This window comes from Halobacillus ihumii, from assembly GCF_902726645.1.
GTDB classification, from domain to species: Bacteria; Bacillota; Bacilli; order Bacillales; family Halobacillaceae; genus Halobacillus_A; species Halobacillus_A ihumii.
On the sequence record NZ_CACVAO010000001.1, the window covers coordinates 3,971,616 to 4,086,958 of the forward strand.

General features: G+C 41.2%; 114 protein-coding genes and 2 pseudogenes (2 of these 116 cut by a window edge). 113 read left to right on the plus strand and 3 right to left on the minus strand.

Going from position 1 to position 115,343, the window contains the following annotated elements:
• The 83 genes from fliH to mutL form a co-directional block, all read left to right on the plus strand.
• Nucleotides 1-365, plus strand: the 3' portion of a protein-coding gene (gene fliH, locus G6R08_RS19870; RefSeq protein WP_163530563.1) for a flagellar assembly protein FliH. It extends 388 nt beyond the left edge of the window; only the last 365 of its 753 coding nucleotides appear in the window; its start codon lies off the left edge, out of view; its stop codon occupies nucleotides 363-365.
• Nucleotides 358-1,665 carry a flagellar protein export ATPase FliI gene (fliI, locus tag G6R08_RS19875; protein ID WP_205439481.1) on the plus strand — a complete coding sequence of 436 codons (1,308 nt, stop codon included), beginning with the start codon at nucleotides 358-360 and terminating at the stop codon, nucleotides 1,663-1,665. The genes fliH and fliI overlap by 8 nt, the downstream gene beginning before the upstream one ends.
• A 12-nt stretch (nucleotides 1,666-1,677) precedes the next feature.
• The gene (fliJ, locus tag G6R08_RS19880) at nucleotides 1,678-2,127 is read left to right on the plus strand and encodes a flagellar export protein FliJ (protein ID WP_163530567.1); all 450 of its coding nucleotides are present in this window, start codon (nucleotides 1,678-1,680) and stop codon (nucleotides 2,125-2,127) included.
• 4 nt (nucleotides 2,128-2,131) lie between these two features.
• Entirely contained in the window at nucleotides 2,132-2,740 is a 609-nt protein-coding gene (locus G6R08_RS19885; RefSeq protein WP_163530570.1) for a MotE family protein, read from the plus strand.
• Between the two features lie 42 nt (nucleotides 2,741-2,782).
• Nucleotides 2,783-4,183, plus strand: a complete 1,401-nt coding sequence (locus tag G6R08_RS19890; protein ID WP_240339839.1) for a flagellar hook-length control protein FliK — start codon at nucleotides 2,783-2,785, stop codon at nucleotides 4,181-4,183.
• Nucleotides 4,184-4,193: 10 nt separating this feature from the next.
• Nucleotides 4,194-4,643 carry a flagellar hook assembly protein FlgD gene (flgD, locus tag G6R08_RS19895; protein ID WP_163530574.1) on the plus strand — a complete coding sequence of 150 codons (450 nt, stop codon included), beginning with the start codon at nucleotides 4,194-4,196 and terminating at the stop codon, nucleotides 4,641-4,643.
• A gap of 15 nt (nucleotides 4,644-4,658) precedes the next feature.
• Complete coding sequence (locus G6R08_RS19900) at nucleotides 4,659-5,024, plus strand: TIGR02530 family flagellar biosynthesis protein (protein WP_163530576.1); 366 nt, start codon at nucleotides 4,659-4,661, stop codon at nucleotides 5,022-5,024.
• A gap of 87 nt (nucleotides 5,025-5,111) precedes the next feature.
• Nucleotides 5,112-6,020, plus strand: coding sequence for a flagellar basal body rod protein FlgG (flgG, locus tag G6R08_RS19905; protein ID WP_163530579.1), 909 nt, complete (start codon nucleotides 5,112-5,114; stop codon nucleotides 6,018-6,020).
• A gap of 187 nt (nucleotides 6,021-6,207) precedes the next feature.
• Complete coding sequence (locus G6R08_RS19910; protein WP_420810411.1) at nucleotides 6,208-6,411, plus strand: flagellar FlbD family protein; 204 nt, start codon at nucleotides 6,208-6,210, stop codon at nucleotides 6,409-6,411.
• The gene (locus G6R08_RS19915) at nucleotides 6,392-6,820 is read left to right on the plus strand and encodes a flagellar basal body-associated FliL family protein (protein ID WP_338035450.1); all 429 of its coding nucleotides are present in this window, start codon (nucleotides 6,392-6,394) and stop codon (nucleotides 6,818-6,820) included. Before G6R08_RS19910 ends, G6R08_RS19915 begins: the two co-directional genes overlap by 20 nt.
• A 173-nt stretch (nucleotides 6,821-6,993) precedes the next feature.
• Nucleotides 6,994-7,995: a flagellar motor switch protein FliM gene (gene fliM / locus G6R08_RS19920; RefSeq protein ID WP_163530583.1), complete on the plus strand. Its 1,002-nt coding sequence runs from the start codon at nucleotides 6,994-6,996 to the stop codon at nucleotides 7,993-7,995.
• Nucleotides 7,988-9,163, plus strand: coding sequence for a flagellar motor switch phosphatase FliY (gene fliY / locus G6R08_RS19925; protein ID WP_163530585.1), 1,176 nt, complete (start codon nucleotides 7,988-7,990; stop codon nucleotides 9,161-9,163). Before fliM ends, fliY begins: the two co-directional genes overlap by 8 nt.
• A 19-nt stretch (nucleotides 9,164-9,182) precedes the next feature.
• Nucleotides 9,183-9,545: a response regulator gene (locus G6R08_RS19930; RefSeq protein WP_079529856.1), complete on the plus strand. Its 363-nt coding sequence runs from the start codon at nucleotides 9,183-9,185 to the stop codon at nucleotides 9,543-9,545.
• Nucleotides 9,546-9,560: 15 nt separating this feature from the next.
• Complete coding sequence (locus G6R08_RS19935; RefSeq protein WP_163530587.1) at nucleotides 9,561-10,223, plus strand: flagellar biosynthetic protein FliO; 663 nt, start codon at nucleotides 9,561-9,563, stop codon at nucleotides 10,221-10,223.
• Nucleotides 10,216-10,881, plus strand: coding sequence for a flagellar type III secretion system pore protein FliP (gene fliP, locus G6R08_RS19940; protein WP_163530589.1), 666 nt, complete (start codon nucleotides 10,216-10,218; stop codon nucleotides 10,879-10,881). The genes G6R08_RS19935 and fliP overlap by 8 nt, the downstream gene beginning before the upstream one ends.
• An 18-nt stretch (nucleotides 10,882-10,899) precedes the next feature.
• The gene (gene fliQ, locus G6R08_RS19945; protein ID WP_163530591.1) at nucleotides 10,900-11,169 is read left to right on the plus strand and encodes a flagellar biosynthesis protein FliQ; all 270 of its coding nucleotides are present in this window, start codon (nucleotides 10,900-10,902) and stop codon (nucleotides 11,167-11,169) included.
• 1 nt (nucleotide 11,170) lies between these two features.
• Nucleotides 11,171-11,950 (plus strand): flagellar biosynthetic protein FliR, encoded by a 780-nt coding sequence (gene fliR / locus G6R08_RS19950; RefSeq protein WP_163530593.1) that lies wholly within the window; start codon nucleotides 11,171-11,173, stop codon nucleotides 11,948-11,950.
• Between the two features lie 2 nt (nucleotides 11,951-11,952).
• Nucleotides 11,953-13,038: a flagellar biosynthesis protein FlhB gene (flhB, locus tag G6R08_RS19955; RefSeq protein WP_163530596.1), complete on the plus strand. Its 1,086-nt coding sequence runs from the start codon at nucleotides 11,953-11,955 to the stop codon at nucleotides 13,036-13,038.
• A gap of 62 nt (nucleotides 13,039-13,100) precedes the next feature.
• Nucleotides 13,101-15,134 carry a flagellar biosynthesis protein FlhA gene (flhA, locus tag G6R08_RS19960; RefSeq protein WP_163530597.1) on the plus strand — a complete coding sequence of 678 codons (2,034 nt, stop codon included), beginning with the start codon at nucleotides 13,101-13,103 and terminating at the stop codon, nucleotides 15,132-15,134.
• Complete coding sequence (gene flhF / locus G6R08_RS19965; RefSeq protein WP_163530599.1) at nucleotides 15,131-16,228, plus strand: flagellar biosynthesis GTPase FlhF; 1,098 nt, start codon at nucleotides 15,131-15,133, stop codon at nucleotides 16,226-16,228. Before flhA ends, flhF begins: the two co-directional genes overlap by 4 nt.
• Nucleotides 16,221-17,081 carry a MinD/ParA family protein gene (locus G6R08_RS19970; protein WP_163530601.1) on the plus strand — a complete coding sequence of 287 codons (861 nt, stop codon included), beginning with the start codon at nucleotides 16,221-16,223 and terminating at the stop codon, nucleotides 17,079-17,081. The genes flhF and G6R08_RS19970 overlap by 8 nt, the downstream gene beginning before the upstream one ends.
• 75 nt (nucleotides 17,082-17,156) lie before the next feature.
• The gene (locus tag G6R08_RS19975) at nucleotides 17,157-18,248 is read left to right on the plus strand and encodes a protein-glutamate methylesterase/protein-glutamine glutaminase (protein WP_163530603.1); all 1,092 of its coding nucleotides are present in this window, start codon (nucleotides 17,157-17,159) and stop codon (nucleotides 18,246-18,248) included.
• Complete coding sequence (locus tag G6R08_RS19980; protein WP_163530605.1) at nucleotides 18,214-20,253, plus strand: chemotaxis protein CheA; 2,040 nt, start codon at nucleotides 18,214-18,216, stop codon at nucleotides 20,251-20,253. The genes G6R08_RS19975 and G6R08_RS19980 overlap by 35 nt, the downstream gene beginning before the upstream one ends.
• Nucleotides 20,254-20,269: 16 nt before the next feature.
• Complete coding sequence (locus G6R08_RS19985; protein WP_240339783.1) at nucleotides 20,270-20,740, plus strand: chemotaxis protein CheW; 471 nt, start codon at nucleotides 20,270-20,272, stop codon at nucleotides 20,738-20,740.
• Nucleotides 20,724-21,383 carry a chemotaxis protein CheC gene (locus G6R08_RS19990; protein WP_240339784.1) on the plus strand — a complete coding sequence of 220 codons (660 nt, stop codon included), beginning with the start codon at nucleotides 20,724-20,726 and terminating at the stop codon, nucleotides 21,381-21,383. The genes G6R08_RS19985 and G6R08_RS19990 overlap by 17 nt, the downstream gene beginning before the upstream one ends.
• Nucleotides 21,380-21,877: a chemotaxis protein CheD gene (locus G6R08_RS19995; protein ID WP_163530607.1), complete on the plus strand. Its 498-nt coding sequence runs from the start codon at nucleotides 21,380-21,382 to the stop codon at nucleotides 21,875-21,877. The genes G6R08_RS19990 and G6R08_RS19995 overlap by 4 nt, the downstream gene beginning before the upstream one ends.
• A gap of 52 nt (nucleotides 21,878-21,929) precedes the next feature.
• Nucleotides 21,930-22,703: a FliA/WhiG family RNA polymerase sigma factor gene (locus G6R08_RS20000; protein WP_163530609.1), complete on the plus strand. Its 774-nt coding sequence runs from the start codon at nucleotides 21,930-21,932 to the stop codon at nucleotides 22,701-22,703.
• Between the two features lie 312 nt (nucleotides 22,704-23,015).
• Entirely contained in the window at nucleotides 23,016-23,465 is a 450-nt protein-coding gene (locus G6R08_RS20005) for a DUF6115 domain-containing protein (protein WP_163530611.1), read from the plus strand.
• A 159-nt stretch (nucleotides 23,466-23,624) separates the two neighbouring features.
• A complete protein-coding gene (gene rpsB, locus G6R08_RS20010; RefSeq protein WP_163530613.1) occupies nucleotides 23,625-24,359 on the plus strand; it encodes a 30S ribosomal protein S2 in 735 nt (244 codons plus the stop codon).
• Nucleotides 24,360-24,470: 111 nt separating this feature from the next.
• Nucleotides 24,471-25,355, plus strand: coding sequence for a translation elongation factor Ts (tsf, locus tag G6R08_RS20015; protein WP_079529872.1), 885 nt, complete (start codon nucleotides 24,471-24,473; stop codon nucleotides 25,353-25,355).
• A gap of 112 nt (nucleotides 25,356-25,467) precedes the next feature.
• Nucleotides 25,468-26,190, plus strand: a complete 723-nt coding sequence (gene pyrH, locus G6R08_RS20020; protein WP_079529873.1) for a UMP kinase — start codon at nucleotides 25,468-25,470, stop codon at nucleotides 26,188-26,190.
• A 2-nt stretch (nucleotides 26,191-26,192) separates the two neighbouring features.
• Nucleotides 26,193-26,750 carry a ribosome recycling factor gene (frr, locus tag G6R08_RS20025; protein ID WP_079529874.1) on the plus strand — a complete coding sequence of 186 codons (558 nt, stop codon included), beginning with the start codon at nucleotides 26,193-26,195 and terminating at the stop codon, nucleotides 26,748-26,750.
• A gap of 248 nt (nucleotides 26,751-26,998) precedes the next feature.
• Nucleotides 26,999-27,766 carry an isoprenyl transferase gene (locus G6R08_RS20030; RefSeq protein WP_163530615.1) on the plus strand — a complete coding sequence of 256 codons (768 nt, stop codon included), beginning with the start codon at nucleotides 26,999-27,001 and terminating at the stop codon, nucleotides 27,764-27,766.
• Between the two features lie 13 nt (nucleotides 27,767-27,779).
• Complete coding sequence (locus tag G6R08_RS20035) at nucleotides 27,780-28,637, plus strand: phosphatidate cytidylyltransferase (protein WP_163530617.1); 858 nt, start codon at nucleotides 27,780-27,782, stop codon at nucleotides 28,635-28,637.
• 31 nt (nucleotides 28,638-28,668) lie between these two features.
• Nucleotides 28,669-29,814 (plus strand): 1-deoxy-D-xylulose-5-phosphate reductoisomerase, encoded by a 1,146-nt coding sequence (gene dxr / locus G6R08_RS20040; RefSeq protein WP_163530619.1) that lies wholly within the window; start codon nucleotides 28,669-28,671, stop codon nucleotides 29,812-29,814.
• A 41-nt stretch (nucleotides 29,815-29,855) separates the two neighbouring features.
• Nucleotides 29,856-31,112 carry an RIP metalloprotease RseP gene (rseP, locus tag G6R08_RS20045; protein ID WP_163530621.1) on the plus strand — a complete coding sequence of 419 codons (1,257 nt, stop codon included), beginning with the start codon at nucleotides 29,856-29,858 and terminating at the stop codon, nucleotides 31,110-31,112.
• A gap of 84 nt (nucleotides 31,113-31,196) precedes the next feature.
• Entirely contained in the window at nucleotides 31,197-32,900 is a 1,704-nt protein-coding gene (locus G6R08_RS20050; RefSeq protein ID WP_163530623.1) for a proline--tRNA ligase, read from the plus strand.
• 76 nt (nucleotides 32,901-32,976) lie between these two features.
• Nucleotides 32,977-37,269 carry a PolC-type DNA polymerase III gene (locus tag G6R08_RS20055; RefSeq protein ID WP_163530625.1) on the plus strand — a complete coding sequence of 1,431 codons (4,293 nt, stop codon included), beginning with the start codon at nucleotides 32,977-32,979 and terminating at the stop codon, nucleotides 37,267-37,269.
• Nucleotides 37,270-38,061: 792 nt separating this feature from the next.
• A complete protein-coding gene (rimP, locus tag G6R08_RS20060; protein ID WP_163530627.1) occupies nucleotides 38,062-38,535 on the plus strand; it encodes a ribosome maturation factor RimP in 474 nt (157 codons plus the stop codon).
• A 14-nt stretch (nucleotides 38,536-38,549) separates the two neighbouring features.
• Entirely contained in the window at nucleotides 38,550-39,650 is a 1,101-nt protein-coding gene (gene nusA, locus G6R08_RS20065) for a transcription termination factor NusA (RefSeq protein WP_163530629.1), read from the plus strand.
• Between the two features lie 13 nt (nucleotides 39,651-39,663).
• Nucleotides 39,664-39,942 (plus strand): RNase P modulator RnpM, encoded by a 279-nt coding sequence (gene rnpM / locus G6R08_RS20070; RefSeq protein WP_163530631.1) that lies wholly within the window; start codon nucleotides 39,664-39,666, stop codon nucleotides 39,940-39,942.
• On the plus strand, nucleotides 39,942-40,256 hold the full coding sequence (locus G6R08_RS20075) for a YlxQ family RNA-binding protein (RefSeq protein WP_079529884.1): 315 nt from the start codon (nucleotides 39,942-39,944) through the stop codon (nucleotides 40,254-40,256). The genes rnpM and G6R08_RS20075 overlap by 1 nt, the downstream gene beginning before the upstream one ends.
• Before the next feature lie 4 nt (nucleotides 40,257-40,260).
• Complete coding sequence (infB, locus tag G6R08_RS20080) at nucleotides 40,261-42,354, plus strand: translation initiation factor IF-2 (protein WP_163530633.1); 2,094 nt, start codon at nucleotides 40,261-40,263, stop codon at nucleotides 42,352-42,354.
• Nucleotides 42,351-42,629, plus strand: coding sequence for a DUF503 domain-containing protein (locus G6R08_RS20085; protein WP_163530636.1), 279 nt, complete (start codon nucleotides 42,351-42,353; stop codon nucleotides 42,627-42,629). The genes infB and G6R08_RS20085 overlap by 4 nt, the downstream gene beginning before the upstream one ends.
• A gap of 30 nt (nucleotides 42,630-42,659) precedes the next feature.
• Nucleotides 42,660-43,010, plus strand: a complete 351-nt coding sequence (gene rbfA / locus G6R08_RS20090) for a 30S ribosome-binding factor RbfA (protein WP_079529887.1) — start codon at nucleotides 42,660-42,662, stop codon at nucleotides 43,008-43,010.
• 119 nt (nucleotides 43,011-43,129) lie between these two features.
• Nucleotides 43,130-44,026: a tRNA pseudouridine(55) synthase TruB gene (truB, locus tag G6R08_RS20095; protein WP_163530637.1), complete on the plus strand. Its 897-nt coding sequence runs from the start codon at nucleotides 43,130-43,132 to the stop codon at nucleotides 44,024-44,026.
• A gap of 29 nt (nucleotides 44,027-44,055) precedes the next feature.
• Nucleotides 44,056-44,994, plus strand: coding sequence for a bifunctional riboflavin kinase/FAD synthetase (locus tag G6R08_RS20100; protein WP_163530640.1), 939 nt, complete (start codon nucleotides 44,056-44,058; stop codon nucleotides 44,992-44,994).
• A gap of 129 nt (nucleotides 44,995-45,123) precedes the next feature.
• Complete coding sequence (rpsO, locus tag G6R08_RS20105) at nucleotides 45,124-45,393, plus strand: 30S ribosomal protein S15 (RefSeq protein WP_163530642.1); 270 nt, start codon at nucleotides 45,124-45,126, stop codon at nucleotides 45,391-45,393.
• 125 nt (nucleotides 45,394-45,518) lie between these two features.
• Complete coding sequence (gene pnp / locus G6R08_RS20110) at nucleotides 45,519-47,636, plus strand: polyribonucleotide nucleotidyltransferase (protein ID WP_163530644.1); 2,118 nt, start codon at nucleotides 45,519-45,521, stop codon at nucleotides 47,634-47,636.
• Between the two features lie 91 nt (nucleotides 47,637-47,727).
• Nucleotides 47,728-48,645, plus strand: a complete 918-nt coding sequence (locus G6R08_RS20115; RefSeq protein WP_240339785.1) for a polysaccharide deacetylase family protein — start codon at nucleotides 47,728-47,730, stop codon at nucleotides 48,643-48,645.
• Between the two features lie 6 nt (nucleotides 48,646-48,651).
• Nucleotides 48,652-48,876, plus strand: coding sequence for a YlmC/YmxH family sporulation protein (locus G6R08_RS20120; RefSeq protein WP_163530646.1), 225 nt, complete (start codon nucleotides 48,652-48,654; stop codon nucleotides 48,874-48,876).
• A 120-nt stretch (nucleotides 48,877-48,996) separates the two neighbouring features.
• Nucleotides 48,997-49,875 carry a dipicolinic acid synthetase subunit A gene (dpaA, locus tag G6R08_RS20125; protein WP_163530648.1) on the plus strand — a complete coding sequence of 293 codons (879 nt, stop codon included), beginning with the start codon at nucleotides 48,997-48,999 and terminating at the stop codon, nucleotides 49,873-49,875.
• A 15-nt stretch (nucleotides 49,876-49,890) separates the two neighbouring features.
• Nucleotides 49,891-50,487: a dipicolinate synthase subunit B gene (locus tag G6R08_RS20130; protein WP_163530650.1), complete on the plus strand. Its 597-nt coding sequence runs from the start codon at nucleotides 49,891-49,893 to the stop codon at nucleotides 50,485-50,487.
• 103 nt (nucleotides 50,488-50,590) lie between these two features.
• Nucleotides 50,591-51,637: an aspartate-semialdehyde dehydrogenase gene (gene asd, locus G6R08_RS20135; RefSeq protein WP_163530652.1), complete on the plus strand. Its 1,047-nt coding sequence runs from the start codon at nucleotides 50,591-50,593 to the stop codon at nucleotides 51,635-51,637.
• Between the two features lie 24 nt (nucleotides 51,638-51,661).
• Nucleotides 51,662-52,879 (plus strand): aspartate kinase, encoded by a 1,218-nt coding sequence (gene dapG, locus G6R08_RS20140; protein ID WP_163530654.1) that lies wholly within the window; start codon nucleotides 51,662-51,664, stop codon nucleotides 52,877-52,879.
• An 18-nt stretch (nucleotides 52,880-52,897) separates the two neighbouring features.
• Nucleotides 52,898-53,767 carry a 4-hydroxy-tetrahydrodipicolinate synthase gene (gene dapA / locus G6R08_RS20145; protein ID WP_163530656.1) on the plus strand — a complete coding sequence of 290 codons (870 nt, stop codon included), beginning with the start codon at nucleotides 52,898-52,900 and terminating at the stop codon, nucleotides 53,765-53,767.
• A gap of 247 nt (nucleotides 53,768-54,014) precedes the next feature.
• Complete coding sequence (locus tag G6R08_RS20150; protein WP_163530658.1) at nucleotides 54,015-54,734, plus strand: ClpP family protease; 720 nt, start codon at nucleotides 54,015-54,017, stop codon at nucleotides 54,732-54,734.
• Nucleotides 54,731-54,937 (plus strand): YlzJ-like family protein, encoded by a 207-nt coding sequence (locus tag G6R08_RS20155; protein WP_163530660.1) that lies wholly within the window; start codon nucleotides 54,731-54,733, stop codon nucleotides 54,935-54,937. Before G6R08_RS20150 ends, G6R08_RS20155 begins: the two co-directional genes overlap by 4 nt.
• Nucleotides 54,938-55,058: 121 nt before the next feature.
• Nucleotides 55,059-57,344 (plus strand): FtsK/SpoIIIE family DNA translocase, encoded by a 2,286-nt coding sequence (locus G6R08_RS20160; RefSeq protein ID WP_163530662.1) that lies wholly within the window; start codon nucleotides 55,059-55,061, stop codon nucleotides 57,342-57,344.
• A 218-nt stretch (nucleotides 57,345-57,562) separates the two neighbouring features.
• The gene (locus G6R08_RS20165; RefSeq protein ID WP_163530664.1) at nucleotides 57,563-58,288 is read left to right on the plus strand and encodes a GntR family transcriptional regulator; all 726 of its coding nucleotides are present in this window, start codon (nucleotides 57,563-57,565) and stop codon (nucleotides 58,286-58,288) included.
• 123 nt (nucleotides 58,289-58,411) lie between these two features.
• Nucleotides 58,412-59,521, plus strand: coding sequence for a BMP family lipoprotein (locus G6R08_RS20170; protein WP_163531412.1), 1,110 nt, complete (start codon nucleotides 58,412-58,414; stop codon nucleotides 59,519-59,521).
• 198 nt (nucleotides 59,522-59,719) lie between these two features.
• Complete coding sequence (locus tag G6R08_RS20175) at nucleotides 59,720-61,246, plus strand: ABC transporter ATP-binding protein (protein ID WP_163530666.1); 1,527 nt, start codon at nucleotides 59,720-59,722, stop codon at nucleotides 61,244-61,246.
• Entirely contained in the window at nucleotides 61,247-62,293 is a 1,047-nt protein-coding gene (locus tag G6R08_RS20180; protein ID WP_163530668.1) for an ABC transporter permease, read from the plus strand. It abuts the gene before it with no gap.
• Nucleotides 62,294-63,253 (plus strand): ABC transporter permease, encoded by a 960-nt coding sequence (locus tag G6R08_RS20185; protein WP_163530670.1) that lies wholly within the window; start codon nucleotides 62,294-62,296, stop codon nucleotides 63,251-63,253.
• Nucleotides 63,254-63,397: 144 nt separating this feature from the next.
• On the plus strand, nucleotides 63,398-64,684 hold the full coding sequence (gene yfmF / locus G6R08_RS20190) for an EF-P 5-aminopentanol modification-associated protein YfmF (RefSeq protein ID WP_163530672.1): 1,287 nt from the start codon (nucleotides 63,398-63,400) through the stop codon (nucleotides 64,682-64,684).
• Complete coding sequence (yfmH, locus tag G6R08_RS20195) at nucleotides 64,684-65,976, plus strand: EF-P 5-aminopentanol modification-associated protein YfmH (protein ID WP_163530674.1); 1,293 nt, start codon at nucleotides 64,684-64,686, stop codon at nucleotides 65,974-65,976. The genes yfmF and yfmH overlap by 1 nt, the downstream gene beginning before the upstream one ends.
• Nucleotides 65,969-66,688, plus strand: coding sequence for an elongation factor P 5-aminopentanone reductase (gene ymfI, locus G6R08_RS20200; RefSeq protein WP_163530676.1), 720 nt, complete (start codon nucleotides 65,969-65,971; stop codon nucleotides 66,686-66,688). The genes yfmH and ymfI overlap by 8 nt, the downstream gene beginning before the upstream one ends.
• 73 nt (nucleotides 66,689-66,761) lie before the next feature.
• Nucleotides 66,762-67,022 carry a DUF3243 domain-containing protein gene (locus G6R08_RS20205; protein WP_163530678.1) on the plus strand — a complete coding sequence of 87 codons (261 nt, stop codon included), beginning with the start codon at nucleotides 66,762-66,764 and terminating at the stop codon, nucleotides 67,020-67,022.
• A 164-nt stretch (nucleotides 67,023-67,186) separates the two neighbouring features.
• A complete protein-coding gene (locus G6R08_RS20210; RefSeq protein ID WP_163530680.1) occupies nucleotides 67,187-67,975 on the plus strand; it encodes a DUF3388 domain-containing protein in 789 nt (262 codons plus the stop codon).
• A gap of 18 nt (nucleotides 67,976-67,993) precedes the next feature.
• A complete protein-coding gene (locus tag G6R08_RS20215) occupies nucleotides 67,994-68,902 on the plus strand; it encodes a helix-turn-helix domain-containing protein (protein ID WP_163530682.1) in 909 nt (302 codons plus the stop codon).
• A gap of 118 nt (nucleotides 68,903-69,020) precedes the next feature.
• Nucleotides 69,021-69,599 carry a CDP-diacylglycerol--glycerol-3-phosphate 3-phosphatidyltransferase gene (gene pgsA / locus G6R08_RS20220; RefSeq protein ID WP_163530684.1) on the plus strand — a complete coding sequence of 193 codons (579 nt, stop codon included), beginning with the start codon at nucleotides 69,021-69,023 and terminating at the stop codon, nucleotides 69,597-69,599.
• Nucleotides 69,596-70,828 (plus strand): competence/damage-inducible protein A, encoded by a 1,233-nt coding sequence (locus tag G6R08_RS20225; protein WP_163530687.1) that lies wholly within the window; start codon nucleotides 69,596-69,598, stop codon nucleotides 70,826-70,828. The genes pgsA and G6R08_RS20225 overlap by 4 nt, the downstream gene beginning before the upstream one ends.
• 168 nt (nucleotides 70,829-70,996) lie before the next feature.
• Complete coding sequence (gene recA / locus G6R08_RS20230; protein ID WP_163530690.1) at nucleotides 70,997-72,043, plus strand: recombinase RecA; 1,047 nt, start codon at nucleotides 70,997-70,999, stop codon at nucleotides 72,041-72,043.
• A 328-nt stretch (nucleotides 72,044-72,371) separates the two neighbouring features.
• Nucleotides 72,372-73,931 carry a ribonuclease Y gene (gene rny / locus G6R08_RS20235; protein WP_163530691.1) on the plus strand — a complete coding sequence of 520 codons (1,560 nt, stop codon included), beginning with the start codon at nucleotides 72,372-72,374 and terminating at the stop codon, nucleotides 73,929-73,931.
• Between the two features lie 75 nt (nucleotides 73,932-74,006).
• On the plus strand, nucleotides 74,007-74,804 hold the full coding sequence (locus tag G6R08_RS20240; RefSeq protein WP_163530692.1) for a TIGR00282 family metallophosphoesterase: 798 nt from the start codon (nucleotides 74,007-74,009) through the stop codon (nucleotides 74,802-74,804).
• Nucleotides 74,805-74,913: 109 nt separating this feature from the next.
• Nucleotides 74,914-75,174: a stage V sporulation protein SpoVS gene (spoVS, locus tag G6R08_RS20245; protein ID WP_079529917.1), complete on the plus strand. Its 261-nt coding sequence runs from the start codon at nucleotides 74,914-74,916 to the stop codon at nucleotides 75,172-75,174.
• A 269-nt stretch (nucleotides 75,175-75,443) separates the two neighbouring features.
• A complete protein-coding gene (gene tdh, locus G6R08_RS20250) occupies nucleotides 75,444-76,484 on the plus strand; it encodes an L-threonine 3-dehydrogenase (protein WP_205439443.1) in 1,041 nt (346 codons plus the stop codon).
• A 19-nt stretch (nucleotides 76,485-76,503) separates the two neighbouring features.
• Complete coding sequence (locus G6R08_RS20255) at nucleotides 76,504-77,679, plus strand: glycine C-acetyltransferase (protein ID WP_163530693.1); 1,176 nt, start codon at nucleotides 76,504-76,506, stop codon at nucleotides 77,677-77,679.
• Between the two features lie 147 nt (nucleotides 77,680-77,826).
• Nucleotides 77,827-79,398, plus strand: coding sequence for a tRNA (N6-isopentenyl adenosine(37)-C2)-methylthiotransferase MiaB (gene miaB / locus G6R08_RS20260; protein WP_163530698.1), 1,572 nt, complete (start codon nucleotides 77,827-77,829; stop codon nucleotides 79,396-79,398).
• Nucleotides 79,399-79,824, plus strand: a complete 426-nt coding sequence (locus tag G6R08_RS20265) for a YlbF/YmcA family competence regulator (protein ID WP_079529920.1) — start codon at nucleotides 79,399-79,401, stop codon at nucleotides 79,822-79,824.
• Nucleotides 79,825-80,332: 508 nt separating this feature from the next.
• The gene (locus G6R08_RS20270; RefSeq protein ID WP_079529921.1) at nucleotides 80,333-80,893 is read left to right on the plus strand and encodes an outer spore coat protein CotE; all 561 of its coding nucleotides are present in this window, start codon (nucleotides 80,333-80,335) and stop codon (nucleotides 80,891-80,893) included.
• 136 nt (nucleotides 80,894-81,029) lie between these two features.
• Complete coding sequence (gene mutS, locus G6R08_RS20275; RefSeq protein WP_163530699.1) at nucleotides 81,030-83,591, plus strand: DNA mismatch repair protein MutS; 2,562 nt, start codon at nucleotides 81,030-81,032, stop codon at nucleotides 83,589-83,591.
• Nucleotides 83,592-83,624: 33 nt separating this feature from the next.
• Nucleotides 83,625-85,448, plus strand: coding sequence for a DNA mismatch repair endonuclease MutL (gene mutL / locus G6R08_RS20280; protein WP_420810428.1), 1,824 nt, complete (start codon nucleotides 83,625-83,627; stop codon nucleotides 85,446-85,448).
• A gap of 78 nt (nucleotides 85,449-85,526) precedes the next feature.
• On the opposite strand, the gene G6R08_RS20285 is transcribed toward mutL, so the two are convergent.
• The 3 genes from G6R08_RS20285 to G6R08_RS20295 all read right to left on the minus strand — a co-directional run bounded on the left by G6R08_RS20285 (nucleotide 85,527) and on the right by G6R08_RS20295 (nucleotide 87,797).
• Nucleotides 85,527-86,684, minus strand: coding sequence for a site-specific integrase (locus tag G6R08_RS20285; protein WP_163530703.1), 1,158 nt, complete (start codon nucleotides 86,682-86,684; stop codon nucleotides 85,527-85,529).
• 57 nt (nucleotides 86,685-86,741) lie between these two features.
• A complete protein-coding gene (locus tag G6R08_RS20290; protein WP_079529924.1) occupies nucleotides 86,742-87,224 on the minus strand; it encodes an ImmA/IrrE family metallo-endopeptidase in 483 nt (160 codons plus the stop codon).
• Between the two features lie 162 nt (nucleotides 87,225-87,386).
• Nucleotides 87,387-87,797, minus strand: coding sequence for a helix-turn-helix domain-containing protein (locus tag G6R08_RS20295; protein ID WP_079529925.1), 411 nt, complete (start codon nucleotides 87,795-87,797; stop codon nucleotides 87,387-87,389).
• A gap of 152 nt (nucleotides 87,798-87,949) precedes the next feature.
• On the opposite strand from G6R08_RS20295, the gene G6R08_RS20300 reads away from it, so the two are divergent.
• From G6R08_RS20300 to pglX, 30 genes and pseudogenes are all read left to right on the plus strand, one after another.
• Nucleotides 87,950-88,174, plus strand: coding sequence for a helix-turn-helix transcriptional regulator (locus tag G6R08_RS20300; RefSeq protein ID WP_079529926.1), 225 nt, complete (start codon nucleotides 87,950-87,952; stop codon nucleotides 88,172-88,174).
• Nucleotides 88,175-88,188: 14 nt separating this feature from the next.
• On the plus strand, nucleotides 88,189-88,491 hold the full coding sequence (locus G6R08_RS20305) for a hypothetical protein (RefSeq protein WP_079529927.1): 303 nt from the start codon (nucleotides 88,189-88,191) through the stop codon (nucleotides 88,489-88,491).
• A 104-nt stretch (nucleotides 88,492-88,595) separates the two neighbouring features.
• Entirely contained in the window at nucleotides 88,596-89,078 is a 483-nt protein-coding gene (locus G6R08_RS20310; RefSeq protein WP_176142523.1) for a helix-turn-helix domain-containing protein, read from the plus strand.
• Between the two features lie 187 nt (nucleotides 89,079-89,265).
• Nucleotides 89,266-90,294 (plus strand): DnaD domain-containing protein, encoded by a 1,029-nt coding sequence (locus G6R08_RS20315; RefSeq protein WP_079529929.1) that lies wholly within the window; start codon nucleotides 89,266-89,268, stop codon nucleotides 90,292-90,294.
• A 44-nt stretch (nucleotides 90,295-90,338) separates the two neighbouring features.
• Nucleotides 90,339-90,572 (plus strand): hypothetical protein, encoded by a 234-nt coding sequence (locus G6R08_RS20320; RefSeq protein ID WP_079529930.1) that lies wholly within the window; start codon nucleotides 90,339-90,341, stop codon nucleotides 90,570-90,572.
• Nucleotides 90,573-91,076: 504 nt separating this feature from the next.
• Nucleotides 91,077-91,511, plus strand: a complete 435-nt coding sequence (locus tag G6R08_RS20325) for an LptM family lipoprotein (RefSeq protein ID WP_079529931.1) — start codon at nucleotides 91,077-91,079, stop codon at nucleotides 91,509-91,511.
• A 67-nt stretch (nucleotides 91,512-91,578) separates the two neighbouring features.
• A complete protein-coding gene (locus G6R08_RS20330) occupies nucleotides 91,579-91,776 on the plus strand; it encodes a hypothetical protein (protein ID WP_079529932.1) in 198 nt (65 codons plus the stop codon).
• A gap of 23 nt (nucleotides 91,777-91,799) precedes the next feature.
• On the plus strand, nucleotides 91,800-92,063 hold the full coding sequence (locus G6R08_RS20335; protein WP_163530707.1) for a hypothetical protein: 264 nt from the start codon (nucleotides 91,800-91,802) through the stop codon (nucleotides 92,061-92,063).
• Nucleotides 92,064-92,077: 14 nt separating this feature from the next.
• Nucleotides 92,078-93,187 carry a hypothetical protein gene (locus G6R08_RS20340; RefSeq protein ID WP_240339786.1) on the plus strand — a complete coding sequence of 370 codons (1,110 nt, stop codon included), beginning with the start codon at nucleotides 92,078-92,080 and terminating at the stop codon, nucleotides 93,185-93,187.
• A 12-nt stretch (nucleotides 93,188-93,199) separates the two neighbouring features.
• Nucleotides 93,200-95,375, plus strand: a pseudogene (locus tag G6R08_RS20345) (VirD4-like conjugal transfer protein, CD1115 family); the annotation flags it as partial.
• Nucleotides 95,376-95,458: 83 nt separating this feature from the next.
• Nucleotides 95,459-95,725: pseudogene (locus tag G6R08_RS22545) on the plus strand (hypothetical protein); the annotation flags it as partial.
• A 16-nt stretch (nucleotides 95,726-95,741) separates the two neighbouring features.
• On the plus strand, nucleotides 95,742-95,930 hold the full coding sequence (locus G6R08_RS20350; protein WP_079529936.1) for a hypothetical protein: 189 nt from the start codon (nucleotides 95,742-95,744) through the stop codon (nucleotides 95,928-95,930).
• Nucleotides 95,931-95,945: 15 nt separating this feature from the next.
• Nucleotides 95,946-97,838: a pLS20_p028 family conjugation system transmembrane protein gene (locus tag G6R08_RS20355; RefSeq protein ID WP_163530709.1), complete on the plus strand. Its 1,893-nt coding sequence runs from the start codon at nucleotides 95,946-95,948 to the stop codon at nucleotides 97,836-97,838.
• A gap of 38 nt (nucleotides 97,839-97,876) precedes the next feature.
• Complete coding sequence (locus G6R08_RS20360; protein WP_163530711.1) at nucleotides 97,877-98,179, plus strand: DUF5592 family protein; 303 nt, start codon at nucleotides 97,877-97,879, stop codon at nucleotides 98,177-98,179.
• Nucleotides 98,180-98,827, plus strand: coding sequence for a hypothetical protein (locus G6R08_RS20365; RefSeq protein WP_163530713.1), 648 nt, complete (start codon nucleotides 98,180-98,182; stop codon nucleotides 98,825-98,827). It begins immediately after the preceding gene.
• Nucleotides 98,820-100,742 carry a VirB4 family type IV secretion system protein gene (locus tag G6R08_RS20370; RefSeq protein WP_163530715.1) on the plus strand — a complete coding sequence of 641 codons (1,923 nt, stop codon included), beginning with the start codon at nucleotides 98,820-98,822 and terminating at the stop codon, nucleotides 100,740-100,742. The genes G6R08_RS20365 and G6R08_RS20370 overlap by 8 nt, the downstream gene beginning before the upstream one ends.
• Before the next feature lie 3 nt (nucleotides 100,743-100,745).
• On the plus strand, nucleotides 100,746-101,846 hold the full coding sequence (locus tag G6R08_RS20375; protein ID WP_163530717.1) for a lysozyme family protein: 1,101 nt from the start codon (nucleotides 100,746-100,748) through the stop codon (nucleotides 101,844-101,846).
• A gap of 27 nt (nucleotides 101,847-101,873) precedes the next feature.
• A complete protein-coding gene (locus tag G6R08_RS20380; protein ID WP_163530719.1) occupies nucleotides 101,874-102,437 on the plus strand; it encodes a hypothetical protein in 564 nt (187 codons plus the stop codon).
• Between the two features lie 12 nt (nucleotides 102,438-102,449).
• Nucleotides 102,450-103,313 (plus strand): coiled-coil domain-containing protein, encoded by an 864-nt coding sequence (locus G6R08_RS20385; RefSeq protein WP_163530721.1) that lies wholly within the window; start codon nucleotides 102,450-102,452, stop codon nucleotides 103,311-103,313.
• 250 nt (nucleotides 103,314-103,563) lie between these two features.
• A complete protein-coding gene (locus tag G6R08_RS20390; RefSeq protein ID WP_163530723.1) occupies nucleotides 103,564-103,821 on the plus strand; it encodes a hypothetical protein in 258 nt (85 codons plus the stop codon).
• Complete coding sequence (gene mobP2 / locus G6R08_RS20395; RefSeq protein WP_163530725.1) at nucleotides 103,818-104,981, plus strand: MobP2 family relaxase; 1,164 nt, start codon at nucleotides 103,818-103,820, stop codon at nucleotides 104,979-104,981. The genes G6R08_RS20390 and mobP2 overlap by 4 nt, the downstream gene beginning before the upstream one ends.
• 10 nt (nucleotides 104,982-104,991) lie before the next feature.
• Nucleotides 104,992-105,399 carry a hypothetical protein gene (locus G6R08_RS20400; protein ID WP_163530727.1) on the plus strand — a complete coding sequence of 136 codons (408 nt, stop codon included), beginning with the start codon at nucleotides 104,992-104,994 and terminating at the stop codon, nucleotides 105,397-105,399.
• A gap of 60 nt (nucleotides 105,400-105,459) precedes the next feature.
• Nucleotides 105,460-105,741, plus strand: a complete 282-nt coding sequence (locus G6R08_RS20405; RefSeq protein ID WP_163530729.1) for a hypothetical protein — start codon at nucleotides 105,460-105,462, stop codon at nucleotides 105,739-105,741.
• On the plus strand, nucleotides 105,728-107,218 hold the full coding sequence (locus G6R08_RS20410) for an ImmA/IrrE family metallo-endopeptidase (RefSeq protein WP_163530731.1): 1,491 nt from the start codon (nucleotides 105,728-105,730) through the stop codon (nucleotides 107,216-107,218). The genes G6R08_RS20405 and G6R08_RS20410 overlap by 14 nt, the downstream gene beginning before the upstream one ends.
• A gap of 58 nt (nucleotides 107,219-107,276) precedes the next feature.
• On the plus strand, nucleotides 107,277-108,200 hold the full coding sequence (locus G6R08_RS20415; RefSeq protein WP_163530733.1) for a toprim domain-containing protein: 924 nt from the start codon (nucleotides 107,277-107,279) through the stop codon (nucleotides 108,198-108,200).
• 244 nt (nucleotides 108,201-108,444) lie between these two features.
• A complete protein-coding gene (locus G6R08_RS20420; protein WP_240339787.1) occupies nucleotides 108,445-108,687 on the plus strand; it encodes a TIGR04540 family protein in 243 nt (80 codons plus the stop codon).
• 27 nt (nucleotides 108,688-108,714) lie between these two features.
• Entirely contained in the window at nucleotides 108,715-109,317 is a 603-nt protein-coding gene (locus tag G6R08_RS20425) for a DUF1819 family protein (RefSeq protein WP_163531414.1), read from the plus strand.
• Nucleotides 109,314-109,862 (plus strand): BREX protein BrxB domain-containing protein, encoded by a 549-nt coding sequence (locus tag G6R08_RS20430; protein ID WP_163530738.1) that lies wholly within the window; start codon nucleotides 109,314-109,316, stop codon nucleotides 109,860-109,862. Before G6R08_RS20425 ends, G6R08_RS20430 begins: the two co-directional genes overlap by 4 nt.
• Before the next feature lie 10 nt (nucleotides 109,863-109,872).
• On the plus strand, nucleotides 109,873-113,439 hold the full coding sequence (gene brxC, locus G6R08_RS20435) for a BREX system P-loop protein BrxC (protein WP_163530739.1): 3,567 nt from the start codon (nucleotides 109,873-109,875) through the stop codon (nucleotides 113,437-113,439).
• A gap of 49 nt (nucleotides 113,440-113,488) precedes the next feature.
• A protein-coding gene (gene pglX, locus G6R08_RS20440) for a BREX-1 system adenine-specific DNA-methyltransferase PglX (protein ID WP_163530741.1) crosses the window boundary here: on the plus strand, nucleotides 113,489-115,343 show its 5' portion. The gene runs 1,631 nt beyond the window's last position; 1,855 of the gene's 3,486 nt are visible here — the first part of the coding sequence; its start codon is at nucleotides 113,489-113,491; its stop codon lies off the right edge, out of view.

Sequence of the window (115,343 nt, forward strand, 5' to 3'; positions counted from 1 at the left end):
AAGAAATGATATTAGAACTTGCCGTCAGCAGTACTGAGAAAATTATCAATCAACAGTTAAAGGCTGACCCTGAGAGCTTTTTACCGGTCGTTAAGAAGGCGATTGAAGAAGTTCAAGATCATCCGGAAATTGTTGTGTATGTGCACCCGAATGATTATGAGCTGATTCATTCTCAAAAAAGTGAATTAGTATCCATAACTAGCTTTAAGGCCACATTGACTATTTATATCGATGAATCGCTGGAACGATTCAGTTGTATGGTTGAATCTCCGTTTGGCCGTGTTGAAGCAGGGATTGACCATCAGCTCACTCAGCTTCGTGAAAAGCTTCATCAGCTTGTGCAAGAGGAGAAGAATGATGAATAAACAGGTATATCTTGATGCGATCAAACGGATGGATACATATAAACGGTATGGAAAAGTTCATCGAGTAATCGGATTGATGATTGAATCAAAGGGTCCTGAAGCTTCGATTGGTGATCTTTGTTATATTCATACTTCTTCCTATGATTCTAAAAAAATAGCAGCAGAAGTAGTGGGGTTTAATCATGAAAAAGTATTGCTGATGCCCTTTCGTGAAATTCGTGAAATCGGTCCAGGTAGTTTAGTAGAAGCAACAGGAGAGCCGCTTCAAATTAAAGCAGGTCTTGGGCTGATCGGAAACGTTCTGGATGCGATGGGACATCCGTTAGATCAGACGATGTTACCTAAAGGGTTAAAAACCTACCCAACCGAACAACACCCGCCGAATCCGTTGTCGCGTCCGACAATCAAAGAACCGATTCAAGTAGGTGTAAGGGCGATTGATTCTCTCCTGACGGTTGGAAAAGGCCAGAGGATTGGTATTTTTGCTGGCAGCGGGGTAGGTAAGAGTACACTGCTCGGGATGATATCAAGAAATAGTGCTGCTGATATTAACGTTATTGCCCTGATTGGCGAACGTGGACGAGAAGTACGCGAATTTATTGAGAACGACCTCGGAGAAGAAGGCTTAAAGCGATCGGTCGTCATCGTAGCCACGTCTGATCAGCCGGCGCTAATGCGGGTGAAGGGAGCCTATACCGCAACGGCCATCAGTGAATACTTCCGGGATCTTGGCTATAACGTTAACTTAATGATGGATTCCGTTACACGTTTTGCAATGGCACAGCGGGAAATTGGTTTAGCTACTGGTGAGCCGCCAACGACGAAGGGGTACACACCTTCCGTTTTCGCCATGCTGCCAAAACTTCTGGAGCGCACGGGGACAAGCAGTCTCGGAACAATTACGGCTTTTTACACCGTTCTCGTCGATGGAGATGACCTCAATGAACCGATTTCAGATACAGTACGAGGGATTCTGGATGGTCACTTTGTGCTGGATAGGAAGCTGGCAGAACAGGGTCAGTTTCCGGCGATTAACATACTAAAATCTATTAGCCGGGTCATGAATCAAATTGCTTCCCCTCCCCATAAACAAGCGGCCGAACGAATGCGGGCGCTGCTGGCAACGTATGAGGAAAATAACGAACTGATTCAGATTGGTGCTTATAAAAAAGGAAGCAGCCGTGAAGTTGATGAAGCCATCCATTACCATCCCTCTCTCATTCGTTTCTTAAAGCAAGGGGTTCATGAGCGGTCGAGTTTTGAACAGTCCGTTGAGTCACTTGAAAAGCTGTTTACATAGGAGTGTAGAAGAATGACGAACGTTCAAGCCTTTCATAAGATCAAACAGTTACGCGAACGAGACAAAAAGGAAAAGCAAAAAATGTACCAGGAGCAAATGGATGCCTTTGAATCCGTAGCTACCAGATTATATGAGAAATTGAAACAACGAGAAGCAGCTGAGCAAAGTTTTCATGAAAGTCTTACTCATTCTAAGGTTAAGGCGCATTCCTTCATATACCACCGACGCTATATTGACCAGCTTGACAGTGAAATCATGCAGCTCCAGCCGCAAGTGCAGCAAGCAAGAACGCAAATGGAGAATGCTCAAACACACCTTTCCTCAGCCCACATTGAAGTGAAAAAATTTGAGAAGCTGATCGATAACAAACTGGCACGACACAGACAATGGCTGAAAGAACAAGAAACGAAGCAAATGGATGAATTATCAACCAGGCAATATTTAAATGAGAAAAACAGGTGATTACATGGCAAACAAAATGAAGCATGATCAGGAGAAAGGCAGTAAACTCCAATGGTTTTTCTTCGTTCTCGTTGTCCCTGCACTATTTGCATTAACCCTTACCGTTGTTGTGTTAACCATCATGGGTGTCAATGTAGTGGAAAAGGCAGAAAGCTATGCCAATCAAATCCCAGGATTGTCAACGCTCGTATCGACGTCGGATGAGAGTCAGAATATGAGACAAACGGAACAGTTTGAAACGGTTATTGCTGAGCACAATGAGAAAATCGACCAGCTTCAGCAGCAGGTAGAGGACAAGCAGCTAACGATTGATGAATTACATCAACAAATAGAACAACTTGAGACAGATCTTGAGTCGGCATTAGCTGCTTCTGATGAACAACAAACTGAAGATTCCTCCGCTGGCTCTGATCCAATGAGAGAAATGGCCGTTTCCTTTGAGGAAATGGATGAAGAGGAAGCAGCCCCCATTATTGAAAATATGGATAAGGAATTAGCTGTCCAGCTTCTGGCAGAAGTGGCAAGCAGCCAGCGAGGAGCGATTCTCGGGGCAATGACACCGGAAGCTGCTGCTGAGATTGCAAGTTTACTAACTGGTGCAGCTGCCAATTAACTAGTGATCGAACCTGAAAGGAGGTGAAAGAATGTGAAAAGTATGGCGCTTTTTTCTTCTTTTTCTAGACCGTCTGTACAGCAAACAGGCATGACCGCCAACCAGCTTGGTAAAAACCAAGATTCAATGCAAAGCTTTCAATTATTGCTCTCAAAGGTTTCCAGCCAGCAACCCACAAGCAACATGACGAAACTGGAACAGCTTGTAAAAGAGTTGAAAAAGTTGTTACACCAAATGGGAGGTTCTTCAAGTTCGGGAGGTCAGCCCAGTACAAGCTCTATACAAGGTGAACAATTTATCGCAGCTCTAGAAAAAATAAGTGGTAACCAGTTATCCGGAAAATGGACAGAAGAAATCAAGAAATTACTGAGTGCTAAAGTGGATGACTTACGTCAACTCTCCAATCAGGATCAAACGCTTCTCATTGAACAGTTGAGTGCGTTGCTGGAGCAGGTTAATTCAGAGGACTACCCACCTGTTACAATGATTAACGTTCAAGTCACTCCACAGGTAGACACAGTGAAACAAACTTCCCAATCTGACGGTGTTTCACTTCATGCGGCTCCTTCCAAACAACTTGCTGATTTATGGAATCGTTTTGAACAAATCATGATCAAACTGAACGATCAAATTCCGGTTAGCCAACCTGTTAAATCAGAACAGCTTGACCCAGCTCTCATGGTCAAATTGAAACAAGTTCTGCAACAATTAGCCGATTTACAAGCAAGTTCAAGTCAAAAGGATGCTTTTCAACGAATGTTGACTCGCCTTAGTGACCAAAGTCCCGGACAGCAGCAGTTGCTTTCAAACTTGCTGAACAACTTTACGCGTAAGCAGTCACTGCCAGCACCGTATCAACAACAAGCAGCCGTAACCAGTAAGGATGTGGCCAGATGGGCAGCACCATTACTTCAGAAGCAGCCTCAGGTGGAGTCGGCGCAAGGACAAGGTTTTACCCAGGTAATGTCCAAAGTGGAACAGTATGTGATCTATGTGAATCCAAATCAATCGGGTCACAGCATGCAGAAGCAGCTTATGGAACAGTTTGAACAACTTATCAAATCAAATCGCCTATTTATAAACAATGCTGGCCATATGGAAATGAATATCCGGTTAAAGCCTCAACAGCTAGGAGATATGACTGTAAGGCTCGTTCAGTTGAATGGTGAAATGACGGTTAAGATTTTAGTTAGTACTCAGTCAGCTAAAGAGATGCTCGAAGGTAACATTCAACAGCTTAGACATATGTTTTCGCCTCAGCAGGTGGTCATTGAAAAGCATGATCCCTCAGCTCCGAGTCCGTTCCTAGGTGAGGATGATCAACCATCCAGTGAGTTTGATGAACGAGATCATGGGTCTGATCATTCACAAGACCAGCAGCAGAATGAGCATTCCGAGGAAGAGGTTTCATTTCATGAATTGTTAATGAACGAAAAAGTATGAGGGGGTTACCATGACGAAAATTGATTCATCCTTTTATTTGAACAACCAGCCATCAACAACAGGATCTGGAAGTAATACACTTGGAAAAGATGCTTTTTTAAAAATCTTAATGGCTCAAATTCAAAACCAGAGCCCTTTAGATCCGATGAAAGACAAAGAGTTTATTGCTCAGATGACACAGTTTTCAAGTTTGGAACAAATGACAAATTTATCACAGTCGATGCAGGAGTTTATGACGTCTCAACAAATGACACCGGTTGTTAAATACAGTGGTCTGATCGGCAAGGAAGTCAGCTATCCTGTCCGTAATGAGGAGACTGGCTTTACTGAGGAACATAAAACAGGCACCGTGCAGGCCGTGAGTCAGAAAGATGGAGAAATAAAACTTGTACTTGAAAATGGTCAGTCAGTGAATGTGTATGACATTACAAAAGTTAGTCAGAAAACGACAGAAGAATAGAAGGTAGGTACGGTTATGGAACCTCGAATTCATCAGATGCATCAGCCGCTGCCTTTACCGAAGACAAAAAAGGTGCAGGATCAGCCAACTCAGTCATTTCGAGACGTATTTCAAGACACTAAAAGTCTTCAAGTCAGTAAACATGCACAACAACGATTGCAAGAGCGTAATATTTCGATTGATGACAGCAAATGGCAGATGATCTCTCATAAAATGACCGAAGCCAAATCTAAAGGCATTACTGATTCATTGGTCGTAACGAATGAGGCTGCTCTTGTCGTCAGTACAAAAAATCATACCGTTGTCACAGCAATGGGACGCGAAGAGTCAAGTTCACACATATTCACTAATATTAACGGAACCATCATAATCGATGAATAAGGCCGGACCCAATAGTCAGGGAAGCCAAATTAAGCTTACGGACTGATAGAAGTAAGCTCATAATTAAATGGAAGGAATGGTAGCGATATGCTTCGTTCAATGTATGCAGGAATTTCTGGTATGAAAGGGTTTCAGGCAAAGTTAGATACAATTGGAAACAATATTGCCAATGTAAATACGTACGGATTTAAAAAAGGCCGGGTCACTTTCCAGGACATGATGAGTCAGACAGTATCTGGAGCTCAAGGACCGATCCAGGGAGCAGGCGGGGACAATGTCCGGGGTGGAGTGAACCCTTCACAAGTTGGACTTGGCTCACAAATTGGCTCCATTGATACAATCCATACGCAGGGTAATCGTCAAACAACGAATCGTCCGCTTGATTTAGCCATTGAAGGAGACGGCATGTTTATCCTGGCTGAAGGAACCGCTGCGTCAGGTATCAATACAGCTGCTAAAACCGTTGCTCTTGAGGACGTAAACTTAAGTTTTACGCGAGCGGGTAACTTCTACTTAGATGATGACGGTGCCATCGTGAACGCGGAAGGAAAATATGTGATCGGAGAAACGGATACGGGGACTGCTGGAGTGATTACCATTCCTGAAGATGCCCAAAGCTTCAGCATTCAGTCAGATGGAACCGTAAACTACGTAAACAATCAAGGGGATCTTGCTGTAGCGGGACAAATTAGACTTGCTCAATTTTCGAACCCGAGCGGGCTTCAGAAAATTGGCGGGAACAGCTTCCAGTTAACGGAGAATGCCGGGGTGTTTACAGCAGCTGGTGATGGAGAGTTGGCCACCCTTCAAGATCTTCTCGTAGCTGGTCAAGGAGGAACCGGTCAAATGGTGTCCGGAGCACTGGAAATGTCGAACGTGGATTTAGCCGAATCATTTACTGAAATGATCGTGGCGCAACGAGGTTTTCAAGCAAACACAAGAATTATTACGACCTCAGATGAAATCTTGCAAGAATTAGTAAACTTAAAACGTTAGTAAAGGGGGGAGGAGGTTGGGACATAATTAAACTTATTAAGTAAAAAGACGAACAATGTGCTGTTTTAGCGAAGTATATTTTCGTAGCGGTTTATAGGCACCAATCATAGTTTTTATAGTTCGGACTTCCATTTGATAAAACACTTTTGTCCCAGCCTCGTTCAATTAGATGATTTCATTAACGAGGTTGAATGGAGAGGGATTTTGGTTTAACGCGATATACATAGAAAGGATCCAATCAAATCCTGACACAACGATCACAACAACGCATGGTAAACGGTTTGTCGTAAAAGAGTCGGAAGCAATCGTTATTAAAAAAATGAAACACTTTTATCGCGAAATCGGGCTGTTACGAGTTGTGGATAAGGCAGGTGACAGCATTGAAGAGTAACTTGTTTAAAACCGTCATGATTATAGTAAGTACTCTTACCGTCGCAGGTGTGGCGGCACTGATTGTCGTTTTAAACTTAGATCGCAGCGAAGCGAGTGGAGAACGATCGATTGACGAGATAAGAGAAGCATCGCTGCTGACCGAAGACATAACTATTGATACTGTCGACGGTCATTTCGTCCGAATTAGCTTCAGAATTGTAACAGATGGGGAGAAAGCCTTGGAAGAATTGAAGAAACGAGATTTCCAGATGAAGAACATTTTAATCAAAGAACTTGCCACAATGAAAGCCGAATCTTTCCAGAGCGGACTAAGCGGACTGGAAGAAGAAGTGAAATTACGGCTCAACGAGTTAATGAAGAATGGAATTATTACCGAAGTTTATACCGTTGAGAAAGTCCTTCAGTAATTTGAAAAGCAGTTCTCTAAAAAGATTTGTTATTGACGTAAGAACTATAAACTCTCTACGCATTCCGCGGAGCTGAGCCTCCTCGCTCGCTTCGAAAACGAAAGTTTATTTCAGAATCGAGGAATAAAGAGCAACAAAATTTTGGAAAAGATTCATTTAGAGGGGGTGGTGTTTTGGCAGATGAAGTACTTTCACAAAGTGAGATTGACTCACTTCTCTCAGCATTATCGACGGGGGAAATGGATGCTGAAGAACTGAAATCTGAGGAAAAAGAAAAAAAGGTACGAGTCTATGACTTTAAACGAGCTTTGCGTTTCTCTAAAGATCAGATTAGAAGTCTTTCCCGCATTCATGAAAACTTCGCCAGGTTATTGACAACCTATTTTTCAGCGCAGTTAAGAACGTATGTAAATATAAGTGTGGCATCGGTTGATCAACTTCCTTATGAAGAGTTTATCCGTTCCATCCCAACGATGACGATCTTAAATATTTTCAGTGTTCCTCCGCTTGACGGACGAATCTTGCTTGAAACCAATCCGAACATAGCTTATGTCATGCTGGATCGCGTTCTCGGTGGAAAAGGGACGAGCGGAAATAAGGTGGACAACCTGACCGAAATCGAAACCATGATTATGTCACAGCTTTTTGAGCATTCCCTGGAAAACTACCAGGAAGCCTGGGGGTCAATCGCTGAAATTGAACCGGTGTTAGAGGAACTGGAGGTAAACCCTCAGTTTTTGCAAATGGTTTCTCCAAATGAAACTGTAGTCGTTGTTTCCTTTAATACGTCTATCGGGGAAACGAGCGGGATGATTAATATTTGTATTCCGCATGTTGTTCTTGAACCAATCATACCGAAACTGTCTGTTCACTACTGGATGCAGAACCGGCAGACAAAGGAAAATAATTCTGACGAGTTCGCCGCCTTGTCGAAAACGATTCAAAGTGCCCAAGTAGATGTACGAGCTATCTTAGGTGAAGCTGATATGTCGATTGAGGAATTTTTGAAGCTTAATAAAAATGATGTGATTCGACTAGATCAACTTATTGAAGAGCCGATGAAACTCAAAGTGGACGAGGAAGAGAAGTTTTTCATCCAGCCAGGCAAAAGAAAGAACAGACTAGCCGTACAAGTGTTAGATGAATACCGGAGGAGGGCCAAACAGTATGAATGACGATATGCTGTCACAAGATGAAATAGATGCACTTTTGAATGGAAATGTAGAGGAGGAGGGAAACAAAAGCCAGGAGTCACAAGAATCTACCAAGGTTGAGGATTTTCTTTCCAGCCTTGAACAAGACGCTCTTGGAGAAATAGGAAATATTTCTTTTGGAAGCTCTGCCACAGCACTATCCTCTCTGCTTAACCAAAAGGTGGATATTACGACTCCTTCTATTTCTGTCGTGAAAAGATCTTCCTTGTCAGAGGAGTTTCCTAAGCCTCACGTGGCGATAAACGTTACATATACAGATGGATTCTCTGGGGAAAACCTCTTAGTGATCAGGGAACCGGATGCAGCAGTCATTGCCGACCTGATGTTGGGTGGAGATGGTACAAATCCTGCTGAAGGTTTGAATGAAATTCATTTGAGTGCCGTTCAAGAAGCTATGAACCAGATGATGGGATCGGCAGCAACAAGTATGTCCACCGTCTTTAAGAAAAAAGTGGACATATCACCACCGGCGATTAATGTTTTATATCCCGAAGAAAATCAGGGTACCGATCAAATTCCAGCTGATGAAGCACTAATGAAAGTGTCTTTTAACCTTAAAGTTGGGAATTTAATTGATTCAGCTATCATGCAGCTGCTGCCGGTGTCGTTTGCTCGTGAATTAGTGGATCAACTGTTAGATCCTCCCGAGGAAAACGCTGATACAACAGTACAAACCTCGGGAAATGATCCAGACGTTCAGCAGCCGTCCCGGCAAGCTGCACCACGCCCGCAACCTGCGCAACGACCAGTAGAGGAGGAATCAGAGCCGCAGCTAGTCGGAGGCGCCAGCGGACAGGAACTTCACAATTCAACGATTCAAACGGCAGAATTCTCGGATATGGAGCACGTGCAGTTAAGTAATAATGAGCAACATAATCTGGATATGTTAATGGATATTCCTTTAAAAGTCACCGTTGAATTAGGAAGAACCAAACGTACGATCAAAGAAATTCTTGAACTTTCAGCAGGCTCAGTCGTTGAACTTGATCGATTAGCCGGCGAACCAGTTGATATCCATGTCAACGACAAACTGATGGCTAAAGGCGAGGTCGTAGTTATCGATGAAAGCTTTGGGGTCAGGGTAACAGATATCCTGAGTCAAAAGGATCGCTTAAAAAAATTAAAATAAAGTCAGGGGAGAACGAGAAATGGCAGAACGTATTTTAATTGTAGATGATGCAGCATTTATGCGAATGATGGTGAAAGATATTTTAACGAAAAATGGGTTTGAAATTGCCGGAGAGGCTGAAGATGGCCAAAAGGCTGTAGAACTTTATAAGGAACATCAGCCTGATTTAGTGACAATGGACATTACGATGCCGGAGATGGACGGCATTACGGCGTTAAAAGAGATTAAACAGTACAATCCCAATGCCAAGGTGATTATGTGTTCAGCCATGGGGCAGCAAGCGATGGTAGTCGATGCGATCCAGGCTGGAGCAAAGGATTTTATTGTCAAGCCGTTTCAGGCTGACCGTGTGATTGAAGCGATACAAAAAGCACTTAACTAAAGAGTAGGGATTTAAATGAATACAGGAATAAGAACGACTTGTGCGATTATCATCGTAACTTTACTTTCGCTGTCATTAGGGTTCCAAGTACAAGCGCTGGGGCCCTCTGTTAGTGAATGTACGAAGAATCCAGAATTAGAAGGCTGTACAACAGGTGACACGGGTGGCACAAAAAATAAGGATACCGACGGGGGTTCCGTTGCAGATGCTGGTTCTGACACTTCCATCGTATGGAATATGATTAGACTGGTATTTGCGTTACTACTCGTTTTAGCCTTAATCTACGGCTTGTTGAAGTTTTTTAATAAACGAAGTAAAGGTTTCAGTAAAAATCGCACAATGGAGAATTTAGGTGGTTTGACCCTGGCTCCCAATAAATCGCTGCAGGCAGTACGAATTGGAGAGCAGATCTTTATAGTTGGTGTAGGAGACAGCATAGAGGTTATTACTGAAGTTACCGATCAGACTACGAGGGAAAGCCTCCTTCATCAAGAGAATAACGACCTCGTCAATAAAGGAATTAGTCACTTACTTAATCAGAACAAAGAACGGACGGCTGACGCGTCTAAGACAGCCGCTTCTCCATTCAAGCAGCTGTTTGAGCAACAGCTTGGGGAAATGAAGCACAAACGCAAACGGGCAACGGACAAGCAGAAGGGAGTGGACTCTGATGAATGAATTTATTAATATATTTTCAGGTTCAGATCCAGAGAACATTGCTACATCGGTGAAGCTCCTATTGCTTTTAACTGTCCTCTCCCTTGCACCAGGGATCTTAATATTAATGACGAGCTTTACTAGAATTCTAATTGTCCTGTCGTTTGTTAGAACATCACTGGCTACCCAGTCGATGCCCCCAAATCAGGTGCTCGTAGGGATCGCACTCTTTTTAACATTTTTTATTATGGCCCCTACTTTTCAGGAGGTCAATGAACAAGCACTTACCCCATTATTTAATGAAGAAATTTCATTAAATGAAGCGTATGAGGAAGCAAGTATCCCGATGAAAGAATTTATGGCGAAGCACACGAGACAGAAGGATTTAGCACTGTTTATGGAATATTCGGGAATGGAGCGGCCGGAATCCATACAGGAAATACCATTAACTACACTAGTTCCTGCATTTGCGATCAGCGAACTGAAGACCGCTTTTCAAATGGGATTTATGATTTTTATTCCGTTCTTAGTGATTGATATGGCGGTAGCCAGCGTGCTGATGTCTATGGGAATGATGATGCTGCCACCTGTAATGATTTCATTACCTTTTAAGATTTTATTGTTTGTTCTTGTTGATGGGTGGTATTTAATCTCGAAATCATTACTGGAAGGATTTTAAGAAAAGGAGGTAGCAAGCATGAATAGTGAAATGGTGATTTCTTTTGCTAAAGAAGGAATTTACACAGTATTGCTCGTGTCAGGACCCTTGTTAATATTGGCTTTGGCGATCGGACTCCTTGTTAGTATTTTTCAAGCGACAACCCAAATTCAAGAACAAACACTCGCGTTTATTCCTAAAATCGTAGCTGTGCTTATCGGTTTAATCTTTTTCGGACCGTGGATGCTGACCCATATGGTGCGGTTTACTGCCAGTATATTTGAAAACTTGAACATGCTGGTTGGGTAGTATGCTTGACGTATTAAATTTGTTTAATTTGCCAGCATTTCTATTAATCTTTGTCAGGGTTACTTCCTTTTTCGTTACCTTGCCGATTTTCTCTTATCGCAATGTCCCAACTCAGCATAAAGTAGGCTTCAGTTTTTTCCTGGCCCTGCTTATGTACTTTACTATTGAGATTCCTCCGATACAGGTAAATGAAACATTTATTCTGCTGTTGTTTAAGGAGGCGGCCGTCGGACTCGCAATTGGATTGTTAGCTTATATTATTTTAACGGCTATTCAAATTGCGGGAGGGTTTATAGATTTTCAGATGGGATTTGCCATTGCCAATGTCATCGACCCGCGTACAGGGGCCCAAAGTCCATTAACTGGTCAATACTTATATATGATTACCCTGCTGTTTATTCTGGCAGTGAACGGTCACCATCTTATGTTGGACGGAGTGTTTTACAGCTATCATTTAATTCCTATTGATCAGTTCCTTCCATTAGAAGATGAAGGGTGGATTATGTATATCATTAACGCTTTTAATCAAATGTTTGTGATTGCCTTTCTCATGGCGGTACCCGTTGTCGGCTGTTTGTTTCTGGTCGATGTGGCTCTTGGGATTGTGGCCCGGACAGTACCGCAGTTAAATGTGTTTGTAGTTGGTCTGCCTTTAAAAATCTTTATTGCGTTCGTTGTATTAATCATTGCAATGACCTTCTATATTATGCTGATCCGCACGTTGTTTGAAACGATGCTGGAAACGATGCGCGGGCTCATGCAAATTTTTGGAGGTGCGTGACGGTGAGCTGGCTTAAACTTGACTTGCAATACTTTGCTGCTGATGAAAAAACGGAAGAAGCCACACCGAAGAAGCGGGAAGATACGCGGAAGAAGGGGCAAGTACCGAAGAGTCAGGATGTGAACACAGGGTTTCTGTTAATTCTGGTATTCGGAGGTCTCTATTTGTTCGGTGGACAAATGAAAGAAGCTATGACGACCATGCTTCGCAAATCATTCAATGAATATATTCATTGGACAGTCTCAGAGGACCAGGTTTTTACAATGTTTCTTGAGGTGACAATCGAAATAACGAAAATATTGGCACCGATTATGGGAATCGCCATGGTTGCAGGAATTGTCTCAAATCTCATCCAGGTAGGGGTCATGTTTACAGGAGAACCATTGAAGTTCGACTTAAAGAAACTGGATCCTATTCAGGGAGCTAAGAAAATTTTTTCAGCGAGAGCCCTCGTAGAGTTAGTAAAATCCTTGCTGAAAATAACGATGATTAGTGTCATCACGTTCGCCATCATCTGGATCAATAAAGGGCCGTTAATGATGGCATCGCAGAAGTCTGTGGAGGCTGCTCTTGCCTTTTTCGGGAGAATCACGATCCTGATGGGACTTGCTTCAGGGCTAGCCCTTCTTTGTTTGTCCGTCCTCGATTACATCTATCAGCGCTATGACCATGAGAAAAATATTCGCATGTCGAAAAAGGATGTGAAGGATGAGCATAAAAATATGGAAGGGGACCCTTTAATTAAGTCAAAAATTAAAGAAAAACAAAGACAGATGTCAGCTTCCCGAATGATGAGTGAAGTACCGGCTGCAGATGTAGTCATTACCAATCCGACCCACTATGCAATTGCTATCAAGTACGATGAGGATAAATCAGATGCTCCCATTGTTGTTGCTAAGGGTGTCGATTTCATTGCTCAGAAAATTAAAGAAGTGGCTAAGGCCAATGACATTGTCATGGTAGAAAATCGACCGTTAGCAAGAGCATTGTATCAGCAATCTGAAATCGATCAGCCGATTGATGAACAGTTTTATAAAGCGGTAGCAGAAGTTCTCGCCTATGTATATCGATTAGAGAAAAAAGTGTAAGGCGGTGAATCTGCCACCCTCCGTGAAATTTTCAACATGTACTAAGCTAAGGAGTGACCCCGATGTCAGCAAAGGATCTATCCGTCTTATTAGGCGTTATCTTAATTATCATAATGCTCGTTATACCGTTGCCTGGGTGGCTTCTAAGTTTTTTAATCTTAATTAATATTGCGCTGGCTCTAATCGTGATCCTCGTTTCCATGAATATGGATCAAGCGTTGAAGTTTGCTGTTTTTCCAACGTTGCTTTTATTGTTAACTCTTTTCCGGCTGGCGTTGAATGTGTCGACAACGCGATCCATACTGTCTGAGGCGGATGCCGGTGCAGTGGTCGCTACGTTCGGAACTTTCGTAATCGGTGGTAACCCGTTGGTAGGTTTCGTTGTTTTCATAATTCTAGTCATTATTCAATTTCTAGTCATTACAAAAGGGGCGGAACGTGTCTCAGAAGTAGCCGCTCGTTTTACTTTAGATGCAATGCCTGGGAAGCAGATGAGTATTGATGCCGACTTGAATGCAGGGTTGATTAATGAACAGCAGGCGAAAGAGCGAAGAGAAACGATTGAAAATGAATCAGATTTTTACGGAGCCATGGATGGAGCTAGTAAATTCGTAAAAGGGGATGCCATCGCTGGTATTATCATTGTGCTGATTAATATTGTTTTCGGACTTATTATCGGAATGGTACAGATGGGAATGCCATTTGGAGAAGCGATTGATGTTTACATGCGTTTAACGGTAGGGGATGGCCTTGTGAGTCAAATTCCTGCCTTGCTGATCTCGACTGCAACAGGGATTGTAGTGACACGTGTCGCCTCTGAAGGCAATCTGGGAACAGATGTGACCAACCAATTGTTACGCTATCCAAAATTACTTTATATTGCCGGTGCAACGATTTTACTTCTTGGGTTAACCCCAATTCCCTTCTTTTTAACGGCATTGATCGGATCGATTTTAATTTTCGGTGGCTATTGGCTGTCTCGTGTGAGTCAGGAGCCTGAATTTGTGGAAGATGAACAGCTCGATGAAGCAGAAAGTGATCAAATGAAATCACCTGAGAATGTCGTGAGTTTGATTAGTATGGATCCAATTGAATTTGAGTTTGGGTATGCTCTGATCCCCATTGCCGATACCAATCAAGGCGGGGACTTGCTTGATCGAATTGTCATGATTCGCAGACAGCTTGCCATTGAACTGGGTATTGTCATTCCTGTCGTTAGAATTCGTGATAATATACAGCTCGGCCCCAACGAATACCGCTTAAAGGTAAAAGGAAACCAAGTCGCTCAAGGAGAATTGCTGCTCGATCACTTTTTAGCAATGAGTCCTGGCGGTGACGATGAATCGATTGAAGGCATTGACACACTGGAACCTGCTTTTGGCTTACCGGCAAAATGGATTACAGAAGAACTTAAGGATGAAGCTGAGTTGTCTGGCTATACAGTAGTAGATCCGCCTTCGGTTGTGTCTACACATATTACAGAAGTGATTAAGCAAAATGCCCATGCATTACTTGGACGCCAGGAGACTCAACAGCTCATTACCCATTTGAAAGAGTCGTATCCGATTCTGGTGGAGGAAGTGACGCCAGATCCATTATCAATCGGTGATGTGCAAAAAGTATTGGCTAAGCTTTTACGAGAAAATGTCTCCGTTAAAAATTTGCCAGTCATTTTTGAAACGCTTGCTGATTTTGGAAAAATGACAAATGATAGTGAATTGCTCGCCGAATACGCGAGGCAAGCTTTAGCAGCGCAAATTACAACCCAGTACCGTAAAGGAGATAACACTATTCGTGTGATAACAGTGTCGGGAACCGTTGAGAAGCTAATTGCAGATCATATCCAGCAAACAGAACACGGCAGCTTTTTATCGTTAGATCCTGAATCGCAGTCCACGATCGTGCAGTCCGTAGGTGCACAGGTCGAACAAGTTTCGCTTCAAGAAGAAACAGCTATTTTACTTTGCTCACCGGCTGTCAGAATGTATATGAAACAACTGCTCGATCGGTTTCTGCCGCAAGTTGTTGTTCTGTCTTATAACGAACTCGATCCCAATGTGGAAGTCCAAAGTGTGGGAGTGGTGAATGTCGCATGAAGGTAAAGAAATTTCAGGCTGGAACGATGCCGGAAGTGATGAAGAAGGTAAAGCAAGAATTAGGGACAGACGCCGTGATTTTAAATTCCAAGCCCATCCAAGTAGGTGGTATTCTCGGGTTCTTTAAAAAAACTGAAGTTGAAGTGATCGCCGCAATTGAACCTGCTCCAAGATCAATTGCGAAGAAGATATCAAATGATGAAGCGACAGCCTCTTCCTTAAAAGCGGAATCTAATGTTGAGGTGCTGAAAGAATTGCAGTCATTAAAGATGATGCTTCACAGGCAAATGCAACAGTCTGCTTCCTCAGAAACCATTGAAAAAGTCAATCAGCTTCTGATTAATCAGGAAGTTGAACCAGAGCTCGCCAGGAAAATTACAGACCAGCTTCTTGATCTATCAGGTGATGAAGCACAACTCGATGAGCAATGGGACGTCCTGACAAAGAGGGTTCTGCAGGCGAAATTATCGCATCTTTCATTTGGCGAACCGTCGTTTAAGAAGAAATTTATTCATCTGGTTGGACCTACAGGGGTAGGCAAGACGACGACCGTAGCTAAGATGGCTGCCGATGCCGTGTTAAACCGGAAACTTAACGTTGCTTTCATCACAACTGATACATACAGGATTGCAGCAATAGATCAGTTGAAGACATATGCGAAGATTTTAGATGTTCCGTTCGAGGTAGCTTATAGTTTGGATGACTATAGGAAGGCGAGAGAAAAGTTATCAGACTATGATTTAGTTTTTATCGATACCGCTGGACGCAATTTTCGCGATGAACAATATGTGAGGGAACTGAAGCAGTTGATTCACTTCTCTGAAGATACCGAAACCTATTTAGTTTTATCTCTTACGGCAAAATATCGAGATATGACAGCCATTTATGACCAGTTTACCGGGATTCCGATTGAGAAGCTTATTTTTACGAAGGAGGACGAAGCTGAACGTGTAGGTGGTGCCGTCAGTATGGCTGTGAATCATGATATTGGCATTGCTTATGTTACTCACGGTCAAAACGTGCCCGATGATATTAAGCCGGCGAGCAGCGAAGCTCTTATTCATTCAGTCATGGAGGGCAGCATCAATGGCTGATCAAGCGGAGCAGCTTCGTGCACGTCTTCTTCATAAAATGAAACCATCCAGTGCTTGTACTATTGCCATCGCTAGTGGAAAGGGCGGAGTAGGAAAAACTAATTTCACGGTGAATTTCGCTTTAAAACTAATAGAAGAAGGAAAAAAAGTATTAATTTTTGATCTGGATATCGGCATGGGAAATGTAGACATTTTACTTGGCGTGACACCAAGGTACTCGGTTGTAGATTTGCTTCAGCGAGAGGTCTCCTTGGAGAAAATTATCGAGTTCGGCCCGAATAATCTTGCTTATATTGCTGGGGGCTCAGGGCTATCAACCCTTTTTCAAATGAATGAAAGTGGTTTTCATTATTTTCAGCAAACATTCGAACATCTTGCTTGTGAGTATGACCTTATTTTGTTTGATATGGGGGCTGGAGCTACAGAAGATAGTTTGAAATTTATTAGTTCAGCTGATGAGGCAGTGATTGTCACCACACCCGAACCAACCTCGATTACAGATGGGTATGCAATGATCAAACATCTGACCAAACGAAACGATGCTTTACCTATTCACGTGCTGATTAATCGAACCTTAAGTGAACAGTCAGGCCTGGAGACATTTATAAGACTTGAATCAACGGTTAAGAAATTTATCGGTAAGGAATTGATACACTTAGGAGCAATTCCTGACGATCGTTCTGTAATAAGAGCTGTCATTAATCAACTTCCTTTTGTTCTTGATGAACCAAGGAGTAAGGCTAGTAAGGCTGTAGGAAAGATCACTGAACAATATTTGACAGCTAAAGGTTACCAACACGAGAGGAAGACAGAATCCTTCCTTTCTAAACTTAAGCGTCTCGTTGTGAAATAGGCTTCCATGTAAATGCAAAAATCCTGATAATAATCAGCCAGGCTTAGCTCTCGTGAAGCAGAAAGGTAGATTGTGATGAAACTTATTAAAGTGTTAGTGGTTGATGATTCAGCCTTTATGCGAAAAATGATTACTGAGCTATTAGAAAAAGACAAGCGTATAAGGGTGGTAGGAACTGCACGAAACGGCAAGGATAGTTTGATAAAAGCGAGGGACCTTCTGCCTGACGTGATTACGATGGATATAGAGATGCCTGAAATGGACGGCTTGACTGCTTTAGAGCATCACATGAAAGAGAACCCGAGACCTGTCGTAATGCTCTCCAGCTTAACAAATCAAGGGGCTGACAGCACACTAAAAGCTATCAGTCTCGGTGCGGTAGATTTTGTGCTAAAACCATCAGGATCGATTTCTTTAGACTTAGAAAAAGTAGAGCATGAGTTAGTAAGTAAAGTGATCACCGCAAGTAAAGCGAGCTTGCCTCATCTTCTTCCAACAAAGAAACCTTTCTCCCCTCAAATACCGTGGAAGGGACGAATCAATCGGTCTTCGATCGTTGCCATCGGAACGTCTACGGGAGGACCGAGGGCTCTACAGGAAGTAGTCACGCACTTGCCAGCTGATTTTCCTGCCCCGATTTTGATCGTACAGCATATGCCTAAAGGATTTACAAAGTCTTTAGCCAATCGATTGGACCAGCTGGCTGCCATTCGTGTAAAAGAAGCGGAAGAGGGTGAAAAGCTGAATAATGGTGTAGCATACATTGCTCCTGGTGATTTTCATATGGGTGTAGTGGTGAACAATCGTGATCCTGTGATTAAACTTAATCAACATGACCCTATCCTGGGCCATCGACCAGCTGTCAACTATCTTTACCAATCACTAGCTCATTTGGACGATTATACGACGATTGCTGTTGTGATGACAGGAATGGGCACGGACGGAATGGAAGGACTACTAGAGTTAAAAAAGCAGTGTCCACAAACGTACTGCATTGCAGAGTCAGCGGACACTTGTATTGTATACGGCATGCCAAAAGCGGTTATTCTAGCCAAGTTAGCTAATGAAATTGCTTCACTTGACGATATTAATCACAGGATAGGACAGGTCATTTTAGGCAGGGGGAATAGAATTGGATACAAACCAATATTTAGAACTATTTATTGATGAAAGCAAAGAACACTTACAGTCAATTAATGATCGATTATTAGATTTGGAGAATAATCCTCAGGATCTTGCTATCGTCGGGGAAGTTTTTCGGTCAGCTCATACCCTAAAAGGCATGGCTGCTACAATGGGGTATCAAGATCTGGCAAATTTAACACACAAAATGGAAAATGTGCTGGATGGAGTCCGCAATCAGCACATACAGGTTGATTCTTCCATCATCGACGTTGTCTTCGACTCCGTCGATGATTTAGAAGCCATGGTGATGGATATTGCTGATGGTGGTACAGGCGAGCGGGATGTAGACAGAGTTGTTACGCTGTTACACGCGATCGAAAATCAGAAAGATGGAGAGGGGCAGGACGAAGAAAACTCTGCAACTCAGCCATCAAATCCTGCCTGCGAGCTTGATATTGATGAATTCGCCGCAACCGTTCTGGAACAGTCTCGTGAACAAGGACTAAATAATTATATCGTAAGCGTGTCCATTAGAGAAGACTGTTTATTGAAGGCGGCACGTGTGTTCATGGTATTTGAAGTGTTCGAGGCAGCTGGAGAAATTGTACAATCCTCCCCATCTGTAGAAGAACTTGAAAACGAACAATTTGATACCACCTTTCAAGTGTTATTCGTTACAAGTGCAGAGTCGGACGATTTAAAAAGTAAAATCCTGAACATTTCGGAAATTGACGATGTCAGCATAGCCTTATTTAATATTCAAGACTACATACTGGCTCAATCTGCTAATGAATCAGCTTCAACGTTAGAACGTGAAGATACACCAGCGTCGTTGCCAAAGGACAATAGCGAGTCACAGCTTCCCGCGGAAAATCTTGATAAAAAAGGCAAGCAAGTTTCCAACAAGACTATTCGCGTCAACATTGACCGCCTTGATGTACTCATGAATCTGTTTGAAGAACTTGTGATTGATCGAGGAAGGTTAGAGCAAATCTCAAACGAGTTGAACCATAATGATTTAAAAGACACGGTAGAAAGAATGGCTCGGGTTTCAGGAGATTTGCAATCTATTATTCTAACGATGCGGATGGTTCCAATTGAGCAGGTATTCAACCGGTTTCCGAGGATGGTTAGACAGCTTTCTCGTGATCTTCATAAAGAGATCGACCTGCAGATCGTCGGGGCGGAGACCGAGCTTGATCGCACCGTAATCGATGAAATTGGAGATCCACTTGTGCACCTTATTCGTAACGCATTGGACCATGGAATCGAAAGTCCCGAAAAACGTGTAGAGCAGGGTAAGCCTGCTCAGGGGACGCTGCAATTAAAGGCCTATCATAGTGGAAATTCAGTATTTATCGAGATTTCAGATGATGGAGCTGGTATTCACCGGGAACGGGTCATTCAAAAGGCTATATCAAATCATGTGATCTCCGAGGAACAGGCTGCAAATTTATCAGACAAACAAGTTTATGAGTTAATCATGGAAAGCGGGTTTTCAACAGCTGAAACGATTTCAGATGTGTCAGGGCGCGGTGTAGGGCTCGATGTAGTTAAAAACACGATTGAATCATTGGGAGGAAGGATCGGAATTGATTCTGAACTGAATCGAGGCAGTGTGTTCTCAATTCAGCTCCCGCTCACTCTGTCGATTATTTCTGTCATGTTAGTTGAAGTCCAGGATGAAAAATATGCCATTCCGCTTTCTTCAATTATTGAGACAGCTATTGTGAAAAAAGAAGATATCATGCATGCCCATAATAAGAAGGTCATCGACTTTAGAGGGATGGTAGTCCCGCTGGTGTTCTTAAAAGAAGTGTTTGAAACACCGCAAACATTAGAAGAGCAGGCATATTATTCAGTTGTGATCGCGCGTAAGGGAGAAAAGATGGCTGGATTTGTGGTAGACTCCTTTATTGGCCAGCAGGAAGTAGTCCTAAAGTCACTAGGTGATTATTTATCGGATGTCTTTGCGATTTCAGGTGCTACGATCTTAGGTGACGGTCAAGTCGCCTTAATTGTGGACGCAAACTCATTAATCAAGTAAAGGGGAGGGAAAGATCATGTCAGAAGAATCTATGAAAACTATCAAGCTTATCGTATTTCAAATTAAAGACGAGGAATATGCGGTGCCTGTACAGCAGGTGGGTTCAATCGAACGTGTCATGCCTATTACTCGTGTACCTAAAACAGCCTCATTTGTAGAAGGGGTCATCAATTTAAGAGGTGTGGTGACTCCCATCATCGATTTGCGAAAACGCTTTGGCTTAGAAGGCACTAAACTCGATGATACGACTAGAATCATTATTGTATCCATGGAGGGAATGGATGTCGGGCTGATCGTTGATGGAGCCAATGATGTACTTGATATAGCAGAAGAAGACATTCAGCCTCCGCCGGAAGTGGTGGGTATGGTGAAAGAGGAATATATTCGCGGAGTAATCAATAGTAATCAACGGTTGCTTATCCTCCTTAACTTAGAGAATGTGTTATCTCAAGATGAAGTGAAAGTATTGCATGAAGTTGAGCGGTAATCAGGTGGATTTTAACGATGAATTCTCCCCAGTACATTTGGATGTGCTGAAGGAAATTGCCAATATCGGAGCGGGGCATGCGGCTACATCACTATCGAAGCTTCTCGATAATAAATTCGATATGTGTGTTCCTTCCGTTAAATTAGTAGGATTTAATGAGGTCATGGAACTTGCTGGAGGAGCGGAGACAGAGGTGGTTAGTGTGATGTTTCGCCTTGAAGGAGATGCACCAGGATCGATGTTCTTTATCCTGTCCCCGCAGCAAGCAGATCAATTTGTTGCTCGAATGACGGGACGGAAGAGCTTGAGACAGGATCATAACGATCACGATGAGATCGGTGATTCAGCATTGAAGGAGCTAGGGAATATCGTAGTCGGCTCCTATTTATCTGCCATGTCAGACCTTACTCATGTAGAGGTTCAGCTGTCTGTTCCGTTTCTTACGATTGATATGGCAGGGGCGATCTTAAGTTCAGCCCTGGTTGAGCTCGCCTGCGATAGTGATCGAGCACTTGTCATCGAAACGTCATTAGCAGAAACAGGCCCTGCAAACTCTTCAATTGATGGGTGCTTTTTCTTTCTGCCCGATCCTGAATCCTTGGCTGTATTACTGAAGTCTCTGGGGGTATTAGGTTCGAGATGAATAGGATAGCAGAGGTTGTAAAAGTCGGGATCGCAGATTTGAATATCATCAAAAGGGAAGGCGTATTACGTACCTCGGGATTAGGTTCTTGTGTCGGTGTCGTCCTATATGAGCCAGTTAGTAAATTTGCAGGAATGGTTCATATTATGCTGCCTGACTCTTCGCTTGGTAAACAAGGTGTTGTCAACCCGAGGAAGTATGCAGACACAGCTGTCGATGAATTAGTGAATCTATTGGTTCAATATGGGGTGAGAAAATCACATTTACGAGCCAAGATTGCTGGAGGCGCACAGATGTTTCAGTTTTCAAGAGCCAATGATATGATGAGAATAGGTCCAAGAAACGTAAAAGCAGTGAAGAAGAAATTGCGTCAGCATAATATTCCGATTTACTCAGAAGATGTAGGTGGAACAAACGGTCGCACGATCGAATTTCACCCAGATACCGGCCAGTTACATATACGCACGGTGAACAAGGGAGAATCGGTGATTTAACTACATGACTCAATGGATAATTATTTTTGACCAAAACTGAGGAGGGATGATCATGACCAGCTCTATATCTCCTCAAGAACAAGAGCTATGGGGTCTTTGGATAAATGAACAAGACATGGAAGCAGCCAATCAATTGGTGCAGCACTATTCATACTTAGTCAATTTCCATGTGCAGCGAATTTCAGCACATTTACCGAAAAGTGTTAGTAAAGATGATGTGCACAGCCTGGGACTGCTAGGGTTGTATGACGCTTTGAAAAAATTTGACACGACACGCGACTTGAAATTTGATACATATGCTTCCTTTCGCATTCGGGGTACGATTATGGATGGGCTCCGTAAAGAAGATTGGCTGCCCCGGTCTGTTCGTGACAAAGTAAAAAAGATAGAACAAGCAGCTGAGCGTATCGAACAGAAGTATCAACGTATTGCGACATCTTCTGAAATTGCTGACGAACTTAATCTTTCAAAAAGTGATGTCGAGGAAATTATGAAGGATTCACTGTTTGCTCATGTTCTGTCAATGGAAGAAAAAACGAATGACGGTCAGGACGAGCATAAAGAGGGTATCGGCTACTCCATACCTGATAAGGAAACACTTTCGCCGACGGAATCTCTTATCAAGGAAGAGGACTATAAAGAGTTGGCGGATCAAATTAAACGGTTAAATGAAAAGGAACAATTAGTCGTCAGTTTATTCTATACAGAAGAGTTAACGTTAACAGAAATAGGAGAAATTATGGAACTGACCACCTCTAGAATCTCGCAAATTCATGCCAAGGCTATTTTTAAATTACGCCAGTCATTAATGGAGGTTGTTGGCTAAGCATTCTTCAATATGAAAGTTGTCGTCCATGAGGCTGGAACATAAGTAAATTTCTTGAGTGAAAAGACGAACGAAATTTTGTTTTAGCGAAGAAAATATACGGAGACTCCTGCGGGAGGAAAGGCCTAGGTGAGACCCCGCAGTGCGTCAGCACAAGGAGGCTCAACAGCCGCCCGCGGAAAGTGAAGTATATTTTCGTAGCGGATTAAATGCACCAATTATAATTTTTAAATAGTTCAGATTTTATTTGATAAAAGCACTTTTGTCCCAGCCTCGTAAGATGATAGCTTCTGAGCAGGTGAGTGAAGCATAATGATTTATTTTTTACTAACAATCAGTTTTATTCTACATGGCGTCTTAATTCTCATCATTATGGCATTGTTTAAGAAAGTAAAGCATGCAGAAGAATTAGAATTGCGTCAGAAACAAGTTGCAAACGAAATTGAGGAAGTATTTAATCAGTACCTTTTGGACATAAAAGAAGAGAACAAAAAAATGGATAAGTGGCTGAATCACACTTCTACAAGCAAGGCAGATCACCAGCCGCAGGAGCCTGTTCAAACAGAGGCGGCGGGGGAGCGAACCAACGAAGTCTACAGCCCGCCTTTACTTGTGCAGTATGAAGATGAGTATGTACCATCCCTTCAATCCCAGGTGATGACGATGTACAACAATGGTGTGAACATTGAAGAGATCGCCCGCGAATTGAATATCGGAAAAACAGAAGCTGAATTGCTCGTTAAGTTTCAACATACAAAATAATGAAATATACTTGAATGAATCATGTCGTTATGGTATATTTACTGTCGGTGTCAATACACACGTCTTTTAATTTTATGACTGGTTGCTCTTCTAGGAAGAGTTAGTGATGAAAGATGATGAAGGCGGAGGATACTAAAAAACCAAACAGGAGGAATAAACATGTCTGTTATTTCAATGAAACAGCTGCTAGAAGCTGGTGTTCATTTTGGACACCAAACCCGTCGCTGGAATCCGAAGATGAAGAAATACATCTTCACAGAGCGTAACGGAATTTACATCATCGACCTGCAAAAAACGGTTAAGAAGGTAGATGAAGCATTTAACTACGTAAGACAAGTTGCAGAAGACGGAGGCAACGTCCTTTTCGTAGGTACGAAAAAACAAGCACAAGACACAGTACGCGATGAAGCGACACGCTGTGGAATGTACTACATCAACCAACGCTGGTTAGGTGGTACACTAACAAACTTCCAAACCATTCGTAAGCGTATTAATCGTCTGATTGATATCGAGCGCATGGAAGAAGATGGCACATTTGACGTACTTCCAAAGAAAGAAGTCGTTGATATGCTTAAAGAAAAAGATCGCCTTGTTAAGTTCTTAGGCGGAATTAAAGAAATGACTTCAATTCCAGATGCAATGTTTGTTATTGATCCTCGTAAAGAGCGCATTGCTATCGCGGAAGCTCATAAATTAAATATCCCGGTAATCGGTATTGTAGATACAAACTGTGACCCGGATGAAATTGATTATGTCATCCCAGCGAACGATGACGCAATCCGTGCCGTTAAATTGCTAACTTCAAAAATGGCAGATGCTGTTCTTGAAGCCAAGCAAGGCGAAGAAACTGAAGTACCAGAAGAAGCTGAAGAAGCGGAAGCTGTACAAGAGTAGGTTACGGTTCAATAGGTGATAAGGGGGCAGACCTTTTATCACCTTTTTTAAGAGTAAAATAATAAAAACTTTCAATAGTAGTAAGGTCCAGATTACAAAGGAGGCTAACTCATGGCGGTTAATGCTAAGATGGTAAAAGAACTTCGTGAAAAAACAGGTGCTGGAATGATGGATTGTAAAAAGGCCCTGACTGAAAATGATGGTGACATGAATAAAGCAATGGAATGGCTTCGTGAAAAAGGGATTTCTAAAGCCCAAAAGAAAGCGGACCGCATTGCTGCAGAAGGTGCTGCTCACGTAGTAGTAGAAGGCAATACAGCAGCGCTTTTCGAAGTGAACTGTGAAACTGACTTCGTTACAAAAAATGATCAATTCAAAACACTTTTACAAGAGCTTGGCAAGCATCTTGTCAGCCAGAAGCCAGAAACAGTAGAAGAAGCACTTGAGCAAAAACTTCATGGTGACGGCGATAAAATCAATGACTATATCACAGATATGGTAGCTAAAATCGGCGAGAAGATCTCTCTTCGTCGCTTTGTAATCAAAGAAAAGACAGACAACGATGCTTTTGGTGCTTATATGCACATGGGAGGAAACATCGGTGTACTGACTGTTCTTGAAGGTTCAACTGATGAGGCTGTAGCAAAAGATGTAGCGATGCACGTTGCAGCAGTTAACCCTCGTTACGTTTCTCGTGATGAGATCTCTGAAGAAGAAGTGAACAGTGAGCGCGAAGTGTTGAAAACACAGGCTTTAAACGAAGGTAAGCCTGAGAAGATCGTAGAGAAAATGGTGGAAGGCCGTCTGAATAAATTCTTTGAAGAGATTTGCCTGCTTGAGCAGAGCTTCGTTAAAGATCCAGATCAGAAAGTGAAGAAATATGTAGCTTCCTCCGGCGGTGAAATTAAAGGCTTTACTCGTTTCGAGGTTGGCGAAGGCATGGAAAAACGTGAAGAAAACTTCGCTGATGAAGTTATGAGTCAAGTTAAAAAATAAGTCAGACTTTTAAAAATAGGGGACACATTGTGTTCCCTATTTTAAAACACGTTACATAGGAATAGATACAACATGATCAACAGGAAAAGATCAGGAATAAATGGAGGTTGCTATGACTACAGCTCGCTATCGACGTATCGTATTAAAACTAAGTGGGGAAGCTCTAAGCGGTAAAGAAGGTTTCGGTCTTGAACCAACTATTATACAATCTATCTCCCAACAAGTTAAAGAGGTTGCTGAATTAGGTGTGGAAGTTGCTGTTGTTGTTGGCGGAGGAAACATTTGGCGAGGCAAGGTCGGAAGTGAGATGGGCATGGACCGTGCAAATGCCGATTACATGGGAATGCTTGCGACAGTTATGAACTCTCTCGCCTTGCAGGACAGTTTGGAAAATATAGGGATTCAGACTCGTGTGCAAACCTCAATTGAAATGAGACAGGTAGCTGAACCTTATATACGTAGAAAAGCAATCCGTCATCTGGAGAAAAAGCGAGTTGTTATTTTTGCTGCCGGGACTGGTAATCCTTACTTTTCCACAGATACTACTGCAGCATTACGTGCAGCGGAGATTGAGGCTGACGTGATCTTAATGGCTAAGAATAATGTGGATGGCGTGTATTCTGATGACCCTAAAGTAAACGTTGAAGCGAAGAAATATGATAAAATATCCTATTTGGACGTTTTGAATGAAGGTTTAGGTGTAATGGATTCTACGGCTTCTTCTTTATGTATGGACAACGATATCGATTTACTGGTATTCTCTATTACAGAAGAGGGTAATATTAAGAAAGCCGTAATGGGTGAAAATATTGGAACGATTGTAAGGGGGAAATAATCATGTCAGATGCCGTGATTAAAGAAACAAAACAACAAATGGAACAAGCGGTACAGGCCTATTCTCGTCAATTGGCTACCGTCAGAGCAGGAAGAGCGAACCCTTCTATATTGGATAGTGTTTATGTAGATTATTATGGTGCTGCTACTCCGTTGAACCAGTTGGCCCAGGTAGGTGCGCCTGAACCGCGTTTACTTGTCATCACACCTTATGATAAATCTGCCATCTCAGAAATCGAAAAAGCGATTCAGAAAGCTGATCTTGGTTTATCACCTTCCAGTGACGGTAATGTAGTCCGTATTAATATTCCGGCACTTACAGAAGAACGCCGTAAGGACTTAGCAAAAGTGGTCGGTAAGTACTCAGAAGAAGCTAAAGTTCAAGTACGTAATATTCGTCGTGACTCCAATGATCGTTTGAAGAAAATGGAAAAAGACGGTGAACTGACTGAAGATGATCTTCGTGAATACCAGGATGATGTACAGAAAGTAACCGACGAAAATATTGCCTCCATTGATAAACTAGCTAAGTCTAAAGAAGACGAAATTATGGAAGTTTGATCTATTAAGCCAATAGGTGTATAAAACCGCACTGTCGCTGTTTGGCAGTGCGGTTTTTATTTTGCATTAGTAGGCTTGTTGCCTGTCAAACACTGTAGAAAATCATGTCATATAATGAAACTTAACTACAATTGCTGTACACTAGTTATGATTTAAATTTCCAGGGGCTCTTTATGTGAAGGGCGGCATGATGTAGGATAATAGTATATAATAGAAAGAGTGGAACCAACGGACTGGGGGATGATGGCATGCCAATCAAGATTCCATTTACTAAAAATAAGAAAAAAAATACCCAGCAATCTCAAAGTCTTGATGCTGATCATATTCCAAAACATGTAGCAATTATTATGGATGGAAATGGTCGTTGGGCTAAGAAGCGAGGCTTGCCAAGGGTAGCAGGCCACAAAGAAGGAATGAGTGTAGTCAAGAAAATTGTACGTTATGCATCTGATGTAGGCGTCAGTGTACTCACTCTCTATGCGTTTTCAACAGAAAATTGGAAACGGCCAAAAAGTGAAGTGGATTTCCTAATGAAATTACCCATTGATTTTTTAAATACATATTTGCCCGAACTTATTGAAAGAAACGTGCAAGTACAAACCATTGGGGACACAGAATTTCTCCCGGAGCATACTCGAAAAGCTGTCGAAGAAGCTATTGAACGAACTTCAAACAACAATGGACTTATCTTAAATTTTGCTCTTAATTATGGAAGTCGTTTTGAAATGGTCCAGGCTGTCAAGCAAATTACAGCACGAGTAGAAAGTGGAGAGCTCTCCGCTTCGGACATAAATGAACAATTGTTCTCTTCTCATTTATATACAGCAGATCTATTTGAACCCGACTTGCTCATTCGCACGAGTGGAGAGCAGCGTTTGAGCAACTTTCTGTTATGGCAGCTCGCTTATGCAGAGTTCTGGTTTACAGAAGTATTATGGCCGGACTTTGATGAACAATTATTTGAAGAAGCCCTACACGACTATCAAAATCGCAAACGTCGTTATGGCGGAATATAAGGTGTGACGTACTATGAAACAACGAACAATTACAGCGGTAGTTGCTGCATTAATCTTTCTACCTATCGTTATGCTTGGCGATGTTATATTTCAAGCCTTCGTTTATCTTATTGCAAGCATAGCCATATATGAGCTTATGCGAATGAAAAAAATAGCCAGGTATTCGGTTGCTTCCGTTATTACCTTGTTGCTGATGTGGACGCTGATGTATAGTCAGGGAATGTTTTGGGACTATGATTTACCAGTAACAAAGTCTGAGTTGACCTTGTTAGCAGTCCTTATTCTGCTGAGTTATACTGTTCTTGTCAAAAATCGGTTCACATTTGACGATGTTGGGTTCCTGCTGCTGTCAGCTATATATATCGGCATGGGTTTCTATTATTTGATCGTAACGAGAGAAGAAGGTCTGCAATTTATTTTTTATGCTTTGTTTGTGGTTTGGGCTACAGATACCGGTGCTTACATCTTTGGGCGGTTATTCGGCAAACACAAGTTGTGGCCGCAAATCAGCCCAAAGAAGACAATTGAAGGCTCAGTTGGCGGGGTTGTCCTTGCTTGTATTGTGGCCTATATTTTTCATATGATCGAGCCATTCACCCATTCACTGTTTACTGTGCTGCTCGTGACCATTCTGATCTCTATCGCTGGTCAAATTGGTGATTTAGTGGAATCTGCTTTAAAAAGGCATTATGCCGTAAAGGATTCTGGAAAGATCCTTCCAGGGCACGGCGGTGTATTGGATCGCTTTGACAGTCTTATCTTCATGCTTCCTATTCTCCATCTCATTGGATTTATTCCAGAAGATGAGTCGGCGCTTGTTAACCTGCAAACGATGGAATGGGTACTGTCTATAGTAAGTTGCATTGGCTGAATAATTTTAGTAGTGAAAGGGGAATTCCCTGGTGAAACAAATTGCATTACTTGGGGCGACAGGTTCCATCGGAATTCAAACATTAGAAGTGCTGCGGCTGCATAAAGAAGAGTTTTCTTTATATGCTATGGCATTTGGTAAAAATATAGATAAGGCGATGCCGCTCATTCAAGAGTTTCAACCTTCTTTAGTTGTGGTTCAGGATGAAAGAACGAAGCAGGAACTGGAAAAGCAATGGCAAGGCGGTCCGGTTTTAGTTGGCAATGATGGACTGGTGGAAGCAAGTGTTGCGGATGCGGTAGATGTAGTTGTGAATGCCGTCATGGGCAGCATCGGTCTGCAAGCTACACTTCAAGCTATTGAAGCTAAGAAAACGATTGCGATTGCCAACAAAGAAACACTGGTGACTGCCGGGCATTTAGTTATGGAAGCCTCACGAAAAAATAATGTGCCTCTCTTACCAGTAGATAGTGAACACTCAGCCATCTACCAATCCTTAAATGGGGAGCGGCAGAAAGATATCCATAAACTTATGATCACAGCTTCTGGCGGAAGTTTTCGCGACAAAAAAAGAGAAGAACTTGTCGGTGTGACGGTTGAAGATGCCCTTAATCATCCAAACTGGAGTATGGGGGCGAAAATCACGATTGATTCGGCTTCTATGATGAATAAAGGATTAGAAGTAATCGAGGCTCATTGGCTTTTTGATGTGCCTTATGAGCAAATTCATGTTATTCTTCATAGAGAAAGTGTCATTCACTCAATGGTTGAGTTTGTAGATAGGAGTGTTATGGCACAGTTAGGCACACCGGATATGAAAGTACCGATTCAATATGCCTTAACCTATCCGCAGCGTTACCCGTTAGAAAATACGAAACGACTGGACCTTGAAGAAATCGCTACACTTCATTTTGAAAAAATGGACCAGGAACGTTTTCCTTGTTTAAGAATGGCCTTTGAAGCCGGTCGTGAAGGCGGCTCAATGACAACAGTATTAAATGCTGCCAATGAAGAAGCTGTTCAGTTATTTCTAGAAGGACAAATTTCCTTCCTTGATATCGAGCAATTGATTCAACAAGAACTGACCCAGCATAAAACGATTCATAAGCCAGACTTGTCTACCATATTATCTATCGATGAGGAAACGAGAAAAAGAGTCCGTCTTCAATTAAAATAACCGTACGCGATTGAACAACCTCTAAAAGGAAGGTGCTTCATTTGACAACAGTAATTGCGTTTATACTCATGTTTGGCCTGCTAGTGTTTGTACATGAGTGGGGGCATCTCATTTTTGCAAAGCGAGCTGGAATGTTAGCTCGTGAATTCGCTATCGGATTCGGCCCGAAAATATTTGCATTCACGAAAAACGAAACGTTGTATACCATTCGTTTGCTGCCTATCGGCGGATACGTAAGGGTAGCAGGTGAGGACCCCGAAATTGTTGAACTTAAAGCGGGCCATCATATCGGACTTGAGTTCAACCAGCAAGGTAAAGTAAGCCGGATTATTGTTAACAATAAGTCCAAACATCCCCATGCACGAGTAATCGAGGTAGAGCGAGCTGATCTCGACCATCGTCTCATCATTGAGGGTTACGAAATCGACGAAGATGAGAAACTATCCTTTGAAGTTGATCCAAAAGCAATGTTTGTGATGGATGAAAAAGAAACGCAAATTGCCCCTTATGACCGTCAATTTGCTTCAAAATCAGTCCCTAAGCGTGCGATGCAGCTTTTTGCCGGGCCGATGATGAACTTTGTCCTTGCCATCATTTTATTTATGATTCTAGGATTTATACAGGGAGTACCCGCAAACAATGCATTGATTGGCGGGATTCAGCCTGATTCGCCAGCTGAAGAAGCTGGCCTGCAGGCAGGTGATGAAGTCGTGGGCATAGACGGTGAACCTCTCGATACTTGGGATGAATTCACTCAAATAGTTAGGGAGCACCCGGAAGAGCAAGTCACGTTAACTGTAGAACGCGATGGACAAACTGTAAAAATCGATGTAACTCCAGCACAAATCCAGCAAGGAGAGTTAACGATTGGTCAAGTAGGTGTGGCCAGAGCTTTCGAGGATTCCTTTGCTAAAAAACTGACCTACGGGTTTACACAGACTTATGAATGGGGGACGTTAATTTTAACGAACCTCGGGAAGCTTGTAACCGGTCAGTTCTCACTGGATATGTTGTCAGGCCCCGTTGGCATCTATGATGCTACAGACCGTGTCGTGCAAACGGGCTTTATGAATTTCCTTATGTGGACGGCGATCCTTAGTGTAAACCTTGGGATTGTAAACCTTCTCCCGCTTCCTGCACTAGACGGCGGACGATTACTGTTTGTAGGGCTGGAAGGCGTGCGGGGCAAACCAATTGACCCGCAAAAAGAAGGCATTGTTCACTTTATTGGTTTTGCCTTGTTAATGTTATTGATGTTAGTAGTTACATGGAATGATATCCAACGTTTATTCTTGTAAATGGCCAGCTGGAAGCAGAGAGGGTACAGGTCTCTCTTTCGCTTCCAGCTTCTATTTTTAAATGAAAAAGAAGAGGTGGAATGTATGAAACAAAGTCAAATGTTAATCCCAACATTAAAAGAAGTTCCAGCAGATGCGGAAATTAAAAGTCATCAGCTTCTCGTACGTGCCGGTTACATACGTCAGATAGCATCAGGTATTTATAGTTTTCTGCCCATCGGTCGCCGCGTCTTACGAAAAGTAGAGGATATCGTTCGTGAGGAAATGGAGAAGATCGGTGCTCATGAAATGATGATGGCAGCCCTTCAGCCTGCCGAGTTGTGGAAGGAAAGCGGACGCTGGTTCACCTATGGTTCGGAGCTCATGCGACTTCATGATCGTCATGAACGAGATTTTGCTTTAGGAGCTACCCATGAAGAAGTCATCACAAGTATCGTACGCGATGAAATAAAAAGTTATAAGCGCTTGCCGTTAACGGTTTTTCAAATTCAGAATAAATTCCGCGATGAAAAGCGTCCCCGCTTTGGACTGTTGCGCGGACGTGAATTCTTAATGAAAGATGCTTATTCGTTTAATGAATCTTTCGAGAGTCTGGATGAGAGCTACAACCAAATGTTTCAAGCCTATTCAAATATTTTCAAACGCCTTGGGCTAAACTTTCGCGCAGTTATTGCAGATTCAGGCCAGATGGGTGGAAAGGATACCCACGAATTTATGGTACTTTCAGATGTGGGTGAAGATGTGATTGCTTATTCAGACACATCAGACTATGCCGCCAATATTGAAATGGCTCCGGTAATCATGACTTATGAAAAGTCCACAGAAACTTCTAAGAAGATGGAAAAGGTCTCTACCCCCGACCAGAAAACGATGCAGGATGTTGCAGATTATCTAGGGCATGGATTAGAAGCAGGCTTAAAGTCCATTATGTTTAAAGTAGATGACCGTTATGTCATGGTGGTAACACGCGGAGACCATGAAGTGAACGATATTAAATTAAAGAACCTTTACGATGCAGATATCGTGGAACTTGCCAGTGAAGAAAAGACAAAAGAATTGCTCGGAACAGGGTTTGGGTCACTAGGACCTGTTGGCGTCTCTGAAGAGGTTGAAGTCGTAGCTGATTATGCAGTAGAAGTTCTGGCAAATGTCTCTTGTGGTGCAAATGAAGCGGGGTATCATTTTGTCAATGTTACTCCTGAACAGGATTTTAAAGTAAGCCAGTATGCTGACCTGCGTTTTATAAAAGAAGGAGATCCTTCCCCAGATGGACAGGGTCATATTCAATTTGCTCGTGGAATTGAAGTGGGACATGTATTTAAGCTGGGCACGTTTTATGCTGAGAACCTGAATGCGAGTTATTTAGACGACCAGGGCAAGGCTCAGACAATGATTATGGGATCATACGGAATTGGGGTCTCAAGGACAGTAGCGGCCATTGTTGAACAGTACAACGATGAGCGCGGCATTACATGGCCGGCTCATATTGCGCCCTTCCAGGTTCACCTGCTTTCTTTAAATCCTAAAAAAGAGGAACAGAAACAGCTGGCAGACCAATTATATGATCAGCTTAAGACAGAGGGAATTGAAGTACTTTATGATGATCGCAAAGAAAGAGCCGGCGTAAAGTTTGCTGATAGTGATTTGTTTGGCATTCCGCTGCGATTAACTGTAGGAAAACGGGCGGGAGAAGGCATTATTGAAATGAAAGAGCGTACAACCGGAGAACAGTCCGAAGTTGATCAATCCGACGTGCTTTCTACTGTAAATGAGTGGTTTAAACAGTAAGATTTGATCCTCTTTCATACATGCTTATGCAACCGAGATCGTATCCATGAATACCCGCCTATAGGGAGGAATCACATTGGGTGTAACCAACCAGGAGAAAATGCATTATTTATTGGAGCAAATTCAGTTTCCTCAAGATCTGATACAGCCTCACTTTACAGACAGTTCACTTGAAAAACTGATTGTATATAAAGCAGAGAAGAAATGGCATTTTTATTTTTCGCTTCCCCGTGTATTGCCGCCTTCTGTGTATCAGCTTTTTACAAGTAAGCTGCAGGCAGCGTTCCGGTCGATTGCTGCCATCGATTGGACGATTAATACGTCGGATCCATCTCTTCCGCCTGAAACGATGGGTGAATATTGGCAGGGGTTTATCCAATCTATGACCAATTTGTCACCAGGGTATAAAGATCTGTTAATGGAACAGCACCCTGAAATTAACGGGAACAAGATTACGTTAACTTGTAGAAACCTGGCGGAAAGTCATGCCGTGAAAAAAAAATTAGAAACACCACTGCAGAGTTTCTGCGGGCAGTCCGGCTTACCGGCGCTTATGTTGACAACACGTGTAAAAGAAGAACATGAGGAATTGAAGAAGTTCCAGGAAGAACGTCAGAAAGAAGATAAACAACTTGTTCAAAAGGCCGTTAAAGAACAAGAAGAGCGTGCTAAAGAGAAAGAAGTTAGCAAACCTAAGGGTCCCATTGAGATTGGTTATAAAATTCAGGAAGATTCTGAGCCCATGGAGAGTATTGAAGAGGAAGAGCGTCGCAAGATCATCGAAGGATATGTGTTCGATGCAGAGATTAAAGAGTTGCGGTCCGGCCGCCATTTATTGCTGATTAAAGCTACCGATTATACTGATTCATTTTCGATTAAAATGTTCTCACGCGGGGATGACCACGCTGAAATGTTTAAACAAGTGAACAAAGGGGTTTGGATTAAGGCAAGGGGAAGCATCCAAACAGACAATTTTACAAACGAATTAACGATGATGGCCAATGATATTAATGAAATTGCTCCCAAACTACGCAAAGATGAAGCTGCTGAGGGAGCAAAGCGGATTGAATTGCATGCTCATACTACGATGAGTCAAATGGATGCCCCTGTGTCTGCCGCCCGGCTGATTGCTCAGGCTGCGAATTGGGGTCATGAAGCGATGGCCATCACCGACCATGCGGGTGCTCAAGCTTATCCAGAAGCACATGCTGCCGGAGAAAAGCATGGTGTAAAGGTGATTTATGGCATGGAAGCTAATTTAGTTGATGATGGGGTGCCCATCGCTTATGAACCACAGGATCGTGATCTTGAAACAGATACGTATGTTGTTTTTGACGTAGAAACAACTGGATTGTCTGCTGTCTATGATAAAATTATTGAACTCGCTGCTGTGAAAGTAAAAGGTGGAGAAATTATTGACCGCTTCGAATCGTTTGCCAACCCCCATCATCCTCTTTCCCAAACAACGATTGATCTCACGGGTATTACGGATGATATGGTAAAAGATGCTCCGGAAATCGGTGACGTGTTAAAAGATTTCCATCAATGGATGGCTGACGACATTTTAGTTGCTCATAACGCAAGCTTTGATATGGGCTTTCTTAATGCTGGATTCCAGCGTATTGATTACCCGAAATCGTCAAATCCCGTAATTGACACACTCGAGCTTGCTAGATTTCTTGTGCCAGAGTTGAAGAATCACAGATTAAATACCCTTTGTAAACATTTCGATATTGAATTGACCCAGCACCATAGGGCGATTTATGATGCGGAAGCAACAGGTTATTTACTATGGAAACTTGTCAAGAAGGCAATCGAACGTGAGATAACAAACCATAACAATCTTAATGACTACATGGGGGAAGGAAAGGCCTATCAGCGCTCCCGTCCTTCCCATGTCACTTTGCTCGCAGTTAATAGCACGGGATTAAAGAATATGTATCGTCTCGTTTCAGAGGCTCATGTAAATTACTTTTATCGAGTCCCGCGTGTGCCAAGATCCCGTCTCTCCAAGCTAAGAGAAGGACTGCTCATAGGGTCTGGCTGTGATAAAGGGGAAGTCTTTGAGACGATGATGCAGAAATCAGCGGAAGAAGCTGAGAAAGTCGCAGAGTTCTATGATTTTCTTGAAATCCAGCCACCTGGAAATTATGCTCATTTGATCGAAAAGGATCTTGTTCAGAACGAAGCACAAATCTATGATATTTTGAAAAAAATCGTACAAATGGGGGAACGATTAGGTAAGACAGTTGCAGCTACAGGCAACACGCATTATCTAGAACCCCATGATAAAATGTACCGGCAAATTCTCATTTCATCACAAAGCGGAAATCCGCTTAATCGTCAAACACTTCCTGACGTTCACTTTAAAACGACGAATGAGATGATAGAAGAATTCTCCTTTTTAGGAAAGGAGAAAGCAGAAGAAGTCGTTGTAGCCAACACACATGCCATTAATGAGCGTATTGAAGTGATTAATCCTGTTAAAGAGGATTTGTACACCCCTAACATTGAGGGTGCTGATCAGGAAATCAGGGAAATGTCCTACAACAAGGCCAGGAGTCTTTACGGTGATTCTATACCAGAGCTCGTGGAAAAGAGATTAGAAAAAGAGCTTGAGAGTATTATAGGTAATGGATTCGCAGTTATTTATCTAATCTCTCAAAAACTGGTGACCAAGTCACTTGAGGATGGATATTTAGTAGGGTCACGCGGATCTGTCGGTTCTTCGCTCGTTGCCACCATGACGGAGATTTCTGAAGTAAATCCGCTGCCGCCTCATTATGTGTGTCCGAATTGCCGTCATCATGAGTTTTTTACTGATGGTTCGATCGGAAGTGGTTTTGACCTTCCCGAAAAAGACTGCCCTGAGTGCGGGACAGCTTATAAAAAAGATGGCCAGGATATTCCATTCGAAACGTTCTTAGGCTTTAAAGGAGATAAAGTACCAGATATTGACTTGAACTTTTCCGGTGAGTATCAGCCGCATGCCCACAACTACACAAAAGTGTTGTTTGGTGAAGACAATGTATATCGTGCCGGTACCATTGGAACGATTGCAGAGAAGACGGCCTATGGGTATGTGAAAGGATATGCCGGCGATAACCAGCTGCAGTATAAAAATGCTGAAATCGACAGACTGGTACAAGGTTGTACGGGTGTCAAACGGACAACTGGCCAGCACCCAGGGGGGATCATTGTCGTACCGGATGATATGGACATCTTTGATTTTTCACCGATTCAATTTCCGGCCGATGATACTAAATCGGAATGGAAGACCACGCACTTTGACTTCCATTCAATTCACGATAATTTGCTCAAGCTTGATATTCTCGGACACGATGATCCGACAGTAATTCGGATGCTGCAGGATTTAAGCGGGATTGATCAGAAAGAAATTCCTGTCGACGATCCAGAAGTGATGAAAATTTTCAGTGGTCCAGAGGCATTGGGTGTAACGGCCGAGCAAATCATGTGTAAAACAGGCACGCTGGGTGTCCCAGAATTTGGTACACGTTTTGTAAGACAAATGCTTGAGGACACTAAACCAAAGACATTTGCCGAACTCGTCATTATTTCCGGCCTTTCGCATGGTACAGATGTGTGGCTTGGAAATGCTGAACAGCTGATTAATGATGGGATTTGTACACTGCCTGAAGTAATTGGCTGCCGGGATGATATTATGGTATATCTCATGCACAAGGGACTTGAACCATCGCTCGCTTTTAAAATCATGGAATTTGTGCGAAAAGGCCGAGGTCTTCAGGATGAATGGATCGAAGAGATGAAAAAGCATGGTGTACCTGATTGGTATATTGATTCCTGTAAAAAAATTAAGTACATGTTCCCGAAAGCTCACGCCGCAGCCTATGTGTTGATGGCCGTTCGAATCGCTTATTTTAAAGTCCATTACCCTATTTACTTTTATGCGGCGTACTTTACCGTTAGAGCAAGTGACTTTGAACTGGAGACGATGATTAAAGGATCTGATGCTATTCGTAAACGGATTGAAGAGATCCAAACGAAAGGTTTAGATGCAACACCTAAAGAGAAAAGTTTAATGACTGTGCTCGAATTGGCGCTGGAAATGTGTGAACGAGGCTATGGCTTTAAGAGTGTTGATTTGTATGAATCAAATGCAACGGATTTCTTGGTTGAAGATAACCAATTAATTCCGCCATTTAATGCTGTGGATGGTTTGGGTACAAATGCTGCGATTAATATTGTAAACGCGAGAGGGGAAGGGGAATTTCTCTCCAAGCAGGATTTACGTGAACGCAGTCGTATTTCAAAAACAGTCCTTGAGTATTTAGATCAGCAAGGTTGTTTAACTGGCATGCCAGAAGAAAATCAACTTTCGCTTTTTTAACTCAAGTATTGAAGCTTATGCCCCACACAACGTGGGGAAGTTCGACGTTGGCTCTTTAGGTTAGGACAAAAGGGTTTCATCAAATAGAAATTCGAACTAAGCAGAAACCATGGTTGGTGCATATAACCCGCTACGAAAATATACTTCGCTTTCCGCGGGCGGCTGTTGAGTCTCCTCGTGCTGGCGCACTGTGGGGTCTCACCTAGGCCTTTCCTCCCGCAGGAGTCTCCGTATATTTTCTCCGCTAAAACAGCACATCGTAAGTTTTGTTGCTTAAGAAGTTTAATTATACCCTAGCCTTAGTTCGACGTTGAAATATCACTACACGATGTGGGGGCGTTCGGTGTTGGTACAGGACGTGCCGGTCTTAGTCGAACTTCCTTAATTCGTGTATCCTCGGAAGCTTCCGCCTTTCGTTGATGTCTAGCTGCAACGGGCAAACACTTCCAACATAAGCCATCCCATTACGTGGCAAAAGATCCGCCACTTCATGGTTTGGTTATGCGTTTCGTGTCTACCCGGGAGCTTTTGCCTTTCGTTGTTTGCATAAATGTAGTATCTATGGTATATTTTTTATGGTGATTAGAACGATAGAGTCGGGCGAAAGAGTGGGGAAACCCACTCTTTCGTTTATATTTACGGCTCTCTTTTACTTAGAAGGACTCGTATCATTGTGCAAGAAAGCCGCTATGAACTTATTCATAGCGGTTTCCTTTCGAACGATAATAAGGAAGATGAAAAGTATAGAATTACACCAAATCGTCAATAAACAGGAGTAAAAGGAGGGATTCCATGAGTAAAAATGTAACCGAAATTGCTGAAGAACTCGTCATTCCCATTGCTAAGGACATGAATCTTGAACTTGTAGATATCGAATTTAAGAAAGAAGGCAAGAATTGGTTTCTGCGCGTCTTTCTTGATAAACCTGAAGGTATAGATATTGAAGAATGCGGGCAAGTATCTGAAAAGCTAAGTGAAAAATTAGATGAAATTGATCCTATCGACATGCCATACTTTTTGGAGGTTTCCTCTCCTGGTGCAGAACGGCCTCTGAAAACAAAAGAAGATTTCATGAAACACACAGGCAAACATATTTATGTGAAGTTATACGAACCATTGGAGAATGAAAAAGAATTTGAAGGTAAATTAGTGCAATTTGAAGATGATATAGCAACGATTGAAATACGTATTAAATCGCGTAAAAAGCAACTAGAGGTACCTTTTGACAAAATTGCCAAAGCAAATTTGGCTGTCACTTTTAATTAAGGGGGAGAAAGCTGTTGAGTAGTGAACTTTTTGATGCCATGAATTATTTAGAAAAGGAAAAGGGCATTGACAAAAATTTATTGCTGGAAGCGCTGGAAGCTGCGTTAATTTCGGCTTATAAGAAGAATTTTAACTCGGCAACAAACGTTCGTGTTGATATTAATGAAGACGAGGGTTCTATGAAGGTTTTTGCAAGAAAAACCATTGTTGAAGAGTCTATGGATCCTCAACAAGAGATTTCATTGGAAGAAGCTAAAGGTATTGACCCGAATTACGAGTTGGAGGATGTCATTGAAGTCGAAGTGACTCCAGCTAATTTTGGAAGAATTGCGGCCCAGGCTGCTAAACAAGTCGTAACTCAGCGTGTCCGTGAAGCAGAACGCGGCATCATTTACGGTGAATATGTGGACCGCGAAGAAGATGTTATGACAGGTATTATTCAACGAAAAGACCCAAGGTTCGTTTATGTTAATCTTGGCAAGATTGAAGCCAGGTTGCCTGAAGGTGAACAGATGCCGACGGAAACGTATGATGTTCATGATCGTTTGAAGGTTTTTGTCACTAAAGTAGAAAATAGTAATAAAGGACCTCATATTTATGTATCTAGAACCCACCCTGGCCTGTTAAAACGCTTATTCGAGATGGAAGTTCCTGAGATATATGATGGAACGGTAGAAGTGAAGTCTGTTGCCCGGGAAGCGGGAGACCGTTCAAAGATCTCTGTTCATGCGGGAGATCCGGAAGTAGACCCGGTTGGTTCATGTGTAGGTCAGCGCGGCCAGCGTGTTCAAGCTATCGTGAATGAGTTAAAGGGTGAGAAAATTGATATTGTTCAATGGTCCGAGGACCCAATTGAATATGTGTCCAATGCGCTTAGCCCATCAAAGGTAGTAGAAGTACTCGTAGATGAAGAGGAAAAAGCAACCACGGTCATAGTACCGGATTATCAATTATCTTTAGCCATTGGTAAACGAGGGCAAAATGCTCGTCTCGCAGCTAAATTGACAGGTTGGAAAATTGATATAAAGAGTGAAAGTGAAGCGGTTGAGCAGGGTGTGCTAACCGAACAACCAGCTTCAGATGAAGAAGAAATAGACGAAATAACAGAAGAATAAGGGGGCGAATCAGATGGCCCAACCTAAACAAAGGAAAATTCCACTGCGTAAATGCGTGGTTACGCAAGAGATGAAGCCAAAGAAACAGCTGATCCGAGTTGTACGTAATAAGGACGGAGAAGTATTTGTCGACCAGACAGGAAAGAAAAATGGGCGAGGTGCTTATATTTCAAAAAGCCTAGATGTAATCGAACAGGCAGAAAAACAGCAAGTACTTAACCGTCACTTAAACGCCAAGGTAGAAGCTGACGTCTATGACGAATTAAGAGCCATCGTAGAGGTTCAAGACTAATGGCTGGCTCTTACTTAAATATCATTGGACTGGCTTTAAGAGCGGGGAAGCTGACGCTTGGCGAGGAACATATTGTAAAAGATATCCAGAAGCGCCGGGCGAAATTAGTCCTTATTGCCAATGATACTGGAAAACAAACGATGAAGAAGCTTACAGATAAATGTAGCTCTTATCAAATACCCTGCTATGTGGTGGATGATCGTGAAACTCTTTCACAAGCCATGGGGAAGTCAGGGAGAGTTGCGATCGCAGTTCTTGACCAAGGATTTGCGAAAAAGTTGCAATCGCTGCTCGATGAATCTATTCGGGGGTGACAGAATGAGTAAAATGCGTGTTTATGAATATGCGAAAGCAAATGAACTATCAAGCAAACAAGTAATTGATAAATTAAAAGAAATGAAAGTAGAAGTGTCTAACCATATGTCTATGGTAGAAGATGATGTAAAAGGGAAACTGGATCAGGCGTTTGGCAAAGGACAGCAAAAAGAGAGTAAGCCTGTCAGCAATAAGCCGAACAATAACAACAAGAAAAACCAAAGACCCAATCAAAATCGTGACCAGAGAAACAATAAGAAATCAAAAAACAATCATCGTCCGCAAAATAAAAAGCAGCAAAGGCCTCAGCACAATCAAAAGCAACAGCCTAAGAAGAACCAAACACCAGAAAAAATCACCTATTCCGGTTCCTTAACAGTAGGAGAACTTGCTGAAAAGCTGAAAAAAGATTCAGCTGAGATCATTAAGAAACTAATGGGCTTAGGAGTTATGGCTACGAAAAATCAGGATCTTGATAGTGACTCAATTGAATTGATTTGTGCAGAATTCAATGTAGAGGTTGAAGAGGAAGTCGTGGTAGACGAAACCGATATCGAGAACATCATTTTTGATGATGCCGAGGAAGATCTGCAGGAGCGCCCTTCAGTCGTTACGATTATGGGACACGTTGACCACGGAAAAACTACGCTGCTTGATTCGATTCGTGATACTAAAGTTACGGAAGGCGAAGCAGGCGGGATTACTCAGCATATTGGTGCTTATCAAGTAGAAGAAAACGATAAGAAGATTACTTTTCTCGATACGCCTGGTCACGCTGCTTTTACAAGCATGCGTTCCCGCGGTGCCCAAATTACTGATATCGCCATCTTAGTTGTAGCAGCAGATGACGGAGTTATGCCGCAGACTCGCGAAGCCATTAACCATGCTAAAGCTGCTGAGGTACCAATTATCGTTGCTGTTAATAAAATGGATAAAGAAGGGGCAAACCCTGACCGTGTTATGCAGGAATTAATGGAATATGAGTTGATCTCTGAAGATTTTGGCGGAGATACCATTTTCGTTAAAATGTCTGCGGTTAAGGGAGAAGGGATCGATGAACTGCTGGAAATGATTCTTCTTGTAGCTGAAATGGAAGAATTCAAAGCAAACCCGGATCGCCTAGCGTATGGAACAGTTGTCGAGGCCGAGCTTGATAAAGGGCGGGGGCCAGTCGCTACCCTTCTAGTTCAAAATGGAACATTGAAAGTTAGTGACGCTGTTGTCGTGGGCAACACACATGGTCGTGTTCGTGCAATGGTGAACGAAATTGGCAGAAGAGTTAAAGTGGCCGGACCTTCTACACCAGTTGAGATTACCGGGTTAAACAACGTACCGCAAGCAGGTGATCGTTTTCTGGCTTTTGAAGACGAGAAGAAAGCTCGTTCAATTGGAGAAGCGCGTCAGCAGAAACAAATTGAAGCTGAACGAGGCTCCACGGCTAAAGTAAGTCTTGATGATTTGTTTGAACAAATTAAACATGGGAACATTAAGGATATCAATCTCATCTTAAAAGCAGATGTTCAAGGGTCCCTTGGGGCATTGGCTGGTTCACTTCAAAAAATCGAAGTTGAAGGTGTGAAAGTGAAGATCATTCACACGGGTGTTGGAGCTATTACAGAATCAGATATCTCACTTGCTTCTGCTTCCAATGCGATTGTTATCGGGTTTAATGTCCGTCCAGATGGAAATGCAAGAAAAGCTGCTGAATCAGAAGATGTAGAAATCCGTTTGCACAACATTATCTATAAGGTAATGGAAGAAATAGAAGCAGCTATGAAGGGTATGCTGGATCCAGAATATGAAGAAAAAATCATCGGGCAAGTGGAAGTTCGCGAAATCTTTAAAGTATCCAAAGTGGGTACGATTGCCGGTTCCTATGTAACGGATGGCAAAATCACTAGAGATTCAGGCATTCGTGTGATTCGTGATGGTGTCGTCATTTATGAAGGGGAAATAGATGCCCTTAAACGATATAAAGATGACGCTAAAGAGGTTGCACAGAACTATGAGTGCGGCATTACGGTGAAGAACTTTAATGACGTAAAAGTCGGTGACATCATCGAACCTTATGTCATGCAGGAAATTGAACGTACATGATTTTAAGTGCTGAGCTGGAAGCGATTGTTTATGATGCTCAGTCCTTGAAAGAAAAGCGTTCCGTTATTAAAAGAGTACAAACGAGGCTGAAGAATGAATTTAACGTAGCTGTCAGTGAACTGGATCATCAGAATCTCTGGCAGCGGACGTGTATAGGGATCGTAACCATATCAAGCAGTAAAGTCATCGCTGAGCAAACGATCCAGCAAGCTTTAGCCTTCGTGGATTCTTTTCCTGAATTAGAACGAACAGAAACAGTCCAAGAATGGTTGTAGACGTTTAGTTTTTGAAGAGGTGAAGAAAGAATGAATGACTTAAGAGCTAACCGTGTCGGTGAGCAAATGAAGAAAGAAATGAGCGATATTATCAGCAAGAAGATTAAAGATCCTCGAGTGGGATTTGTTACTGTTACGGAAGTGAAAGTAACGGGTGATCTTCAACAAGCTAAGGTCTATATTTCGGTCCTTGGAGATGACAAACAAAAACATGATACACTCGTGGGGTTGGCTAAAGCAAAAGGCTTTATCCGCTCTGAAATTGGGCAGAGGATCCGCTTGCGCAAAACGCCGGAAATCATGTTTGAATTTGATGAGGCCATTGAACGAGGAAATCGTATCGAAACGATTTTAAAGGATTTAAATGATACTGATAGCTAACGAAAAAGACTGAATTGCTTAGGAACGACTTAAGTATTCAGGTAGATGTGCACAAAAGAATCCGTGCTGTGATAGGCACGGATTCTGTATGTATAAATAATGATTGTGGGGTGGAATTCATGCATGGTATTCTCCCATTATGGAAAGAGAAAGGTTTTACTTCACACGATTGTGTCAGTAAAGCGCGTGGTATGTTACATACTCGGAAAATCGGGCATACGGGTACCCTGGATCCTGACGTGGAAGGTGTGCTCCCGCTCTGTGTAGGGAAAGCGACGAAAATCGTGCCTTTTTTAACAGATACGGAAAAAGTCTATGAAGCGACTGTGACGCTTGGCACTTCTACGGAAACAGAGGATGCAAGTGGTGATGTGATCGAACATAAACCCGTGGCCGAAGCGATTCCTCTTGAACAAGTAGAGAGAGTTCTAGAACGATTTACTGGTGAAATCAACCAAATTCCTCCGATGTATTCAGCCGTAAAAGTAAAAGGAAAGCGTCTGTATCAATATGCACGTGAAGGGATAGAAGTAGAAAGGCCCCAGCGGAAAGTATGTATTTCAAGCATTGAATTACTTGATCAGGAGGGATCTGTCTCAGACGCTCAATTCTCTTTTTCCATTCGCGTCGCTTGTTCAAAAGGGACGTATATTCGCACACTTTGTGTAGATATTGGCAAAGTGCTGGGATTTCCGGCGCATATGTCTGCACTTGTGAGGTTAAAAACGGGTGCAATTGCCAAAGAGGATTGTCTGACTTTTGATCAGGTTCAAGAAGCCATTGATCATGGAAATGGGGAAAGATTGCTGCTGCCCCTTTCGAAAGGGCTGGAACACGTTGAGACCTATCACATAACAGAAGATCAAAGACAAGCGATTAAGCACGGTCAAGTGCTGCCGAAGCCAAATGAGCTTACAGCCTCTATTTTCAGCGTGATGTGTGAGCAAGAAGTGTTAGCTATTTATCAAATACACCCAACAAAACCGGATCGCATAAAACCCGTTCGAGTATTTTAAACTTTACTCAAATAAAGCAGGTGAGTAATATGAAAACAATTGAATTATCTGAGTCATTACCGAAACACGATCTCCACTTAGAACCAAGTTCTGTGGCAGTCGGTTTTTTTGATGGTGTCCATAAGGGTCATCAAGAAGTTATCAAAACCGCCCAGGATAAGGCGAAAGAACTTGGAATACAAACGGCTGTGATGACGTTTGATCCTCATCCTTCTGTTGTGTTAAATAAAAAAATTCAACATGCCCGCTACATTACTCCACTGTCTGAAAAGCAGGAGATCTTGGAGGCCATGGGAATACATTACTTATTCATCGTTCGATTTGATCAGTCGTTAGCTGCCCTTCCACCAGAGAAATTTGTTGACGACTATTTTGTTGAATTAAACATTAAACACGTTGTGGCGGGCTTTGATTTTAGTTATGGTCATAAAGGTAAAGGCTCTATGGAGACACTTCCCCAGCACGCTAAAGGCAGACTGACGTACACAGTAGTTGATCGAATAGATCAAGAGCATACCAAGGTAAGTTCGACGAGGATACGAGACCTATTGAAGAAAGGAAATGTATCGTCCGTCAATGAACTGCTGGGGCGTGAGTTTAATATTGAGGGCACAGTTGTTGCTGGTGACGAAAGAGGACGAACGATTGGCTATCCGACTGCAAATATCACCGACATGGAGGAACAATATTTACCAAAGGTTGGTGTTTATGCCGTTACAGTTGAGTATAAAGGGGAGAGATACTATGGAATGGCCAACTTCGGAATGAAACCAACGTTTCATTCCGAAGCTGCCAGCCCAAGCTTGGAAGTACATGTGTTTGATTTTGACGAGGATTTATATGGCACTCGTTTAAAAGTCTTCTTTCATCATTTTATACGAGATGAGCAGAAATTTAATGGAGTTGAGGATATTACTGCCCAGCTTAATAGAGACGAAAGGGAGATTCGCCGCTATTTTCAGCTGTAACATAGTTTCCCCTTGCATTTTAGTCATAAAAATTGTACGCTTTAATATGGAACCTTCGCTTGGCGGCACGTAACTCCGACGTCCGCTCGGGGAAAGGGAATTCTATAAATTATAGGAGGTGTAGCTATAATGGCTATCACACAGGAACGTAAACAAGAACTGATCAATGAGTATAAAACTCATGACAATGACACAGGTTCTGCGGAAGTGCAAATTGCTGTACTTACTGAACAAATCACGACTTTGAACAATCACCTGCGTACACACAAGCAGGATCATCATTCTCGTCGTGGCTTGCTTAAAATGGTAGGTAAACGCCGTAACTTGCTTAACTACCTACGTAATAAAGATATTACACGTTACCGTGAGTTAATTAAGAGTCTTGGCTTGCGTCGTTAATGTAGTAAGATTGAAAAAGCGGGAGTTATTCCCGCTTTTTCTGTATGTTTACATACAGTAGGGTGTAAACTCTAAAGAGTAGGCACTATTTTTAATTTATTGTTTTGAGAGGAGTAAAGTGCTTTATGGCAGATGAAAAGCAAGTATTTTCAATTGAAGTAGCAGGCCGTACATTCTCTGTAGAAGTAGGAGAGCTGGCTAAACAAGCTAATGGAGCTGCTATGATTCGTTATGGCGATACATCCGTTCTTTCAACCGCAACTGGTTCTAAAGAGCCGAAGGACTTGCCATTTTTCCCACTAACTGTGAACTATGAAGAGCGCTTATACGCTGTTGGAAAGATTCCAGGAGGATTTATTAAACGAGAGGGACGTCCAAGCGAAAAAGCTATCCTAGCTTCACGTCTGATTGACCGCCCCATCCGTCCTATGTTCCCTGATGGCTTCCGAAATGATGTACAAGTTATCAGTACGGTCATGAGCGTAGATCAGAATTGTTCATCAGAAATGGCCGCAATGCTTGGATCTTCCCTTGCTTTAGGGATCTCAGATATTCCATTCGGCGGTCCGATTGCTGGAGTTATTATTGGAAGAGTCGATGGCGAGTTAATCATTAACCCAACGGTAGAACAGCAAGAGAAAAGCGATATCGATTTGACCGTCGCCGGAACGAAAGATGCGATCAACATGGTTGAAGCAGGAGCTCAGGAAGTTCCTGAAGAAGACATGCTGGAAGCCATCATGTTCGGCCACCAAGAAATCAAGCGCTTAGTTGCTTTTCAGGAAGAAGTTATTGAAGCGGTTGGAAAAGAAAAAATGGACGTGCAGCTGTTTGATCTTGATCAGGAGCTAAAGGATAAAGTTGAAGCAGAGGCGACAGATTCAATAGTAGATGCGATTAAAACGGAAGAAAAGAAAGCGCGTGAAGAAGCGATTGACGAAGCTAAACAGGCTGTCGTTGAAGCTTATGAAGAAATGGAAGCCGATGAAGAAATAATGAAGCAGGTTAAAACCATTTTAGAGAACATCGTGAAAGAGGAAGTGCGCCGTCTAATTACGAAAGATAAGATTCGCCCTGATGGCCGCGGTGTTGATGAGATTCGTCCATTATCCTCTAAAGTAGGCGTGCTGCCGCGTACCCACGGTTCCGGACTGTTTACGAGAGGACAAACGCAGGCTCTAAGCATTTGTACACTAGGTGCCCTAGGAGATGTGCAAATATTAGATGGACTGGATCTTGAGGAATCCAAACGTTTCATGCACCATTATAACTTTCCTAAATTTTCAGTAGGAGAAACAGGCCCAATACGTGGACCTGGACGTCGTGAAATTGGTCACGGTGCATTAGGGGAACGTGCTCTGGAAGTCGTTATTCCATCTGAGAAAGAATTCCCTTATACGATGCGCCTTGTGTCAGAGGTTCTGGAATCAAACGGTTCCACATCACAAGCTAGTATTTGTGCAAGCACGTTAGCGATGATGGACGCTGGTGTTCCTATTAAAGCACCAGTAGCAGGTATAGCCATGGGTCTTGTTAAGTCCGGGGATGATTATACAATTCTCACGGACATTCAAGGTATGGAAGATTTCCTCGGAGACATGGACTTTAAAGTCGCAGGAACTGATAAAGGTGTTACCGCATTACAAATGGATATTAAAATAGACGGATTGTCTCGTGAGATCTTAGAAGAAGCCCTTATACAAGCGAAAAAAGGCCGCAAAGAGATCTTAAGTTCAATGCTTGCGACCATTCCGGAAACGAGAAGTGAACTTTCTCAGTATGCTCCTAAGATTATGACCATGAAGATTAACCCTGACAAAATTCGTGATGTAATAGGACCAAGCGGTAAACAAATTAATCAAATCATTGATGATACAGGTGTGAAAATTGACATTGAACAGGACGGCACTGTGTTTATTTCTTCCACAGATGCGGAAATGAACAAAGTCGCTAAGAAGATCATTGAAGATATCGTCAGAGAAGTAGAAGCTGGCGAAGTGTACGATGGAAAAGTAAAACGGATTGAGAAATTTGGAGCTTTCGTTGAACTGTTTAAAGGGAAAGAAGGACTCGTTCACATTTCTGAATTGGCTGAAGAGCGTATTGGAAAAGTGGAAGATGTTGTTTCTCTAGGTGATACCATTAAAGTAAAAGTCAAAGAAATCGATAAACAAGGAAGAATTAACCTTTCACGGAAAGCGATTTTGATTGATGAGAAAAAAGAACAAGAAACACAGGATTAAAAAGAAACTGGCTTGCCAGTCTCTTTTTTTTTTGCCTGAAATTCTAGACAACCCCTTTTAAGCATATCCTGCTTAAGAAGGGGGACTTTCCGTGAACAAGTACATAAAGCCTGCCGTCATCGTTTTTCTACTGATCAGCTGTTTGGCTGTCTATATGTCATTAAACCAGAGCAATCCTGTCTCTTCCTCCAATCCTTTATACGAAAGGATTAAAAGTAAGCAGCAGGATTATTTTATAGAGCCTCAAAATGCGTACATTGATCAGGTTTGGAAAAAGACACCCGGTTTAAACGGAAGAAAAGTAAGTATAGAGAAATCTTATAACAAGATGAAAAAAGATGGAAAGTTTAATGAAGACAAACTTGTGTTTGAACAAATACCTCCAGAAGTTTCGTTAGAAGAGCTGCCCGTTTCACCGATTTACCGCGGTCATCCCGACAAAGAAATGGTTGCGCTGCTGATTAATGTTTCGTGGGGAGCTGAATTTATCCCGGATATGGTGGAGACGTTATCGAAACACCGAGTCAAAGCAAATTTTTTCATCGATGGAGCGTTTGCGGCTGAACATAAAGATTTAGTTCAGATGATTGAAGAAGAAGGTCATCTGATTGGCAGTCATGGTTATGGTCATAAAGATTTTGCCAAACTGTCTAAATCTCAAGCAATGGTTAACTTAGATAAGGCAAACAGCATCATATCAAGCTTGATTGAAAGTGATATCGAATGGTTTGCGCCCCCGGCAGGAAGTTTTACGATGTCGGCAGTCGAAGCAGCTCAGGAATTGGATATGCAGACCATCCTCTGGACTGTAGATTCCATTGATTGGAAGAAACCTACCAAAGATGTTTTTCTGCATCGAATTACAAGTAAGTTGCATAATGGCGCAACAGTCCTGATGCATCCAACTGCAGTAACAGCGTCCAGCTTGGATGAATTGATACCCGTCATTCAGAAACAGTATAGGATTGGCACATTAGCAGAATTAATGAGTGAAAAACGAGGAGGCTGATTGGCGTTGAGGTTGAAGGAATTGTCCCAAAAGGAAGTCATTGATGTCGATGAAGGGAAGAAACTCGGGATCCTTGGTAAAGCAGATTTAATTGTGGATCCTGACAATGGTTTGATTCAATCGTTAATCATTTTAAATGAAGGGCTGTTTAAAAGTCGGGATCAAATCGAGATTGAGTGGAAGCAAATTTCAATTATTGGTGAAGATACAATATTATTAAAGAAAGATTGAGCTACAACACATTGTTGTAGCTTTTTTTATGCCCGTGCTTAGGCTTTTAGGAAATCACTAACGATCTGTTTCTGCATACGATAAAAGGAGATTACACCACTTATAAAGGAGACTTCCGGCATGCTTACAGAATATCATGTAGCAGTCATAGGGGGCGATGCCCGACAAATTGAAATCATAAGAAGATTAAATGAGTGGGGTGCACATGTTTATTTAGCCGGATTCGATCAATTGAACGGGAGCTATACCGAAGCGGTGGAACTTGAATTTGACAGTGATCAAGTCGAGAAGCTTGATGCTGTCATTCTTCCTGTTTCAGGTACAGATGAAAATGGTTGTATAGATGGTATCTTTACGAATCGTTCGATCCCTTTGAAAGAAGAGTGGCTAAAGCGCACCCCAGAACATTGTCAAGTGTTTACAGGAATTACGAATGAAACGCTAAACCAAATGGTTCATAACGCCAAACGAACATTGGTCCCGCTCATGGACCGTGATGATGTGGCCATTTATAATTCGATCCCAACAGTGGAAGGCACGATTATGATGGCCATTCAGCATACAGACGTTACAATTCATGATTCGCGGGTTCTGCTTATCGGCTTAGGAAGAGTAGGAATGAGCCTAGCAAGTACCTTTCATCAATTAGGGGCGAAGGTGAGTGTAGCTGTTCGCTCTTCAAAGGATGTAGCACGCGTCTATGCAATGGGATTGACTCCGCTTTATATAGAGTCATTGCCTGAACAAGATCTCGCGTTTGATTTAGTCCTCAATACAGTTCCTGCTCCAATCCTTGATGCCAAAGTGATTAAAAAACTGCCAACACATGCCTTGATTCTGGATATTGCATCCAAACCAGGTGGAACGGATTTTCGTTATGCTGAAAAAAGAGGCGTTAAAGCGATATTAGTGCCAGGCCTGCCTGGAATAGTCGCACCGAAAACAGCAGGGCGGATTATTGCTAATGTTATATCACAGCAATTAAGAAAGAGTAAATAGAAAGGTGGATAACGAATGGTTCATTTAAAGGGAAAAAGAATAGGATTCGGGTTAACAGGTTCACATTGTACGTATCATGAAGTGTTCCCTGTTCTACAGCAGCTTATGGATCTTGGAGCAGATGTCATTCCTATCTTATCTCATACAGTTCAAAAAACAGATACAAAGTTTGGAGAAGCCGCTGAACACGTGAAGACAATTGAGTCAATTACAGGAAAAGAAGCAATTATGACAATTCCAGATGCGGAACCTTTGGGTCCGAAACTGCCGCTTGATTGTATGGTCATCGCTCCGATGACAGGAAATTCTACGAGTAAGTTCGCAAATGCTCTTACAGATTCACCAGTATTAATGGCTGCAAAAGCAACACTGCGAAATGAGAACCCGGTCGTCCTCGCTATTTCCACAAACGATGCGTTAGGATTGAATGGGGTTAACATTATGAGATTGATGGCCACTAAAAATATATATTTTGTACCTTTAGGGCAAGACCATCCTTACAAAAAACCTAATTCACTTGTAGCAGATATGACATTGATTCCCGAGACAATTGAAGCAGCTATTTCTGGTAAACAGCGTCAACCTGTGCTGATTGAAAGATACTCAGAGTAATTCCCTTTTTGATAACAGATGTGACAAGAAGTATGATAAAATAACACAATAGTGGCTCACGTAGCAAAAATATAAAGATTTAAATGTGAAAGGGGATCTGATTATGAGTCAAACAAAAACGTACACTATCGCAGTAGTAGGTGCAACCGGTGCTGTCGGACAAAAAATGTTGGAAACACTCGAAGATCGAAACTTTCCTATTAAAGAATTGAAACTATTGTCATCCAGCCGCTCAGCCGGCAAAAAAATGGTATTTAAAGGAACTGAATATACGTTAGAGGAAGCAACACCTGATAGTTTTGAAAACGTTGATATCGCTCTGTTTTCTGCAGGTGGATCAGTTTCTAAAAAGCTTGCTCCTGAAGCAGTAAAACGTGGAGCATTAGTCATCGACAATACGAGTGCCTACCGCATGGATGAAAGTGTGCCGCTCGTTGTTCCAGAAGTCAATGAAGAAGATATTAAAAATCACAATGGCATTATAGCCAACCCAAATTGTTCAACTATTCAAATGGTTGCCGCTCTCGAGCCAATAAAGCAGCATCTTGGCATGAAGCGTGTTATTGTCTCTACGTATCAGGCTGTTTCTGGTGCAGGTAATGAGGCAGCGGAAGAATTGCGGGAGCAGTCACAGTCGTTCCTTAATGGAGAAGAATTAGAAGCTAGCATTCTACCTGTTAGCGGGGATGAAAAGCATTTCCCAATCGCTTTTAACGCGTTGCCGCAAATTGATAAATTTCAAGATAATGGCTATACCTTCGAAGAAATGAAAATGATTAATGAAACAAAGAAAATCATGCATACTCCTGCGCTTCAAATTTCAGCTACATGTGTTCGTCTGCCGATTTTTACTTCACATGCTGAGAGTGTTTATGTTGAAGTTGAACAGGATGATGTTTCAGTTCAACAGTTGAAAGAGCTTGTAGGCAAGGCATCTGGGGTTGTGCTGGAAGACGATCCAGCTGTTCAATCCTACCCGACACCATTAAGTGCTGCTGGGAAACGTGATGTGTTTGTAGGGCGTATACGTAAAGATCTCGACCATAAGAATGGATTTCATCTTTGGGTAGTTTCTGATAATCTATTAAAGGGAGCTGCCTGGAATTCAGTTCAAATTGCAGAACGAGTCGTCGCCAATCAATGGCTGTAAATCTAATAGGTTGAGGTGTATACATTGAAATTACTCGTGCAAAAATTTGGGGGAACCTCTGTCCGTGATCAAGAAAGCAGATCACGGGCAATCTCTCATATTAAGAATGCTCTAAGTGAAGGATACAAAGTCGTCGTTACCGTTTCCGCAATGGGGCGTAAAGGCGAGCCATATGCAACAGATACATTACTTGATTTAATCCAGTTTCCCGAGTCAAAGGTGTCAGACCGAGAACAGGATCTGATTATGTCTTGCGGAGAAACAATTTCATCCGTGGTTTTTTCAAACGAATTAACTCGGGAAGGGGTATCTGCAGCAGCTTTAACAGGTGCTCAGGCTGGTTTTTTAACAACAGATGACTTTACTCGGGCTAAAATCTTACGCATGGACCCAACTCGCATTTTAGCGGAACTTGAGAAAAATGATGTTGTAGTTGTAGCTGGATTCCAAGGGAAGACGGAGTCAGGTGATACGACAACGATAGGTCGTGGGGGCAGTGATACAAGTGCTGCAGCCTTAGGTGCGGCTTTAAGTGCGGATTACATTGATATTTTTACAGATGTTGAAGGAATTATGACAGCCGATCCTAGGCTTGTAGAATCTGCACGGGCACTCCATGTAGTCACATATAATGAAATTTGTAATCTTGCTTATCAAGGGGCCAAAGTGATTCATCCTCGTGCAGTTGAAATTGCCATGCATGCGAAGGTACCTATCCGGGTCCGCTCGACCTATTCAGACTCGACGGGCACATTAGTAGCTGCTTCGAAAGAAGGGGAAGCAGGGAATGATCTTCCGGATCGACTCGTAACAGGAATCGCTCATATGTCCGGGTTAACTCAAATTAAAGTTCAATCCAAGGAGGATCCATCGAGACTTCAATCCGAAGTGTTTAAATCCATGGCTGAGGCGAATATTTCTGTTGACTTTATTAACATTTCTCCAAGTGGGGTAACCTATACGATTGATGGAATGTTTACGGAAAGAGCAGTCGGTATCTTGAATGATCTCGGTTACGATCCGGAGATTAAAGCAGGCTGTGCAAAAGTATCGACGGTTGGGGCTGGGATTACCGGTGTACCCGGGGTTACAGCTCAAATTGTGCAAACACTAATTGAGCGTGGTGTACAAATTTTGCAGTCAGCCGATTCCCATACGACAATTTGGGTCCTGATCAAGGAAGAGGATTTAATTGACGCTGTCAATGCCCTCCACGATATCTTTCAATTGAATAAAGAATAATGAAAGGGGATATAAGACGTGGATTTTGGTAAAGTATTAACAGCCATGGTGACACCTTTTGACATCAATGGGAACCTTGATCTTGCTAAAACGTCGACACTGGTAGAATATTTAATAGATCATGGGACAGAAGGGTTAGTTGTGGCTGGAACAACTGGAGAATCACCAACACTTACTTCAGAAGAAAAAGTGGCTCTTTGGGAGCATGTAGTAAAAGTAGTCAACGGCAGAATCCCGGTTATTGCAGGCAGTGGCAGCAATAATACGCAAGCTTCCATTGAACTCTCAAAGAAAGCTGAACAAACTGGAGTAGATGCCATAATGCTCGTTGCCCCTTATTACAATAAGCCGAATCAACGTGGTCTTTATGAACATTTTAAAACCATTGCTGCATCCATTACGAAACCTGTCATGCTATATAACGTTCCAGGTCGAACAGCTGTCCGAATGAATGCTGACACAGTCATTAAACTATCGGAAGTTGAGAATATTGTCTCTGTCAAAGAAGCGACAGGAGATCTCGATGCGGTAGCCGAGATTGTAGAAAAAACAGATGACTCGTTCTCACTCTATAGTGGTGATGATAATTTGACTCTTCCGATTTATGCAGTGGGCGGAAATGGAATTGTGTCTGTTTCCTCTCATGTCGTCGGTGAGGACCTGGGTGAGATGCTTAGATTGTTTGACGCTGGGAAAGGAAAAGAAGCTGCTGCCATTCACAGGCGGATCCTTCCTGTGTTAAAAGGAATGTTTAGTGCACCTTCCCCAACCCCAATCAAGACAGCTTTGCAAATGAAAGGGCTCGATACAGGAGGAGTCAGACTGCCTCTCGTTCCCCTCACTTCTGAAGAACGCCACACGATTCAACAATTAGTTGACACGATTTAAAAGTACAGCAGCGTTTAAATAACGCTGCTGTATTTTTTTTGCCCACAGGATGTGGGGTAGTTCGGTGTTGGCACAGGACGTGCCGCTCTTAACCGAACTTCCGCTACTCTGTTTTTTAGTCGAACTTCCTTTAATCCCGGTTTTAACCGAACTTCCTTAACCGCCAAACTTGTTCTTTCCCTTTTTCTTGTATGACGTTAGTTACTCTGTCTCATACTAAGAAAAAGTGTGAAAGGGGCAGGTAAAGATGAAAGACAAACAAGAAGAGAATGATCAGTCCAAGCAACAATCATCGATTGTAGATAAAATACAGCAGCTGGGCCAAAATAATGTACCACAGCCAGGAGATTCAAACATTCATGTTCTTCCGATTATTGGGCAGGTAGAAGGGCATGTCCAATTGCCAGCACAAAATAAGACGACAAAATATGAACATTTGATTCCACAGCTGATCGCTATCGAACAAAATCCTAAAATTGAGGGTCTCGTGGTATTATTAAATACAGTAGGCGGTGATGTTGAAGCAGGACTTGCGATATCAGAGATGATCGCTTCCCTGTCTAAGCCATCCGTATCTATTGTTCTCGGAGGCGGTCATTCTATAGGTGTTCCGATTGCCGTAGCATCAAACTATTCCTTTATAGCTCCAACAGCTACTATGACGATCCATCCAATCAGATTAAATGGGTTGGTGATCGGTGTCCCGCAGACATTTGAATACATGGATAAAATGCAGGATCGCGTTATTGATTTTGTGACGAATCACTCCAATGTTGAGGAAGAAAAGTTTAAGGAACTAATGTTTGCTAAAGGCAATCTGACACGTGATATCGGTACGAACGTTGTTGGAGAACAAGCTGTCGATTGTGGATTAATTGATGATGTCGGCGGAGTCCATGAGGCGATGAGCAAACTTAATGAACTCATTGATATTCAAAAAGGTAAACAAGAACAGGTGATTCAATGACCCTGTACACACCACTTAGTGAACATGATATATTTCCTCAGCCATATAAAGATGGGAATATTGTATTTGAAAATTACAAAAATTGTCAGGTGAAGTGTTTAGATCAAGGCAATGGAAAAAAGCAAATTCTTCAAGTATTATCGACCAATCCAACTGATTACATGGACCCGACTTTACAACCAGGACAATGGCTGGACTCGTAACACGCCGTGCCCTATGCTATAATAAAGGAAGATAGAACTGGAAATGTGGATGTCGCTTACACTACTCTTAGTAGCAGGCGACATCTTGTTCTTTCCTAAGGCATAGGAGGTGGATCTTTTTATGGGGAAAAAAAGAAAAAAGAAAGGTAAATCCAGAAAAAAACGATCAGCCCTTAAAGAACAGCTGCAACTTGAGTTGATCGGTTTATTGTTTTTATTTATAGCTGTTTTCGGGAGTGGTGCTTCCATAATAAGCGATGGAGCCATCCCAGGTGGACTCGAACATTTTTGGCAATTTATTTTTGGTGTTTGGTATTTTGCTGCCTCCCTGTTTTTTTTGATAACAGGAATTTATTTAATGGTAAAACGGAAATGGCCGCAACTTTTACATAAACGGATGATCGGTATCTATTTTATTTTCACTTCCCTGCTTCTGTTTACACACGTTGAAACGTTGGCAGACGAGCTGCAAAATGACAGCGGCTCAGTATTTGGCCTGACGTGGGATCGCTTGATAAGTATGATGTCAGGGGAAGCGCCTGTTTCTGCAATTGGCGGGGGGTTAATAGGTGCTTTTCTACTGCTGATTACCTATTACTTGTTTTCTTCAATTGGAGCAATTATCGTTTCCATATTCTTGTTCCTTGTTGGGATCATGTTTGTGACAGAACGATCTATTGGAGACCTGTTAGCAAAAAGCTGGGATAAGACGAAAGAGTTTTTTACGATTGCGCGGGAGCAATCAGAAACGAGACGAGAATCGAAGAAGGTGGCTGAGCCTCCTCCTAAAAAAGAGGCCGCCAGTACCATCGATGTCATTGATGATTCTCGAGCCGAAGTTGAGGAGGAGTATCCTGAGCCAATTATTCAGGATTTTACAGAACAGGCCAACCAGAAGCCGAAATACAGTGAGACAACACCTGAGGAGCAAAATGAGGATCAAGTCCTTGAGAAATCAGTGTCAACTGCTGAACTTGAGAATCCCGACTATAAACTGCCGGGTATGGATTTATTGGACGAACCTACTTCCAGTACCCAAAGTCAGGCGCGATCTCATATTCAGGCAACGGTGAGGAAACTTGAAAAAACTTTTCATAGCTTTGGTGTCAAGGCAAAAGTTACAAAGGTCCATGTCGGCCCCGCTGTAACTAAATATGAAGTCTATCCAGATGTTGGGGTGAAGGTGAGCAAAATTGTTAATTTAAATGACGATCTTGCCTTGGCACTGGCGGCAAAGGATATTCGTATTGAAGCACCGATACCAGGCAAGTCTGCTGTAGGGATTGAAGTGCCGAACACTGAAGTATCGATGGTATCATTGCGTGAAGTACTGGAAACAGGAAAAACCAAACCGGATGCGAAGCTCAGCTTTGCCCTGGGACGGGATATTTCCGGGGAAGCAGTTATGGCAGAGCTTAATAAAATGCCCCACTTGCTTGTAGCAGGGGCAACAGGAAGCGGTAAAAGTGTCTGTATTAACGGTATTATTACCAGTGTCCTAATGCGAGCGAAGCCCCACGAAGTGAAGATGATGATGATAGACCCGAAAAAAGTTGAACTCAACGTCTATAATGGCATTCCTCATTTATTGGCACCTGTAGTGACGGATCCTAAGAAGGCATCCCGTGCTCTCATGAAAGTCGTTTCGGAAATGGAAAGAAGGTATGACCTGTTCTCAGATTCCGGAACGAGAAATATCGAAGGGTACAACGAATATATCAAGAAACATAACAAGGAAAACGATGATGACCAGCCGTTTTTACCGTACATTGTTGTGCTGGTTGATGAATTAGCTGACTTAATGATGGTTGCTTCAAATGATGTAGAAGATGCGATTACACGTCTGGCGCAGATGGCAAGGGCTGCCGGCATCCATTTAATCATTGCTACTCAGCGGCCTTCCGTTGATGTTATTACAGGGGTCATCAAGGCCAATATTCCATCCCGAATTGCCTTTAGCGTTTCTTCTCAAACTGACTCGAGAACTATTTTAGACTCAGGCGGTGCAGAGAAATTGCTTGGCCGAGGTGATATGTTGTTCACTCCTGTAGGTTCCGGAAAACCAACACGTGTCCAAGGTGCATTTTTATCAGATGAAGAAGTTGAACGGGTTGTCAATTTCTGTGTGGAACAGCAAAAGGCTCAATACCAGGAAGAGATGATTCCAGAAGAAGAAAGTGAAGTGAAACAGGAAGTTGATGATGATTTGTACCCAGATGCAGTACAAATGGTGATTGAGATGCAAAGTGCCAGTGTCTCTATGATTCAACGCCGTTTCAGAGTAGGCTATACAAGAGCCGCTCGTTTAATAGATGCAATGGAAGACAACGGGATTGTAGGTCCTTACGAAGGAAGTAAACCGAGAAATGTTCTTGTCTCGGAACTGAAAGAAGAACAATCCAGTTAAACTGTCGTATTCGTACGACAGTTTTTTTGTGGGATTCGATTGATTAATGGGAAAAATCTAAACATTTTAATTAAACAAACATGTCCAATATTCGATAAAAATGTCCTAATTCTATTTATTTATTTCGAGAAAAGTGTTATATTAATTTCGAATATGATGTGTCGAACGTCAGATGTCAGATCTCTTACCTATAGGCAAATAGACTTGGAGTGAAAGTTATGTCCATCAGACAGGATACTCGCCACCTGTACTTACAGGTAATCGAGCAAATAAAACGAGATATAGAAAACGGCATTTTTTTCGAAAAGGAAAAACTGCCCTCAGAATTTGAACTCTCTAAATCATTAGGTGTTTCACGAGCTACATTAAGAGAAGCTTTAAGAATTCTTGAAGAGGAAAGCATTGTAACAAGAAGGCACGGGGTAGGTACTTTCGTAAACCCAAAACCTGTTTTCACTTCCGGGATTGAAGAACTGGATAGTGTCACAGGAATGATTAGAAAGTCCGGCATGACACCTGGGTCGCAGTATTTATCAGCTGAACTAGTCGAGCCGACAGAAGATGATCGGAGTCGGTTTGCCCCTGTTGAGATACATAATTTAGCTAGAGTAGAACGTGTTCGAACAGCTGATCAGCAGCCGGTTGTTTACTGTACAGACAGGATTCCAGAAGAACTTATTCCCCTAGAACAGGTGAGAGAAGCGGATTCTATGTTTGGAATTCTTGAGAGATATACAGGGAAAACGATCAGCTATGCTGTCACCCATATTGAGCCGATCGGTTATCATGAAAAAATCTCTCCGATATTGAACAGTGAACCTGATCAGGCACTGCTGTTATTGAAGCAGATGCACTACACGAAAGATGATGAGCCTGTCTTGCTTTCATCCAATTATTTCAGAGCAGATAAGTTTAGTTTTCACGTGTTGCGAAAGAGAGTGTAAGGGTTTTCAATAGTATGTCATATTCTTTAATTATGGGGAGGTGAGGCAGCCTGAATAGAGGAGGCTAAAAATTTTTATTTGTTTTAATTTTCATAATACTTAACAAATTAGGGGGTATTCATGTTGAAAAATCGTCGTTTTCTACTTGTTTTTGCACTATTATTGTCTTTAGGTTTAGTTCTCGCAGCTTGTGGAGGTTCGTCTAATGAAGAGAGTTCAGGCGGAGACAGTGGCGGCAGTGAAGGAGGAGAGTCTGGAAGCTCTGACTTCTCTGTAGCCATGGTAACAGATATTGGCGGAGTAGATGACAAATCATTTAACCAGTCAGCATGGGAAGGATTGCAAGCATTTGGAAAAGAGCATGGTCTCAAAGAAGGAAAAGGATTTGACTATGCTCAATCCGAAAGCGATGCCGACTATACAACAAACTTAAACCGTCTTGTACGTCAAAAGTATGACCTTATTTTTGGAATTGGCTATTTATTGCAGCCCGCCATTGAAGAGGTAGCAGGACAATATCCAGAAACGAACTTTGCGATTGTTGATGCAGTAGCGGAAGGAGATAATATTGCGAGTATCACCTTCAAGGAGCATCAGGGGTCTTTCTTAGCAGGGGTCGCAGCTGCAAAGAAAACAGAATCTGACAAAATTGGTTTCGTAGGTGGCGTGGATGGAGATTTAATCAATAAATTTGAAGCTGGCTATGTTGCAGGTGCTAAAGCTGTCAACCCTGATATCGAAGTCGATGTGCAGTATGCAGAAAGTTTCGCAGCAGCTGATAAAGGAAAGCTGATTGCTGCGAATATGTATTCTAAAGGTATCGATGTGATCTACCATGCCTCTGGTGCAACAGGTAACGGTGTGTTCGCCCAAGCGAAAGATATTAAGAAAAACAACCCTGAAAAAGATGTCTGGGTAATTGGTGTGGACCGTGATCAATATGAAGAAGGCCAAATTGGAGAAAACAATGTAACTCTTACTTCCATGGTCAAACGTGTAGACATTGCTGTTCAAGACGTAGCTACACAAGCTATGAATGGTGAATTCCCTGGAGGAGAGGTCATTGAGTACGGCTTAAAAGATGATGCGATCAGCATTGCCCGTACGAATGAAGAAGCTCTTACAGAAGAGATTATTACAGCCATTGAAGAGTGGAAGGGTAAGATTGTTAACGGTGAAGTAGAAGTACCAAGTACACGTGATGAATTAAAAACATATGTAGATGGACTATAGGTTCCAAGGCTAAAACTTTATATTTTCTTTCTAGTTAAGAAAGGTTGGCTCTTGGGTTGATGGAACATCAATCCAAGAGTCGAATATGTGAAAATCATCAAGTGAAGAGTATGTTCCGGCCCTCTTCATTTGATGATTTTTTTTCAAGGCTAGAGGTCTGAAGATTGAATGAATAGAGAAAAGAAGTGGGGGAGAAACATGGATTACGTTATAGAGATGCTCGATATCCGTAAAGAATTTCCTGGTGTAGTAGCCAATGATAAGATTAACCTCCAAGTGAAAAAAGGTGAAATACATGCCTTACTTGGCGAAAATGGGGCAGGAAAATCTACATTAATGAATGTTTTATTTGGCCTCTACCAGCCGGAAAGGGGCGAAATTCGTGTTAAAGGGAAGAAAGTTCATATTACAGACCCTAATATCGCTAACAGTTTAGGGATAGGAATGGTTCACCAGCACTTTATGTTAGTCGATACGTTCACAGTGACGGAAAATATCGTGCTTGGAAGTGAACCACGCAAGGGAGCTTCCGTCGATATTAAAAAGGCGGAACAACAAGTTAAGGAACTATCTGAACGCTATGGTCTAAATGTCGATCCTAAAGCTAAAATTCGTGATATTTCAGTGGGGATGCAGCAGCGCGTGGAAATTTTGAAAACGCTTTATAGAGGGGCAGAGATTCTTATCCTTGATGAGCCTACTGCTGTGCTCACACCACAGGAAATTAACGAGCTGATTGCGATTATGAATAGCTTAGTAGCTGAAGGAAAATCCATTATTTTGATTACTCATAAATTAAAAGAAATTATGGAAGTTTGCGATCGCTGTACGGTAATTAGAAAAGGGGAAGGCATAGGTACAGTTGAAGTGAAAGATACCAACCCCACCGACTTGGCTTCTTTAATGGTAGGCCGTGAAGTGAGCTTTACCACCGAAAAAACAAAAGCAAATCCTAAAGAAACGTATCTATATGTTAAAGATTTATATGTCAAAGATGTCCGGGGCGTTGAGATGGTTAAAGGTTTAAATCTTACTGTAAGGGCCGGGGAAATCGTGGGAATTGCAGGGGTGGATGGCAATGGCCAATCCGAATTAATTGAAGCGATTACCGGTCTTCGCAAAAGTAATTCGGGAGAAATTAAATTGCATGACAAAGTAATCAGTAATTTAACCCCTCGAAAAGTCACACAATCTGGTATTTCCCACATTCCTCAGGACCGCCATAAGTTTGGACTCGTCTTGGACTTTCCGATTGGGGAGAACATGGTGCTGCAAACCTATTATCAAGAACCTTTTTCTAAAAAAGGTGTTATGAATTATAAAAATATTTATCAGAAAGCCCAATCCCTCATAGAAGAGTATGACGTCCGTACACCAGATGAACATACAAAAGCTCGGGCTCTCTCTGGGGGTAACCAGCAGAAGGCGATCATTGGACGTGAAGTCGATCGGTCACCTGATTTAATTATTGCTGCTCAGCCAACACGTGGACTGGATGTAGGAGCTATTGAATTTATTCATAAGAAATTAATTGAAGAACGTGACAAAGGCAGAGCGGTATTGCTTCTTTCCTTTGAATTGGATGAAATCATGAACTTAAGTGATCGGATTGCGGTTATGTTCGACGGCCAAGTTGTGGCCGAAGTAGAACCAGAAGAAACGGATGAACAACAGCTCGGTCTTTTAATGGCGGGGAATGCAGTAAAGAAAGCAGGTGCTGAGTAGATGTTTTCGAATCGCACAATGAATATTTTAATACCGATCATTTCGGTTCTGTTAGGCTTGCTCTCTGGAGCGATCATCATGCTTTTCTTTGGATATAACCCGATTAAAGGGTATGCGGCTCTCTGGAACGGTGCATTTGGTGATGCTTACTTTTTTGGTGAAACGTTGAGGCAAGTCACCCCTTATATTCTTTCAGGACTTGCTGTTGCCTTCGCTCTGAGGACAGGGTTACTAAATATTGGGGTGGAAGGTCAAGTGTTTGTCGGCTGGCTTGCCTCTGTGTGGGTAGGGGTGGCTTTTGAACTTCCAGCTATTATCCATTTACCGTTAGCCATCTTTGCTGCAGCGTTAGCAGGCGCTTTCTGGGGTTTTATCCCTGGGATCTTAAAAGCAAAGCTCGGGGTTCACGAAGTTATCGTAACGATCATGATGAACTATATTGCACTGTACGTGACCAACGAAATCGTTCGAAACGTGATAACAGATGGAGAAGATAAAACAGAGCAAATTGCTGAGACGGCTTCTCTCGCTTCTCCATGGCTTGCTGAGATCACCTATTATTCCCGGCTCCACTATGGATTGCTTATTGCTTTATTTGTCGCTTTTATTATGTGGTTTTTGTTAAATAAAACAACGACGGGCTTCGAATTGCGGGCCGTCGGTTATAATCAGCATGCCTCACAGTATGCAGGGATGAATGTTAGTAGAAATATTGTGTTGGCTATGGTTATTTCAGGTGCTTTTGCAGGCCTTGCCGGAGCGATGGAAGGCCTAGGTACGTTCGGATACCTTTCCGTAAAATCAGGCTTTACCAATATTGGATTCGACGGAATTGCCGTGGCTTTACTAGGAGCAAACACGGCCTTAGGCGTCGTTTTAGCTGCTTTCTTATTCGGTACTTTAAAAATCGGTGCCTTGAATATGCCTACAGCATCAGGTGTTCCAACAGAGCTTGTCGAAATTGTCATTGCTCTAATCATATTTTTTGTGGCATCAAGCTATATGATTCGTTGGATCATTTTACGATTTAAGAAGGAGGGGAAATAAATGAGCTTTTTTGAAATATTACAATCGATTATCCCGCAAGCTGTTTTCTTTGCGGCCCCTCTTATCTTTACAGCTTTAGGCGGGGTATTCAGTGAACGTTCTGGGATCATTAACATTGGCCTGGAAGGGTTAATGGTGATGGGAGCATTCGTAGGAATCGTGTTTAACCTGGCTTTTGTCGATGTATTCGGGAACTGGACTCCATGGGTGTCGATTCTAGTCGCGATGGTCGTCTCCGCTATTTTCGCACTAGTTCATGCGGTAGCTTCCATTACGTTTAGAGCAGATCAGGTTGTTAGTGGTGTAGCAATTAACTTCCTTGCCTTAGGTATCGGTCTGTTTTTGACGAAGCAATGGTATGGAAAGGGACAAACGGATATGGTTGAACGTCCTTTTTATACAACCGATATCCCTGTGTTAAGTAAAATCCCGATTGTTGGTGACTTATTCTTCTCAGGCATGTATTTAACGTCTTATTTAGCTATCCTATTAGCATTTGTCGCCTGGTACATTCTATTTAAAACACCGTTCGGTTTACGATTACGTTCTGTAGGCGAACATCCAATGGCGGCTGATACGAATGGAATTAATGTATATGGCATGCGTTATGTAGCTGTAATGATCTCTGGAGCCCTCGGAGGTCTGGGCGGATCAGTGTTTGCCTTAACCATTGCTTTAAACTTCTCCCATGCTACAATTGTCGGACAAGGCTTTATGTCTCTGGCAGCTGTTATTTTTGGGAAGTGGCATCCACTTGGTGCGCTAGGAGCTGCGTTGTTCTTCGGATTTGCTCAGAGCTTAAGTATCGTAGGATCTGGTATTCCGTTATTAAGTGAAGTTCCACAGATCTTTCTGCTGATTGCCCCTTATGTCTTGACGATTCTCGCCTTAGCTGGATTTATTGGCAGGGCTGAGGCGCCTAAAGCTTTAGGAGAATCCTATATTAAAGGTAATCGCTAATTTATATTTGCCCGGTACGATGGTGCCGGGCTTTAATTTTTTACTTTTTCAATTATTTATCTTAGCATTAGAGTTGACCTCATATGGATGAATAAATGGAAGTACGTTCATAATATAAAGGAAACGATGAGGAGGATGTTAGAAATGAAAATAACGAAAGAAACAGTACAGGGTAAGCAAGGGTACAGACTACATATTTTACCAACTACAAAGTATAAAACGGTTTCTGTTGTTGCCAAGTTTAAGGCACCACTGAAAAGAGAAGGGATCACCGAACGTGCTCTGCTTCCTCATGTTCTTCATAAAGCTACCAACAACCATCCAAACGTACGATTACTGCAATCTGCTTTAGAAGATCTCTATGGAACAGGATTCTCAAGCGATGGCTCTAAAAAAGGCGAGAATCATGTGCTTTCCTTTCGGATGGAGGTCGTCAATGAATCCTACTTAAATGAAAGTGAACCGATTTTAGAAAAAGCGTTAAACATATTCCATGATGTTTTATTTAATCCGAAAGCTGAAGGAAACGGCTTTGATGAAGCAATTGTAAAGAGGGAAATCCAAACACTTGAGCAAAAAATCACATCCATTAAAGACGACAAGATGAGCTATGCTAATCTTCGCCTGATCGACCATATGTGTGAAGGGGAGCCGTACTCTTTACATGTTCATGGCTATTTAGACGATCTAAAGAAGATTACCGCAAAGTCTTTATATCAACACTACCTCGAAATGATTGAAAACGATGTACTTGATGTATACGTCATTGGAGGGGTAGACGAATCTGAGATTGAAGCATTAATGGATCGAACATTTACTCGTGCCAAGAGTGACAATCAAGGGGAGCATTTGGAGTCAGAACCAATCCATCCAACGGAACCTAAAGAAATTGTCGAACAGGAAGAAGTAAAACAAGGTAAGCTTCACCTCGGCTATCGTACACACATTAAATTTGGGGACGATGATTATTATGCCCTGCAAATTTTCAATGGCCTTTTCGGCGGGTTTCCTAGTTCTAAACTGTTTGTGAATGTAAGGGAAAAACATAGTCTGGCTTATTATGCCGCATCACGATTCGAAAGTCACAAAGGTTTGCTCCTCGTCTTCAGCGGAGTTGACCCGAAAGATTATGACAAGGCGAAATCGATAATCTTAGAACAAATGGAAGCGATGAAGCAAGGTGATTTTTCTAATGACCAAGTAACTGACGCGAAAGAACAAGTTGTGAATCAACTCCAGGAGACAATGGACAATGCGAACGGATTAATTGAGGTCTTGTATCATCAAATGCTTTCCGGCTCCACTATACAGTCAGATGAACTTATGGAAAACATCCGCAATGTGACGAAAGAAGATGTGATGAAGGTTGCAGAGAAAATAGAACTTGATACGATTTACTTCTTAACAAGTCAAGAGGGAGGGGAAGCGTGATGGAAGCATTAACGTATAAACAGCTAAATGAGACCGTATATTCAGAAACGATGGAAAATGGGTTAAAAGTGTTTTTACTGGCAAAGCCAGAGATGGCCAAGACATTTGGTATTTTTACAACAAATTATGGATCCATTGATCAAACCTTTACCCCGATTGGAAAAAATGAGCAAGTGACTGTACCGGAAGGAATTGCTCATTTCCTTGAACACAAGCTATTTGAAAAAGAAGACCGTGATGTGTTTCAAGATTTCACCAAGCAAGGAGCGTCTGCTAACGCTTTTACGTCGTTTACGAAAACGGCCTACTTATTTTCCGCAACGAGTCAAATAGAAAAAAATGTGGAAACCTTATTAGATTTCGTTCAGGATCCTTACTTTTCCAAGGAATCCGTTGAGAAAGAAAAAGGGATCATCGCTCAGGAAATCCGTATGTATGATGATCAGCCGGACTGGCGTTCTTTCTTCGGAACAATACAAAGTCTTTATCATAAACACCCTGTCAGGGTAGACATTGCCGGAACGGTTGATTCAATTGAGGATATTACGAAGGATGACCTTTATACTTGTTACGAAACGTTCTATCACCCATCCAATATGGTGTTATTTGTAGCCGGTAATATTGATCCGGAAAAAATGATGGACCAAATTCGCAGCAACCAGAACAAAAAAGAGTTTAAGGAGATTCCAACGATTGACCGTTTTTATCCGGAGGAGCCAGCGGAGGTAGCCAACCCCGAAGGTTCCATTACAATGCCAGTCACCACAGCAAAAGCAATGGTGGGTGTGAAAGAGGATGTATCTTCTCTTGATGGTGCTGAACTTGTAAGGGCTGAACTGCTGTCTGGCATGATCCTTGATTATTATTTCTCTAAAAGCGGGGAATTCTACGAACAGCTTTATAAAGAAGATTTAATTGATGCCAGCTTTCAATATGAAACCGAATTAGATAGACAATTTGGCTTCACTATTCTTGGCGGCGATTCAAGGAAACCTGATGAACTAGCAGCTCGTATAAAAAAAATGCTTCACAAGCTTAAAGAGAACCGTATCTCAGAGGAAGATTTTAAACGTATGAAACGTAAGAAGATCGGCCAGTTCATGAGGGCTTTGAATTCTATGGAATTTATCGCTAATCAATTTACGCATTATCATATGCTCGGTGTTGATTTATTCGACGTTTTGCCTACCATTGAAGCACTTACGACAAGTGATGTCGATCGGTATGTCGAGAATTGGATAAAGGAAGAAAGCATTTCGGTCTTCCAGGTGAAACCACAGACTCATGCCTAAGCGTTGTTTAATTATTGGCGCCAGTGGTGAAATTGGCATGCAAACTACGGAGTTACTAGCTGCGGAAGGGTATGAGGTGGCGGTTCATTATCATACCAATAAGCATCGGATAAGAGAGCTTAAGCGGCAAATTCCAAACCAGCAATGGGTGGGAGCTTATCAGGGAGACTTATCTACTGCCGATGGACTTGATTCTTTGATTGGCAAACTGCCTTCAGATGTCGACGCTATTGTATTTGCGCAAGGTAATCACTCTAATCAGCTGCTCCAAGAAATGAGTTCCTCTGAAATGGACACGATGTATTATGTTCACGTTAAATCATTATGGCTCATTTCTCACAAATTGCTTCCGTCCATGATTTCAAATAAGTCAGGAGAAATCGTCGTAGTGTCATCGGTTTGGGGAGAAGAAGGCGCCAGTACAGAAGTGGTTTACAGTTCGGTTAAAGGAGCTCAAATTAGTTTCGTAAAAGGATTAGCCAAGGAAATTGCTCCGAGTAACATTCGTGTGAATGGAGTAACACCGGGGGTAATTGACACAAAAATGAACAGTCACTTATCTGCAGAAGAACTGGCTGTATTAGAAAGTGAAATCCCGTTAGGCCGTTTAGGAACGGGTTCTGAAGTAGCACAGGCAATCTTGTTTTTATTAAGTAAACGATCCAGTTATATTTCTGGTCATATCCTTCGTGTCAACGGCGGCTGGTATTAAAATTGTGATGTATAAAAACGTTTTGGCTACCTCATACTAATCATGAAAAACATTACAGTAGGAGGTAACATGAATGTCTGTACTTGACAACTTTGAATCTTTCAAATCTTTCCTTGGTGATCGTATGAATCAAGCGGAAGGACAAGGGATGAACCATGGTGCTGTAAACGAAGTCGCTTATGAGATTGGTGACTATTTATCAAAAAATGTTGAGGCCAAGAATCAGGAAGAAGCAGTTCTTCGCGAGCTATGGAACGTTGCTGATGAGAAAGAGCAGCATGCTATAGCAAACATGATGGTCAAACTGGTTCAGAATGACAAGCCACAATCATAAAATGACAAAAACCGCGCAGAGATTTATGCGCGGTTTTTTTCGATCAATATTCGGAAGAAGTCTGTTTCAGTCTTTCTAATTAAGGGAAAATCATTTATGATATATAGTAGAGTGTGTTATTCTGTTTTTACAAAATGCGACATTTTTTCCAGAGGAGATGTGTCATGGAGAAAAAAGAATGGTATTTAGAATATGAAATCCAGTATAACCGTCCTGGGTTGCTTGGAGATATTTCTTCACTTCTTGGGATGATGGCGATAAACATAGTCACGATTAATGGGGTAGAGAATTCTCATCGAGGAATGCTCTTGCTTTGCAAAGAGGAAGATCAAATTACTAGGCTTCGGTCGATCTTAAATACAATGGATACGATTAAAATAACCAAACTGCGCAGACCAAAACTGAGAGATCGGTTAGCTGTAAGGCACGGCCGGTACATACATAGTGATATTGATGATCGAAAGACGTTCCGATTTAACCGGGAGGACCTTGGGCTGCTTGTAGACTTTATGGCTGAGCTGTATATGAAGGAGGGCCATAAGCTGATTGGTATTCGCGGTATGCCGCGCGTAGGCAAAACCGAATCTGTTGTAGCGGCAAGTGTATGTGCAAATAAACGCTGGTTATTTGTGTCGAGCACACTACTTAAGCAAACGGTCAGGAATCAGTTGATTGAGGAAGAGTATAATGAGGATAATTTATATATTATAGATGGAATCGTCTCTGCGAAAAGGGCGAGCGAGAAACATTGGCAGCTTGTGAGAGAAATTATGCGCCTTCCTGCAGTGAAAGTAATTGAACATCCAGACATTTTTGTACAAGAGACAGAGTATAAAATGGAGGACTTCGATTATATTATTGAACTCAGAAGCAATGAAGATGAAGAAATAACATATGAACCCGTGGAGAAGCAAGGAATGAACAAGGATGGCTTTTCTATGTTTGATTTTTAAAAATGGATGGTGTTACAAATGGAGATTGGATCTCGATTAAGAGAAGCGAGGGAAGCAAAGCAATTAACACTTGAAGATGTACAAAGTACTACAAAAATTCAAAAAAGATACCTTCAAGCGATTGAAAATAATGAGTTTGGCATCCTTCCAGGGAAGTTTTATACTCGGGCGTTTATTCGGGAATATGCCTCTGCGGTTGGCTTGAATCCGGAGCAGGTGATGGAGGAACACAGCAGTGAACTTCCAACTGCAGAAGAGGAGCCTGTCGTGACGTATAGTCGTGTACAAAAGGCTAAAAGTGAATCGACTTCCAACAAAGCCGGGGGTTTTGCGAAATCCTTTCCGAGAATATTGTCAATCCTTTTAGTTATTATTGTCGCTATCGCATTCTACTATTTTGCTATAGAGGGAACCGATCCGAACGATGGGGCCAATCAACCGAAAAATGAAGACCAGGTAGACGTCCCAACGACCACAGATCCTGAAGAGAATACTTCAGAGGGAGATCAATCACAGGATGACTCTTCCAATGAATCGGCTGATGATAAACAGCAGAAAGAGCAGGCTGAAGATAAGAAAGAATCTGTTGAGGAAGAACCATCTCTTGAAGCGAGCTTAGTTGAAACAGGCTCAGGCTCATTTCCAATGCATACCTATGAAGTTACAGGAGCTGAGAAGAGGGAGTTAACACTTGAATTTTCTGCTGACACTTATGTCGCCGTGCAAGCTCCTCAAGGCGGTGAAAACCTCATACCGCCTGATGTGTACACATCTGACGACGAAGCGGTAAACGTGGATATTTCTGAATATGAACAGGTTTATATTAAAACGGGTTCAGCTCCTGGTCTGACTGTGAAAATTAATGATAAAGAAATGGAATTTCAAGGAGATAGACTTACTCAAAAGCTATTAATTAATTTTAAATAATTTTGATGAACAATGATGCTGTCCTTTAGATGACTGGAATCAATAAGCATGGTAAAATGACTTGTTGACTTCAGTAAGGACAGCATTCTGTTTTTAAACGATAGGAGTGGAAGTTAAGGTGAATTTACCAAATAAGATTACGTTATCAAGAATTTTTCTCATTCCCATTTTCATTGTGCTGATGAGTGTACCTTTTCAATGGGGGAACCTCCAAATCGGCAATGCAGTACTGCCTATTTCCCATTTAGCAGGGGCGTTGTTATTTATTATTGCTTCTACAACGGATTGGATAGACGGATATATTGCTCGTAAACATAATCTTGTAACTAACTTAGGGAAGTTTCTCGATCCTTTAGCTGATAAGCTGTTAGTTAGTGCGGCATTGATATTGTTAGTGGAAATCGGACTAGCTCCAGCGTGGATCGTGATTGTAATCATCAGTCGTGAATTTGCTGTAACAGGTCTGCGTCTGGTCGCAGCAGGCGAAGGCAGTGTGCTGGCGGCCAGTCAGATGGGTAAACTTAAAACGTGGATTCAAATTGTTTCGATTTCCCTTCTTCTCTTGCACAATTGGCCTTTCGCCTATATTGGATTTCCAATGGGAACCATTGCCCTATACGCGGCGCTAATTATTACCTTCATATCAGGCTATGACTACTTTGTGAAAAATTGGCACGTGATGAGGAATTCCAAATGAAGACGGAGATCGTAGCTGTCGGGACAGAACTCTTATTAGGCCAAATCGCTAATACGAATGCCCAATGGATTTCCAGGAAATTGGCTCAATATGGTGCTTCAGTTTATTTTCATGGCGTTGTTGGGGATAACATGGAACGAGCTGTCAAAACCTTCGAAGTGGCGAGTGAACGTTCAGATGTGATCATTGTTACCGGAGGATTGGGTCCAACAGAGGACGATTTAACGCGTGAGGCCGTTAAGCCTTTACTAAAACAAAACTTAGTCATCCATGAGGAAACACTGAAAAAAATTGAGGCCGTTTATAAAAAAAATAACCGTCAGATGACTGCTAATAATCGCAAGCAGGCATTAGTATTCGAACATGCTAAAGTCCTGCTTAACGCCGAAGGAATGGCACCTGGGCAGATAGTGGAACACGAACAGACTTTATTTGTGTTCTTGCCGGGTGTACCTTCAGAAATGAAAAGTTTAATGGAGAACAGAGTTCTTCCATATTTAATAGAGACTTTTTCATTAGAGTCTGAAATCGTTTCTGAAATGCTGAGGTTTATTGGAATTGGTGAATCTTCTCTAGAGCATAAACTCGAAGATATAATCAGCCAGCAGGTTAACCCGACTATTGCGCCGCTTGCATCTGAAGGCGAAGTTGGACTAAGGCTTACCTCTTCAGGGAGGGAAGCGAAGTCAAAAATAGCGGCGTTAAAAGCGGAAATTTTGCAGCGAGTGGGTGAATTTTATTACGGAAGTGATGAACTTACCATTGAAGAAAAGGTTAGGGATTTACTTAAGGAAAACAAGTTGACCTTAGGTTCTGCTGAAAGTCTGACAGGAGGGAAATTTATTGAACGCCTTATTTCCTTGCCTGGAGCGTCAGAAGTTTGTGAAGGCGGCCTCGTTGCCTACACCCCTTCTGCTAAAGAAAAGGTCATTGGTGTGCCGCCCGATCTCATTTCACAACATGGCACAATCAGTGAAGAGTGTGCCAAGGTCATGGCAATTCAGTCTCAAAAACGTTTACATGTGGACGCAGCTATTAGTTTTACGGGGGTTGCAGGACCTGACAAAAGCGAAGGCCAGGAACCAGGAGTAGTTTATATTGCACTTCAAATTGGCAGTGGGGCACCCCTTGTAAAAAGGTATCTTTTTGAGGGCGGACGCGATAAAATTCGGTTGCGGGCTGTCAAAAAAGGCTATGAACTGGTCTTTCATTATTTAAAAGATCTATAAATCTTTAATTATTGTAATTCCGTAATAAATACTTCATTTTTCGTTTGAAGAAAAATGAAAATTGAATAAACTCGACCATGAAAAAAAGGGAACATTTATTCGCTTTTTAGTTGGCAAATTCTCAAAAACAAGTTATGATTAGAGTAGCAATTTTGAAAGGGGAATATTATGAGTGACCGTAAACAAGCATTAGATATGGCATTAAGACAAATTGAGAAACAATTTGGTAAAGGGTCTATTATGAAACTAGGTGAACAAGCTGAACAGAGAATCAGTACGGTGTCCAGCGGGTCTCTCGCCCTCGATGTGGCTTTAGGTGTGGGCGGCTACCCTCGCGGAAGAATTGTTGAGATATATGGGCCGGAATCCTCCGGTAAAACAACAGTAGCCCTTCATGCTATTGCTGAAGCTCAGAGACAGGGTGGACAAGCGGCTTTCATTGATGCAGAACATGCACTTGACCCTGTTTATGCTCGCGCTCTAGGAGTAGACATTGAGGAACTATTGCTATCACAGCCTGATACAGGAGAGCAAGCTTTGGAAATTGCTGAAGCTCTAGTACGAAGCGGCGCAGTAGATATGGTAGTGGTCGACTCAGTGGCTGCGCTTGTGCCAAAGGCTGAAATTGAAGGAGAAATGGGAGATGCTCACGTAGGTCTTCAAGCACGTTTAATGTCTCAAGCTTTGAGAAAACTGTCCGGTGCCATTAATAAATCCAAAACGACAGCGATCTTTATTAACCAGATTCGTGAAAAAGTCGGGGTGATGTTTGGGAACCCTGAAACAACACCAGGCGGTCGTGCTCTTAAATTCTACTCATCTGTAAGACTAGAAGTACGCCGAGCTGAAACCTTGAAACAAGGCGATGAGATGGTGGGGAACAAAACCAGATTGAAAGTCGTTAAAAACAAAGTAGCCCCTCCATTCAAGAAAGCTGAAGTTGACATTATGTACGGAGAGGGAATATCAAGAGAAGGTGAATTACTAGATATCGGTACGGATCTAGACTTAGTTCAAAAGAGTGGCTCCTGGTATTCTTACAATAATGAAAGAATGGGGCAAGGTCGAGAAAATGCCAAGAAATACTTGAAGGAAAATGAAGAGGTATACCAAGAAATTAAAGGATTAGTTCGTGCACATTACGACATGGATGACGCCTCTTCTGCAGAAAAGAATCAAAAGGTTTCTGAGAGTCAAGAATCTCTTGATGTATAACTAAAAGATGTAGTCCCTTTCTTCAGATGCGTGCCACTCGCACTCGTTTGAAGAGAGGGGCTATTTTTAAAGCGAACCTGGTTGAATCTCCCTAAAAAGTCTTGTAAATGACTTCACGATTTCCTTAATAATAGACAGACTGTTTGTAATATTTCGATTTGTGGGGGCTTAGATTTGACGATTCCTTGACATTATACATTCTAAAAGCATAAAATGAATGTGTATCATTTTCATATTTATACCTTATATAAAATGTAATGAAACTGAAAATGAATCGTTTGTACATGCCGACAAACGGACCAAGTTTATAGCAAGAGGAGGTGAACCTATGGATATGTTATCCATCGCCTTCATTTTGCTTGCCCTTATCGTCGGTTCTGTTGTTGGTTATCTCATTCGGAAATCTATTGCGGAAGCTAAAATCTCAAGTGCCGAGGACCTCGCTAAACAAATTGTTGAAGAAGGTCGACGCAATGCTGAATCTGCGAAGAAAGAAGCACTTCTTGAAGCGAAAGAAGAAAATCAAACTTTTCGTCAGGAAGCAGAGAACGAGATCCGCGAGCGCCGCATGGAGCTGCAGAAAACTGAAAATCGATTAACACAGAAAGAAGAGAATCTTGATCGTAAGAGTGGAACTTTAGATCAACGTGAATTATCACTCGAAAAGAAAGAGGGGACTCTTGCCGAAAGACAACAACAAATTGAAGAAACGGAAAGCAAAGTGGAAGCGATGATTCAAGAGCAGCAAACAGAGCTTGAACGAATCTCCGGTCTTACATCAGACCAAGCAAAACAGGTTATTCTCGAACGCGTGGAACAAGAAGTATCTCATGAATCAGCACTGATGGTTAAGGAAGCCGAAAACCGTGCAAAAGAAGAAGCAGATAAGAAAGCGAAAAGCATTCTTTCACTTGCCCTTCAGCGTTGTGCTGCCGATCACGTTGCAGAGACTACAGTATCAGTAGTAAACTTGCCAAATGACGAAATGAAAGGTCGGATTATCGGTCGTGAAGGACGAAATATCCGTACCCTGGAAACCCTTACTGGCATTGATCTTATTATTGATGATACTCCTGAAGCCGTTATCCTTTCAGGGTTTGATCCTATTCGTCGGGAAACAGCACGCATGGCTTTAGAAAAACTTGTTCAGGATGGCAGGATACATCCAGCACGTATTGAAGAGATGGTTGATAAATCACGACGTGAAGTGGATGATTACATTCGAGAGGTTGGAGAGGAAACGACCTTTGAGATCGGGGTACATGGCTTACATCCAGATCTGATTAAAATTCTTGGTCGTCTGAAATATCGTACAAGCTACGGTCAAAATGTTCTTAAGCATTCTACAGAAGTGGCGTATTTATCCGGTCTTCTGGCTGCAGAGCTGGGAGAAGATGAAACGTTGGCACGCCGTGCAGGACTATTGCATGACATAGGTAAAGCAATTGATCATGAGGTGGAAGGAAGTCACGTGGAAATTGGGAAGGAATTAGCTTCCAAATATAAAGAGAACGATGTCGTGATCAACGCGATTGCTTCTCACCATGGTGACGAAGAACCAACTTCTATCATTGCTGTACTTGTTGCTGCAGCTGATGCTCTCTCAGCCGCACGTCCAGGTGCACGCAGTGAGACACTTGAGAACTACATTAAACGTCTTGAGAAACTTGAAGAGATTTGCGAATCTTACGGCGGTGTAGAAAAGTCATTTGCCATTCAAGCAGGACGTGAAGTACGGATCATTGTTCGACCGGACGAAATTGACGATTTAACAGCGACTAGTCTGGCGAGGGATATTCGTAATCAAATTGAGAATGAACTTGATTATCCAGGCCATATTAAAGTGACAGTCATTCGTGAAACACGTTCAGTGGAATATGCGAAATAATAAATGAAGCGGTCTTTACGGGCCGCTTCATTTTCATGTTATCCATTAACAATTTTTTAGGGAAGGGAATCGATCATGAAAATATTATTTATAGGTGATGTTGTAGGGTCACAGGGACGCACGATGGTGGATGAATATCTTCCAAAATTAAAACAGAAGTATCAGCCAACGATTACGATCATTAACGGTGAAAATGCAGCAGCAGGAAAAGGCATTACAGAGAAAATTTATAGGAGATTCCTTGAAGTAGGCGCACAGGCAGTCACGCTGGGAAACCATTCGTGGGATAAGCGTGAAGTATTTGAGTTTATCGATCATGCTGAATATTTAGTTCGACCAGCCAACTTCCCTGAGGGCACACCTGGGAAAGGGATTACGTACGTAAAGACACCTAAAGCTGAAGTAGCGGTAATCAACTTACAAGGCCGTACGTTCCTCGCACCAAACGACGATCCATTTCGGAAAATTGATCAGTTGATTGAGGAAGCTAAGAAGCGAACACCGATTATCTTTCTCGACTTTCATGCCGAAGCCACGAGTGAAAAACAAGCGATGGGCTGGTACGTAGACGGAAGGGTCAGTGTGAATGTCGGAACTCATACTCATGTACAAACGGCTGATGAGCGTATTTTACCAAATGGGACTGCCTATATTTCTGATGTTGGCATGACTGGGCCCTATGATGGAATTCTTGGTATGGAACGTGAAGCCGTATTAAAAAGGTTTTTAACAAATTTGCCGGTACGTTTTGAAGTTCCTAAGACGGGAAGAACACAATTAAGTGGTTTTTTGGTAGATGTGGATGAAACAAACGGCCGTGCAACAAAGGTGAAACGGATTCAAATTAACGAGGACCACCCGTTTTTCGGTTGATTGTTTGAATTTTGCGAAAAGTTCCTGCATAATGAAAAGGGAATATTCTACATCTCCCAAGAATATAGTGGTTATGGAACAACTATAGTGAATGAAGGAGGAGCTAGTAATGGAAATATTAAAAGTATCAGCTAAATCCGTACCTAATTCAGTAGCAGGAGCCTTGGCAAATGTCATTCGGGAACGTGGAACAGCAGAGATTCAAGCCATTGGGGCTGGAGCACTAAACCAGGCCGTGAAAGCGGTTGCGATTGCACGAGGGTTTGTTGCGCCTAGTGGGGTTGATCTCATTTGTATTCCCGCCTTTACCGATATCATGATTGATGAGGAGGAACGTACGGCAATCAAATTAATTGTCGAACCTCGTTAATTTCGTCTTTTTTATATGTATTATATGACATAAAACCGCACGCTCAAATGAGAGCAGGTGCGGTTTTTTTGTTAAAGGATGAAAAGCAATGGTCTGAATACATAATGTCTGGATTTGGACATGATACTGCCAAATCAGGAAAGCGCTTCACTACATAATCAAATGTGCATTCACAGAGGACAGTTTGAATTTGACGTATTTGTTATTCATGATACTATTATGAATATAAAAGGGATTAACCCTTATTCAAGTAGACAGGAGTGTTTTCTGTGGATGGAACAATGAAAGCTATTGTAAAACATCATCGTGGAAAAGGTGCGGAACTTCGTGAAGTTTCTATACCATCTATCCAAGCTGATGAAGTACTTATTCGAGTAAAAGCAACCTCAATCTGTGGGACAGATGTTCATATTTATAATTGGGATGAATGGTCAGCAAGCAGAGTTCAGCCTCCATATGTGTTTGGGCATGAATTTGCTGGTGAAATTGTTGAAGTGGGAGACGCAGTGGACAATTTTTCCACTGGAGATTATGTAAGTGCGGAAACCCATCTTGTGTGTGGGCACTGTCCTCAATGTCTGACAGGGAAATACCATATATGTGAAAATACTCAAATCATTGGGGTTGACACACAAGGGTGTTTTGCTGAGTATGTCGCATTACCTGCTAGTAATCTATGGCGCAATCCAGACGGCCTGCCTAATGATATTGCTTCTATTCAGGAACCAATGGGGAATGCAGTACACACTGTGCTAAATGGTGACGTGGCAGGTAAATCGGTAGCCATTATAGGCTGTGGTCCAATTGGCTTAATGGCCGTCGGGGTCGCTAAAGCTGCCGGAGCCTCTCAAGTGCTGGCATTTGATTTGAATTCTTATCGATTAGAATTAGCTAAAGAAATGGGTGCCACCGTCGCTATCAATTCCGGTGAGACGGATCCAGTAGTAGAAGCTAAAAGATTAACCGATCAACATGGTGTAGACGTCGTTTGCGAAATGAGCGGCCATCCTGTGGCTATGGACCAGGGCTTCAAGATGATCACGAATGGAGGAAGAGTTTCCATTTTAAGTCTTCCCACTACTCCCGTCACCCTTGATATTACTAATGACGTTGTGTTTAAAGGGGTTCAAGTTCAAGGAATAACGGGACGTAAGATGTATGAAACGTGGCAGCAAGTTTCCCGTTTGTTACACTCTGGGCAAGTGGATGTGAAGCCGATTATCACTCATCATTTTGATCTTGAAGAATTTGAACAAGGATTCCAGTTAATGAATGAGGGAAAATGCGGTAAAGTAGTGTTACACCCATAACTTTTTAAGGAGGATGGTCATGAAAGGATTTGAATATTTACAGGACCAATTAGATGACATGAAAGATGAAGGGACGTTTAGAAAACTGATCCCGCTTGAATCGGCTCAAGGTTCAAAGGTAGTTATTAAAGGAAAAGAGGTCATTCAGCTTTCCTCGAATAACTATCTAGGATTAACATCTCATCCGCGAATGAAAAAAGCTGCCGACGAAGCAAATGAAAAATATGGTGTAGGGACAGGTTCTGTTCGGACTATTGCAGGTACCTTGCAAATGCACGAAGATTTTGAAGAGAAACTTGCCAAATTTAAGCATACTGAAGCGGCACTTGTGTTCCAATCTGGTTTTACGACAAACCAAGGAGTGCTTTCCTCGATTTTATCAGATCAGGATGTCGTGATTTCGGATGAACTCAACCATGCTTCTATCATCGATGGCATTCGTCTGACGAAGGCTTCGCGTAAGATATATAAACACGTGGACATGGATTCATTGGAGCAAGCGCTTAAAGAAAGTGCAGATTTTCGTACACGCCTTGTCGTAACAGACGGAGTATTCTCTATGGATGGAAACATTGCTCCCCTTCCCAAGATCGTTGAACTCGCTGAAAAATATGATGCCTTAATTATGGTTGATGATGCTCATGCAAGTGGTGTATTAGGCGATAACGGACGCGGAACCGTTAACCATTTCAATTTAGATGGCCGTGTCCATATTCAAGTCGGAACGTTAAGTAAAGCGATTGGTGTCCTGGGTGGATATGTAGCAAGTACAAAAACCTTACGCGAATACTTGATTCATAAAGGACGCCCATTCCTATTCAGTACCTCTCATCCACCAGCAGTAACAGCAGCCAACGATGCGGCAATTGATGTGCTGTTAGAGGAGCCGGAACTGATTGAGAAGCTTTGGGACAATACGAAATTCTTTAAAGACGGGCTGCAGAAGCTTGGCTTTGATACAGGAATTAGTGAAACACCTGTTACGCCGGTCATGATCGGTGACGATGCGCTAACACATAAATTCTCTGATGCACTGTTTGAAGAAGGTGTGTTTGCACAAGGCATTGTCTTCCCAACCGTACAACGTGGAAAAGGACGAATCCGCACCATTGTGACAGCTGAGCATTCAAAAGAAGAGCTCCAAGAAGCTTTGACTGCTTTTGAAAAAGTTGGCAAAAAACTTAATATATTATAGGATTGTATAGAGCCACTATGAAAATTATCATAGTGGCTTTCCTCATCATGAAAATAAAAAGGTCTGCAATTTACGGTTAGCTCTTAATATTTTAATGTAGAATTGATATAATGAGACAGTTAGAGCTCTGCTTGAAAGGAGATTGACATGAACGAACAACAACGCAAAGAATCGTCACAAATTCGCCAGGGAACTCCAGCGGACGTAAAATCCGACCAGGATAACCTTAATCGAATTAAAGACAAAAGCAGTGAAGACTTTATGAAGTATTTCGAGACGACCTATCAGCCGCCTTCCCTAAGAAAAGCGCAGCGTCGTCGAAAAGAGGATATAAAGGTTCACTATGATTTCACGATACCAGAGGATTTGGATAACATAGGGCAGGATCGTAAATACATGATTCGCACGTATGGCTGTCAAATGAACGAGCATGATACGGAAGTTATGGCCGGGATTTTTGAAGAGATGGGATATGAGTCCACGAATGATACGAAAGAAGCCGATATCATTCTGCTGAACACTTGTGCTATTCGAGAAAATGCAGAGAACAAAGTGTTTGGGGAAATTGGGCACCTGAAACCATTGAAACTCGAGAATCCTAACTTGATCATTGGTGTGTGTGGATGTATGTCTCAGGAGGAATCCGTCGTAAACAGGATTTTGAAAAAGCATCCATTCATTGACTTGATCTTTGGAACCCATAATATCCACCGTCTGCCTCAACTTGTGAAAGAAGCAATGTTCGGAAAAGAGATGGTGATTGATGTATGGTCTAAAGAAGGCGACATCATCGAAAACCTTCCGCGTTCCCGTAAAGGGAAAATTAAAGGATGGGTCAACATTATGTACGGCTGTGACAAGTTCTGTACATATTGTATTGTACCTTACACTCGAGGAAAAGAACGGAGCCGATTGCCGGAGGACATCATTCAGGAAGTCCGTCACTTAGCTGCCCAAGGCTATAAAGAGATTACTCTCCTTGGACAAAACGTTAATGCATACGGAAAAGATCTTGAGATGGATTTTGGACTTGGCGACTTAATGGATGAACTACGCGATATTGATATACCAAGAATTCGGTTTACAACCTCACATCCGCGTGACTTTGATGATCGTTTAATTGAGGTCCTTGCTAAAGGTGGAAATATGCTTGACCATATTCACCTTCCTGTACAATCCGGAAACTCAGACATTCTGAAAATTATGGGGCGTAAATATTCTCGTGAAGAGTATTTAGAGCTGGTACGCAAGATTCGCAGAGCTATGCCAGATGCAACGCTAACCACTGATATTATCGTTGGGTTCCCGAATGAAACGAAAGAACAATTTGAGGACACTATGTCTCTTGTCGAAGAAGTTGGTTTTGAAGCGGCCTATACGTTTATTTATTCAGCTCGTGACGGTACACCTGCTGCTCGCATGACAGATAATATATCTATGGAAGAGAAAAAAGATCGCCTGCAGCGTCTGAACAAACTTGTGAATGATCAGGCGGCCGAAGCTATGAAACAATATGAAGGCGAAGTTGTTGAAGTGCTTGTAGAAGGCGAAAGTAAGAAAAATAGTGAAGTGTTAGCAGGTTATACGAAACGAAATAAAATGGTAAACTTTACAGGTCCGCGTTCATCAATAGGGACCATCGTGAAAGTGAAAATTAATAAAGCGAAGACCTGGTCCTTAGATGGGGTTATGGTCGAAGAGACTATAGAGGTGAAATAAATGGCACAGTATACGAGAAAACAAGTGGTGGATGAAGCACACAAGCTTGCAAAAATGATGGCAGACATCGAAGAAATTGACCGCTTTAAACAGCTTGAAGCGAAGCTTAATGATAACAAGAAAGTTCAAGACCACATTAAGAAAATAAAAGCGTTGCAAAAACAGGCTGTCAACTTTCAGGCCTATGGCAAAACCGAAGCACTTGAAAAAGTAGAAAAAGAAATTGACCGCCTGCAAGACGAATTGGATAGTATTCCAGTCGTAGCAGAATTTAAAGAGTCACAACTGGTTATTAATGATATTCTGCAGATGATTTCCAGTACGATCTCCCGCGAAGTGACGAATGAAGTGATCCGCTCAACAGGCGGAGATTTACTAAGTGGAGAGACAGGCTCTAAGCAAAAAGATGAAGCATGTGGCCACTAAATCTAATAGGAACCGCCGGATATTTTTCTCCGGCGGTTTTTTTACTGTAGTAGAACCATTTTTAAAGAAGGGAGTTTTTTTTGCAAAAAGGGAGTTTTAACTCATTAGGATGGAGCGTTCTTTTAATGAATCTGAGCTAAATATTCAAAATTGGAGCGTATTTGGTCAAAACCTGAGCGCAAGCTATATTTGATCTTTTTAGAACGGCTCTTCGCTTATGCGTTTCAGGTCTAGACACCCCTCTCCACATTTCTCAATGTCTAGCTGCAGTGCCTAGACTCTCGAGACATAAGCGATTCACTTCCGTGGGGTAAAACCGCCCCACTGCAGTGCTCCGCTTATGCTATTCGAGTCTGATCAAGGCACTTCCACATTTCTTGGTACAATTTCTTGGGCGTTTGCATAGGATGGGAGTACAAACGATTTGAAGTCATCGATTCTTTTTTTGTATTCACCATTCGCCCATGACTTGCATAGAATGGGCTGTAGATTAAGGAGGAGTGTTGCTATGTCATTCTTTGAGCGGGAGTACCGTGAAATTATTACGAAGGCTGTATGTGGAAAAGGGAAGAAGTTTACCGAAGCAACAAACACGATTAGCCCATCTCATCGTCCATCCAGTATTTTAGGTTGCTGGGTTATCAATCATATCTACAATGCCAAGAAGAAAGGCGACCATGTAGAGGTTTCAGGAAGTTACGACATAAACGTTTGGTACTCTTATAATGATAATACAAAGACAGAAGTTGTAACCGAACGTGTAAACTATTGTGATCATGTTCGCCTGGCAGTAAAAGATGAGAATTGTATCAATGATCATTTAGAAGTGGTAGCAAAAGCAGTTCAGCAGCCTAATTGTTTAGAATGCAAGATTACCGCACAAGGACAGAAAATTTGTGTTGAAGTAGAAAGAGAGTTTATCGTTGATGTGATTGGTGAAACAAAGCTGTGTGTTAAAGTTAATCCTCATGGCTGTGAGAGAGATGATGATTACGAATTTGAATTATCATCCGATGACTTCTCAGATATTGAAACAGATTTTCTTCCTAGCAGCAGTAGTGAAGAGTAATCGTAAATGTCCTTGCTGACTCAGCGGGGCATTTTTTTTTGCAATTTTTAGCACGATTCTTTCATTAAAGGGCCGGCAGAATATGTGATATAATGACGGTATACTAGAATTTCGTACGCTTTGGAGGACTATAAGAATGGCAAAATACACACCCATGATGCAGCAATATTTGAAAATAAAAGCAGACTATAAGGATGCTTTTTTATTTTTTAGATTAGGTGACTTTTATGAAATGTTTTTTAATGATGCACTAAGTGCGTCAAAAGAGCTTGAGATCACGCTGACGAGTCGCGATGGAGGAGATAAGGATCGCATTCCGATGTGCGGTGTCCCATATCATTCTGCTGAAAGTTACATAGGGCAGCTCATTGATAAAGGATTCAAAGTAGCTATCTGTGAGCAAGTTGAAGATCCAAAAGTCGCAAAAGGGGTCGTCAAACGGGAAGTTGTTCAGCTTATTACACCGGGTACGGTGATGGAAGGAAGCATGCTTGATGAAAAGGAAAATAATTACCTCGCTTCTGTCACAGCATTCAAGGATGGAACATTCACCGTTAGTTACAACGATCTCACGACAGGTGAGAACAGCATCGCCCTTATTTCAACTGGTTTCGATGCTGTACTGAGTGAGCTTTTTAATCGCCCGGTTAAAGAAGTGGTGATCGCCAGTGACTTCGATGAGGACCGTCAGCAATTGCTTAATGAGCGATTAGGCTATACAATCTCTTATTGCGATCAGTCTGACATCCAAGAAGGATTTCTGCATCTGGTAGAGTCCGTTCATCAGGATAAATTCATGGAAGGGTTCGGACGATTGCTTCATTATATTGAACACACTCAGAAGCGTGCCCTTGACCACCTGCGCCCGGTTCAACCGATTGAATTGAAAGAATATATGTCATTAGATATGTATTCGAAACGAAATTTAGAACTTGTGGAAACGTTAAGAAAACAAGGGAAGAAAGGCAGTTTACTGTCTGTGCTAGATCATACAATTACTTCTATGGGGGCCCGGATGTTAAAGAAATGGCTTGAACGTCCGCTTCTTTCACAGGAAGTGATTAAGACAAGGCATGATCAAGTTGAAGGATTGCTACAGCAATTTTTCGAGCGGGAAGCACTCCGTGAACAGCTGACATCAGTGTATGATCTGGAGCGATTAGCAGGCAGAGTAGCTTTTGGCAATGTCAACGCGAGAGACTTGATCCAGCTGCGCAATTCACTGACTAAAATTCCTGACATATTAGAAACGCTTGAGCAATTCGAACATCCTTCTCTCGCAAAGCTTTATCAGGAAATTGATCCGCTAACTTCTTTAAAAGACCTATTAGAAGATAGTTTAGCAGATGATCCACCGATTACGATAAAAGAAGGGGGCATGGTTCGAGATGGCTATAATGCTCAGCTTGATGAATATCGAGATGCCTCCAAAAACGGAAGAAAGTGGATCGCCGAGCTAGAAGGAAAAGAACGGCAGGAAACGGGGATTAAATCATTAAAAATAGGCTACAATCGTGTATTTGGCTACTACATTGAAGTTACGAAAGCCAACCTTGCTCATCTCCCGGAAGGCCGTTACGAACGCAAGCAAACGTTAACGAATGCTGAGCGATATATTACCCCTGAGTTGAAAGAAAAAGAAACGCTTATTTTAGAAGCCCAGGAGAAAAGCGTAGAGCTCGAATATCAGCTTTTCGTCGAAGTGCGTGAACGTGTTAAAGGTTTTGTTCAAGCTTTGCAAAAGTTGGCTGAGCAAATTAGCTGTATCGATGTTCTTCAAGGATTTGCCGAGAGCGCAGATCAGAACGACTACCATCGGCCATCCTTTGGTCATGACAGAGTGATTGATGTTAAACAGGGAAGACACCCCGTAGTAGAGCAAGTTATGAAGGGAGAATCGTTTGTTCCGAACGATATTTATATGGATGATACGACAGACATGTTACTGATAACAGGGCCGAATATGTCTGGAAAAAGCACGTATATGAGGCAGCTTGCCTTGACGGCCATCATGGCTCAAATGGGAAGTTTTGTACCTTGTGAATCAGCGGAATTGCCTGTGTTTGATCAAATCTTCACGAGGATTGGTGCCGCAGACGATCTTGTGTCGGGCCAAAGTACCTTTATGGTGGAAATGCTTGAAGCAAATCATGCTCTCAGCCATGCAACGGAACAAAGCATGATTTTGCTCGATGAGATTGGACGAGGAACAAGCACGTATGACGGGATGGCTCTGGCTCAGGCTATAGTAGAGCATATACACGAAAAAGTTCGGGCCAAGACTTTATTTTCCACCCATTATCATGAATTAACGTCACTTTCTGATCAGTTGGATCGATTGAAAAACATTCATGTGCGTGCAGAAGAATATGAAGGGAATGTCGTTTTCCTTCACCAAATTCAAGAAGGCGCAGCTGATCAGAGTTACGGAATTCATGTGGCCAAGCTGGCAGATTTACCAGATTCACTAATCGAACGAGCATCGTTTTTACTAAATCACTTAGAAAATGCAAATCCGGAAGTTGCAGCTTCAAGCGATGAAGAGCAATTAAGTTTATTTGTAGAAGAGACTAAACCTTCAAAGCAGCCACAGTCCTCAGGGATTGAGAAACAACTTAAGAATTTAAACTTGATGCAAATGACTCCAATGGATGCGATGAATGAGCTCCATCGCCTGCAAAACCAGATCAAGTCGTAACAAGGAGGGTCATACGTGGGTCGAATTCAATTAATGCCTGACCATTTAGCGAACAAAATTGCGGCGGGGGAAGTCGTTGAGCGGCCAGCATCCGTTGTGAAAGAGCTCGTTGAAAACAGTATTGATGCCGGCAGCACCTGGATAAATATTGAGCTTATTGAAGCAGGCTTACAATCCATTCGCATAAGCGATAATGGCTATGGGATGGAACAGGATGATGCTAAAAGAGCTTTTCATCGTCATGCGACAAGTAAGATCCTTGATGAAAATGACCTGTTCCACGTTCGTACACTAGGCTTCCGCGGCGAAGCTCTTGCCAGTATAGCTGCGGTCAGCCGCCTGACTTTACAAACGTCAACGGGTGCTGAAGCGGGTACGAAGATGAAGTTTGAAGGCGGCAAGGTCATAGAAGAAGCGAAGAGTGATGCCAGGCAGGGAACCGAGATTTTAGTAGAGGAACTTTTCTATAATACACCTGCGCGATTAAAATATATGAAAACGATCCATACTGAACTCGGTCATATTACCGATGTGCTGAACCGCATGGCTTTAGCCCATCCTGATATTAAGTTTACATGCATTCATAATGAAAAAGAATTATTTAGAACAAATGGGCGCGGTGACATACTACAAGTGATCGCGCAAGTATATGGCATGAAAGTAGCCAGGCAGATGATTCCGATTGAAGCAGAAACATTGGATTTTAACATAACAGGCTACATTGCAAAACCAGAGGTATACCGGGCATCAAGAAACTATATATCTACCATCATCAACGATAGATTTATACGTAATATCCCTCTTAATAAAGCCATTCAGCAAGGTTATCATACATTGCTGCCAATCGGAAAAAGCCCAATTGTTATTTTAAAAATAGAAATGGATCCGATACTAGTTGATGTGAACGTTCATCCGGCGAAGTTAGAAGTGCGTTTTAGTAAAGAAAAAGAACTCTACGAGATTGTCGAATCAACGATCCGTGAGTCTTTCCGGAAACAAACATTGATTCCTCAAGTAAAACACCAAGAGGAGAAGAAACCGGTGAAACCTTACAGTGATCAGGCTAATTTTGATTTTTCTGAAACAAGGCGCCCAGAGCAAGAGCAAAGACCGAGGCCGGCTGAACCTTCAGAATCAATCCCAGAATCGAACTCCTTTATGGAGGAACAGCACGCGGTTATAAGGGAAATGCAGCCAGAACAGGAACTAGCACGTGAATCGGAGAAGACAGAAACCAATCCTTCTGTTAGTGATGAAAGCAATAAGGAGCAGCACAGAGTACCCACCATGTATCCGATCGGTCAGCTTCACGGAACCTATATTCTCGCTCAAAATGAAGAAGGAATGTATATTGTCGATCAGCATGCAGCTCAAGAACGCATAAAGTATGAGTTCTTTCGAGATCGAATAGGAGAGGTTTCGCAAGAAGTACAAGAACTGCTTGTGCCTATGACGTTTGAGTTTCAAAGACATGAAGCTTTGCGAATCGAGGAATATAAAGAAGACTTAGAGAAGGTGGGGCTCTTTTTTGAACCTTTCGGCGAAAACAGCTATATAATCCGCTCACACCCCCAATGGTTTCCGAAAGGTTTTGAGGAAGAAGTGATTCATGAAATGGTGGAACAATTGATGAGCGAAGAGCGGATTCATGTCGGTAAGCTGCGTGAAGAAGCGGCGATCCTAATGTCATGCAAGCGATCAATCAAAGCCAATCATTATTTGAATCAATCGGATATGTTTCGGTTACTTGAAGATTTACGCACCTCAACTGATCCATTTACGTGTCCCCATGGCCGTCCGATTATTGTATTTTTCTCAGAATATGAAATGGAAAAAATGTTTAAACGAGTGATGTAAGAAACTTTATGCGCTAACCCCTCATTTAATAGGAGTTAGCGCTTATTTCTTTTATAACTGACCACAATTTGACCACATTTATTGCAAATGGATGTTTTTGAACGCCTCATCAAATCTTATTGCTGAATCTTTTTGCATGTTAGGAGTAACATGACTATATAAGTTTAGTGTAGTCTGTACATCGGCGTGGCCTAACCTTTCAGAAACAACTTTAGCGTGTTCTCCTAACTGAAGCATAATTGTTGCATGAGTATGACGGAGATCATGGAATCTAATCCGTGGTACTTCAGACCGCTTTATATCATATAAAAAGAATTTGTGAACCGTTTGTGGGTTAATAGGAGAGCTCCCATTATCAGAAATCACATAACAGGAAGGCGTAAGTTTCATTCCGGCACGGAAAAGTTGTGCCTTTTTCTCTTTTCGGTATTGACTTAATGCTATAATGACTGATTCAGACAGAGCGATGGTTCTCATACCTGAATCGGTTTTAGGGTGTTGCTGAGTAATTCCCTTGCCACTTATATAATATAAGGATTTGGTAATAGAAATAACATGGTTTTCAAAATTAATATCTGACCATTGAAGACCAAGGATTTCACCTCGACGCATCCCGGTAAAAATAGCAAGGTAATAAAGCATGTACCGATGTATTTTGTTATGTTTTTTTTGAAGCCTAAGGAACTTTTGACACTCTTCTATTGACCAAGTGTTCACTTTTTTTCTTCTTCTTGAAGGGGGAGATACATTAGTCATAGGATTTTGCTTAACATATTGCCATTTTACTGCAAAACTTAATGAGTGTTTTAAAATAACATGAATATACTGAATGTACTCTTCACTAATACCTTCTTCAATTAATTCATTATAATACCTTAAGAACATGGTTGGTTTAAGGTCCTTAATCCTTGAATTACCAAATTTAGGGATAATTCTAGATTGAATGGCGCTCCTGTACCCATTTAATGTAGAAGATTTTACGGTTTGCTTCGCTGATACTTCTAGCCACTCCAGGATAAATTCCTTAAGGTATATTTTTTTCTCCGTAAAGTATTCTTCATTTTCCAGTTTGTTAAGGATATTTGCTACTTCATTTTCAGCCTCTTTTCTAGTTTTAAAACCTCGCCTAGTGATTTGTTTTCTTTTACCTGTTTCGGGATTGATTCCTGCTTCAATCGAAACCTTCCATGTATAGCCCTTCTTATTTTTAGCTCTTACCTTTGTATAAGAAGCCATTATTTAAACACCTCCATTGGTACCTTAATTTATTTCAGCTACTGTTTCGGTACAATTTCAAATGAACTCATTATGCATGCGTTCTTTGATGATTTGGTTTTCGTAGTGCCGAAGTCTCCTCAAAGCAAAGTGAGGTGTGACATTGAATGCCCTCTTAACAATATGCGTTGCTTCATAAATATCATAAGGTAATTCAATTTGTTGTAGCATAAATGTAGGAATGCAAAATTGTAAAGCAAAGTTATTCGCCTGAGACTCTTGCATCCTAAAAAGGTCTATTGGCATGAATAGTTGATTTCCAGCATGTCTTAGTACGTGACAAAGTTCATGAGCAAATTCTCTCCAAAGCTCTTCTCTGCTTAGATATACATTAAGCATGATCGCATTTCCTTGGTAATGACTAGGTTGATCAGTGAAAGTAAGATCAACACCCAGCCGTTTGGCAATTATGAAGATATCTAAATCTTTTGGTTGTAGAATGTGGATGCTTTCTAATAATTTCTTTATATCGTCTTCTAGATGTGTCATTTGGTATTTCATATATGTGCCCCCTGCTCATAGGAACGTATGTTCGTTTTTAGTTTAAAATAATTAGCGTGACTATGCACGCCTAAAATTATTTTGCCTATAAAACATAATTTTTCAGTTTAGATAGATTTTTCGACACAGACACTATTATAATAAATTTAATTCCTAATAGCTTCAATCCTTGTCTTCAATTTCTCTCTCTTCAGCTCTTTGGACAACCCACCTAAAATGTCTTTTAATCTCTTCAACATCTTGACGTGAGAGTTTTTTCCATTTTTTAATGTCATAAAAACCAAAATCAATATCTTGCATATTGTTTTCAACCATGAATTGTTTGAGTTCTTCCATTGGATCGAAATTCTTATCTGAGTTTGCTCCGCTTGGATCTTCAGATCTTCCTAGTAAGTAATCGATGGTTACTTCGAAGTAATCTGCAATTTTTTGAAGCGTTTCGTAATCAGGTTGCCTGAATTCACGCTCGTAGTTAGAGAGGTTTTGATGAGGGATATTTAACTTTGCTGCTAATGATTTTTGGGTTAATTTTTCTTGTTTTCTAAGTGTACTAATTCTATTTCCCAAAGACATGATTTTCACTCCCCTCTACTACGAATTGTACATTATTCTTCAATGTGAATAAATGAGTTATACGAAAAGTATATTTTTGTGTTGACATATACGAATTGGAGAATTATTATATAAGTATATTCTTCGTTTTGTTTATTTTTGGAGGTTATTATATGAAAGTGAACCAAGCAATTAGATGTATTAGAAAGTCAAAAGGTTTTACACAAGTTCATGTAGCTAAAAATCTTGGTATGTCAGTACAGACATACAATGGATATGAACTTGGTAGAAGGCAGGTGAAAGCAGATTTTGTAAAAGAGATTTCTTTTGTTTTAGAAGTACCTGTAGAATATCTTTTTAACTATAAATTATACGAATCGAAGAATAAGTCCGATTAAAAGAGGTGATTTAAATGTTAGAAGCCACATTTGACCAAGAACTTTTCCAAAGGATGGTTAATAAAGCTGTTGACGCGGCAATTGAACGACATGCCCTTAAAGATCAACTTCCACCTATCCTTACACGCAAGGAGTTTATGAATCTTATGCAGATTGGCGATACCAAGTGCGCTGAATTATTTAACCGAAAGGACTTCCCCGTTAATCGTGAATTCGGAAATCCAAGAGTTCCAACCAAGTTACTCTTGAAATGGATTGACGAACACACAGAATGGGTTCGGAAAAATGCAAACCCTCAAAAATTATCAATAGTTTAACTCGCTTTAATCGTAACAATACAGTGATTAAATCTTGGTACAAACTATGGTGCAAAGGAGTGAGATAAATTAAGAAAGGTAGGTCAGCTCGGATATTTAAAGGGATGAGAAAAGAGTTAGGTAAGTCACAACAACAACTATCGATAGATATGTACCAATCCAGAGAATACATTTCGAAACAAGAGAATGGAGAGCGTAAGATACCTCCTGCAGCAACCAAACATTTTATTGGAAAATATAACGACCCGTGGCTAGCACTTGAGGCAGCTAATGAATATATTGGGTGGGGTATTTTACAATTGAATGGACCTGCTGCTGATAACCATAGAAGTAGTGTTCGACTAAAATTAGAAGAAGAGTTAAATGAAGCGCTTGAATCAATTATGAAGGTCAAAGTGGCTAAGAATCCAGAATATGTACAGTCCATGGAATTTCAAGATATTCGTCGGTCGGCTATGGAAGTCACTGATGTAATTCATGCTTCAGTCATCTACTTAGCCACCGTATGTGAAACATACAATGTTAGCTGGTTACAGTTATGGGAAGAGCATCATACTAAATTGAGATCAAAAAAATATGTTACATGAGTGATGCTAGATAGGAAATAATTAATCAAATTATTTCAGAGGTTGTTTAACCAAGAAAATTATCTACTTCCTTTTTAAGGGTTTATGAAATGACAGTAGAGATTAGAAGATTTTTTTCATAATTCCTATTTTTATTTTACCCCGTAGGATGGTTGAAAAACTAAAGAACTCTGAAGGAGTGATACAAATGCAGGGATGGGTAAAGCTTCATCGTAAGATCCTTCATAGCGAAATTTTTGAAAATGAAAAAATGTTGAAGGTTTTTATTTACTGCTTAACAAAATCATGTCATAAACAAACTCAATCTAGAATAGGGAGACAAAAGGTTAAGCTGGAACCAGGTCAATTTATATTTGGAAGAAAAAAGGCCGCATCTGAATTAAACATGAAAGAATCAACTGTTCGAGATTACCTAGAAATCTTACAGGAAGATGGTGTGGTTACTATTCAGTCCACCAACAAATATAGTGTTATAACAGTTGATAACTGGGCAATCTATCAATCTAACGAAGAAGATTATGACAACAAATCCACACCAAAAAAACACCAAGAGGACAGCACATTACCATCAGGAGAACAGCAAAAAGACACATACAAGAATGACCAAGAACTTAAAGAAGTTAAGAATGTAAAAGAATTTATTACTACTTCTACAACTGGACATGCGCAGGGGGACGTCATTCAATTTTACCAAAATAACTTTGGCATGATCCGTCCTCAAATCTCTGAGGAGCTCTTAGCTTGGAGTGAGGATCTTGGAGAACAAATGGTCATTGAAGCAATGAAACGTTCTCTAGACCGTAATAAACCAACTTGGGGTTATGTGAAAAGCATTCTTCAGTCATGGGTGAACAAAGGGGTGAAAAGCCTAGACCAGGCTCAAGTAGAAGAAGTTGAGTATAGAAATCACCAAAATAACCGAACTTCTTTTTCAAAACGATCACCTAACCAAGAGGTCTTGCCAGAATGGTTTAAGACACGTGAACAGCAACAAATAGAGGAAGAAAAACCGAAGAAACAACCAAGTCTTGAGAGCACGGCCCTAAAAATTGATCTAGGTATAAGGTTAAAAAGATCTCTGGAGGATATCCTGGAAGCCATTGATTACAGATACGATCTATCAAATGAGGATATTATCAATATTCGTGAAGGGAAAAGATCAGCCATAAAAATTCTACAATCCAAATCAAATCTGAAGGCCGTAGGTGACCCCTAAATCTAATTCAGCAATTCCTAAACGAATATGAGGAGGGGAATTTTATGGGGAAATGGAAAAAACATTTCGCATTTTATGACATTTCATCTCAAGCCGATAACATCAAAACCTTTGAGGGAAAGGTATATGATGTACATGGCCTGTGGGCCGTTGATAACGAGGGCCATTATGAAAAATTGGCGAATATTTATTATCGCATCCGAACCGTAAAGGATAAAAAGTTTAGAACGATTGCAAAACGTCGAAACCCTAAAAGTGACCTGAAACAAGTCTTATAATATATAACATTTTAACACGTGCTTAAATTAGAGCACACTTTGACCTTTGAAAACTACATATCTATGCTAGGGATGGAACGGTCACGGGACATCCTAGCAGTTGGATGATTGTTCGGTGCGTGGTACGTGAAATGCATCTAGTGACTTAGTATGCGTTGTATTGATGATGTTGGCTCTTAGAAGAGGAGGTGAAATTCCGACGAAATCTTCAAAGAGTAAACCTAAATACATAAAGTTCTTCGTATATGCTAGAAACGTTGTGCATTGCAGAGCCTCTTGAAATATTCATGATGCAGTCTGCATAGGGTTTGATTGTATCCAGCCATAAACAATCACTTATCATGAAAAAACAGGTTCAATAAATCCTGAAAGTCTGGTGATTGATCTAGCTTTTATGCTTTAGAATGAATGAAAGGATGGTTCCACGTTTTTTCCATAACGTGGATTTTTATTTGAGTAGGTGTTAGAATCGTTATACGAACCACTCAAGAAGGGATTGATCTGATGAAAAGACGTTGGATCGGTGGTTTGGCTGGATTAATATTGGCCTTTATCCTTGCAGGTTGTGGAGCCACAGGTCAAGTCGAGTCTTTATCACCAGAGGAAATGAAAGATTATATCAAACAAAATGATACAGCTTATGTGTTAATTAACAGTACTGAAGATGAAGAAGAAAGAAGAGCTAATATTGAGCTTGTCGAACAACATATTGAATCTATCAATGTGAAGGAAATTAATTCTCAGTCATCTAAGATGATAGAAAGTAATTTAAAGTTGAAGGATCTGGGTTTAAAAAATATCCAATTTGGAACACTAGGTTTTTATAAAGAAGGGACATTGAAAGAGTATGTTTCTCTACGAAATGCAGATCATCCTTCGGAAGCAGAAAAGGAAAAAGCACTTAAAAAATTTATAGATGAAACATCATCCCAAGGGTGAAAAGAAGTGATCTTTTATAGATCGCTTCTTTTTTTATGCTTAAATTCTTTGAAGGAGGTGATAGAGAATGGGTGCAACGAACCGCGAAGTTAAACAATCGAAAGATCTTGTTCAAACACTCTTACAAGTTCAAGACCTTTCTTACAACGACTGGATTCATGAGAAACATCAGGAATACATTCGGGAGAATCAAGATGTTGTGATGGAGTCTTTGATGCAGTACAAGGAATTGAAGAATGAGAGAGACTACAAAAATTCATATTAAAATGAAGAGGGGAGAGTTATAGCATGAATATGCTTATGAATAACATTGTGTTTTCTGCGATCAGTAACTTACAGGCTACCGGAGCTTCCATTCTTACAGCAATGCAGCTACTCGGAATTATTTCTGCGGCCATTGCTTTTGGAATTGGGGCTTATCACTTGATATGGGGTGGCGTTCGAGGGAGACAAAGTTCCCTTGTATGGTTTATTGGCGGTTCAGTTGGTTTGGTGGGCTTGATGGGGGCCACTGCGATCGCCGAATATATTGATAGTCAGGTCGTCTTTTAAAGGAGGAAATACAAATGCGAGTGTTATTTACCTCTAAGTTAGAAGGTGAAATTATTAGCTTTCAACCCTATCTGTTTCAAGAAATGGTTGAAAAAACAGAGAAGTTGGACACAAAATGGAAAAAGAAAAATGCTGAGCCGGTCCCCCTCAATTTCATGATCTCTAATGATGAGGGGGACAAATTGTATAGTGGAACCTATGTGGTAGGGAGCGAAGACACAACAAATATTTACGATCATGTATGCAGGAAGCTTATTCAGATGCCTTTGAACCATAAACAACAAGAAACGGAACGTGACATTTTTTTGCAGCATTTAACATCTCATACGCCTACGACTTATCAGCTTGATGTTACGGAACTACTAAAAGAAGAATCATTGAATCAACCGGGTTGGAAAACCTTAAGTAAACGACAAAAAGTCATGACTGGTTCCTTTTTGAGCCTAGTCATTGTAACGGTAGTCATCTCGGTGGTTCTAGTTGTTATGTTGCGAAGTCAGTCGCAAGCTACGGAACAGTTGGATCAAAAGCTCACTGAAGTAAGGGCTACTAAAGGCGTTTATGAAATGGCTGTAACGGGTGATATAACGGAGGCTATTAACAAGCTGCAAGCTCAAGAAAAGCTTAGTGATGGCGAACAAGAAGCGCTTATTTACTTTCTTTTGTCAAAAAAGAACTATAAAGAAGCTGTCAAAGAGGCAGGGAAAGAACAAATTTCATTCTTAGCAAGCAAAATTATGCAACTCCATGGGGTGGAGGGACTCCAAACCTTTCAAGAGTCATATCCAAGTCCAGTAGGAACATTTGAAATCGCGTACCATAAAGAGGATTACGAAGAAGCAATATCTGTTGAAAACGTTCCGATGACACCAGAACGCTATAAGAAAAAGGGGATGGCGTATTTAAAGCTTGATCAACTAGAAGAAGCCAAAAAGATGGCCAGCGAGGCAAAAAGCAACAAACTTAATGAAAAAATCAACACATATGAACAGCTTGAACAACAAATAGCACATCTTAATAATCAAATCGAAACGGAGAAGCAATCAGATAAAAAGGATGAGAATAAAATTAAAGAATGGAAAGAACAAAAGACCGAAATACAAAACAAACAAAATCATTTATAGGGGGCGATCATCTTGAAATCGTTCATCGCTAAAAGGCAGGTGCTTATTCCACTAAGCATCTGTTTTTTTATAACGATCATGATAGGATCCACATTTATTTTGAACGTGGGATTTGCCATGTGGGCCACTGTTCAGACATTCCCGCAGTTTAGCCAACCACTCGTAATTAAGACAATTTATCTAACAGATTTTCATATTCAAGAATATCCGTGGTTTTACGCTATAACAGCTCTGATTGGTTTGTTGAGCATTGCGTATATCATCTATAAACTACGCAGTAATTTTCAACCCATTGGAACGGATGAAAAAGGATCTCAGCGTTTTGCAACACGAAAGGAAATCAAACAACAATACAAGGCAATTCCCGACAGAGGGCAAACTTACCCGGGTCAAGGAGGTCCTGTGTTAGCCCGGAAAAAGAATAGGGCTTACATTGATCCATCGTCCGTTAATAACTTGATTATCGGAACAACGCGAAGTGGTAAAGGGCAAACCTATGTGATTCCCACGATTGATGCGTATTCCCGTGCCGAAGACCAGCCTTCCTTAGTCATCAATGATCCCAAAGGGGAACTATTCGCCTCAAGTCGGAAAACACTGGAGAATCGAGGCTATGAAGTGGAAGTGCTCAATTTGATGAATCCGATGCAAAGCATGAGCTTTAACCTTTTGGAACTCGTTAAACAATCTTACCAGGATGGGGATTATTCAACAGCCCAAACGCTCTGTGAAACGATCACCCATATGTTGTATCACAATCCTCAAGCAAAAGAACCTATGTGGGATGATTCTGCCAAGTCACTTGTGAATGCGATGATCCTCGCAATTACCGAAAAAAGTATCACCGAAGGAACCGAGGAAAAAATCACCATGTACACGGTGGCCAACATGCTGTCTGAACTGGGGACGCAAAATGAAGTTGATGAAAATGGCCAGGAAGTTAATGCGCTCGATCAATACTTTCAAAAGTTGCCGCAGGCGCATGTTGCCAAAGAACAATATGCAACGAGTAATTTTTCCAAAGGGAATACACGTTCCAGCATCTTTACAACGGCCATGAATGGCTTGACGAAGTTTACTATGAGTGAAACAGCTAAGATGACAGCGAAGAACTCATTAGATCTGAAAAAGGTAGGCTTTGGTCAATCGATAAAAGGCCGTGGGACACCGTTTTCCAAAGTGTATGTTACTTTCCCCGACGGTGCAACTGAAGTCAATCAATCGGGGGAGAGTGGCACCTGGACGATTAATTTCTCCTCCAGGTTGAAACCAGGAGACACCCTTACGATATCGCAAGATGATGAGCCGTTAACCACGAAACAAAAACGAAAAAGAACTAAAGGGCAATATGAAGAAAAAGAATGGAGACAGCTCAAGGTTCAAGTAAAAGAAATGGATGAGAAGTCTGGGGAGGTTTACATTGCCTTCCCATCTGGTTCCATTCCAAACCTAACAGTCGATCAAATTAGTTATTTTACTAAACCGATCGCCCTTTTCATGGTCACACCGGACTATGATACATCGACACACGCAATCCCATCGATTTTCGTGAGTCAGTTATATTATGTGTTATCGAAAAATGCAGCGATTGCCAAAGGACAAAAGTGCTTGCGAGAAGTCGTGTTTGTATTGGACGAGTTTGGTAATATGCCAGCTATTGCGGATATGGGCAATAAGGTTACAGTTTGCCTGGGGCGAAACATTCGTTTTCACCTCGTTGTTCAGTCCTACGCGCAATTAAAAGAATTGTATGGAGAAGATGGACAGGCAACCATCCGTGGAAACTGTGGGAATGAGATTTATATTTTGAGTGCGGATTATGATTCCGCATCTTATTTTTCTTCCAAACTTGGTAAGCAGACCCTAAATACGCAAACGCGGTCGGGCTCAACCTTTTCGCTCGATAAATCAAAAACCGAAAGTACCGAAGGGCGAGATCTCTTAACCGCCAATGAACTGCAAGAGTTAGAAGAAGGAGACACTGTAGTACGTCGTGTATTAAAACGTCGAGATATGAGAGGACGGAAAATAAGAGCTTTTCCCATTTACAATACGGGCAAACACAGTATGAAATATGCACATACGTATTTGAGTCAGGATTTTGATACAACTAAGGCAATTACGGAAGAGGAGATTGATACACCTCATCGTAACGTTCAACCACAAGATTTAGTGATCGATTTTACTTCGACATCAATAGCTGAAAAGGAAAGACGATGGAAGGCTTCCAAAGAGGATAATAGCGAACATCAACCATTTCATAAAGAAGCATGGAAGCAACAAAAGGTTGGTCAGTTTTTCGATGCTGTTACGCTTCACATGATTCAAGAGCATATTGCTCCTCAGCTGGAGCACAGTGAGGAAGAGATGAATGAAGAGCTGTTGGAGGTTTTTATATACAATTTGAAAATGCTAGGGGAAGGACAGGAAATCAGTCGGCAAGTTTATGGCCATATTCGTAAACAAATCGATAAATTAAGTCAGGAACAAGAAACGCTAGATATGGAGAAAAGGAAGAAGCCGAATTATAACTTATAAATAAGGGGATTTGAATATGACAGAAACGCTAGGGAAGGTGATGGATACGTATAAAGAAAATATCAAGGATGGAGAAGAGGTGATTATTACCTTACATGATGCGGTGATTAAATTATTTGAAGGCCAAGAAACACCAGTTGTTGTGGTGATTGAACCGACGACAGATCATGTGAACACCACTCTTGTTGCCTTCTTAGATCAATAAGATAGGAGTGAGCCAATGTCAGATGAAGAACTATTAGAGAAACTGCTTCAATTTTCGGAGGTCCTCCATACAAACAATATATTCAGTTCTGGACTCCGACTCATGGGATGGGTGATTATTCTTTTCCTAAAAAAGATTGTGGATGGTTTAGAAGGTATGGTCAATAATGTGTTAATATTGACGGATTTCTTTAGAAGCGAACCTGTTCAATCGTTTCTAAATACGATTCAACCAGTCCTGTATATATTACTAGCTTTTTCATTAGCTATGATTGGGTTTAGATTGATTTTCAATAAAGAAAAAAATCGGGCAGAAATCCCCATGAACATTTTTATATCAGTTATGACCATAACTCTCTTGACATTTGGGATGGGAAAAGTCGATGAATTTACTGAGAATGCGATCGATGTTGCCCAGGTTAATCAAGACTCCTTTACGACCTCAGATCGCGTCATTATGGATTATATTACAGATGTTGCCATATATGACGAAACAGGGTGGCAAACTCCAAAGGTGGAGGAATCCATCCTCATAAATCCGGATAACATTGATAAAATTTCAATTAATGAAACTATTACTAAAGAGTTTGAAAAGGCAAACGGGGAGCAATTATCAGAACAAGGGAAAAAAATAGTTATGAACAAAGTTGGTTTAGAATCAAACGGAGAAGAAGGTCTAGTCGCATTGGGTAAAAGTAGTCTATTTGACTTTTTGCCTGAACATTATTATCGCTGGGATGTAGAATGGGTTTCGGCGATTGTGACACTTGGGGTTATGGCTTTTACAATGGTTCTCATTTCGATTAAGGTGGCGAAACTTTGTTTCGAACTTGGATTTAATCATATTGTTGCGCTTATTATGGCGTATGCTGACATTTCTACCGGTCAGAGATTGAAGGAGATTATTAAAAACGTTGGCAGCATATTCGTTTCACTGATTATGATTTTTTTAAGTTTACGTGTCTATATGTATTACACCACCTTTATCAGTGACAACTTAGAAGGCGTAGGCTATTTAGTAGCCTTGGTGGCTGGCAGTTTGGCTGTGATCGATGGACCAAACATTGTCCAAAAACTCTTTGGTATCGATGCTGGATTAAAAAATGCCTGGCATGTAGCCATGGGCGGTTATTTGGCATCGAAAACCATTGGTCCACCAGCAAAGAAAGCTGTTGGAACTGTAGCTAGTGGAGGAACTAGTTCGGTCATGCATTCAGGAGCTAGTGTAGCTGGGGCCCTTGCAGGGTTGGCCGGTAGTAAAGGAAAAGGGTCAGCTCAAAATAATGAAAAGCCTAGTCCCATTCAAGGGGCAATAGGAAGAGACACAGGAGAGAAACTTGATCAAAAATCTGGAATTACTCCGTCCAATAGGGGCCCTGAACAACAGCCTCAGCCCTTACAGAAAAACAACCAAAGTCCACAAACGGGTGGAGATTCTTCAATTCCACGGAATCAAGAACAACAGTCGGACTATGTATCTAGTGGCTCCATTCCTTCTATTCATGAAGAAATGCGAGGAGAGCGAAAGCAACAATCACCGAATACTAGACCAAAACCTCGTTTACATGAGGAAATGAAACAAAGTAATCGACAAGTAGCTGCTTCCATGGAGGCTAAGGAGCCGACAGCCCAACGCTCGACCACTATTCCGTTCGATCAACAGGGGCAAGAAGCTCAACAAGCAACACAGGGAGACCAATCGAAAACCCCAATCGGTACAGACGATATTCCCATGCCTAATCAGTATCGAACCGAACAGCGCACAATGGGGCAATATATGAAAGATCAGATCAGGGATCGATTTAACAACCATCACAAGGTTCAGGGGGCGAAACGCACCTATAACCTATCGCGCAATACAACAGAAAACTGGAGACGTAAAATTCAAAAACGCGAACGAGGCTCTTAACCTTGTTGGCGTTTTTGTTTTGGAAAGGAGAAGATACGTTGCATTATAAAATTCCTTCTGAAATCGGAAGTGAACTAAAGATTAATCGTCTGTTCTACTTGACGGATTTACTTGTGGTGTTAATTCTTGGAGGGGTCGGTTTTACCTTGCGTTATGTCGTGCATCCCACTTTGATTTGGTATTACGCGACCTTTTGGATCATCTTGATGATGACCTGGCTTGTCCGGCCAAAGTCAAACCCGAAAATGCGAATGGTGAAAGCATTGGGATTAGCTGTGTTTCGAGATCGTATCACCTATTGTTCTATGGATACAGAAGAAAAAGAGAAAGGGGAGTCCTAAATGACCTTCTCTGAAGAGCATGAAGAACAGCAGGCTCTCTTCGATGAACAGCTTTTCAAGAAACGAAAAAAGAAACATAAAGGGTCAAAGTCTCGGAAGAAGAAGCGATCGAAGGCCAAAGCGTCTATTGCTGAAATTATACCGATTCGGGACATGACAGATGATGGGGCTTTTCAACTTCAAGAGGATGAAGGTTATATGGATATGATGCAGTTGCAAAGCAAGGATATCTACTCTCCTTCTATGGATGAAACAGAATACGACATCATGATGATGGCCAAGTTTTTTCAATCCTACGCTGCCGACATCAAAATTGTGTCGATGAACTTCCCCGTTGATATGCAACGACAGCTTGACGCAGTGGACCGTAGGATCAAACAGAATACTTCTCCCTTATATGAACGCTTTCTCCTGAGGAAACGCGATGAATTAGGCTTCTTAGAACAACACCGAACAAATCGGGAGTTCTATTTATTTATCTACGCCTCAAGCCTAAAGCAGTTATCAGAATACCGGAAAAACTGTCAACGTTATCTGGGGCGGGTCGCTCCCTTACGTTCCTTAACGGAAGAGAAGAAACTTGATTTGCTTTATAAGCTGTATAACCAAAATTCCAAGCTTGAAAAAAGGGGTAGGAGCCATGTTTAAATTTTTGCAACCCAAAACAGATCAAGAACAAATAACGTCTAAGGGCTACAATCCGTACTTACTCGCTCATATCCAACCGCAAGGAGGGATCAACTTCCAGGAGTCTCTTATACGAAAGGGGGATGGGTATGAGGCATGTGTCCATGTATATGCTTTTCCTAAAAATGTATCGGACTTCTGGTTAGAGCCGATCTTCAATATGGAGAATGTGATTACAACTATGGATATTGTGTCGGACGACCGATACAAAATTCGCGATGGGTTAAACAAAGGGATGGCTGAACAAAGCTCTCGAATCATCAATGAAAAGGACAATGCTGGTATCATCGAAGCCCAAAACAATTACGACGATTTACGAGAACTCTACAATCAGGTGTCAGAACAAGGGGAAATCGTAAAGCGTGTACACCTCCGCCATTATGTGAGTGCCCCAACAAAGGTTGAATTAGAAGATAAAGTGAAGGCCGTTCTATCAACCTTGCAAGATGAGAATTTTCGGGGATCGATTTTCTTAAATGAACAAGAGTACGAATGGAAAGCTCTTCTTTCAAGTTATGACAACCAGTCCGCGTATCGCAACAAACGGGTAGGTCAACCTATCCCAGCTTTAGGATTAGCTGGTGGTTTTCCTTTTCACTTTACGAGTTTACATGACCCTTACGGAACGTTTTATGGAACAACATTGACCGGTGGTAACGTCGTATTTGATTTGTTTCACCGTGATAACCAGCGCAAAAGTTATAACGGTGTCATGGTAGGGGCCATGGGTGCTGGGAAGTCAACTACGCTCAAGAAAATCATGCTGGATAATGCCATTAAAGGATATAAAGTAAGAACCTTCGACGTAACAGGCGAATTTGCGGAACTAACGGAAGCTTTGGGTGGAAAACAAATTGCCTTAGATGGATCCGACGGAGTGATTAATCCATTACAGGTGTATCGAACGGCTGAAGATGAAACGACATCATTTACACAGCACTTATCCAAACTGACGACGTTCTATAAGTTTTTGGCCCCGGAAGCCAATGATAGTGAACTAAAAGAGTATGAGAATCTATTAAGGCAACTCTATGAAACTAATGGACTTTGGAACGAGAATGGGAGTTCAAATATCACACAGCGACCGGTCCACCATTATCCGATCTTTTCTGATTTCCTTACCTTTATTGAAGATCAATTATATGAGGACATTAGCGAAGGGAAGCAATGGGAACAGGTGAGTCCAGAACGAAAAAGACGTCTCGAAAGCATTGAGTTAAATATCCGTAATCTTGTCGAAACGTACGCTCACTTGTTCAATGGTACCTCTACCGTTGAACATTTTAATGAACAACAAGTCGTTACCTTCACGCTCCGCGGTTTATCGCAAATGCGTGCGGAGGTCTTTCAGGCTCAATTGTTTAATGTGTTGAATCTCCTTTGGGATTCGATGCTTACGAATGGCGCCCCTCAGTTTGAGGCATACAACCGGGGCGAGTTGGCCTTTGAAGATGCAGTTCGTTATTTGATTTTAATGGACGAAGCCCATCACATCATTAATACAAAAAAGAAAAGTGAAAGTGCTCTTGAATTTCTCACGAAATTTAGCCGTGAGGCTAGAAAATATTTTGGCAGTTTGTTGTACGCGAGTCACACGATTCGCGACTTTGTGCCGGAGGGATCCGATCAAGGCATGGTAGAAGAGATTAAGAAGCTCTTCGAACTAACGCAATACAAAGTTATTATGCAGCAGGACAGTAACAACTTAGAGATGATGCAGCAAATCTTCGCCGGCCAATTAAGCCAGAGTGAGTTGCATGATATTCCGTATTTGCAGACAGGAGATACGATGCTGAGCATCCGAGCCGTGGAAAATATTCGCTTTAACGTGGAGGTATCGGATGAAGAGCTCGCTTTATTCGGAGGAGGTGCCTAACTAATGCCTTGGTCGTTAGTACTGGGGCTTATACCTCGAAAAGTATGGCTCTGGTTAATTGGTTTTATAACAGCTATCTTTCTCCTTCAAATGGTTTTATATGCTTCAGCTATCGCCACGTTAATCGGCTATCAAAAGAGTAGTGAAAGTGAAGATGTTCAATCGGTCGACGTGGTGAATGGAACCGCACAGGTTTCAGCAGCTGTGGAGCGTTACCGCCCTTTATTTGAAAAGTATGCAGTCAAATATGGGGTAGCCGATTACGTGGAGCTGTTACTGGCCAAGACCATGCAGGAATCTGGTGGAAGGCTTGACGATGTGATGCAGGCCAGTGAATCCTTAGGTTTGCCACCAAATACGATTGATGACCCCGAACGAAGCATTAAAGTCGGGGTTCAATATTTTGCAGATATGTTAAAGAAAGCTGGCGGTGATGTGAAGTTAGCCCTTCAAGCGTATAACTTTGGAGGAGGATTTATTGATTACGTTAAAGAGCACAATCACAGGGAGTACAGCATGGACATAGCGATTGAATTTTCTCAGATGAAATACCAAGAGTTGAAGCAAACAGGCATGTATTCATGTATTACTCCGGAGGCAGCTGCCCTTCAAGCTTGTTACGGCGATATTGGGTATGTAGAAGCTGTTTTAAGTTACCTGAAAGGAGGAGTTGTTGAAGGAGATGTCCGACCATCGGGAGATTGGGTTCTGCCGATTGCAGGAGCATTAAAACAGACATCAGATTACGGGATGCGGAAGGATCCTTTCAATGGAACATCGACAATGCACCGGGGGATGGACTTTGCATGTACGAACGCAGTGACCCCAATCCAAAGCGTTGATAACGGTCGAGTAGTAAGAGTCAGTAATGGAGGAACAGGGTACGGAAACAGCGTGATTATCAAACACCAAGATGACTTATTTAGTCACTATGCGCATCTTTATTCTGTGGATGTAGATCAAGGGGAGGTGGTTCAAAAGAGTGAAGAAATAGGGAAGTGTGGGACCACTGGAAACTCGACTGGACCTCACCTGCACTTTGAGGTGTTAACGAAAAATCAGTATCGAACCGATGTGGATCCGGCTCCATACCTTGATCTGTAAACAAGTTGTATACAGGGAGGGATATGAATGAATAAACGAGTCTTGTTTGGTTTGTTTCTTGGCTTTTTAATCGCTGTTACGGGGTTTAACGTGTATGCCCAAACCAACGCATCAAACGATGAACTACAAGCCAAAGTCAAGCAATTGCAAGCTAATAAGCAACAGATCTTAAAAGAAAATCAGGAGCTGAAGCAGACTCTCCAACGACAACATCCAGCCAAAATTCAAGCCCGCCACCGTACATTAGTGGATCAGGTATCTGCGTTTGTTGAAACAGCTTTTGTGCACAGCAAAGAGACCTATCAGGAACGAAAAAAGCAAGCTCAATCGATCATGAGTGATGAGCTGATCAACACATTTTTTCCTACAGAAACCTATAGGGGGAAAACGAATACGAGCATAGATCATGTTCAGCTATTTATTGAAACGGGCAACCTAACTAGCAACCATGCAACGGTCCTGGTTCGGTTCTATCACACTCTTCATTCTTTACAGAATGATCAAGAACAAGTGTCGGACGTGTTTTTAGAAATAGACGTCCAAAAGCAAGATGGGCGATGGAGAGTGGTGGACTTTAAGCAAGCCACGTAGGAGGGGAAATAAATGAAAAAACAGAGGAATGTGGTCACAGAAAACACATCGAAAATGTATTTAATGGGGTTAAGTATCATGACGGCGACACTTCTCTTTTTCTTATGTTCTGGATTTATATGGGGAGACCAACATCATGGGCAAATTCAGCAAACCCCCCTGAATAAACAGATCAACTTGAAAGGATCTGGGGACATGATTATTGAGAATTGGACCTATAATCCGAACCATCAACTTATGATTGTTACTCTGAATATAGATCAATCTACGGATCTATTAGAGGATCCATTGACCTTTGTTGCACAAGAGAAGGCTAATCCTCAACGAAAGATTCCGACGACAGTTGAGTACCATGAAGAAGGTCAATATGTAGTTAGTATTCAAGACGTAAGTCCCTCTTTCGAGGTGATGGCTTTAGACATTTACAAGCACAAAGAAAAGGATGAGGTGCTTCTTGGTGATCCTCCACAGGAACTGAAGGGAGATGAAGAAGTCAAAGAATTAGCACGTATCTATACCGATCAACGGAAAGTTCAAACCGATCCAACATTGACCATTCAAATGGAACAAGAATATGAATTAGCTGCTTTAACAAGAAATATCAAACAGGCTAAACAAACCATTCAAGATAAGGAAAAGCAAATTCAAAGAATCGAACAAAAACTAATTGATCTGAATCAAAAACTAGTGGAATTAGAATCAGACCGACTGTATGAAACGGGCGAAGAAAAGGAGCAAACCAATACAAGAATTCAACAAATAGAAAATGAAAAAAAGAGACTCAATAGAGAGGCCGCAGAGAACGAAGCGACTACTCAAACTATAAAGGAGAAGCTTAAGATGTTAAAAGAAAAACGAGACATGATTGATAGCTAAAATCGAAAAAAATGAGAAAAAGCATCAACACAAGGACTACACATCCCCTGTGCAGGGACCACACACCAAAGCTGGAACACGAAGGTTTGTGCCTGTTTTGGCAACACAGTGACCGCACATTTGGGGATTTTCTTGTGCCCTCGTTTTGCCCGGCTCTGCCGGGATTCACACGCCAAGTGGGAACAAAAACCCCTTATGCTCTTCTCTTTATTCACTAGTTTTAGGACCTTAATCAAAAGGAGGGACTTTCATGGAAATAAGAATTCGGTATATGGATCCGAAAACCGTTCAACGAATTGACGAGCTCGCGAAGGAAAAAGGATTAAGTCGGCAAGAGTTTTTACATGCTCAATTGCAACAGTTAGCTGTCTTTCAAGAAGAAAATCATCGGGAACAAAGGCTGCAGCAGTTAGTCGATCGAAACATTCAAACCATGGCCCATTGTTATACAGCAATTCGAGAAATGAATGAGTTCTTACATTTTGATGAACCAGGTGAGGACGTATGACTGAATCTGTTACTCCGGGAGTAGTCTTAAAAACAAAATTCGTGACAGCCAATAAAAAAGGATTCCAAGATTATGTACAGTACGTCGATCGTGAAGAAGCAAAAGATAAAGGGGAAGCTCATCGGTCCATGTTTAGTTTATATAATCACTATATGGACGACCCGGATAAAACATCTGCTTTGTTTACTCAGCAATCAGACCATTTATCGGTGGAAGGAAAACGGGGTATTAAATCATTGTTTGAACAGGCTCAAAAGAAGAACAGTATCATGTGGCAGGACGTCATTACCTTTGATAATGATTGGCTTCAAAAAAGAGGCGTTTATGATTCAAAAACGCACACCTTAGATGAAGACGCTTTGAAGCAAGTGACAAGAAAATCCATGCAGGCGATGATAAAAAAAGAAGGGTTACAAGAAAGTGCTATCTGGTCGGCGGCCATCCACTATAACACCGATAACATTCATATTCATGTAGCAACGGTCGAACCGAATCCGACTCGTGATCGTGGAAAGCGAAAACCGAAAACTTTAGACGCGATGAAAAGTGAAGTGGTCAATGGATTGTTAGATCGAACGCAAGAACGGAACCAAATTAACGCTTTGATCCGTGAGCATATGGTGAATGGAAAGAAAGATAATAGCAGCATGAAATGGAGCAATAGAGAGATGAAACCTTTGTTCCTCGAAGTGTATAATCACTTGCCTAAGGATAAGCGACAATGGCACTATGGCTATCAGACTTTAAATCCTCTTCGATCAAAAATTGATGAACTAACAACAAGGTACTTAAATAAGTATCACCCCAAAGATATGAAGCGGCTACATGATATATTGGATCAAGAAGTGAGTGAATTAAAACGAGCCTATGGGGATGGACCTAAAGATAAAAAGCGCTATCAGCATTACAAACAAAACAAGTTGGGTGAGCTCTATAAACGGATGGGCAATGCATTCTTACAAGAAATGAAACGGTACGATCACCAGCAGTATCCTAGACAAACTACCAATACAAATGCTCCTTATAAGTCCATGCCTTCAGGTATTCATTTGCAACGTTCCCTAAGAAGCATTCAGCGCTCAATGGGACAAACCTATGATCAGTTTATCAATGACTTGGATCATCAAAAGTTGGAACGAGAAATCGAAAGGGAAAGGTAGGGGTACATGAATGAGAAGGCGTCAAAATATCACGCTTCATGAAGAGACGATATCGTTAATCAAAGAGTATCAGGGACAGCATCATATTCGTTATCCTGGTGAAGCTTTAGACCGAATGATTGAGGAATGGGAAGCTCAGCAAGCGAAGGACCATTCCCAAGAATACCTCCTAAGTTTAATGGCCCAACGCTTTCAAGAAGTGTTTTCAGAAGAGATGAAACGGCTGCGTTTAGCGGCCAATCGTAGTGATAAAAATACGCAGGTGCTTCTTGAATTAATGAATGGTTTTGCGATGGATCAAAACTTAGAAAGCTGTGTTACGACACCGATCTTTGAGAGCCAAGCGATGAAGGATGCGAGACAAGCAGTAGAAGAAAGAATCGGTCATCAGCGTCAAAAAAGAATAAGTGCAACATAGACACAATCAGCATCAATCTAATGGTATTCGTGAAGAATTATCAATAAAGGAGATGAACGGATGTTTTTGTTTAACAGCAATTATGAGGTAGGCGTATTCAAGCGTTTAAGCGATAATAACGAACTTGTGATGGAAGTGGGCCAAGAGGAATATAGCCTGACATTGAATGATGAAGAAATGGCTGATCTTGAGCAGCATTTAATGAATCAAGAAAACTTGCTTATTCCGTTTAATAAATCAACCAAGGAACTAATTCTGGATACCCAGCCAAACTACGATGAAGAGGAAATGGAAGAGCTTATGAACATCAGTGATGGAGCTGAATATCATGGCGAAGACTAAACGACCTTATAAAAAGAAAACGCCTGAACAGGTGAAAGAAGAGATCAATCATTTGACGGAAGGCATGGAGAAGAGCATCGCCAATCACTTCCATTCTCCTGAACAAATGAAAGAGTATCTGGACTTTATGGGGAAGTTCCATCGATATTCCCCGCGCAATACAGCGTTAATCGATTCGCAGTTTCCTGGGGCTGAAGCTGTAGGTTCCTATGCATTCTGGAAAGAAAAAGGATTTCCAGTAAACAAAGGAGAGAAAAGTTTAAAAATTCTCGTGCCCAATCGATTAGGTCAGCAATTTCAAAATGAAGAGGGCGAATGGAAACCTTTAAAGTATGCGACAAAAAAAGAAAAGCAATTAGTTAAAGACGGTCAACTCGACAAACGAGATGGCCGTCTTGTTTATTCTACAGGAAGTGTATTTGATATCTCTCAAACATCAGCCACTCAAAAGGACCTACCCCAGATCTTTCCTAACAAATGGATTGATGGACAGGTTGAAAACTACAGTCAGCTTCGAAGAGGGATGGAGGATATAGCTGAGAAAAATAACATACGAATTGTAGAGCCTTATGAAGAGTTAGGGGCAGCCAAAGGAGTGAGTTATACCGGACGAGGAGAAGTAGCTCTTAATCCACGTAATTCGGAGCGTCAGGACACAAAAACGCTGTTACATGAACTAACTCATGCCAAACTTCATACAGAAGAAAACATGAATGACTATACCAAGCCGGAGAAAGAGTTTCAGGCGGAAATGACTGCTTATACCGTTGCTTCTTATTTCAAAATTGATACCAGTGACTACTCATTGGATTATCTGCATCACTGGACCAAAGACCATGATTTTAAAGACCATGAAAAGCTATTACAAGAAGTTCAGTCAACAGCTAAAGAATTCATTATGGCCCTCGAAGAATCAATGGAACAAGAAATGGAAGGGGAGAAAAGTATGGATGCTAAAGAACAAAAACATGAAGCGGAAGAGGAGAAACAAGAAAGGGAGAAGTTACCTTCAGAAAAGCTTCGGGATATGTACAGAATTCAAGTGAGCAAGTCTGAGAAGGATAGCGGGCCATTTGATAAGGAAGAAAAACCAGAAGAGGAGTATTCCCACCAGGACTTCAAAGAAGCTTATAAAAAGGAGCTCATGAACTTTATTGAACCAACCGTCGGAAAAGAATTAGATAAAGAAGAAAAAAATGACCGGCAAGAACGACTAAACCAGATGCGTGCTTTTCAAGAGACTCACAGTAAGGAAGAGGTGTACCAGCTTAAGAAAGAATCTCTTCAAGAATTAAAAGAACTACCATTAACGGATCGTGGAGAACAGCGACTATCCCAAATTGAAAGTAAGTTGGATCGAGAGTTCCATGAAGAGAAAGAAAAAGAAAGCACCATTTCAGAAATGAATGAAAAGGGGAGTAAGGAAGCTTTTCAGCAGAAGAAAAATCAAAAAGAAAAGATAGGAATTGAACGCTAGGCAGGGAGATTTCTCCCTGTCTTTTTTATATCTAATTTTAGAGAGGAGGAAGTGCTGCATGGCCAAACATGTAAGCGCGGACCAAGTGGAGGTTGCACGTAATGTGGATCTTGTAGACTATCTTCAACGTAAAGGGGAGCCATTGAAGAAAGAGGGAAGATACTACCGGCATCAAGTGCATGATAGCTTAGTAATTAAAGACCAAATGTATGCCTGGAATTCCAGAGACGAAAAAGGAGCTGGAGTCATTAACTTTGCCAAAATGTTTTACGGCATGAGCTTTCCAGAGGCGGTATTAGATTTAAATGAGCAAGGTTATAAAGTAAAAGACAATGTCCAGGAGCAAAAAGCGAAGGAGCCTTATCAATATCCTTCTCATTATGAAGTGACTGATAAAGCAAAGGCCAAAGGTTATCTTACGAATGAACGGAAGATTCACCCTAAGATAGTTGATTGGCTTGATAATAAAGATTTAATCGCACAGGACAAGCTAGGTAATGTGGTCTTCAAGTGGAGCCAACAGGGAGAGATCGTAGGGGCAGATCGACAAGGTACTTCTCCTATGAAAGATGGGCGTATGTTTAAAGGTATTGATAGAAATAGCCATAGTTCGGCTGGGTTTTCAGTTGATATTGGGAAGCCGAAGTCCATTTATTTGTTTGAAAGTCCTATTGATGCGCTGTCTTATTGGAGTATAAAGAAAGAAAGGCTGCAAGATACTCGCTTGGTGTCTATGTCAGGCCTTAAACGTCAGACTATGATAGATGAGATCAAACGAATGGGGAAGGAAGGTCATAAGGTGAAGCAAATAACGTTTTGTACGGATAATGATAAGGCTGGACGGGAGTTTGCTAAAAAGTACCACCGGCTAATGCCTAAAGGCGTATCAAGAATTGATCTGCCTACTAATAAAGATTGGAATATAGAGATGAGGAAAAAGAAGCCTCTAGCACTTAAAAGTTCGGTGGTTGAATTAAATTAAATGGAAAAAACAAGAAAATGATTTAAAGGGCTACTAATACCACGCAAATAGTCCTTGTAAAGCTCATGAACACGGTTATCAATAAAAGGGGTAGGCATGAAACGGCCATACCCCCTTGTTCATATAAAGATTGTGGTGCCTAGGGAATTTTTGTATATTTTTCGACCAACTATTGTGCAACCTTAGAACTATCGATAGAATAAGAGATAAGTATAAAAAAAGTAAGATGAGTGAGGTGGACTGGATGGGTATAAAACTCTTCCATAAAACACAAAGAGATTTGGCTTCATCGATAAATAATGTCATCGACAAATATTGGAATGATGAGATTGAAGAAGAACAGATGATAGGGCTGGTACATAACCTTTATAAAAACAACGATACTAAGTTTTTAAAGGACGGGGACTTTACAACTGTTTTAAAGCAACAATGTGGTAAACGAAGGTTAGAAGTTGTAAATAAAATTCTCTCTAACCGCAATAAATGAGATGGAAAGAGAATGTAGGTGAAAAGTATGCAATATTCAGCTGGATTTACTAAAGAAAAATGGTCAGAACATGAGATGTATATCGTTATTGATCTCATGAAGCAAAATAAAAAAAAGAATGAAATATTAGATGAAGTAACTGAGAAGAATCTATTCCAGTTGCGCAGCCCAGTCAGTATAAAGAATAGATTTAACATGGTGTATAGACGAGCGGCAGTCCTAGGTGATGAATTACAGCAACATTTTTTAAGTGCAGTTGATTACGACCGGAGGGCTTTGACATTGTATTCTTTTTTACAGGTATATCGCGTTCCTTTAGAGTTCTATTGGGAAAGGATCGTCTATAAATATGAACTTCAAGAGTCCTTGTATGCTAATGACTTTCATTATTTCTTTGAAGAAAAGGCTAACAGAGACGAAAAAGTTAGTAACTGGAGACCTGAAACGATTAAGCGTCTTATAAGGTCATTAAACTTATTCTTTAAAGAAGCCAAGATGATTGAAAAAGTGGATCAGACGAAATACTCGATAAATCCGATACATATGACTCAATCCTTAAAAACATATGCTGAGAAGAACGAACCTTTATTATATTCTTTTACAGTCCTAGAAGAGGTGAATAAATCATGAAATCGACTTATGAACGCTTAGAGCAAATGGAGAAAAGGGTAAGCCAGGAAGGGTTTAAGAACCCTAAAGGCATCGGAAGTGATATTCCTCATTTTGTGCTGGATTATCCGCCACAGGATGAGTTGCAAGTTCGTGTGTATTTAAAAAACATGTTGAAACGAACCAAGGTAAATATTAAAGAAGTAAACTTATTTGAGTTTCTGCTCTCCTTTTTTGAAGAGGATGAAATGGAAGAATTGTATGAAGTGTCTGAAGAGGAAGGTCTACGTGGGCTAAATGATGTAATCGAGCCAATTCTTAACGAGGGTAATACAATGATCCAGCAATTCAAAGATATGACAGAGGAATCTGAGCTGATTTTCATTACTGGAGTTGGTACAGCACATCCTTTTCTGCGGTCAAGCCAATTATTAAAAGCTATTTCAAGTAAAGGGTACAAAAAGCCTATCGTGCTTTTTTATCCAGGGGAATTTACAGGATTAAGATTGAAGTTATTCAGTATTCTGGATTATGAAGATGACTATCAACTATCTCGAATTTCATGAGGAGGGAAAAATGATGCAGATTAAAGATCTATTTGAAAAAGATATATTTCGTCCAATTAATAACGTCGTTCAGGCTGAACAAGTAGAAGAGGACGTAGTGGAAACGGAATTGGATGAATATGTCCTGACCGAAGAAAGTGAGCATTATCTGGAAAGATTTTATAAAAATTACCTAGCTGTCTATAATCAACCATCAACAAAAGTGGGGGTATGGATTTCAGGTTTCTTTGGATCTGGTAAATCACATTTCTTAAAGATCCTATCCTATTTATTACATAATCAGACAATTGCAGGTAAAACACCTGCTGATTATTTTGAAAATAAGACCAAAAACCAGCATCTTTTAAACACGATGCAACAAGTATCCGAGAAAAAATCGGATGCATTATTATTTAATATTGATTCACGTTCTACATCTTCATCTAAGGACTCAGAAAAAGAACGTATTATTGAAGTGTTTCTAAGGGTTTTTAATAATCATTTAGGATATTCAGATACCTTATGGGTTGCTGAAATGGAACGCCAATTAGATAGTGATGGTAAATACGAAGAATTCAAACAAACGATTTATGATCAAAACGGTAAGTCTTGGGAAGAACTCCGCTTGAAAATTTTATTACGTAAAAGAAAAGTTATAAAAGCTCTCGAAACAGTAGGTTATGATCAAGATACGGCGGAAACATTCTTTGATATGAGCAGAGAATGGTTTTCTATTGATGCTCAACGAGTTGCAGAACTCGTTGCTGATTATTGTAAAAGTCAGGGTCCAGATTATCGTATTGTATTCCTTGCAGATGAAATCGGGCAGTACATCGGCAACAACACAAGCTTAATGCTCAATCTCCAAACAATTACAGAAAAACTAGGTGATTTATGCCAAGGTCAGGCATGGGTAATCGTCACATCACAGGAAAAACTCGAGTCAACAGTATCGGATTTAGACAGTACGAAAGACTTCTCTAAAATCCAAGGACGTTTTGAGACAAAAATAAACTTATCCAGTGCGAATACAGATGAAGTAATCAAAAAACGTCTTTTGGAGAAAGAACCAGTTGGTGCTGATACATTAAAGACTATTCATGACCAAGAAGGAAAACTAATTCATAACCGCTTGGCTTTTGATACGAATAACACTCAATTGCGTTCCGGTTACCGTAATATCGAAGAATTCGTTTCCTTTTATCCATTTGTTCCTTATCAAATTGAGTTACTGCAGCTAGTCTTCACCAAAATCCGTAATCTGGGAGAAGGAGGACAGCATACCTCTCGAGGTGAACGTTCCTTACTCAAAGCTTTCCAGGAAGCTGCCCAATTAAATGCTGAAGAAGATCTAGATAATATGGTTACCATGGCAGAATTTTATCCTTCTATTCGTGATTACCTGGAATCTTCTATTACTAGTACAATTGCAAGAGCGCGAGACCGTGCCCGAAACCAGGAAGGATTAGAAGAATACGACGTAAAGGTATTGGAAGTTCTTTATTTAATTAAAGGAATTGATGAAATCAAATCCACATCAAGTAACATTGCCACACTCATGATTGAAACGGTTTACGATGAACGTCAACCATTAGAATACAGAATAAAAGAATCGCTGAACCGGCTTCAGACTGTAATGTTTATTGAGCAGCACGCAGATGGTTCATATTCATTCTTATCAGACGAAGAACAAGAAATTAATCGTGAAATACGCGTAGAAGACTACAACGGTTCTGCTGTGAAAGAACGATTAGGTAATCTCTTTTTTAACGTCATGTATCGTCAACCGAAGTATGAATATAAGTATAACGACCAGACTAAGCATTTTGACTTTAATAAGCGGTTTGATAACTATGTTAAAGGACAGATGAGTCACGAATTAACCATGCAAGTTTTCTCAGATGGAATGACTGATTCAGAAGCGGCTTTACAGGCAAACTCTGGACATTTAATTATTCTTTTAGACAAAGACCTCGTTGCGGAAGCAGAGGGTTCTCTTGCATACATTCAACAAGTCGATAGCTATGTGCGCCGTAAGCAGTCAAGTACAACTTCTCAGCAACAAAAACGCATTTATGAATCTAAGCTTGCTGAAGTGGATGAATTCGCACAGAAAGCTGAGGAATTGTTAGCCAAAGCATGTGAAAATGCTGGATTTTATATTCAGGGACAACGTCGTGATCTTAGTGGGAAATTCGAATATAAAGTAAATCAAGCTATGGATATGCTGATCCGTAACACATTTACGAAGTTCCACTATATAGAAGAACCCATCTCTTTTAAAAACAGCAAGAAAGAATGGGAACTAGTTGCTGAGGACTTAGGTCAGCAACGTTTATTCAGCGATATAAATCAGAATGCTATGGATGAAATGAAACATTACGTTGAGGAACTTGAACGTTCTTATGACCAAAGGACCCTAAAGCAGGTCGTGCAAAAATATAAAACTATTCCTTATGGCTGGGAAGAACAAGATACAATTGGTGTTTTGATGGGATTAATGAATGCAGGGAAAGTGCGATTTACTTATGCAGGAGAACCTTTTACACCGAACTCTGATCAGTTCTATGACCGACTAGAGAAAGTTTCTGAACGTGATCGTATCGTGGTTATGCCGATTGTAGAAATGGATAAGCAAGTGAAACAAGAATTGATTGCATTGGTTCGTGATTTCTTCTCAATTACTCAACCATATGACACTTATGATGCTTATAACGAAATAATAAGAGGAAAAGTTGAAGAAGAATTTGTTCAACCTATTGAAAAAATTCGAGAAAGAAGACGCCATCAAGATACTTTAATTGAATACCCCTATCCTGGCGAAAGTGATATAAGAACAGTCGTTAATGGAACACAAAAGTTATTGGCCAACCGAGATCCTGAGCAATTTTGTCGCACGTTTATACAGTACGAAGATGATATAGAAGAGTGGTATGAGATTTTAGAGAAGCTTCAAGGTTTTTATGAAGGAAATCCTATCGTCAATTTTGATGAAGCGGTTAAAGCTTTAATGGAACATGAACAGGATATAGAAGTTATTCATAATGATGAACTTGCGGAAATTGTACAACGGATGAAACAAATTTTGTTACAGGAAGAACCAACCAAGGATATCAGTCAGTTACCAAAGTTAGTGGTTGACTTGACGAATCTTATTAAAGAAGAAACCAATAAACAAAAGCAGGCAGTCCTTGTACAATCTGATAAATCTATGAATGAACTAGAGATATTACATGAGCAGTATTCTGAATATGAAACTATTACAGAATACATTCAATCAATAACAAACAAAGCTAGTCATCTTTACGAAAAGGTAAAAGAAAGCGGACGTATTTCCAGTGCACGTATTAATCAACAACAGTTAAGCGAGCTCATTGATTCAACAAAAGTCAAGGTAAGGCAGATCCTTAAAGAATTAAGAGAGGAATCAGACACTGTTAAAAGAGAACCGAAGTCTATTACGGAGCAAGATTTGTATGATTTATTCTTTAGCCAAGTAGACACCATTGATTCTGAAGAAGACCTGGAACACGCTATAGAATCATTGAGAAGAAACTTGATAAAAGAATTACAAACTTATTACTTCGTTAAATCATAATACTAGGAGCAGATGAATAATCTGCTCCTTTCCATACAGAGGTGAAAGAATGAATAAAGCAGAGTTGAAGAAATTTGCTATAGAAGCTAGGCGCGAATTGATTGAAAAAGTTTCATTGAAAGCAGAAAAATATGGTATCACTGAGGGTGATGATTTCAAAATTGAAGAGAAATTCGGACAATTAATTGTTGATGGTGAGTCATATTCACTTGAATTAAGGCCGGCATTTCAATCGTTAAAAAGAAGATTATATGATAAAGGATACGAGCAGCTTATTGATGAGGTTGCATATACTTGGTTCAATCGTATTATTGCTATTCGTTACATGGAAGTAAATAACTATTTACCTGATAAAGTTAATGTTTTATCAAGTAGTACGGGTAAGAATGAACCGGATATTTTACATCAACATGAAACAATGAAATTAGACGTTAACCATCAGGAAGTGAATCAATGGATTCAGAAGGGAGAAGTTGAAAAAGCTTTTCGTAAATTGTTGATTGCACAATGTAATAGTCTTGGTACAAACCTCCCTATACTATTTGATAAAATTAATGATTATACTGAGTTACTCCTTCCAGAATATCTTCTTGATAGTGAATCTATTATATCAATGTTAGTAAATAATCAAGAGCTTACTGGTAGTTTTAAAGAAGTTGAAGTTATTGGATGGTTGTATCAATATTATAATTTGGAGCCTAAAGAGAAAGTCTATAATAACATTAAAAGAAATAAAAAGGTCACTAAATACGAAATACCTGCTGTTACTCAATTATTTACACCTAAATGGATTGTTAAATATATGGTTGAAAACTCATTAGGGGAATTATGGATGGAATCTAATGGGAATTCATTAATGTCAAACCGTATGACATATTATATAAACCCAGCAGACCAAGAAGATCAAGTTTCTAAAAAGATAGAGGAAATAAGATATAAGAATATAAATTTAGAAGAAATTTCAATTATTGATCCCTGTGTAGGTTCAGGTCATATTCTTGTTTATGCATTTGATTTATTGTATGAAATGTATTTAGAAGAGGGGTATCCTAAGAAAGACATTCCTAAATTAATTGTTGAAAAAAATCTATATGGCTTAGATATTGATGAAAGAGCTACTCAACTAGCCACTCTTGCATTAATAATGAAATGTAGAGAAAAATCAAGAAGAGCCCTCAAAGATAATCTTTATCCTAAAATATATGCAATAAAAGAATCTAATGGACTAGATTTGGAGTTGCTAAAGGGAAAATTGTGTTATTCAAATGAAGAAAGGAAAGAGATTGAGAGTCTTTTTGACAAATTCAATGACAGCAAAAATTATGGTTCATTAATAAAAGTTGATGAAGTAGATTACAAAAAATATTTGAAAAGGTTAGAGGAATTAAAAGAATTTAATGTAGCTCAACTAAATATTGATGATTATGTCTTCTATGATCAATTTCATCATTTTGAAAGTTTATTCAAACAAGCACATATTTTAGGTTCAACTTTTGATGTTACAATTACAAACCCTCCATATATGGGAGGGAAAAACACCAATTCTCAATTGAAATCTTATTTGAAACTAAATTATCCTATGACAAAGTCTGACATGTTTGCAGCAATGATGGAAAGAATGGAAAGTTTCACAAAAGAAAATGGTGTAATTGCTAACGTAACTATGCAATCATGGATGTTTCTATCTTCGTTTGAGAAGTATAGGAAGCATTTGTTAAAAGAATATTCTATCTGCAGTATGGTTCATATGGAAAGTATGGTAATGGGGATATCGTTTGGTACGGTGGCTACAATTTTAAGAAATAGAACTGAAGGTTATAAAGGCGTATATCAGTATGTTAGATATAAAGATTTGGAAGAAAGTGAACCTCATAAATTTCCACTAGATAATAACAGATATTCGA

Coding starts and splice junctions, on each gene's coding strand:
- fliI (WP_205439481.1), top strand. CDS start 358: ATGAATAAACAGGTATATCTTGATGCGATCAAACGGATGGATACATAT.
- fliJ (WP_163530567.1), top strand. CDS start 1,678: ATGACGAACGTTCAAGCCTTTCATAAGATCAAACAGTTACGCGAACGA.
- G6R08_RS19885 (WP_163530570.1), top strand. CDS start 2,132: ATGGCAAACAAAATGAAGCATGATCAGGAGAAAGGCAGTAAACTCCAA.
- G6R08_RS19890 (WP_240339839.1), top strand. CDS start 2,783: ATGGCGCTTTTTTCTTCTTTTTCTAGACCGTCTGTACAGCAAACAGGC.
- flgD (WP_163530574.1), top strand. CDS start 4,194: ATGACGAAAATTGATTCATCCTTTTATTTGAACAACCAGCCATCAACA.
- G6R08_RS19900 (WP_163530576.1), top strand. CDS start 4,659: ATGGAACCTCGAATTCATCAGATGCATCAGCCGCTGCCTTTACCGAAG.
- flgG (WP_163530579.1), top strand. CDS start 5,112: ATGCTTCGTTCAATGTATGCAGGAATTTCTGGTATGAAAGGGTTTCAG.
- fliY (WP_163530585.1), top strand. CDS start 7,988: ATGAATGACGATATGCTGTCACAAGATGAAATAGATGCACTTTTGAAT.
- G6R08_RS19930 (WP_079529856.1), top strand. CDS start 9,183: ATGGCAGAACGTATTTTAATTGTAGATGATGCAGCATTTATGCGAATG.
- G6R08_RS19935 (WP_163530587.1), top strand. CDS start 9,561: ATGAATACAGGAATAAGAACGACTTGTGCGATTATCATCGTAACTTTA.
- fliP (WP_163530589.1), top strand. CDS start 10,216: ATGAATGAATTTATTAATATATTTTCAGGTTCAGATCCAGAGAACATT.
- fliQ (WP_163530591.1), top strand. CDS start 10,900: ATGAATAGTGAAATGGTGATTTCTTTTGCTAAAGAAGGAATTTACACA.
- fliR (WP_163530593.1), top strand. CDS start 11,171: ATGCTTGACGTATTAAATTTGTTTAATTTGCCAGCATTTCTATTAATC.
- flhA (WP_163530597.1), top strand. CDS start 13,101: ATGTCAGCAAAGGATCTATCCGTCTTATTAGGCGTTATCTTAATTATC.
- flhF (WP_163530599.1), top strand. CDS start 15,131: ATGAAGGTAAAGAAATTTCAGGCTGGAACGATGCCGGAAGTGATGAAG.
- G6R08_RS19970 (WP_163530601.1), top strand. CDS start 16,221: ATGGCTGATCAAGCGGAGCAGCTTCGTGCACGTCTTCTTCATAAAATG.
- G6R08_RS19975 (WP_163530603.1), top strand. CDS start 17,157: ATGAAACTTATTAAAGTGTTAGTGGTTGATGATTCAGCCTTTATGCGA.
- G6R08_RS19985 (WP_240339783.1), top strand. CDS start 20,270: ATGTCAGAAGAATCTATGAAAACTATCAAGCTTATCGTATTTCAAATT.
- G6R08_RS19990 (WP_240339784.1), top strand. CDS start 20,724: ATGAAGTTGAGCGGTAATCAGGTGGATTTTAACGATGAATTCTCCCCA.
- G6R08_RS19995 (WP_163530607.1), top strand. CDS start 21,380: ATGAATAGGATAGCAGAGGTTGTAAAAGTCGGGATCGCAGATTTGAAT.
- G6R08_RS20000 (WP_163530609.1), top strand. CDS start 21,930: ATGACCAGCTCTATATCTCCTCAAGAACAAGAGCTATGGGGTCTTTGG.
- G6R08_RS20005 (WP_163530611.1), top strand. CDS start 23,016: ATGATTTATTTTTTACTAACAATCAGTTTTATTCTACATGGCGTCTTA.
- rpsB (WP_163530613.1), top strand. CDS start 23,625: ATGTCTGTTATTTCAATGAAACAGCTGCTAGAAGCTGGTGTTCATTTT.
- tsf (WP_079529872.1), top strand. CDS start 24,471: ATGGCGGTTAATGCTAAGATGGTAAAAGAACTTCGTGAAAAAACAGGT.
- pyrH (WP_079529873.1), top strand. CDS start 25,468: ATGACTACAGCTCGCTATCGACGTATCGTATTAAAACTAAGTGGGGAA.
- frr (WP_079529874.1), top strand. CDS start 26,193: ATGTCAGATGCCGTGATTAAAGAAACAAAACAACAAATGGAACAAGCG.
- G6R08_RS20030 (WP_163530615.1), top strand. CDS start 26,999: ATGCCAATCAAGATTCCATTTACTAAAAATAAGAAAAAAAATACCCAG.
- G6R08_RS20035 (WP_163530617.1), top strand. CDS start 27,780: ATGAAACAACGAACAATTACAGCGGTAGTTGCTGCATTAATCTTTCTA.
- G6R08_RS20050 (WP_163530623.1), top strand. CDS start 31,197: ATGAAACAAAGTCAAATGTTAATCCCAACATTAAAAGAAGTTCCAGCA.
- rimP (WP_163530627.1), top strand. CDS start 38,062: ATGAGTAAAAATGTAACCGAAATTGCTGAAGAACTCGTCATTCCCATT.
- rnpM (WP_163530631.1), top strand. CDS start 39,664: ATGGCCCAACCTAAACAAAGGAAAATTCCACTGCGTAAATGCGTGGTT.
- G6R08_RS20075 (WP_079529884.1), top strand. CDS start 39,942: ATGGCTGGCTCTTACTTAAATATCATTGGACTGGCTTTAAGAGCGGGG.
- infB (WP_163530633.1), top strand. CDS start 40,261: ATGAGTAAAATGCGTGTTTATGAATATGCGAAAGCAAATGAACTATCA.
- G6R08_RS20085 (WP_163530636.1), top strand. CDS start 42,351: ATGATTTTAAGTGCTGAGCTGGAAGCGATTGTTTATGATGCTCAGTCC.
- rbfA (WP_079529887.1), top strand. CDS start 42,660: ATGAATGACTTAAGAGCTAACCGTGTCGGTGAGCAAATGAAGAAAGAA.
- truB (WP_163530637.1), top strand. CDS start 43,130: ATGCATGGTATTCTCCCATTATGGAAAGAGAAAGGTTTTACTTCACAC.
- G6R08_RS20100 (WP_163530640.1), top strand. CDS start 44,056: ATGAAAACAATTGAATTATCTGAGTCATTACCGAAACACGATCTCCAC.
- rpsO (WP_163530642.1), top strand. CDS start 45,124: ATGGCTATCACACAGGAACGTAAACAAGAACTGATCAATGAGTATAAA.
- pnp (WP_163530644.1), top strand. CDS start 45,519: ATGGCAGATGAAAAGCAAGTATTTTCAATTGAAGTAGCAGGCCGTACA.
- dpaA (WP_163530648.1), top strand. CDS start 48,997: ATGCTTACAGAATATCATGTAGCAGTCATAGGGGGCGATGCCCGACAA.
- G6R08_RS20130 (WP_163530650.1), top strand. CDS start 49,891: ATGGTTCATTTAAAGGGAAAAAGAATAGGATTCGGGTTAACAGGTTCA.
- asd (WP_163530652.1), top strand. CDS start 50,591: ATGAGTCAAACAAAAACGTACACTATCGCAGTAGTAGGTGCAACCGGT.
- G6R08_RS20150 (WP_163530658.1), top strand. CDS start 54,015: ATGAAAGACAAACAAGAAGAGAATGATCAGTCCAAGCAACAATCATCG.
- G6R08_RS20155 (WP_163530660.1), top strand. CDS start 54,731: ATGACCCTGTACACACCACTTAGTGAACATGATATATTTCCTCAGCCA.
- G6R08_RS20160 (WP_163530662.1), top strand. CDS start 55,059: ATGGGGAAAAAAAGAAAAAAGAAAGGTAAATCCAGAAAAAAACGATCA.
- G6R08_RS20165 (WP_163530664.1), top strand. CDS start 57,563: ATGTCCATCAGACAGGATACTCGCCACCTGTACTTACAGGTAATCGAG.
- G6R08_RS20175 (WP_163530666.1), top strand. CDS start 59,720: ATGGATTACGTTATAGAGATGCTCGATATCCGTAAAGAATTTCCTGGT.
- G6R08_RS20180 (WP_163530668.1), top strand. CDS start 61,247: ATGTTTTCGAATCGCACAATGAATATTTTAATACCGATCATTTCGGTT.
- G6R08_RS20185 (WP_163530670.1), top strand. CDS start 62,294: ATGAGCTTTTTTGAAATATTACAATCGATTATCCCGCAAGCTGTTTTC.
- yfmF (WP_163530672.1), top strand. CDS start 63,398: ATGAAAATAACGAAAGAAACAGTACAGGGTAAGCAAGGGTACAGACTA.
- yfmH (WP_163530674.1), top strand. CDS start 64,684: ATGGAAGCATTAACGTATAAACAGCTAAATGAGACCGTATATTCAGAA.
- ymfI (WP_163530676.1), top strand. CDS start 65,969: ATGCCTAAGCGTTGTTTAATTATTGGCGCCAGTGGTGAAATTGGCATG.
- G6R08_RS20205 (WP_163530678.1), top strand. CDS start 66,762: ATGTCTGTACTTGACAACTTTGAATCTTTCAAATCTTTCCTTGGTGAT.
- G6R08_RS20210 (WP_163530680.1), top strand. CDS start 67,187: ATGGAGAAAAAAGAATGGTATTTAGAATATGAAATCCAGTATAACCGT.
- G6R08_RS20215 (WP_163530682.1), top strand. CDS start 67,994: ATGGAGATTGGATCTCGATTAAGAGAAGCGAGGGAAGCAAAGCAATTA.
- G6R08_RS20225 (WP_163530687.1), top strand. CDS start 69,596: ATGAAGACGGAGATCGTAGCTGTCGGGACAGAACTCTTATTAGGCCAA.
- recA (WP_163530690.1), top strand. CDS start 70,997: ATGAGTGACCGTAAACAAGCATTAGATATGGCATTAAGACAAATTGAG.
- rny (WP_163530691.1), top strand. CDS start 72,372: ATGGATATGTTATCCATCGCCTTCATTTTGCTTGCCCTTATCGTCGGT.
- G6R08_RS20240 (WP_163530692.1), top strand. CDS start 74,007: ATGAAAATATTATTTATAGGTGATGTTGTAGGGTCACAGGGACGCACG.
- spoVS (WP_079529917.1), top strand. CDS start 74,914: ATGGAAATATTAAAAGTATCAGCTAAATCCGTACCTAATTCAGTAGCA.
- G6R08_RS20255 (WP_163530693.1), top strand. CDS start 76,504: ATGAAAGGATTTGAATATTTACAGGACCAATTAGATGACATGAAAGAT.
- miaB (WP_163530698.1), top strand. CDS start 77,827: ATGAACGAACAACAACGCAAAGAATCGTCACAAATTCGCCAGGGAACT.
- G6R08_RS20265 (WP_079529920.1), top strand. CDS start 79,399: ATGGCACAGTATACGAGAAAACAAGTGGTGGATGAAGCACACAAGCTT.
- G6R08_RS20270 (WP_079529921.1), top strand. CDS start 80,333: ATGTCATTCTTTGAGCGGGAGTACCGTGAAATTATTACGAAGGCTGTA.
- mutS (WP_163530699.1), top strand. CDS start 81,030: ATGGCAAAATACACACCCATGATGCAGCAATATTTGAAAATAAAAGCA.
- mutL (WP_420810428.1), top strand. CDS start 83,625: ATGCCTGACCATTTAGCGAACAAAATTGCGGCGGGGGAAGTCGTTGAG.
- G6R08_RS20285 (WP_163530703.1), bottom strand. CDS start 86,684: ATGGCTTCTTATACAAAGGTAAGAGCTAAAAATAAGAAGGGCTATACA.
- G6R08_RS20290 (WP_079529924.1), bottom strand. CDS start 87,224: ATGAAATACCAAATGACACATCTAGAAGACGATATAAAGAAATTATTA.
- G6R08_RS20295 (WP_079529925.1), bottom strand. CDS start 87,797: ATGTCTTTGGGAAATAGAATTAGTACACTTAGAAAACAAGAAAAATTA.
- G6R08_RS20300 (WP_079529926.1), top strand. CDS start 87,950: ATGAAAGTGAACCAAGCAATTAGATGTATTAGAAAGTCAAAAGGTTTT.
- G6R08_RS20305 (WP_079529927.1), top strand. CDS start 88,189: ATGTTAGAAGCCACATTTGACCAAGAACTTTTCCAAAGGATGGTTAAT.
- G6R08_RS20310 (WP_176142523.1), top strand. CDS start 88,596: ATGAGAAAAGAGTTAGGTAAGTCACAACAACAACTATCGATAGATATG.
- G6R08_RS20315 (WP_079529929.1), top strand. CDS start 89,266: ATGCAGGGATGGGTAAAGCTTCATCGTAAGATCCTTCATAGCGAAATT.
- G6R08_RS20320 (WP_079529930.1), top strand. CDS start 90,339: ATGGGGAAATGGAAAAAACATTTCGCATTTTATGACATTTCATCTCAA.
- G6R08_RS20325 (WP_079529931.1), top strand. CDS start 91,077: ATGAAAAGACGTTGGATCGGTGGTTTGGCTGGATTAATATTGGCCTTT.
- G6R08_RS20330 (WP_079529932.1), top strand. CDS start 91,579: ATGGGTGCAACGAACCGCGAAGTTAAACAATCGAAAGATCTTGTTCAA.
- G6R08_RS20335 (WP_163530707.1), top strand. CDS start 91,800: ATGAATATGCTTATGAATAACATTGTGTTTTCTGCGATCAGTAACTTA.
- G6R08_RS20340 (WP_240339786.1), top strand. CDS start 92,078: ATGCGAGTGTTATTTACCTCTAAGTTAGAAGGTGAAATTATTAGCTTT.
- G6R08_RS20350 (WP_079529936.1), top strand. CDS start 95,742: ATGACAGAAACGCTAGGGAAGGTGATGGATACGTATAAAGAAAATATC.
- G6R08_RS20355 (WP_163530709.1), top strand. CDS start 95,946: ATGTCAGATGAAGAACTATTAGAGAAACTGCTTCAATTTTCGGAGGTC.
- G6R08_RS20365 (WP_163530713.1), top strand. CDS start 98,180: ATGACCTTCTCTGAAGAGCATGAAGAACAGCAGGCTCTCTTCGATGAA.
- G6R08_RS20370 (WP_163530715.1), top strand. CDS start 98,820: ATGTTTAAATTTTTGCAACCCAAAACAGATCAAGAACAAATAACGTCT.
- G6R08_RS20375 (WP_163530717.1), top strand. CDS start 100,746: ATGCCTTGGTCGTTAGTACTGGGGCTTATACCTCGAAAAGTATGGCTC.
- G6R08_RS20380 (WP_163530719.1), top strand. CDS start 101,874: ATGAATAAACGAGTCTTGTTTGGTTTGTTTCTTGGCTTTTTAATCGCT.
- G6R08_RS20385 (WP_163530721.1), top strand. CDS start 102,450: ATGAAAAAACAGAGGAATGTGGTCACAGAAAACACATCGAAAATGTAT.
- G6R08_RS20390 (WP_163530723.1), top strand. CDS start 103,564: ATGGAAATAAGAATTCGGTATATGGATCCGAAAACCGTTCAACGAATT.
- mobP2 (WP_163530725.1), top strand. CDS start 103,818: ATGACTGAATCTGTTACTCCGGGAGTAGTCTTAAAAACAAAATTCGTG.
- G6R08_RS20400 (WP_163530727.1), top strand. CDS start 104,992: ATGAGAAGGCGTCAAAATATCACGCTTCATGAAGAGACGATATCGTTA.
- G6R08_RS20405 (WP_163530729.1), top strand. CDS start 105,460: ATGTTTTTGTTTAACAGCAATTATGAGGTAGGCGTATTCAAGCGTTTA.
- G6R08_RS20410 (WP_163530731.1), top strand. CDS start 105,728: ATGGCGAAGACTAAACGACCTTATAAAAAGAAAACGCCTGAACAGGTG.
- G6R08_RS20415 (WP_163530733.1), top strand. CDS start 107,277: ATGGCCAAACATGTAAGCGCGGACCAAGTGGAGGTTGCACGTAATGTG.
- G6R08_RS20420 (WP_240339787.1), top strand. CDS start 108,445: ATGGGTATAAAACTCTTCCATAAAACACAAAGAGATTTGGCTTCATCG.
- G6R08_RS20425 (WP_163531414.1), top strand. CDS start 108,715: ATGCAATATTCAGCTGGATTTACTAAAGAAAAATGGTCAGAACATGAG.
- G6R08_RS20430 (WP_163530738.1), top strand. CDS start 109,314: ATGAAATCGACTTATGAACGCTTAGAGCAAATGGAGAAAAGGGTAAGC.
- brxC (WP_163530739.1), top strand. CDS start 109,873: ATGATGCAGATTAAAGATCTATTTGAAAAAGATATATTTCGTCCAATT.